99 protein-coding genes, 1 tRNA gene, 3 rRNA genes and 1 riboswitch (2 of these 104 cut by a window edge) are annotated in these 115343 nt (G+C 71.1%); of the genes, 49 read left to right on the top strand and 54 right to left on the bottom strand.

Annotated features, from left to right (window positions below; translation table 11 throughout):
- A protein-coding gene (locus SCAB_RS23820) for a helix-turn-helix domain-containing protein (RefSeq protein ID WP_041669552.1) crosses the window boundary here: on the top strand, positions 1-772 show its 3' portion. It extends 95 nt beyond the left edge of the window; 772 of the gene's 867 nt are visible here — the last part of the coding sequence; the start codon falls outside the window, past its left edge; its stop codon occupies positions 770-772.
- Here the strand turns inward: SCAB_RS23820 and SCAB_RS23815 are convergent.
- Entirely contained in the window at positions 717-1232 is a 516-nt protein-coding gene (locus SCAB_RS23815) for a type III secretion system chaperone family protein (protein WP_013002624.1), read from the bottom strand. The genes SCAB_RS23820 and SCAB_RS23815 overlap by 56 nt on opposite strands.
- Positions 1233-1294: 62 nt before the next feature.
- Positions 1295-2635 (bottom strand): D-inositol-3-phosphate glycosyltransferase, encoded by a 1341-nt coding sequence (mshA, locus tag SCAB_RS23810; RefSeq protein WP_013002623.1) that lies wholly within the window; start codon positions 2633-2635, stop codon positions 1295-1297.
- A gap of 144 nt (positions 2636-2779) precedes the next feature.
- Here mshA and SCAB_RS23805 point away from each other — a divergent pair, with 144 nt between their 5' ends.
- From SCAB_RS23805 to SCAB_RS23795, 3 genes are all read left to right on the top strand, one after another.
- Positions 2780-3577, top strand: a complete 798-nt coding sequence (locus SCAB_RS23805; RefSeq protein WP_013002622.1) for a hypothetical protein — start codon at positions 2780-2782, stop codon at positions 3575-3577.
- A gap of 415 nt (positions 3578-3992) precedes the next feature.
- A complete protein-coding gene (locus tag SCAB_RS23800; protein WP_013002621.1) occupies positions 3993-5108 on the top strand; it encodes a C40 family peptidase in 1116 nt (371 codons plus the stop codon).
- Between the two features lie 463 nt (positions 5109-5571).
- A complete protein-coding gene (locus tag SCAB_RS23795) occupies positions 5572-7002 on the top strand; it encodes a PP2C family protein-serine/threonine phosphatase (RefSeq protein ID WP_037726119.1) in 1431 nt (476 codons plus the stop codon).
- A gap of 12 nt (positions 7003-7014) precedes the next feature.
- Here SCAB_RS23795 and SCAB_RS23790 read toward each other — a convergent pair whose 3' ends face one another.
- The 3 genes from SCAB_RS23790 to SCAB_RS23780 all read right to left on the bottom strand — a co-directional run bounded on the left by SCAB_RS23790 (position 7015) and on the right by SCAB_RS23780 (position 8791).
- Positions 7015-7359, bottom strand: a complete 345-nt coding sequence (locus SCAB_RS23790) for a DUF2516 family protein (protein ID WP_037726297.1) — start codon at positions 7357-7359, stop codon at positions 7015-7017.
- 224 nt (positions 7360-7583) lie between these two features.
- Positions 7584-8195 carry a hypothetical protein gene (locus SCAB_RS23785; RefSeq protein ID WP_013002618.1) on the bottom strand — a complete coding sequence of 204 codons (612 nt, stop codon included), beginning with the start codon at positions 8193-8195 and terminating at the stop codon, positions 7584-7586.
- Positions 8196-8320: 125 nt separating this feature from the next.
- Entirely contained in the window at positions 8321-8791 is a 471-nt protein-coding gene (locus SCAB_RS23780; protein ID WP_013002617.1) for a helix-turn-helix domain-containing protein, read from the bottom strand.
- A 467-nt stretch (positions 8792-9258) separates the two neighbouring features.
- Between SCAB_RS23780 and SCAB_RS23775 the strand changes: the two genes are divergently transcribed.
- The 3 genes from SCAB_RS23775 to SCAB_RS23765 all read left to right on the top strand — a co-directional run bounded on the left by SCAB_RS23775 (position 9259) and on the right by SCAB_RS23765 (position 12231).
- Positions 9259-10140, top strand: coding sequence for a GNAT family N-acetyltransferase (locus SCAB_RS23775; protein WP_013002616.1), 882 nt, complete (start codon positions 9259-9261; stop codon positions 10138-10140).
- 62 nt (positions 10141-10202) lie between these two features.
- Positions 10203-10802, top strand: a complete 600-nt coding sequence (locus tag SCAB_RS23770; protein ID WP_013002615.1) for a DinB family protein — start codon at positions 10203-10205, stop codon at positions 10800-10802.
- Positions 10803-11367: 565 nt separating this feature from the next.
- Positions 11368-12231 carry a nitroreductase/quinone reductase family protein gene (locus SCAB_RS23765; protein WP_013002614.1) on the top strand — a complete coding sequence of 288 codons (864 nt, stop codon included), beginning with the start codon at positions 11368-11370 and terminating at the stop codon, positions 12229-12231.
- Between the two features lie 271 nt (positions 12232-12502).
- Here SCAB_RS23765 and SCAB_RS23760 read toward each other — a convergent pair whose 3' ends face one another.
- From SCAB_RS23760 to SCAB_RS23740, 5 genes are all read right to left on the bottom strand, one after another.
- Entirely contained in the window at positions 12503-14644 is a 2142-nt protein-coding gene (locus SCAB_RS23760; protein WP_041669551.1) for a HelD family protein, read from the bottom strand.
- A gap of 106 nt (positions 14645-14750) precedes the next feature.
- Positions 14751-15374 carry a TetR family transcriptional regulator gene (locus SCAB_RS23755; protein WP_013002612.1) on the bottom strand — a complete coding sequence of 208 codons (624 nt, stop codon included), beginning with the start codon at positions 15372-15374 and terminating at the stop codon, positions 14751-14753.
- 10 nt (positions 15375-15384) lie between these two features.
- Complete coding sequence (locus SCAB_RS23750) at positions 15385-16485, bottom strand: phosphotransferase (RefSeq protein WP_013002611.1); 1101 nt, start codon at positions 16483-16485, stop codon at positions 15385-15387.
- A gap of 225 nt (positions 16486-16710) precedes the next feature.
- Positions 16711-17430: an HAD family hydrolase gene (locus tag SCAB_RS23745; RefSeq protein ID WP_037726125.1), complete on the bottom strand. Its 720-nt coding sequence runs from the start codon at positions 17428-17430 to the stop codon at positions 16711-16713.
- Positions 17431-17456: 26 nt separating this feature from the next.
- On the bottom strand, positions 17457-18317 hold the full coding sequence (locus tag SCAB_RS23740) for a GntR family transcriptional regulator (RefSeq protein WP_041669548.1): 861 nt from the start codon (positions 18315-18317) through the stop codon (positions 17457-17459).
- Between the two features lie 206 nt (positions 18318-18523).
- Here SCAB_RS23740 and SCAB_RS23735 point away from each other — a divergent pair, with 206 nt between their 5' ends.
- Entirely contained in the window at positions 18524-18715 is a 192-nt protein-coding gene (locus tag SCAB_RS23735) for a hypothetical protein (protein WP_037726128.1), read from the top strand.
- Between the two features lie 61 nt (positions 18716-18776).
- Here the strand turns inward: SCAB_RS23735 and SCAB_RS23730 are convergent, their stop codons facing one another.
- From SCAB_RS23730 to SCAB_RS23720, 3 genes are all read right to left on the bottom strand, one after another.
- Complete coding sequence (locus tag SCAB_RS23730; protein ID WP_013002607.1) at positions 18777-19694, bottom strand: winged helix-turn-helix domain-containing protein; 918 nt, start codon at positions 19692-19694, stop codon at positions 18777-18779.
- A gap of 280 nt (positions 19695-19974) precedes the next feature.
- Positions 19975-21264 carry a GNAT family N-acetyltransferase gene (locus SCAB_RS23725; protein ID WP_013002606.1) on the bottom strand — a complete coding sequence of 430 codons (1290 nt, stop codon included), beginning with the start codon at positions 21262-21264 and terminating at the stop codon, positions 19975-19977.
- A 164-nt stretch (positions 21265-21428) separates the two neighbouring features.
- Entirely contained in the window at positions 21429-22064 is a 636-nt protein-coding gene (locus SCAB_RS23720) for an RsiG family protein (protein WP_013002605.1), read from the bottom strand.
- 215 nt (positions 22065-22279) lie between these two features.
- Between SCAB_RS23720 and dtd the strand changes: the two genes are divergently transcribed.
- Entirely contained in the window at positions 22280-22705 is a 426-nt protein-coding gene (gene dtd / locus SCAB_RS23715; protein WP_037726299.1) for a D-aminoacyl-tRNA deacylase, read from the top strand.
- Positions 22706-22729: 24 nt separating this feature from the next.
- Here dtd and ygfZ read toward each other — a convergent pair whose 3' ends face one another.
- From ygfZ to SCAB_RS23700, 3 genes are read right to left on the bottom strand one after another with little or no spacing between them, the layout of a single operon-like run.
- Positions 22730-23695 (bottom strand): CAF17-like 4Fe-4S cluster assembly/insertion protein YgfZ, encoded by a 966-nt coding sequence (gene ygfZ / locus SCAB_RS23710; protein WP_013002603.1) that lies wholly within the window; start codon positions 23693-23695, stop codon positions 22730-22732.
- Between the two features lie 9 nt (positions 23696-23704).
- The gene (locus SCAB_RS23705) at positions 23705-24142 is read right to left on the bottom strand and encodes a Fur family transcriptional regulator (RefSeq protein WP_013002602.1); all 438 of its coding nucleotides are present in this window, start codon (positions 24140-24142) and stop codon (positions 23705-23707) included.
- Between the two features lie 16 nt (positions 24143-24158).
- Positions 24159-24734, bottom strand: coding sequence for an FABP family protein (locus tag SCAB_RS23700; RefSeq protein WP_005476868.1), 576 nt, complete (start codon positions 24732-24734; stop codon positions 24159-24161).
- A gap of 239 nt (positions 24735-24973) precedes the next feature.
- On the opposite strand from SCAB_RS23700, the gene SCAB_RS23690 reads away from it, so the two are divergent.
- On the top strand, positions 24974-25336 hold the full coding sequence (locus SCAB_RS23690; protein ID WP_013002601.1) for a DsrE family protein: 363 nt from the start codon (positions 24974-24976) through the stop codon (positions 25334-25336).
- Between the two features lie 14 nt (positions 25337-25350).
- Here the strand turns inward: SCAB_RS23690 and SCAB_RS23685 are convergent, their stop codons facing one another.
- The 7 genes from SCAB_RS23685 to SCAB_RS23655 all read right to left on the bottom strand — a co-directional run bounded on the left by SCAB_RS23685 (position 25351) and on the right by SCAB_RS23655 (position 30896).
- On the bottom strand, positions 25351-25614 hold the full coding sequence (locus SCAB_RS23685; protein WP_005476872.1) for a DUF3099 domain-containing protein: 264 nt from the start codon (positions 25612-25614) through the stop codon (positions 25351-25353).
- An 89-nt stretch (positions 25615-25703) separates the two neighbouring features.
- Positions 25704-25991: a DUF1416 domain-containing protein gene (locus tag SCAB_RS23680; RefSeq protein ID WP_013002600.1), complete on the bottom strand. Its 288-nt coding sequence runs from the start codon at positions 25989-25991 to the stop codon at positions 25704-25706.
- Between the two features lie 69 nt (positions 25992-26060).
- Entirely contained in the window at positions 26061-26900 is an 840-nt protein-coding gene (locus SCAB_RS23675; RefSeq protein WP_013002599.1) for a sulfurtransferase, read from the bottom strand.
- Between the two features lie 489 nt (positions 26901-27389).
- Entirely contained in the window at positions 27390-28118 is a 729-nt protein-coding gene (locus SCAB_RS23670; RefSeq protein WP_013002598.1) for an LmeA family phospholipid-binding protein, read from the bottom strand.
- 312 nt (positions 28119-28430) lie between these two features.
- Complete coding sequence (locus SCAB_RS23665) at positions 28431-29657, bottom strand: hypothetical protein (protein WP_041669543.1); 1227 nt, start codon at positions 29655-29657, stop codon at positions 28431-28433.
- Between the two features lie 10 nt (positions 29658-29667).
- Positions 29668-29922: a MoaD/ThiS family protein gene (locus tag SCAB_RS23660; protein ID WP_013002596.1), complete on the bottom strand. Its 255-nt coding sequence runs from the start codon at positions 29920-29922 to the stop codon at positions 29668-29670.
- Positions 29923-30026: 104 nt separating this feature from the next.
- A complete protein-coding gene (locus SCAB_RS23655) occupies positions 30027-30896 on the bottom strand; it encodes an alpha/beta hydrolase (protein WP_173402900.1) in 870 nt (289 codons plus the stop codon).
- A gap of 216 nt (positions 30897-31112) precedes the next feature.
- Between SCAB_RS23655 and SCAB_RS23650 the strand changes: the two genes are divergently transcribed.
- From SCAB_RS23650 to SCAB_RS23620, 7 genes are all read left to right on the top strand, one after another.
- On the top strand, positions 31113-31892 hold the full coding sequence (locus SCAB_RS23650; RefSeq protein ID WP_013002593.1) for a response regulator transcription factor: 780 nt from the start codon (positions 31113-31115) through the stop codon (positions 31890-31892).
- A gap of 94 nt (positions 31893-31986) precedes the next feature.
- Positions 31987-33009, top strand: a complete 1023-nt coding sequence (locus SCAB_RS23645) for a LacI family DNA-binding transcriptional regulator (RefSeq protein ID WP_013002592.1) — start codon at positions 31987-31989, stop codon at positions 33007-33009.
- 183 nt (positions 33010-33192) lie between these two features.
- Entirely contained in the window at positions 33193-34338 is a 1146-nt protein-coding gene (locus SCAB_RS23640; RefSeq protein WP_041669541.1) for a S1C family serine protease, read from the top strand.
- A 105-nt stretch (positions 34339-34443) separates the two neighbouring features.
- A complete protein-coding gene (locus SCAB_RS23635; RefSeq protein WP_013002590.1) occupies positions 34444-34629 on the top strand; it encodes a hypothetical protein in 186 nt (61 codons plus the stop codon).
- 135 nt (positions 34630-34764) lie between these two features.
- On the top strand, positions 34765-35499 hold the full coding sequence (locus tag SCAB_RS23630; protein ID WP_013002589.1) for a response regulator transcription factor: 735 nt from the start codon (positions 34765-34767) through the stop codon (positions 35497-35499).
- On the top strand, positions 35496-36956 hold the full coding sequence (locus SCAB_RS23625) for a HAMP domain-containing sensor histidine kinase (RefSeq protein WP_013002588.1): 1461 nt from the start codon (positions 35496-35498) through the stop codon (positions 36954-36956). Before SCAB_RS23630 ends, SCAB_RS23625 begins: the two co-directional genes overlap by 4 nt.
- Before the next feature lie 213 nt (positions 36957-37169).
- A complete protein-coding gene (locus SCAB_RS23620) occupies positions 37170-38030 on the top strand; it encodes a hypothetical protein (protein ID WP_013002587.1) in 861 nt (286 codons plus the stop codon).
- A 104-nt stretch (positions 38031-38134) separates the two neighbouring features.
- Here the strand turns inward: SCAB_RS23620 and SCAB_RS23615 are convergent, their stop codons facing one another.
- Positions 38135-39937: a bifunctional metallophosphatase/5'-nucleotidase gene (locus SCAB_RS23615; protein ID WP_013002586.1), complete on the bottom strand. Its 1803-nt coding sequence runs from the start codon at positions 39935-39937 to the stop codon at positions 38135-38137.
- Between the two features lie 274 nt (positions 39938-40211).
- Here SCAB_RS23615 and mshD point away from each other — a divergent pair, with 274 nt between their 5' ends.
- The 10 genes from mshD to SCAB_RS23565 all read left to right on the top strand — a co-directional run bounded on the left by mshD (position 40212) and on the right by SCAB_RS23565 (position 50198).
- Positions 40212-41138, top strand: coding sequence for a mycothiol synthase (mshD, locus tag SCAB_RS23610; protein WP_013002585.1), 927 nt, complete (start codon positions 40212-40214; stop codon positions 41136-41138).
- Between the two features lie 101 nt (positions 41139-41239).
- Positions 41240-41653, top strand: a complete 414-nt coding sequence (locus SCAB_RS23605) for a GntR family transcriptional regulator (protein WP_013002584.1) — start codon at positions 41240-41242, stop codon at positions 41651-41653.
- A complete protein-coding gene (locus SCAB_RS23600) occupies positions 41650-42546 on the top strand; it encodes an ABC transporter ATP-binding protein (protein ID WP_013002583.1) in 897 nt (298 codons plus the stop codon). Before SCAB_RS23605 ends, SCAB_RS23600 begins: the two co-directional genes overlap by 4 nt.
- Positions 42543-43547 (top strand): ABC transporter, encoded by a 1005-nt coding sequence (locus tag SCAB_RS23595; protein ID WP_013002582.1) that lies wholly within the window; start codon positions 42543-42545, stop codon positions 43545-43547. The genes SCAB_RS23600 and SCAB_RS23595 overlap by 4 nt, the downstream gene beginning before the upstream one ends.
- The gene (locus SCAB_RS23590) at positions 43544-44497 is read left to right on the top strand and encodes a hypothetical protein (protein WP_013002581.1); all 954 of its coding nucleotides are present in this window, start codon (positions 43544-43546) and stop codon (positions 44495-44497) included. The genes SCAB_RS23595 and SCAB_RS23590 overlap by 4 nt, the downstream gene beginning before the upstream one ends.
- 466 nt (positions 44498-44963) lie before the next feature.
- Positions 44964-47198 (top strand): RNA degradosome polyphosphate kinase, encoded by a 2235-nt coding sequence (locus SCAB_RS23585; RefSeq protein ID WP_037726301.1) that lies wholly within the window; start codon positions 44964-44966, stop codon positions 47196-47198.
- Positions 47179-48282: a CHAD domain-containing protein gene (locus SCAB_RS23580; protein WP_013002579.1), complete on the top strand. Its 1104-nt coding sequence runs from the start codon at positions 47179-47181 to the stop codon at positions 48280-48282. The genes SCAB_RS23585 and SCAB_RS23580 overlap by 20 nt, the downstream gene beginning before the upstream one ends.
- A complete protein-coding gene (locus SCAB_RS23575) occupies positions 48279-48701 on the top strand; it encodes an NUDIX hydrolase (RefSeq protein ID WP_013002578.1) in 423 nt (140 codons plus the stop codon). The genes SCAB_RS23580 and SCAB_RS23575 overlap by 4 nt, the downstream gene beginning before the upstream one ends.
- 383 nt (positions 48702-49084) lie before the next feature.
- Positions 49085-49918, top strand: coding sequence for a hypothetical protein (locus SCAB_RS23570; protein ID WP_013002577.1), 834 nt, complete (start codon positions 49085-49087; stop codon positions 49916-49918).
- A 94-nt stretch (positions 49919-50012) separates the two neighbouring features.
- Positions 50013-50198, top strand: a complete 186-nt coding sequence (locus SCAB_RS23565; protein WP_078580171.1) for a hypothetical protein — start codon at positions 50013-50015, stop codon at positions 50196-50198.
- Positions 50199-50312: 114 nt separating this feature from the next.
- On the opposite strand, the gene SCAB_RS23560 is transcribed toward SCAB_RS23565, so the two are convergent.
- Positions 50313-50678 (bottom strand): metal-sensitive transcriptional regulator, encoded by a 366-nt coding sequence (locus SCAB_RS23560; RefSeq protein ID WP_013002575.1) that lies wholly within the window; start codon positions 50676-50678, stop codon positions 50313-50315.
- 188 nt (positions 50679-50866) lie between these two features.
- Between SCAB_RS23560 and SCAB_RS23555 the strand changes: the two genes are divergently transcribed.
- On the top strand, positions 50867-51487 hold the full coding sequence (locus SCAB_RS23555; protein ID WP_013002574.1) for a DUF47 domain-containing protein: 621 nt from the start codon (positions 50867-50869) through the stop codon (positions 51485-51487).
- Between the two features lie 7 nt (positions 51488-51494).
- Positions 51495-52493, top strand: coding sequence for an inorganic phosphate transporter (locus SCAB_RS23550; RefSeq protein ID WP_013002573.1), 999 nt, complete (start codon positions 51495-51497; stop codon positions 52491-52493).
- Positions 52494-52614: 121 nt separating this feature from the next.
- On the opposite strand, the gene pstB is transcribed toward SCAB_RS23550, so the two are convergent.
- The 4 genes from pstB to pstS all read right to left on the bottom strand — a co-directional run bounded on the left by pstB (position 52615) and on the right by pstS (position 56806).
- On the bottom strand, positions 52615-53391 hold the full coding sequence (pstB, locus tag SCAB_RS23545; RefSeq protein ID WP_037726303.1) for a phosphate ABC transporter ATP-binding protein PstB: 777 nt from the start codon (positions 53389-53391) through the stop codon (positions 52615-52617).
- A gap of 88 nt (positions 53392-53479) precedes the next feature.
- Positions 53480-54535 (bottom strand): phosphate ABC transporter permease PstA, encoded by a 1056-nt coding sequence (gene pstA, locus SCAB_RS23540; protein ID WP_013002571.1) that lies wholly within the window; start codon positions 54533-54535, stop codon positions 53480-53482.
- On the bottom strand, positions 54532-55539 hold the full coding sequence (pstC, locus tag SCAB_RS23535) for a phosphate ABC transporter permease subunit PstC (RefSeq protein WP_013002570.1): 1008 nt from the start codon (positions 55537-55539) through the stop codon (positions 54532-54534). Before pstC ends, pstA begins: the two co-directional genes overlap by 4 nt.
- Positions 55540-55675: 136 nt before the next feature.
- Positions 55676-56806, bottom strand: coding sequence for a phosphate ABC transporter substrate-binding protein PstS (pstS, locus tag SCAB_RS23530; protein WP_013002569.1), 1131 nt, complete (start codon positions 56804-56806; stop codon positions 55676-55678).
- Positions 56807-57485: 679 nt separating this feature from the next.
- On the opposite strand from pstS, the gene SCAB_RS23525 reads away from it, so the two are divergent.
- Entirely contained in the window at positions 57486-59042 is a 1557-nt protein-coding gene (locus SCAB_RS23525) for an FAD-binding oxidoreductase (RefSeq protein ID WP_037726140.1), read from the top strand.
- A gap of 208 nt (positions 59043-59250) precedes the next feature.
- On the opposite strand, the gene SCAB_RS23520 is transcribed toward SCAB_RS23525, so the two are convergent.
- Together SCAB_RS23520 and SCAB_RS23515 are read right to left on the bottom strand one after the other, a co-directional pair.
- The gene (locus SCAB_RS23520) at positions 59251-59979 is read right to left on the bottom strand and encodes a phosphatase PAP2 family protein (protein ID WP_013002567.1); all 729 of its coding nucleotides are present in this window, start codon (positions 59977-59979) and stop codon (positions 59251-59253) included.
- A gap of 233 nt (positions 59980-60212) precedes the next feature.
- Entirely contained in the window at positions 60213-61157 is a 945-nt protein-coding gene (locus SCAB_RS23515) for a C40 family peptidase (protein WP_374194946.1), read from the bottom strand.
- Between the two features lie 241 nt (positions 61158-61398).
- Here SCAB_RS23515 and SCAB_RS47975 point away from each other — a divergent pair, with 241 nt between their 5' ends.
- From SCAB_RS47975 to SCAB_RS23480, 7 genes are all read left to right on the top strand, one after another.
- A complete protein-coding gene (locus SCAB_RS47975; RefSeq protein ID WP_049875879.1) occupies positions 61399-66285 on the top strand; it encodes a hypothetical protein in 4887 nt (1628 codons plus the stop codon).
- Positions 66286-66814: 529 nt separating this feature from the next.
- Entirely contained in the window at positions 66815-67123 is a 309-nt protein-coding gene (locus SCAB_RS23505) for a hypothetical protein (RefSeq protein WP_013002563.1), read from the top strand.
- Between the two features lie 205 nt (positions 67124-67328).
- Positions 67329-68189 carry a hypothetical protein gene (locus tag SCAB_RS23500; RefSeq protein WP_013002562.1) on the top strand — a complete coding sequence of 287 codons (861 nt, stop codon included), beginning with the start codon at positions 67329-67331 and terminating at the stop codon, positions 68187-68189.
- Positions 68179-69498: a hypothetical protein gene (locus SCAB_RS23495; protein ID WP_013002561.1), complete on the top strand. Its 1320-nt coding sequence runs from the start codon at positions 68179-68181 to the stop codon at positions 69496-69498. Before SCAB_RS23500 ends, SCAB_RS23495 begins: the two co-directional genes overlap by 11 nt.
- Positions 69495-71054: an SCO6880 family protein gene (locus SCAB_RS23490; protein WP_013002560.1), complete on the top strand. Its 1560-nt coding sequence runs from the start codon at positions 69495-69497 to the stop codon at positions 71052-71054. The genes SCAB_RS23495 and SCAB_RS23490 overlap by 4 nt, the downstream gene beginning before the upstream one ends.
- Positions 71055-71120: 66 nt before the next feature.
- On the top strand, positions 71121-72557 hold the full coding sequence (locus tag SCAB_RS23485; RefSeq protein ID WP_037726147.1) for an ATP-binding protein: 1437 nt from the start codon (positions 71121-71123) through the stop codon (positions 72555-72557).
- Positions 72558-72670: 113 nt separating this feature from the next.
- Positions 72671-74293 (top strand): type IV secretory system conjugative DNA transfer family protein, encoded by a 1623-nt coding sequence (locus tag SCAB_RS23480; RefSeq protein WP_013002558.1) that lies wholly within the window; start codon positions 72671-72673, stop codon positions 74291-74293.
- A gap of 27 nt (positions 74294-74320) precedes the next feature.
- Here the strand turns inward: SCAB_RS23480 and SCAB_RS23475 are convergent, their stop codons facing one another.
- The 6 genes from SCAB_RS23475 to SCAB_RS23450 form a co-directional block, all read right to left on the bottom strand.
- On the bottom strand, positions 74321-74710 hold the full coding sequence (locus tag SCAB_RS23475; RefSeq protein WP_013002557.1) for a cupin domain-containing protein: 390 nt from the start codon (positions 74708-74710) through the stop codon (positions 74321-74323).
- A gap of 36 nt (positions 74711-74746) precedes the next feature.
- Positions 74747-75289, bottom strand: a complete 543-nt coding sequence (locus SCAB_RS23470) for a GNAT family N-acetyltransferase (protein ID WP_013002556.1) — start codon at positions 75287-75289, stop codon at positions 74747-74749.
- A 119-nt stretch (positions 75290-75408) separates the two neighbouring features.
- Positions 75409-75525: ribosomal RNA gene (gene rrf / locus SCAB_RS23465) — 5S ribosomal RNA — on the bottom strand.
- 94 nt (positions 75526-75619) lie between these two features.
- Positions 75620-78740 (bottom strand): 23S ribosomal RNA (locus tag SCAB_RS23460).
- A gap of 309 nt (positions 78741-79049) precedes the next feature.
- Positions 79050-80575 (bottom strand): 16S ribosomal RNA (locus SCAB_RS23455).
- Together the 16S, 23S and 5S rRNA genes form the textbook arrangement of a ribosomal RNA operon.
- A 670-nt stretch (positions 80576-81245) precedes the next feature.
- Positions 81246-81803, bottom strand: a complete 558-nt coding sequence (locus SCAB_RS23450) for a MarR family winged helix-turn-helix transcriptional regulator (protein WP_037725809.1) — start codon at positions 81801-81803, stop codon at positions 81246-81248.
- A 156-nt stretch (positions 81804-81959) separates the two neighbouring features.
- Between SCAB_RS23450 and SCAB_RS23445 the strand changes: the two genes are divergently transcribed.
- Positions 81960-83234 (top strand): MFS transporter, encoded by a 1275-nt coding sequence (locus SCAB_RS23445; RefSeq protein WP_037725811.1) that lies wholly within the window; start codon positions 81960-81962, stop codon positions 83232-83234.
- Between the two features lie 212 nt (positions 83235-83446).
- Here the strand turns inward: SCAB_RS23445 and SCAB_RS23440 are convergent, their stop codons facing one another.
- On the bottom strand, positions 83447-85120 hold the full coding sequence (locus SCAB_RS23440; protein ID WP_013002553.1) for an ATP-binding SpoIIE family protein phosphatase: 1674 nt from the start codon (positions 85118-85120) through the stop codon (positions 83447-83449).
- 224 nt (positions 85121-85344) lie between these two features.
- Positions 85345-86709 (bottom strand): NAD(P)/FAD-dependent oxidoreductase, encoded by a 1365-nt coding sequence (locus SCAB_RS23435; RefSeq protein WP_037725814.1) that lies wholly within the window; start codon positions 86707-86709, stop codon positions 85345-85347.
- 480 nt (positions 86710-87189) lie between these two features.
- Between SCAB_RS23435 and SCAB_RS23430 the strand changes: the two genes are divergently transcribed.
- Entirely contained in the window at positions 87190-87990 is an 801-nt protein-coding gene (locus SCAB_RS23430; protein ID WP_013002551.1) for a TetR/AcrR family transcriptional regulator, read from the top strand.
- A gap of 266 nt (positions 87991-88256) precedes the next feature.
- Positions 88257-90098 (top strand): sigma-70 family RNA polymerase sigma factor, encoded by a 1842-nt coding sequence (locus tag SCAB_RS23425; RefSeq protein WP_013002550.1) that lies wholly within the window; start codon positions 88257-88259, stop codon positions 90096-90098.
- A gap of 72 nt (positions 90099-90170) precedes the next feature.
- On the opposite strand, the gene SCAB_RS23420 is transcribed toward SCAB_RS23425, so the two are convergent.
- Positions 90171-92264, bottom strand: coding sequence for an asparagine synthase-related protein (locus SCAB_RS23420; RefSeq protein ID WP_013002549.1), 2094 nt, complete (start codon positions 92262-92264; stop codon positions 90171-90173).
- 713 nt (positions 92265-92977) lie between these two features.
- Between SCAB_RS23420 and SCAB_RS23415 the strand changes: the two genes are divergently transcribed.
- The 4 genes from SCAB_RS23415 to SCAB_RS23400 all read left to right on the top strand — a co-directional run bounded on the left by SCAB_RS23415 (position 92978) and on the right by SCAB_RS23400 (position 98215).
- Positions 92978-94402, top strand: coding sequence for a hypothetical protein (locus tag SCAB_RS23415; RefSeq protein WP_013002548.1), 1425 nt, complete (start codon positions 92978-92980; stop codon positions 94400-94402).
- 209 nt (positions 94403-94611) lie between these two features.
- The gene (gene lhgO / locus SCAB_RS23410) at positions 94612-95823 is read left to right on the top strand and encodes an L-2-hydroxyglutarate oxidase (RefSeq protein WP_037725818.1); all 1212 of its coding nucleotides are present in this window, start codon (positions 94612-94614) and stop codon (positions 95821-95823) included.
- 65 nt (positions 95824-95888) lie between these two features.
- Positions 95889-96755 (top strand): tRNA (guanosine(46)-N7)-methyltransferase TrmB, encoded by an 867-nt coding sequence (trmB, locus tag SCAB_RS23405; protein WP_013002546.1) that lies wholly within the window; start codon positions 95889-95891, stop codon positions 96753-96755.
- 98 nt (positions 96756-96853) lie between these two features.
- A complete protein-coding gene (locus tag SCAB_RS23400; protein ID WP_013002545.1) occupies positions 96854-98215 on the top strand; it encodes a PrsW family intramembrane metalloprotease in 1362 nt (453 codons plus the stop codon).
- A 23-nt stretch (positions 98216-98238) separates the two neighbouring features.
- Here the strand turns inward: SCAB_RS23400 and SCAB_RS23395 are convergent, their stop codons facing one another.
- The 5 genes from SCAB_RS23395 to SCAB_RS23375 all read right to left on the bottom strand — a co-directional run bounded on the left by SCAB_RS23395 (position 98239) and on the right by SCAB_RS23375 (position 103475).
- Positions 98239-99183 carry an aldo/keto reductase gene (locus SCAB_RS23395; RefSeq protein ID WP_013002544.1) on the bottom strand — a complete coding sequence of 315 codons (945 nt, stop codon included), beginning with the start codon at positions 99181-99183 and terminating at the stop codon, positions 98239-98241.
- A 164-nt stretch (positions 99184-99347) separates the two neighbouring features.
- Entirely contained in the window at positions 99348-100409 is a 1062-nt protein-coding gene (locus SCAB_RS23390) for a M23 family metallopeptidase (protein WP_013002543.1), read from the bottom strand.
- Between the two features lie 10 nt (positions 100410-100419).
- Positions 100420-100581, bottom strand: a riboswitch (cyclic di-AMP (ydaO/yuaA leader).
- A gap of 264 nt (positions 100582-100845) precedes the next feature.
- Entirely contained in the window at positions 100846-101958 is a 1113-nt protein-coding gene (locus tag SCAB_RS23385; protein WP_037725823.1) for a PP2C family protein-serine/threonine phosphatase, read from the bottom strand.
- Positions 101959-102073: 115 nt separating this feature from the next.
- Positions 102074-102724: a GTP cyclohydrolase II gene (locus SCAB_RS23380; RefSeq protein ID WP_013002541.1), complete on the bottom strand. Its 651-nt coding sequence runs from the start codon at positions 102722-102724 to the stop codon at positions 102074-102076.
- Between the two features lie 172 nt (positions 102725-102896).
- Complete coding sequence (locus tag SCAB_RS23375; protein WP_013002540.1) at positions 102897-103475, bottom strand: MarR family winged helix-turn-helix transcriptional regulator; 579 nt, start codon at positions 103473-103475, stop codon at positions 102897-102899.
- A 49-nt stretch (positions 103476-103524) separates the two neighbouring features.
- Here SCAB_RS23375 and SCAB_RS23370 point away from each other — a divergent pair, with 49 nt between their 5' ends.
- Both SCAB_RS23370 and SCAB_RS23365 read left to right on the top strand, forming a co-directional pair.
- Positions 103525-104682: a dihydrofolate reductase family protein gene (locus SCAB_RS23370; protein WP_013002539.1), complete on the top strand. Its 1158-nt coding sequence runs from the start codon at positions 103525-103527 to the stop codon at positions 104680-104682.
- Between the two features lie 111 nt (positions 104683-104793).
- A tRNA-Met gene (locus SCAB_RS23365) sits at positions 104794-104867 on the top strand.
- A gap of 69 nt (positions 104868-104936) precedes the next feature.
- Here SCAB_RS23365 and SCAB_RS23360 read toward each other — a convergent pair.
- From SCAB_RS23360 to SCAB_RS23340, 5 genes are all read right to left on the bottom strand, one after another.
- Positions 104937-105521: a class IV adenylate cyclase gene (locus SCAB_RS23360; RefSeq protein WP_013002538.1), complete on the bottom strand. Its 585-nt coding sequence runs from the start codon at positions 105519-105521 to the stop codon at positions 104937-104939.
- 102 nt (positions 105522-105623) lie between these two features.
- Entirely contained in the window at positions 105624-106829 is a 1206-nt protein-coding gene (locus SCAB_RS23355; RefSeq protein WP_013002537.1) for an FtsX-like permease family protein, read from the bottom strand.
- Complete coding sequence (locus SCAB_RS23350; protein ID WP_013002536.1) at positions 106826-107596, bottom strand: ABC transporter ATP-binding protein; 771 nt, start codon at positions 107594-107596, stop codon at positions 106826-106828. The genes SCAB_RS23355 and SCAB_RS23350 overlap by 4 nt, the downstream gene beginning before the upstream one ends.
- 91 nt (positions 107597-107687) lie before the next feature.
- A complete protein-coding gene (locus SCAB_RS23345) occupies positions 107688-109313 on the bottom strand; it encodes a hypothetical protein (protein ID WP_013002535.1) in 1626 nt (541 codons plus the stop codon).
- A gap of 15 nt (positions 109314-109328) precedes the next feature.
- The gene (locus SCAB_RS23340) at positions 109329-109793 is read right to left on the bottom strand and encodes a hypothetical protein (protein ID WP_013002534.1); all 465 of its coding nucleotides are present in this window, start codon (positions 109791-109793) and stop codon (positions 109329-109331) included.
- A 394-nt stretch (positions 109794-110187) separates the two neighbouring features.
- On the opposite strand from SCAB_RS23340, the gene SCAB_RS23335 reads away from it, so the two are divergent.
- Positions 110188-111555 (top strand): chloride channel protein, encoded by a 1368-nt coding sequence (locus SCAB_RS23335; protein WP_041669533.1) that lies wholly within the window; start codon positions 110188-110190, stop codon positions 111553-111555.
- Positions 111556-111630: 75 nt separating this feature from the next.
- Here SCAB_RS23335 and SCAB_RS23330 read toward each other — a convergent pair whose 3' ends face one another.
- On the bottom strand, positions 111631-111969 hold the full coding sequence (locus SCAB_RS23330; RefSeq protein WP_013002532.1) for a hypothetical protein: 339 nt from the start codon (positions 111967-111969) through the stop codon (positions 111631-111633).
- Positions 111969-112328: a hypothetical protein gene (locus SCAB_RS23325; RefSeq protein WP_041669531.1), complete on the bottom strand. Its 360-nt coding sequence runs from the start codon at positions 112326-112328 to the stop codon at positions 111969-111971. The genes SCAB_RS23330 and SCAB_RS23325 overlap by 1 nt, the downstream gene beginning before the upstream one ends.
- A 184-nt stretch (positions 112329-112512) precedes the next feature.
- Here SCAB_RS23325 and SCAB_RS23320 point away from each other — a divergent pair, with 184 nt between their 5' ends.
- Together SCAB_RS23320 and SCAB_RS23315 are read left to right on the top strand one after the other, a co-directional pair.
- Entirely contained in the window at positions 112513-112770 is a 258-nt protein-coding gene (locus tag SCAB_RS23320) for a GntR family transcriptional regulator (protein WP_013002530.1), read from the top strand.
- A 35-nt stretch (positions 112771-112805) separates the two neighbouring features.
- Positions 112806-113078, top strand: coding sequence for a winged helix-turn-helix domain-containing protein (locus SCAB_RS23315; protein ID WP_046774557.1), 273 nt, complete (start codon positions 112806-112808; stop codon positions 113076-113078).
- A 361-nt stretch (positions 113079-113439) separates the two neighbouring features.
- On the opposite strand, the gene SCAB_RS23310 is transcribed toward SCAB_RS23315, so the two are convergent.
- Entirely contained in the window at positions 113440-114645 is a 1206-nt protein-coding gene (locus tag SCAB_RS23310) for a low temperature requirement protein A (protein WP_158512258.1), read from the bottom strand.
- A 56-nt stretch (positions 114646-114701) separates the two neighbouring features.
- Positions 114702-115343 carry the 3' portion of an FAD-dependent monooxygenase gene (locus tag SCAB_RS23305; RefSeq protein WP_013002527.1) on the bottom strand. It continues 501 nt past the right edge of the window, so 642 of the gene's 1143 nt are visible here — the last part of the coding sequence; the start codon falls outside the window, past its right edge — the gene reads right to left on this strand; the stop codon is at positions 114702-114704.

The following is a 115343-nucleotide window of genomic DNA, read 5'->3' as shown; positions in this document are numbered from 1 at the left end:
GTTCCACGCGCACTACACCGAGTACGCCTACCCGATGCACGTGCACGAAGTCTGGACGCTGCTGATCGTCGACGACGGGGCCGTGCGGTACGAGCTGGACCGGCACGAGCACGGGACGCCGAACGACACCGTCTCGCTGCTGCCGCCGTACGTGCCGCACAACGGGGCGCCCGTGACGGAGCACGGATTCCGCAAGCGGGTGCTGTACCTGGACCTGGACGCGAGCCCGCTGGACGAGAGTCTGATCGGGGCGGCCGTGGACGGTCCCGACCTGCGGGATCCGCACCTGCGACGGCGGGTGGGGCAGTTGCACACGGCGCTCGCGCGGCCGGGGGACGAGCTGGAGGCGGAGAGCCGGCTGGCACTCGTCGGGGAGCGGCTGCGGCGGCATCTTCGCAGGCCACCGGCGCGCTCGGCAGCACGGCCGGACGGCAGCCGCACGGTCGCCCACCGGCTGCGGGAACTCCTCGACGAGCGGATCACCGACGGGGTGACCCTGGCGGAGGCCGCCGGGACGGTGCACGCCCACCCCGCCCATCTCGTACGGGCGTTCGGGGCGGCCTTCGGGATCGCGCCGCACCAGTACCTGATGTCCCGGCGGGTGGAGCGGGCCAGGCGGCTGCTGCTCGACGGGATGCCGCCGGGTGAGGCCGCGGCGGCGGCCGGGTTCTACGACCAGGCCCATCTGACGCGGCAGTTCGGACGGTGGGTGGGTGTCACCCCTGGCCGCTATCGGAGCGGCCGGCCGCCACGTCCCGGGTCAGATGGCTGAACGCGTCCAGGTTGCGGGTCGGTTCGCCCCGGGAGACGCGCCAGGCGTACTCCTTGCGGATCGCCGAGGCGAAACCCAGTTCGAGCAGGGTGTTGAAGGCTCCGTCGGCCGCTTCCAGGACCTGGCCGAGGAGCCCGTCGATGCCGTCGGGGGTGACGGCGGAGAGGGGCAGCCGGGCCGTGACGTAGACGTCGCCGAGCGGGTCGACGGCGTAACTCACGCCGTACAGCTTGAGGTTGCGCTCCAGGAGCCAGCGGTGGACGCCCGCCTCGTTCTCGTCGGGGTGCCGGATCACGAAGGCGTTGAGGGAGAGGGAGTGCCGGCCGACGATCAGGGAGACGGTCGTCGAGAGTTTGCGGGTGCCGGGGAGCTTCACGACGTACGTGCCGGGCGCCGGGCTCTCCCACTCCAGCTCGGCCTCGGTGAGGACCTGCTCGATGATCGACGCTTCGTCAGCCATGGGGCGAGCGTACCCGCCGGTACGAACCGGTCGGCCATGGAGCCACCGCGGGCCCCGGCGGCTCACCCGTAGTGGCCCCGCACCCGGTACCGGCGGTGGTCGTGCATGGCCGCCGTGTAGACCTCCGCGGTGGCGGCGGCCGAGGTGTCCCAGCCGAAGGACTCGGCGTGCGCGGCGGCGGCCGCGCCCATGCGGGCGGGCAGGTCCGGCGTGTCGGCGAAATCGCCGAGCACGCGCGCGTAGGCGGCGGGATCGTGGCCCTGGACCAGGAACCCGGTCCGCCCGTCCCGCACGGCGACCGGGAGTCCGCCGACCGAGGCCGCCAGCACCGGCGTACCGGCCGCCTGTGCCTCGATGGCGACGAGCCCGAAGGACTCGCTGTACGACGGCATGACCAGCACGGACGCCGCCCGGAACCAGTCCGCGAGCTGCTCCTGGCCGACGGGCGGCCGGAACCGTACGACGTCGGCTATGCCGAGCCGCGCGGCCAGCTTCTGCAGCCCCTCCGGCTTGGCGAGGCCGCTGCCGCTCGGCCCGCCGACCACCGGTACGACGATCCTGGACCGCAGCTCGGGACGCTCGTCGAGGAGGACGGCGACGGCGCGGAGCAGCACGTCGGGGGCCTTGAGGGGCTGGATGCGGCCGGCGAAGAGGGGGATCAGGGCGTCCTGGGGCAGGCCGAGACGGGCCCTCGCCGCCGCGCGGCCGTCGGCCGGACGGAAGCGGTCGAGGTTCACGCCCGGGTGGACGACGGCGACCTTGTCCGGGTCGGCCTCGTAGTGGCGTACGAGTTCACCGGCCTCCTCCGCCGTGTTGGCGATGAGACGGTCGGCGGCGCGGACGATCTGGGTCTCGCCGATGACCCGGGCGGCGGGCTCGGGGGTGTCGTCGTCGGCGAGCGCGGCGTTCTTGACCTTGGCCATGGTGTGCATGGCGTGCACCAGGGGGACGCCCCAGCGCTCGGCGGCGAGCCAGCCGACGTGGCCGGAGAGCCAGTAGTGCGAGTGGACGAGGTCGTAGTGGCCGGGCCGGTGACCCGCCCATGCCTGCATCACCCCGTGCGTGAAGGCACACAGCTGGGCCGGGAGCTCCTCCTTCGCCAGCCCTTCGTACGGTCCCGCGTCGACGTGTCGCACGAGGACGCCGGGGGCCAATTCGACCGTCGGGGGCAGGGCCCCGGTCGTGGCCCTGGTGAAGATCTCCACCTCGACGTTCTGGGCGGCCAGCCGCTGCGCCAGCTCCACGATGTAGACGTTCATCCCGCCCGCGTCGCCCGTGCCGGGCTGGTGCAGCGGTGACGTGTGCACCGACAGCATCGCGACCCGGCGGGGCTTCCGGTGCAGCCGAAGCCGCCCGGAGCCGGCCGGGGAGCGCCGTCCGAGCCTGCCGACGTAGTGGCTCACGTGGCGTCCTCCTCGCTCCGGGCATGCCGTTCGGAGGGTGTGGGGCCCTCTGGTCAGGCAGAACGCCGGAGGAGTCCGTTCCATTTCCTCTTTGCGGAATTATTACCGAACCTCGCTCAACCGTTCGAGGAATACGCTCACCGCATGGCACGACCAGTCGGCACCGTCACGCGCGGCACCACCAACCCCAACCGCCTGCGCCGCATGGACCGCTGGATCGCGGCGGCGCACGGCGCCGAACTCCGCCGCGCCGCCACCCCCCTCGCCGTCGACCTCGGCTACGGCGCCTCCCCCTGGACCGCCGTCGAACTCCTCCGCCGGCTGCGCGCGGTGGCACCCAGCACCGAGGTGGTCGGCATCGAGATCGACCCGGCGAGGGTCGCGGCGGCGGGGCCGTACGCGCGCGAGGGCCTGACCTTCCGGCACGGCGGGTTCGAGGTCCCGGTGCCCGGCAGCCCCACCCTCGTCCGGGCGGCGAACGTGCTGCGCCAGTACGACGAGGAGGAGGTCCGGGCCGTCTGGGAGCGCCTGTGCGCCCGTCTCGCACCGGCCACGCACTCCTCCGCCGGGGGCCTGCTCGTCGAAGGCACCTGCGACGAGATCGGCCGTCGGCACGTCTGGGTCGCGCTCGGCCCGGAAGGCCCGCGCACGGTCACCTTCGCCACCCGCCTCGGCTCCCTGGACCGCCCCTCCGACCTCGCCGAACGCCTCCCGAAGGCACTCATCCACCGCAATGTCCCCGGCGAGCCGGTGCACGCCTTCCTCCGCGACTTCGACCGCGCCTGGGCCGCCGCGGCGCCGTACGCCTCGTACGGCGCACGGCAGCGCTGGATCCGCACGGCCCGCGCCCTGAGCACGGACTGGCCGGTCCGGGACGGGGTGGCCCGATGGCGGCAGGGCGAGATCACGGTGGCGTGGGAGGCGCTGGCCCCGAAGTCGTGAGTGCCTGAGCCTTCGGACTGCCGATTACACAGAGCGACATTCTTGTGACTCACGGGAACGATCGCCCGGGGCCGATCGTCACACAGTCGGGAGCAACGATCCCCTCGGCTCATGAGTCACACAGAAGCGACGTGACACACGCAGGGGCGGACGGAAGAGGGGGCGGGGGCAGCAGGGCCGGGGGCGGCAGGGAACACGGGCGGCAGGCGACAGGGGCGGAGGCCGAGGGGTGGGGAACGGCATGACAGCGGCGGGGTGGGCCCGGGGGTGTCGCAAGGCGGAGCCGGGGGCGGGGAGTTCGTCGCCGCTCACCCCTTTTGGATCACGCGAGGCCGTGACACGATCACCGGGCACCGGCACGTTACTGACGGTTAACCAGTTTTCTCTCTTTCTGGCGAGGTTGGGGGCAAGGGGTATGGGAGCCGGCAGGCGGAACCTGACCATGGCGGCCGTGGCCGTGGTCTGCGCGATGACCGTGCTGGCCGCACCGGTCGACGCGTACGCGAGCCAGAAGAGTCCGACCGAGCCGACCCCCACCCCGTCGAGCACCGCGGGCGGTTCCGGTACGCCGCAGACGTACCCGACCCCGGTGACCAACGAGGATCTGGAAGCCGTGCGCGCGAAGCTGGAGGACCTCTACCACGAGGCGGCGGTCGCCACGGACGCGTACAACGCGGCCGAGGAGAAGGCCGACAAGCAGTCCGACGAGCTCGTCGATCTGGCGCACGAGGTCGACCAGGGCCACGCGAGGCTGGACAAGCTGCAGGACCTGATCGGCGCGGCGGCCCGTGCCCAGTACCGCGGCAGCGGCCTTCCGCCCGAGGTGCGGCTGTGGCTCACCGAGAACCCCCAGGACTTCCTGGAGGGCGCGGACCGCCTGCGCCAGGGCCAGCTCGCGACCAAGGGTCTGCTCGCCGAGATGACCCGGACCCAGGAGGACTTGGAGCAGTACTCCAAGGACGCCGCGGCGCGCTGGAAGAAGCTGGAGGCCAACCGCAAGGCCAAGGAGAAGGCCAAGAAGAAGATCAAGAAGCAGATCGCCGCCGCCCAGGAGCTGGAAGGCCAGCTGGAGGACGACGAGCGGGAGCGGCTGGCGCAGTTGGAGGAGGCCGCCGCCGAGCAGTCACAGGCCACCTGGCTGGGCTCCGGCATCCTCGACGAGATCAACGGCAAGGCGTCGCCGCAGGGCAAGCGGGCCGTGAAGTTCGCGACGGACCAGATAGGCAAGTGGTACGAGTGGGGTGCCGAGGGCCCCGACACCTACGACTGTTCCGGCCTCACCAGCCAGGCATGGGCCGCCGCCGGCCTGACCATCCCTCGCACGTCCCAGGAACAGTGGCGTCTCCTCAAGCACATCGACATCAAGGACATGCGTCCCGGCGACCTCATCATCTACAACGCCGACGCCAGCCACGTCGCCCTGTACCTGGGCAACGGCTCGATCGTCCACGCTCCTCGTCCGAACCGGAAGGTGTCGATCGCCGGGGCGGGGACGATGCAGATCCTGGGAGTCGTACGCCCGGACGCGTGAGCGGCCGGCCGTACCCCCGGTCGCGTGGGCGTGTCGCTCGGAGGCGGCGGGCCGGAGCCGAGCGCCGGCCCGCACCGCGGACTCCACCTCACGTGCCCGTCTCGCGCGCCCGCCCCACAGGCCCGCCTCGCGTAACCACCTCACAGGCCCGCCTCGCGTGACCACCTCACAGGCCCGTCTGGTGTGCCCACCTCGCCCGCCCGTCTCGCGTGACCCACCCCACGTGACTCTCACCACCTTGCCCATCCGGCTCAACCTTCGCCGCGTGACATACGTCATCCCAGAAGAAAGCCCTGCCATGTCCAAGTGCGGTACATGATGCGGCATATGACTCCGGCCGTTTGCCGCCCGGCGTCCCGCCGAGCATTCCGTTGCGGCGGCGCCTGGCGCTATGGTCCCCGTCGGTGGGTCGAGGTCCCTCGCCCCACCGTGCCCTCGGGGGGAGGGAAGGAACCGAAACACGATGCCCGTACCCGTACCGCGGCAGAGAGCGATCCCGGCCGTGGAGTGCGGTCAGGCGCACGCCGCGTCCGCGCCCAGCGGACCGTCCGGAGAGGGGGCGGCCTTGAACGCCTCGGCCCTGGCCCCTGCAGACAAGCCGAACACGCCCGGCCCGCACGGCGACCGCGCCACGGGCCCCGCGGGCCTGCCCGGCCCCGCCGCACAGCCCGGCGGCCCCACCAACCTCACGGTCCTGCTCATCGAGGACGACCCGGCGGGTTCCCTCAACGTGCCCGAGCTGCTCGACTCCACGGGCAAGCCGATCCGCGTCCGCACCGCCCGCAACCTCACCGAGGCCCAGCGGCTGCTGACCGACGACGTCAACTGCATCCTGCTGGACCTGGCCCTCCCGGCCCCGCCGCGCCCCCCGGACGCGGACCCCGAGGCGGCCGACCGGCCCGAGGACGAACTCTCCGTCCTCAAACACGTCCTGCAACTGGCCCCCCGCCACGCCGTCCTGGCCCTCACCGACTCCGGCGACACCGAACGCGGCACGGAGGCCGTGCGGGTCGGAGCACAGGACTACCTCTTCCGGGACGAACTGGACGGCCGACTGCTGAGCCGCGCCATCCGCTACGCGGTGGAACGCAAGCGGTCGGACACGGCCGAGCGCCGGCTCACCGAGTCCAAGCTGCGCGCCCAGGAGAACGCCCGCCTGGAGCGCGGCCTGCTGCCGACACCTCTCCTGGAGGGCTCGTCGCTGCGGTTCGCCGCCCGCTACCGGCCGGGCCGTTCCCGCGCCCTGCTCGGCGGCGACTTCTACGACACCGTCCGCACCCCCGACGGCACCGTGCACGTGATGATCGGTGACGTCTGCGGGCACGGCCCGGACGAGGCGGCGCTCGGCGTCGAGCTGCGGATCGCCTGGCGGGCGCTGACGTTCGCGGGGCTGTGCGGCGACGAGCTGCTGTCCACGCTGCAGCGCGTCCTGGAGCACGAACGCGAGAGCGACGAGATCTTCGCGACGCTCTGCACGGTCGACATCGCCCCCGACGGCCGCCGCGCCGGCCTCTGCCTCGCCGGCCACCCGGCCCCGCTGATCGCGCGCCACGGTCGCGGCATCCGCCCCACCCCGCCGGCCGAGTTGCTGCCGTACGACAACGGCGGTCCGGCGCTCGGCCTGCTGCCGAACGCCCGCTGGCCGCGTACGCAGATCGAGCTGGGCGCCGCCTGGAGCCTGATGCTGTACACGGACGGCCTCATCGAGGGCCGGATCGGCCAGGGCAAGGAGCGGCTGGGTCAGGACGGCATGGTCGAGATGGTCCGCCGCCAGCTCGCCGCGGGACTGCGCGGCGAGGATCTGCTGCGCGCGGCGGTGAACGAGGTCCGCGACCTCAACGGCGGCGAACTGACCGACGACGTGGCGGTCCTTCTGCTGGACCGGGAGGTCTGACCTCCCCGGAGGTCAGCGGCCGCCGTTGTACGGGCCGTACGGACCGTCGCTGCTGGAGCCCCGGCTGCCGCCCCGGCCACCGCCGCCGGAGATCTGGCGCACCGCGGGACGGACGTCGACGATGTACACGATGCTGGCGATGAGGCCGATGATCGGCAGGAACGACAGGATCGGGAACAGCAGGCTCACGACGAGCGCGATGCCGAGGATGATCAGCCAGAACACCTTGGTCTGCTTGTCCGTCGCGCGGAACGCGTCCTCCCGCCGGAACGCGGCATCGATCAGCGCGAATGCGGCGAGTGCGATCACAGCGAGCTGCAACAGCCCCATGAACCCCGCGAAGCCGCTCATCAGCATGGTGCCCACCACCGCCCGTTCCGTTCACGCATCCGCATACCGACTGTCTCTCCTACGCGGCCACCGTACCCGTAGAACGGGCCGGCCACCCCAAAGGTGCCCGGCCCGTTCTCCGTACCGCGAAGTACCGCGCGGGTACCTCCGAGATACCGCGCGGGTACCTCTCGCTCTGTCGCCGACCTCTCCGTCGGCTATGTCGCCCACCGGGCGGCGCGCCCTGCCGACTACTTCGCGGGCGGGGTGGTCTTCTTCGCGGCCGGCGCCTTGCGGACCGGAGCGGCCGGCTTCTTCGGGGCGGCCTTCTTCGCGGCGGGAGCGGGGGCGGCCTGGGCCGGAACGGGCTTGGCGGCGGCCGGCTCGTCCTTGACCTCGACCGGCTTGGACTTGGGCTCGACGGCGATCGCCAGCTCCTCGATCTCCTCCGCGGCCTCGCCACGCCAGGTCTTCACGGCCTGCTCACCGTGCTCGGCGACCTTCTCGTACGTCTCCCGGGCCTTCACGGCGTACTCGGCGGCGACGCCGACACCGCGCAGCGCGAGGTCCTGAGCGGACTCGCCGAGCTTCTTCAGGTCGGTGTCGAGGGTGCCGATCAGCTCGGTGACCTTGGTCTGCAGGGTCTCCTGGGTCTCCTTGACCCGCGCGGTCGCCTTCTCCTGGACGGCCTTCGGGTCCGTCTGGCGCACGGCGTCGATCCGGGCCGGCGCCTCGGCGCGCAGCTGCTCCACGATGCCGGGGACCTTCTTCGCCTTCTGCAGGGCGAGGTCGGCGGTGCCGGCGGCGAAGTAGAACGGCGTCGGGTCGGTGACGGCCTTGCGGATGTCGTCGGTGATGGCCATGGTGCTGGTCCTCCGGGTTGCTTGCAGCTGAGGGTGGGTGTGGTTCCGGTCCGCGGACGGTGACTCCGGCGTCGAAGCCGCCGACGTCGTCGGGGTCGTCGACGTCGTCGGGGTCGTCGACGTCGTCAACTCGCCGTCTGCCGTGGACCGGCATCGTCGCCGTCACCGGCCGCGTGCGGGGCACGGCCGGGGGCCGGGGGTGCTTCCGGGTCCGTCTCCGCGCCGGGGCCGAGGTCGATGTCGATCTCGAATCCGTTCTCCTTGCGGAAGGACTCGTAGATCTGGAGCAGCACCTGCTTCTGCCGCTCGTTCAGCGTGGGGTCGGCGAGGATGACGGCGCGCGTCTCCACCTCGTCACGATCCCGCTCGGCGTCGAGGATGCCGGCGCGCACGTACAGCGTCTCGGCGGAGATCCGCAGCGCCTTGGCGACCTGCTGCAGCACCTCCGCGCTCGGCTTGCGCAGCCCGCGCTCGATCTGGCTCAGATACGGATTGGACACCCCGGCGGCATCGGCGAGCTGCCTGAGCGACAGCTGCGCGTTCCGCCGCTGTTCACGCAGGTACTCACCGAGATTGCCGACGTTGAGCGATGCCATGCCTCCACCATGCCCCACCCCCGCTAACTATTGCAAGCACCCGCTTGCAAAAGTGCGCTAGACCACTCGCGAGGGCTCGTGACGGCTCTCGACGGGTGTCGGCCGCCGCTCGCGGCAGGCTTCGTCCAGCCCTGGACGGCAGCGCAGTGACGAGGGGGTACGTAAGGGTGAAGACGCTCTCGGAGATGACCGAACGCGAGTGCTTCGCCCGTGTCGGCCGGCGACCTGGCATGTTCGCCGGGAAGACCTCGGTCCCCATGCTGACCCTGGAGATGACCCACCGCTGGTCACGGCCTCGACGTGGTGCACCTTCACAGAGACCGGACAACGGGTGCCGGGCGCCCCGCGCTCCCATGGGTTTCCGTGGTTCCTGCCGCCCTCGTCGGCTCCCTCGGCCTCCCTCGCCCGCGTCGGCTCCCGTGGCCGGATAGTTCGGGGTGCCCCGGGGGGATGGGGAAGCATGAGGCATGCGTCCGAACGACTGGCACCTCACCGCCGACGTCCATGACTTTCACGCCCGGGCCGGGGACTTCCTGCGGTCGCGGCCCGCTCTGCACACCATGCCGCTGACCGTGACCGAGAAGTACAGAACCGAAGGGGTGGCGCCGCAGGACGGCTCCGCGGGCCCCGTTTTCGGCCGGCTGGAGAGCGCGGGCGAGGTCCGGGCGGCCTTCCTGCAGCGGACCCCGGCCGGTTCCCTGAGCGTCACGTCCCTCACCCACGAGCAGGCCGACGCGCTCGCCGTGCGTCTGGCCGAGCTGAAGCATCCGGTGCCCGGCGTCGTCGGGGACCATGACTCGTCCACCGCGTTCGCCGAGGCGTGGCAGCGGCGGACAGGTGCGCAGCCGGTGCCCGGCATACGGCTCCATCTCTACCGTCTGGGCACGCTCACCCCACCTGAGCCCTTTCCCGAGGGCCGGGGGCGGGCCGTGGGCGAGGAGGACCGGGAGCAGCTCATCCGCTTCTGCCGCGAGTTCTGCGTCGACGTCGGCGAGCAGACCTCCATCGACCTGATCGACGCCGGCTCCTGGGCCGACTCGCGCTTCGCCGACCGGCACTTCACGTTCTGGGAGACCCCGGACGGCACCCCCGTCTCGACGGCGGCCAGGACCTCGGTCGTCGGCGGGATGAGCAGGGTGGATCCCGTCTACACCCCGGCCCGTCTGCGGGGCCGGGGCTACGCGGGCGCCGTCACGGTCGAGGCGAGCCGCGCCGCGCTGGCCGCGGGCGCGAAGGAGGTCGTGCTGTTCACGGACCCCTGCAACCTCACCAGCAACGCCCTCTACCGGCGCCTCGGTTACGTCCGGCTCACCGACTTCACCGTGTACGAGTTCCCCTCCCGGGCATAGGAGACACGCGGCCGGTCGCCGACGGCGGTGGACAGGGGTCCCGCGAGCGGCAGACTTGCCTCATGACCGCCGCCGCGCCGAACGCCAAGGCTGACCTCCACTTCTACCTGCAGTCCGCCCGCGACGCCCTGCTGTGGAAGCTCGACGGGCTGTCGGAGTACGACATCCGACGCCCGCTGACGCCGACCGGCACCAACCTCCTGGGGCTGATCAAGCACACGGCCGGTGTCGAACTGGGCTACCTCGGCGACACCTTCGGGCGCCCCTCGGGCGAACCGTTGCCCTGGCTCGACGGAGACGCCGAGCCCAACGCGGACATGTGGGCCACCGCCGACGAGTCCCGCGCGGACGTCGTGGGGCTCTACCGGCGGGCCTGGGCGCACGCGGACGCGACCCTCGACGCACTGCCGCTGGACACCGTCGGCAGGGTGCCGTGGTGGCCCGACGGCAAGGACGAGGTGACGTTGCACCACGCCGTGGTCCGCGTGATCGCCGACACCCACCGGCACGCCGGCCACGCCGACATCGTCCGTGAACTCATCGACGGAGCCGTCGGGATGAACGAGGGCAACACGAGCATCCCGTCGAGCGATTCGGCAGGGTGGGAGGAGTACCGCGGCCGCCTGGAACACGCGGCCGCGGAAGCCGAGCGAAATGCCTGACCGGCCGGTGAGGCAGGTCATTCCTTTCCCGCACACCACTCCCTCTCCCAGAACCAGCCGCAATTCAGGCTGAATACACATTGCCCGGCCCCCGCCCCTCCCCTTATGGTGGGCACATGACTGCCGGGTCGGCCTTGCGCCGTGAGTGGATCGGTTGCCCGGCCTCCGAATGAGGCCGGGGCGGGCGAGGAGCCCGCCTGCTGAAGTCGCGCGCACCGAACACCGTTCTCCTTCGTACGAGTTCGCCTCGCCTTCGTACGAGTTCGTCGAGTTCCTCAGCGGCACGCCACTGATGCCTGCCCGTCGGCCTGTCTGCCTGCCGTACGCCGAGTTCCTTCGGCGTCGCCCGACATCGCTCGACATTCCTCGGCATTTCCTCGGTGTTCCACGACGTACCCCGGGCGCGCCCATCACGCCCTCGCGCGCGCCGAATCAACCGCACGCACCACGCATTCAACGCCGACACCCATTTCGGTCGGCCATTCGCGGACGCGCGCTGCGGCGATCACCCCTGCCCGAATTCCGTGCCCCTTCCCGTCGCACGGCCATCAACGGAAAGCAGAGAATGCCCAACCCTTTCAACCAGCAGATCATCGACGAGTTCCGCGCCCGCCACGGCGAGGTGGGCGGCCCCTTCGAGGGCGCCCGGCTGATCCTCCTCACCACCACCGGCGCCCGTACCGGCAACCGGCACACCACTCCCCTCGGCTACCTCCCCGACGGCGACGGCACGATCCTGGTCATCGCGTCGGCCGGAGGGTCGCCGAAGCACCCCGACTGGTACCGGAACATCACGGCCGAACCCCGTGTCACCGTGGAGAGCGGGGCGTTCACCTACGAGGCCGAGGCCGTCGTACTGGAGGGCGCGGAGCGGGACCGGGCGTTCGCGCGGGCGGTCGAGGACGAGCCGGGCTGGGCGGAGTACCAGGCGAAGACGGACCGTACGATCCCGGTCGTCGCCCTGCGCGAGGTCCCCGCGTCCGGTCCCCCGCACATCAACGCCGGTTCCATGGGCGAGGCCATCAAGGTCGTCCATGACGCCTTCCGCCGCGAACTCGCGCTGATCAAGAAGGAGTTGACCGCGAGCAACGGCCGGCCCGGCCTCGGTGCGCAGCTGCGCGTCAACTGCCTCACCTTCTGCCAGGGCCTCCACAACCATCACACCGGCGAGGACATCGGGCTCTTCCCCCACCTCTCCGAGCGCCACCCCGAGCTGGTCCCGGCCCTGCCCCGCCTCCACGAGGAACACGAGCGGATCGCCGCGCTCTGCGAGGAACTGCGCCGGGCCGTGACGGCCGAGAACGCCGCCCCCGACGCCGTACTCCGCGAGGTGGAGCGCCTCGTCGCCGAACTCGAAGCCCACCTCACGTACGAGGAGGAGCAGTTGATCCCGGTGCTGGACGCCATGGCGGTACCGACGGCGCCCTGAGCGGCGGAGCAGAGGAGGGGGAGGGGCGCGGCAGCGGGCGCGCGTGCCTTTCCGCACCGCCGGTGAGCGGCGCGCGAGCCCCCTGGGGGGAGGGAGAACGGACTCGCGTCCGCGCCGCTCACCGGCACCGCTCACCGTAGCCACGACGTCGATCACCAAGGTGCCGGTACGGTCATGACTCCGCCGCCTTCCGGTAACACGATCACCGGCCCCCTCCGCCGCCGGCCGACGCCCCCGCCCGCCGTCCGTGCCCCCACCCGGGGGAACCCGCTCACCAGGGCAGCGCCCGCGCGTGCACCACGTCCAGCCGGGACACGGCCCGTGTGAGCACGACGTACAGCCGGTGCAGTCCTCGCCGCTCCGCCGCGACGATCGCGGCCGGCTCGACGACCACGACATGGTCGTACTCCAGCCCCTTCGCCTCCCCGGCCCCCAGCACCGCCACCCGCGTACCGGGTTCACCCGGCCCGCCGACGGTGATCCCGGCCGCGCCCAGCGCCTCCCGCAGCCGTACGACGTCGGGCCCGTCGGCCGCGATGACCCCCAGGGACCCCTCGCGGGCGAGCGCGTCCCGCACGGCGGCGACGGTCTCGGAGACGGTTTCCGGAAGGATTCCGGATACGGCCCCGGCCTCGGCCTCGGTCCCCTCCACTCCCCTGATCCGCAGCTCCCCGTCCCTCCGCAGGGACCGAGCAGCGGGCACCTCGACTCCCAGGCGTCCCAGCAGCCCGTTCGCCAGCCCCACGACGGCCTGCGGCACCCGGAATCCGGTGGTGAGCGGAACGACGTGGGCGTCCGGCTTGCCCAGGTGGGCGAGGAGTCCGGGCCAGTCACGGGCGGCCCACGGGGTCGTCCCCTGGGCCAGGTCGCCGAGGACGGTCACCGAGCCGTAGGCCGCCCGGCGGGCGATCGCACGGCACTCCATCGGGGAGAGGTCCTGGGCCTCGTCGACGACGACGTGGCCGTAGCCCTCCGGGTGGGCGAGCAGGCCCGCGACCTCGTCGAGGAGGACGAGGTCGGCGGCCGACCAGCGGGCCGACCGCCACGTACGCGGTGGCTTCGCCCAGCGCAGGGCCTTCCGCTCCCCCGCGTCGAGAAGCCCCTCCGCCGCGCCGGCCGACGCGTCCGGGTCCCCGAGCAGCCCGGCCACCACCTCCTCCGGCCGCACCTTCGGCCACACGGCGTCGACGTACGCGCCGACCGGCCGCGACCACGAGATCCGGTACACCCAGGCGTTCGGCCGGGGCCCCGCCCGCCGCTCCGCCTGCAGCTGCAGCAGCCGCACGACCCGCGCCCGGACGCGCTCCCGCCCTACGTCGTAGGGCAGGTCCTGCGCCCGTACGTCCGCCACGATCCGCCGCAGCTCGTCCCCGGAGACCCGCCAGCGGTACGAGCCCTCCGCCAGGACCAGGGAGTCGAAGCGATGGCCGTCGCCCGCGACCCTCGCGTACAGGACCCGGCGGAGCATCTCCGCCATCCGGGCGTCGTGCTTCACCACCGCCGTGCGCTCGTCGTCCTCCGCCGTGACCGGGTGCCGGGCGATCTCGTCCGTGACCGTCGACTGCCGTACCCCCGTCTCGCCCAGGGCCGGCAGCACCTCCGCGATGTAGGAGAGGAAGGTGCGGTTGGGGCCGAGGATCAGCAGTCCGCCGCGGCGGATGCGCTGGGGGTACGTGTAGAGGAGGTACGCGGCGCGGTGCAGCCCGACGGCCGTCTTGCCGGTGCCGGGGGCGCCCTGGACGCAGACGGAGGTGCCGAGGTCCGCCCGCACGAGGTCGTCCTGCTCCGGCTGGATGGTGGCGGCGATGTCCCGCATGGGGCCGACGCGGGGCCGATCGATCTCGGCGGCGAGCAGGCTCCCTGGGTGGGCGGCGGCACGGTCGTGTCCGGGGCCGCGACGGTCCAGACGCTCGTCCTCCAGCCCCGTCAGGTCGGCCGAGCCGCCCCGGCTGCCCGGCGCCCAGCCGAAGCGGCGCCGGACGGCGACGCCCCGTGGATCCCGGGAACTCGCCTGGTAGAAGGCTCGCGACACCGGCGCCCGCCAGTCGACGACGAGCGGTGGCACGGCCGGGGCCTCGCTGATCCGCAGGCGTCCGATGTGGTAGCTCTGCCCGGCGTGATCGGCGTCCGTGTGGTCGTCGAAGTCGAGCCGCCCGAAGAACAACGGCCCGTCGGGCAGCTCCCGCATCTCCTTCGCCCGGCTGCGCAGCCGGTACCCGAGCACTTCGGCGTCCGCCCCCGACGCGGAGACGTCCTCCCCGACGACCACCTGCTCCCCCGCGCCGTCGACCATGGCGGCGAGGGCGGCACGGCAGGTGTCGTGGTAGGCGCGCTCGTCGGCGAGCGTGCGCCGGAGTGCGGGGTCGGGTCCGGGGTCGCAAGCGGGTCCGACGGCGGGTTCGAGAGACGTCATTCCACCCAGCGTACCGAAATAACGTAACCGAGTTACATTCTTTACCGAGCCTCACACGGAGCGAGGGCGTCCTGGGGCCACCCGAACTGCCTCCCGAGTGGCCTCCTCAGACCGCCGCGCCGCCGAGCGGAAGCGCCCCCTCCAGCCGTCCGAACACCCGCTCCGCGGCGGCGACGGCGTCGCGTTCGACCTCCTCCAGCGGCTCTCCCCGCTCGACCCGCCGCCGGTTCTCCTCCGCGAGCACCCGCCGTACGGCCACGATCTGCCCGGCGGCGACCCGCGCGTCGAGACCGCCCCCGAGCACCTCGGCGAGCGCGGCCTCGGCCCGCTCCAGATGGCCGTACGCCCGCGCGACCAGCGACGGTGTCCCGTAGAGCAGCCGGTGGAACGCGAGCACCTGCGGATGGTCGTTCAGCCCGGTCACCGGGTCCCGCCGCGCCAGCCCCGCCAGGAAATGCGCCCGCACGGCCCCCACGACCGACTCCCCCTCGGCCCGCCCGGCCACCACCCGCGCCGTCTCGTCCTCGTGATCGGCGATCCGGTGCAGCACGAGGTCCTCCTTGGCCGGGAAGTACCGGAAGAGCGTCGGCTTGGAGATCTCCGCCGCCGCGGCCACCTCGGCCACGGACACGGCGTCGAACCCCTTCTCCAGGAACAGCCGGATCGCGATCCCGGACACCCGCTCGTACATCCGCCGCTTCTTGCGCTCACGCAGGCCGGTCTCACTCATGCGGTCGAGCCTAAGCACCGCCGGCGTCGGACCGCAGCCACCGGGTGAGCGCCGCCTCGATCGCCGACACGCCGGGCACCTCCTCGACACCCAGCGGGTCCGCGCCTCTGCTCAGCACGTCCCAGACCGTCCAGCTCGCACGGCGGAGCAGGGCACGGTGGGCCGTGCGATCGGCAGGGACCGCGACACGGAGCTCCTGCGAGGTGCGGATGACGTCGGTGAACACCGACTGCGCCTTCTTGTAGCCGAGGAGCTTCGGCAGGTCCTCCCGCCAGCCCAGGGAGGTTCCCGACCGGGCCTTCTCCACGAGCGCACACCAGCGTTCCGTCAACCGCAGTTCCTGCTCCGGCGGATAGCGCATCAGGTAGAGATGGGTGGCCAGGTCGTACAGCGGGTCGCCGAACATCGCGAGTTCCCAGTCGATGACCCACAGGCGCCGGTCGCGGTCGACGATGAGGTTCTCCCGGTGGAGATCGGCATGGAGCAGGCAGAAGGGGCGATCACGCAGGCCGGACACGTGCTTTCTGAGCTGCTTGAAGGAGTCGGGGTCCAGGTTCAGGTCCTCGAACAGGCGGCCGTACTCCGGGAGGTTGTCCCGGTAGACCTTGTCCTCGGTGAAGCAGATGAGGCGGTCGAGGAAGCCCGCGCTGTCGCCTTCCCGCGCACGGTCCCGCCGCTCGCACCTCCGCTTCACCAGAAGGGACCGCGGTCTGACGTCGGCAAGTTGCCGGAACAGGGTGAGGATCTGCTCGAACTCCTTGTCGGGGACCGCCGTGCCGGACGGGTGCAGCGCCCCGAGCGTCTCGCCCTCGACGAACCGCTGGAGGACGGTCCCCTCGACCTCGATGAGGTCGGGGATGTTGTCGATGCGACCGTGGAGTTCGGTGAGCAGACGCTCCTCCGAGTCGAAGCAGCGCCGGTCGAACCACAGCAGACTCTCGCGCGGCTCGCGGCACTTCCAGCGTCCGCCTTCACCGACGCGGGCCTCCGGGGGCAGGCGGAAGACATAGGTCTCGTGGTGGTAGCCGCTGAGGGGTCCCTCCACCACACCCGGATCGGCGCTCATCTCACCGGCGCGGCGCCGCCCCGTGGAATCCGATTCAGCTGGCATGGCCCGTTCTCTCGCCGTGGTCGCACCCGTGCGGAAATCCAGAAAGTGGAGGCACGGTACTCCCTTGTGGGCGAGCATCGTGGCAGAAGCGGGGCTTTGGCACGTGGCGGTCCACCGGTTGAACGCACCCGCGCCCGGCCCCGTACCGCCACGCATCGCACGCCTGCCCGAGGTGCCCCACGCACGGGTGGCCGGCCGAGCCCCGGGGCGGGCGGACCTCGTGGTTCAGGTCCGGCCCGGAAGAAGCGTGCGCAGCACGTCCAGCACCGGCTTCAGGGAGTTCACCGTGCGGGACAGGGGGACGCCCGCCTCGCGGAGTGCCTTGAGTTTGCGGTCGTTCTGGGCGTAGCCGAGAAAGGGGACTCCGGCCTCCCGGGCCGCCTCGAAGTCCGTCGGGGCGTCGCCGACCATCAGGGAGCGGGACGGATCGGCGCCCATCGCGTTGAGCGCCTGGCGCAGGATGTGGGGGTGCGGCTTCATCAGGTCGAGGTCGCGCGTGCGGCCGTACATGTAGGGGAAGCACTCGGTGAGGCGACGGGTCTCGATGTAACGGGCCGCCGCGAGCGCCGAGTTGTTGGTCGTGATGGCGAACGTGGCCCGCCGGGACCAGGTCCGGATGAGCGGGTCGGCCCAGCTGGTGGGGAAGGCCTTCGGCGCGGCGGTCAGCTCCTGCTGGGTGAGCCACTGCTCCAGGTCGACGATGAGGTCGCTGCTGGGGTGGCGCCGGCCCAGACCCAGCAGGACGACCTGCGGGTCCGACGTGCCGCGCTCGCGTTCGGTCAGCAGGCCGCCCAGCCCGCGCCGGTCGATCAGCTCCACCAGATCGCGCGCCACCTGGTGCGCGGGATGCCCGGAGAACAGTCGGCAGATCGGTCCGTCCAGGTCCCAGAGCACATGGCGGACGGGAGTGATCAGTTCTCGGAGGGGCTCTGTCTCTGCTGTCACCGGTTCGGTCTGCGTATCAGGAGTCACTAGGAGAGTGTCAGGTCCGTCGTGATGGTTTCCCAGAGGGCGTCGAACCACTGCTGGGACTGTTCGACGAAGGCCGCGTCGCGGGGCCCCGTCTCCTTCTCGAAGGAGAAGAGGAGGGACTGCGTGCCGAAGGCGTCGTACATCTGCAGCGGGCCGTTCTCCATCTGCTCCTCGCGCTGCATGAGCATGTAGTAGGCGATCAGGGCCTCCTGGCCGTTGAGGAGGTACAGCTTCACGGGCGGGGTGAAGGGCAGTGCGCGGAAGGCTACGCGGACGTCGAGCTGGTGGGAGGTGCGCAGGGCCTGGAGGTTGTGGCGCAGTACGCGGATCTGGGCGTTGCGCTGGTCGAGCCAGCGTTTGTGGACCGGGTCCTCGTCGTCGGCGCCCCGCCCCTCCACCGGCACCGGGAAGGCCAGGTTGATCTTCCGGGAGGGCAGGAGGATGCGTACGTCGACGGACTGGGGGCGGATCGTGCCCTCGTGGATGCGGCGGACCGGCTCGCCGAGGGCCAGCATCAGGGTCTCGGCGGTGAGGCAGGCCGCGTCGATCCGGACGTGCGGCGCGGAGAAGGCCGCGGCGAGGCGGGGGCCGAGGCCCACCATCGTCGGCTGCGGTTCGTCCCTCGCGGGGTGCACGGCCTCGGCGACCCGGGGCGGACTCCCCTTGCTCACGTTGCTCAGCAGTCCGTCGTCCTGGAGGGCGCGCAGCGCCTGACGGACGGTGCCGCGCTCCACACCGAACTCCTCCGCCAGTTCGGCCTGGGTGGGCAGGCGCTCGCCGGGCCTGAGTTCGCCGCCGCGGATGCGTTCCCGCAGGGTGTCGGCGATCTCCTGGGACGAGAGCTTTCTGCTGCCGTTCACTGCAACGTTCTCCTGAGTCACGACCAAACGGTACAACTCTCACCCATCTTTGGGGAGTTCACCGCAAGGTGGTTATAAACATTGACCAAATGGGAACCATTTAAACGAAGTTGGCTGCCAACTTGGTCAAGTTGGCAAAGGTCTTGATTCCCACCGGCCCCCGGTCACCGCCGCACGGCACCCAGCCCCTCGGAGGAGGTACCACCATGCCCGCTGCCCTCGCCCTCGCCTCCGCCCTCGTCGTCGTCGCCCTCCAGCGATTCGTCGAGTGGCGCTACGGCACCATGGGAGCCATCGGCCTGCTGTTCCTCACGATCGGGCTGAAGGCGAACAACCACACGTGCAGCTCGATCGGCGCGGTCATCCTCGCCCTGATGTTCGCCGGTCCCGCGATGTGATTCGCCGGTCCCGCGATGTGAGGAGCGAGCCCCTGCCGTCGGGGCACCGGCACCCGGCTCCTCAGGTCGTGAGCAGCAGGTCCGAGCTGATCGTCTCCCACAGCGCGTCGAACCACAGGCCGGACTGTTCGACGAAGGTCGTGTCCCGCGGCGCCGCGGCCGCGCCCCGCTCGAAGGCGAAGAGCGTCGACTGGGTGCCCTCGGCGTCGTACATCTCCAGCTGCTCACTGTCCACTTCGGCCTCCTTCCGCTGGACGGTGTAGTACGCGAACAGCGCCTCGCGGCCGTTGAGCAGGTACAGCTTCACGGGCGGGGTGAAGGGCAGCGCGCGGAAGGAGACGTGGACGTCGATGCGGTGCGTGGACCGCAGGGCCAGCAGATTGTGCTTCAGGACCTGCCCCTGGGCGTTGCGCTGGGCGAGCCAGCGGCGCTGCAGCCGGCCGTCGACCGAGGCGTCGACCGGGGCCGGGAAGGCCAGCGGGATGTCCCGGCTGGGCAGCATCACCCGGACGTCGACCCTGGCCGGATTCAAGCGCCCCGCGTGAATCTCGCGCAACGACTCGCCCACGGCGAGCGTGAGGGACACGGACGTCAGGCACAGGGCGTCGATCCGCACGTGCGGGGCCGCGAACGCCGCCGACACCCGGCGGGTGAGCTCCACCATCGTGGGCCGCGGGGCCGCTTCCGGCCCGCCGGCGGCCGCCGTCCCCGGGCCTGCGGCGACGGTGGCCGGACTGCCCTTGGAAACATTGGTCAGCAGGTGCTCGGACTGCAGGATGCGCAGGGCCTGCCGTACGGCCCCGCGCTCCACGCCGAACTCGTCGGCCAGCTTCGCCTGGGTGGGCATGCGCTGTCCCGGTCGCAGCTCGCCGGACCTGATCCGGCCGCGCAACACGTCGGCCACCTCGTGGTGTGACCTCTGGGGCCGCTGTGACGACTTCCGCCCATCGACGGCCGTGCGTTCCCGCTCCACGAACAAACACTACAACTTCTCGCCATCTTTGTGCAGTTCGTGGGAAGGTGGTTATGAGACGACTCCAAGAGGAGATAAGTAAGGTGGAGTTGGTCGCCAACTTTCACAACATGGTTGAAGCTGATGACTGTTGGTGACACCGAGACCGACCGTTCGCTCTCTCCTCCGGAGGGGAGCCGGGAGCCCGACCGGTCCGCACAGCCACAACTGAATGGATCAGCCACAACTGAATGCGCAGCCACAACCACAACTGAACAGCTACGGATTCCGCACCCATCACGAAAGGTCAGAAGATGTCCGGGCACCATGGGCGCCTGGACGTCCGCAGCAGGGCGTCGGCTACGGAGGCGGCGCCCTTCCGCTGTTCCCGGACCCGGCCGAGCGCGGCGAGCCGTACGGCCGACTCGTCGCCCAGCCACAGCGCCGCCAGGTCCGAGGCGTCCAGCACGAGGTCACCGTCCTCGCGCGAGGGCACGCAACTCGCCCCGTCCGGGCCCGCGTCCAGCCGGTAGCGCCCCTCCGCGAAGCCGCCCGCGTCGGCGATCTCCAGCACCAGCGTCCCGGTCCCGGCGTACGTACGCGCCTCCAGCGCCCGTACGACGTCGAGTATCCGCACCCACAGCCAGTCCGCGTGGGTGGTGACGCTCACCGCGCGCGGGTCGGGGAAGAAGTGCGGCAACAGGTCGTCGGGGGCCCGCCAGCCGGACTTGACCTTGGTGATCCAGTCGATCGAGCAGAGGTAGTGCCACAGGGCGCGCTCGGCGGCCGGGGTGGTCGCGATCAGCCAGTTGACGTCGGCCGTGTTCTGCGGCTGCTTCATCTGCCAGCTGTCGTCCGCCTCGTAGGAGACGAGGCCCTCGACCTCACCGGCGGCCGAGCGGTACACGGCGTAGAACGGATCGGTCCACGAGGAACTGGTCCGCAGATCACCGGTGTTGACGCGCCACCAGCGCTCGTCGCGGCTCACCGCCCCGGGCAGGGCGTGGCGGAGCCGGTCGTGGAGGGCGGGACCGAGCGCGCGGACGGCCGCCCCGTCGACGAGGTCGACCCGGCCGCCGTCCGCCGGGCCCGACCAGCGGGGGTCCAGGCCGGTGCGGGGCACGTCGACGGTGTACTCGGTGGTCCAGGTGGCCGGGCCGAAGCCGTAGCGGCCGTAGATCGGGTACTCGGCGGCGATCAGGGTGGCGACGACATCGCCCCGATCCTTCGCGGCGGCGAGGTCCTGGGCCATCATCCGGGTGAGGAGGCCCCGGCGGCGGTGGGTGGGGCTGACCGTGACGTTCGAGATGGCGTCGGCGGGGACGGTCCGCCCGCCGACGACCGTGAGTTCCTGGGGGAACGAGCGGAAGGTCGCGACCACCTGGGCGGTGTCGGCGGGGGTCAGGGGGGCGTGGACGCGGGCCTCGTCGAACGCGGCGAGGGTGCGGGACGGGTCGATGTGGAACGAGCGGTCCTTGAGCTCCTGCTCGGAGAGGGACTCCGGGGGGCGGAGGAAGCCGGTGTTCAGGGCGTTCAGCCAGGCCGGGATCTCGTCCTCGGTGACGGGGCGTACGGCTGTGTCGGGGGAGGCGCTCATGGGGTCACGCTAGGGGGCGCCCCGCGGTGTGTCGCGGGCTTTTCGCCGGCCCCGCCGGCCCCTGCCCGCCCCTGCCCGCCCCTGCGCAATGCTTGCCCGTCCTCCGCAGGGACCGCGCCCCTGAAAGCAGGGACCGCGCCCCTGCCTTCAGGCACCGGCCCTCCCTACGTCAGCAGGTCGTCCACCTGGGCCTCGCCCTCCCGGTAGCGGCGGGCGATCTCCGCGCTGCAGTCGTCGGCGGTGCGCTGGAGGCGCTGGCGGCGGCCGGAGATCTGTCGCTCGTGGTGCACGAGACGGGCGCGCCCGGCGGTGAGTTCGTCGTCGGTGCGGGCCTGGAGGTCGGAGAGTTCGACCTCGTCGAGCAGCTCGGCGGCGAGCCGGCGGTACTCCTCGCCGTACGGCGTGCCCACGGTGACGTGCCGGGCCGAGGAGCGGTGCCGGGCCGGGGCGTCCGTGAGGATCGCCGAGAGCCGGTCCACGAGCGCCGTGGGTTCGCCGGCGGCCGCGGGGTCCGTCGCGCCGCCCCGGCGGGCCAGCTCGGCGCACAGGATGTCGATCCGGCCCTGGAGCAGCCGCCGCAGATAGCTGAGGTCGGCCTCGTCCCGCTGGGCGTCCCGGCGCAGCGCGCGCAGTTCGGGCAGCCGCAGCCGGGACAGGTCGTGCTCGGCCTGGTCCGGCGGCGGCAGCGGTCCGCTGTCCGTGCGCTGGACCGGTGGCCTGCGGATACCGGGGCCGGGCCCCGGGGTCGTACGGGTAAACGTCGCAGTCCCCGGGGGCTGCCCGGTACTCGATGTGCTCATGCGCCTCAACCGTCCCCTCGACCGGTGTGTGTGAGCATGGTGCCACTCTCGGTGGCCGCTTTGTGACCGAGTCCCCGCGATCCACCCCAGATGGTCGGTATTGGATCAATGAGAAAGACCGGGCAAAGCGCACCTCAAACCCCGGTGATCACAAACCCCCCGTAAGAGGGACCCCTCACACACGGTTGATGGACGTCGGCGGCATGATGGTCGGCATGCGTGCGGTGGTGCAGAGAGTCGACGGGGCGAGTGTCGTCGTCGACGGTGAGACGGTCGGGGAGATCCGGGGCGAGGGGCTGTGCGTCCTGGTCGGGGTGACACACGACGACACCGAGGAGAAGGCGGCGCGGCTGGCCCGCAAACTGTGGTCCCTGCGGATGCTGCGCGACGAGAAGTCGTGCAGCGACGTGGATGCGCCCCTGCTGGTGATCAGCCAGTTCACGCTGTACGGCGACGCGCGCAAGGGGCGCCGGCCCACCTGGAACGCGGCGGCCCCCGGCGACGTCGCCGAGCCGCTGGTGGAGGAGGTCGTCGCGCGGTTGCGGGCCCTGGGGGCGACCGTGGCCACGGGGCGGTTCGGGGCGAGCATGCGGGTCGGGCTGACGAACGACGGCCCGTTCACGGTGCTGCTGGAGATGTAGCGCGCCCGCCCCAACAGCCCTCCCCTACGGCTCGACCACCGTCTCCTGCGCCGCGGCGGTCGTGTCCGCCATCAGCCTCGCGTCCACCGGCACGTTGCGCTTGATCAGTGCCAGGGCCACCGGGCCCAGTTCGTGGTGGCGTACGGACGTCGTGACGAAGCCGAGCTTGCGGCCGTCGGGGCCGTCGTCGGCGAGGCGGAGTTCCGCGCCGCGCGGCGGGAGGTGGACCTCGCTGCCGTCGAGGTGGAGGAAGACCAGACGGCGCGGGGGCTTGCCGAGGTTCTGCACGCGGGCGACGGTCTCCTGACCCCGGTAGCAGCCCTTCTGCAGATGCACCGCCGTACCGATCCAGCCCAGCTCGTGCGGGATCGTGCGGTGGTCGGTCTCGAAACCGAGGCGGGGACGGTGGTGCTCGACCCGCAGCGCCTCGTACGCGAGCAGCCCCACGGCCGGGCCCGCCTTCTCTGCGAACGACTCCAGGTCGGCGCGCGGCAGGAACAGATCACGGCCGTACGGCGTCTCGCGGACGACCGTGCCCGCGGGGATCTGCGTGATCGAGCCGGCCGGGAGGTGGACGACCGCGACGTCGTCCGTGCGGTCGGCCACGTCGACCCGGTAGAAGAACTTCATCGACTCCAGGTACGCGAGCAGCGCCTCCCGGGTGCCGGGCTCGGCATGGGCCCAGACGGTGGTGCCGTCGTCGACCAGGTACAGCGCGTGCTCGATGTGGCCGTTGGCGGAGAGGATCAGCGCCTCGGTGGCCTCGCCGACGGGGAGTTCGCTGACGTGCTGGGTGAGGAGCAGGTGCAGCCAGCTGAGCCGGTCCTCGCCGGACACGGCGATCACGCCGCGGTGGGAGAGGTCGACGAATCCGGTGCCGTCGGCGAGGGTGCGCTGTTCGCGGAACAGGTCGCCGTAGTGCGCGGCGACACCTTCATCCACCCCCTCGGCGGGGACGGCGCCGGGCAGGGACAGCAGAGGGCTCTTCATATGCCTAGCCTACGACTTGGCAGGTGACGCCTTGAGGGTGCAGCTCTCGCAGCGGCCGAAGATCGCGAAGTGCTTCAGGTCGGTGTCGAACCCGAAGGTCTCGCGCAGCTTCGCCGTGAAGTCCTGCGCCACCGACACATCGGCCTCGATGACGTTCTCGCAGTCCCGGCAGACCAGATGGATGTGGTGATGCCGGTCCGCCAGGTGGTACGTCGGCGCCCCGTGCCCCAGATGGGCATGGCTGACCAGCCCCAGCTCCTCCAGCAGCTCCAGGGTCCGGTAGACGGTGGAGATGTTGACCCCCGAGGCCGTCTTCCGCACTTCTACGAGGATGTCGTCGGGGGTCGCGTGCTCCAGGGTGTCCACGGCTTCGAGCACGAGTTGCCGCTGCGGCGTCAGCCGGTAGCCGCGCTGCCTGAGGTCACTCTTCCAGTCGGTGCTCACCACACCTCAGAGTCTAGGACTACTTGAAGAACGCGATGCCGTCGTCCGGCATGTCGTCCGGGAGGGCCTTCGCCCAGCGTTCGACGTCCTCGGGGGTGACGACCTTCTTCAGGTGCGCGGACATGTAGGGGCGCAGCTCCACGTCGGGTGTCGCCTTCTCGCCGACCCACATCAGGTCGCTGTGCACATAGCCGTACAGCCGCTTGCCGCCGCTGTACGGCCCCGAGGCCGCCGTCCGCGCGACCGCGTCGGTGACGACGTCGATCTGCGGCTTCTGCTTGGCCAGCTCGCCGTACCAGACCTCGACGACGCCGTCGTCACGGGTCATCACGATCTCGACCTTGCGGTCGGCGTCGATGCGCCAGAACCCGGACTCGGTCTCCAGCGGACGGACCTTGTTCCCGTCCTTGTCCAGCACCCAGGTGTGGGAGTGGTACTCCAGGAAGTCCCGGCCGTCGTGGGAGAAGGTGACCTCCTGGCCGAAGTTGCACTTCTCCGCACCGGGGAAGTCGTGGACGCCCGCGCCCGCCCAGTCGCCGAGCAGAAAGGCGAGGGGGACGAGGTCCTTGTGCAGGTCGGACGGGATCTCGATCATCGGTTCTTCCTAGGAGTGGGTCAGCGCTGGCCCTGGTACAGCTTCTTCACGGTCAGACCGGCGAAGGCGAGAACGCCGACGGCGACCAGGACCAGCAGGATTTCGAAGAAGAGTTCCACGGGGTGCTCCTCGGATGAGCGGGGGTTCGGTACTGCACAAGGCCGGACCCCAGCTTACGCGGCCGGGGTCCGGGGTTCGCCGCGAGGTGCGGTGATCACGGCGCGGACTACCATGCGGCCATGGCGAAGAAGCTCGTGATCAAGGTGACGGCCGGGGCGGACGCCCCCGAGCGGTGCTCCCAGGCGTTCACGGTGGCCGCCGTGGCCGTGGCCAGCGGGGTGGAGGTGTCCCTGTGGCTGACCGGCGAGTCCGCGTGGTTCGCGCTGCCGGGCCGGGCCGCCGAGTTCGAGCTGCCGCACGCCGCCCCGCTCCCCGATCTGCTCGACTCGGTCCTCGCGGGCGGCAGGCTCACCCTGTGCACCCAGTGCGCCGCCCGCCGCGACATCACCGAGAAGGACGTCATCGAGGGCGTCCGGATCGCGGGGGCGCAGGTGTTCGTGCAGGAGGCGCTGGCGGACGACGCCCGGGCGCTCGTCTACTGAGCGGCGGACCCGGTCTAGGGTCTCGGCCGTCTCCGGCCGTCCAGCTCGTCCCACCACTCGTCGGACTTCGGGTCGCCGGAGGGGTCGTCCCACCAGCGGTCGTCGGGACCGCGCCGGTTGGCGACGACCGCGGCCAGCGGCGGGATGACCATGGCGACCACGCACATGCCGACCGCGACCGGGACCGACCAGAGGCGTACGACGCCCCAGGCCAGGACGAAGAGCGCGAGGCACGTGCCCATCATGGCGAAGTAGGCGTGGCGCCGGCGGGCGTACATGTCTCCAGCGTAGGCCCGCGCACGGCCGAGGGCCGTACCCCCGGTCGGACACCAGGGGTACGGCCCTCGGCCGTTCGGGAACAACCGCCTCAGACGGCGATCGCGACCTCCGCCAGGCCGCCCTGCTCGGCGACGACGGTACGGTCGGCGGTGCCGCCGGGGACGAGCGCGCGGACGGTCCAGGTGCCCTCGGCCGCGTAGAAGCGGAACTGGCCCGTCGCGGAGGTCGGGACCTCCGCCGTGAACTCGCCGGTCGAGTCCAGCAGCCGGACGTAACCGACCACCGGCTCGCCGTCGCGGGTCACCTGGCCCTGGATCGTGGTCTCACCGGGCTTGATCGTCGAGGCGTCCGGGCCGCCGGCCTTCGCTCCACACATGTCTTTCTCCAGATTCAGATAGGGGTCTGACCGGAAGGAAGGCCGGTCGGGTGGGTACGCGGGGGTGTCTTACTTGTTGGCGCCGAGCTCGATCGGGACGCCGACGAGGCTGCCGTACTCGGTCCAGGAGCCGTCGTAGTTCTTGACGTTCTCCACACCGAGCAGCTCGTGCAGGACGAACCAGGTCAGCGCGGAACGCTCACCGATGCGGCAGTAGGCGATGGTGTCCTTCGCCAGGTCCACCTGCTCGTCGGCGTACAGCTCCTTGAGGGCGTCGTCCGACTTGAAGGTGCCGTCGTCGTTGGCGTTCTTCGACCACGGGATGTTGCGGGCGCTGGGTACGTGGCCCGGACGCTGGGACTGCTCCTGCGGCAGGTGGGCCGGGGCGAGCAGCTTGCCGGAGAACTCGTCGGGCGAGCGCACGTCGACCAGGTTCTGCGAGCCGATCGCGGCGACGACGTCGTCACGGAAGGCGCGGATCGCGGTGTTCTGCGGCTTGGCCTTGTACTCGGTGGCGGGGCGTACGGGCACCTCGTCGACCAGCTCGCGGGCGTCCAGCTCCCACTTCTTGCGGCCGCCGTCGAGCAGCTTGACGTTCTCGTGGCCGTACAGCTTGAAGTACCAGTAGGCGTACGAGGCGAACCAGTTGTTGTTGCCGCCGTAGAGGACGACGAGGGTGTCGTTGCCGATGCCCTTCTCCGACAGGAGCTTCTCGAAGCCCTCCTGGTCGACGAAGTCACGGCGGACCGGGTCCTGGAGGTCCTTCGTCCAGTCGATCCGGATGGCGTTCTTGATGTGGTTCTTCTCGTACGCCGTGGTGTCCTCGTCGACCTCGACGACGGCGATGTTCGGGTCGTCGAGGTTGGCCTCGACCCAGTCGGCGTCTACCAGGACGTCGCTGCGGCTCATGCTCTTACTCCTCCGGGGCAGTTACGGCGGGGCGGGTTGCGGGTGTCTCCGGCGGTTCGGCCGGGGCGCGCAGGGATGGGCCCTGGCTCGAACAGGGCAGGCATCGGGGACGCGGCGGCAGGACTCCGCCGCTCGCTCAGAAAGTGCGACAGAGCATGGCGGCGACGCGGCACAGGTCTACTGCCCGCCGCTTCGTGAGATCCGCCTGTCGCTTCATGACTGTCGATCGTAGGGACGGACAGGCGGACGTGTCACCGGTGTGTCGGATAATGAGACGCGATCGTCCGTAATGTGGGACCGGAAGGGCGTACGCGCTGCCGGCGGGGCGATTCCCGAGGGGTGTAGCGATCGTCACAGCTGCCCCGCGGACGTGAACGTCTCGCCACTCGGACAGCGCAGGTCCGTGCGTCGTGCGCCGGTCACCGTCCGTCGTCCGTCGTCCGTCGTCCGTCGTCCGTCGTTCGCCGCCCGCTCGATCCCGCCCCGGTCCTACCCGGCGAGCTTGACGTTCGAACCCCGGACCGTGATGTCCACGCCGTCCGGCGCGGCCTCGACCTTGTCGAGCTTGATGCCGCCGGGGAGGCCGTCGATCTTCTGCTCGAAGTCGGTGATCGAGCGGACCTGGCCCTCGGCGGCCTCGACGACGAGGTTCGGCAGGTTGTCGGCGTGCACCTTCACGGTGTCGCCGTCGACGGTGACCGTGCTGAGCACCGGGTAGGTCGTCGACTTGCCCAGGAAGGTGACCTTGATGTCGACCTTGACCTTGCCCTTGCCGCCGTCGGAGAGGCCGACGACCTGGGCGGTCGCGCCGGGGAGGATCCGGGTGGGCGCGGACTTGGCAGCCTTGAGGAGTTCGTCGTACGTGATGGTCGCGGTGCCGGTGGCGGTGGCGGCGGTGGCGGAGCTGTAGTCGCTGGAGAAGGCGACGCCGTGCATGTTCGCCTTCAGGTCGGCGATGCGGATGCTCTCGTCCGCCTTGCCGGTGGTCGCCTCGTAGTCCTCGATGCCGACCTCTACGTCGTCGAGTTCGCCGCTCGCGACCTGGGTGAGGAACGGAAAACCCTTGATGGAGACGTCGGGGGCGGTCGCGAGGCCCTCGCTGGTCTTCAGCTGCTGGGCCGCCTCGTCCTCGGCGAAGCCGACGGCCACGCGGTCGGCGATCACGAAGAGGCCGCCCAGGATCACGGCGACGATGACAAGTATTCGCAGTGCGCGCATGTCTCGGTGTTCCCCACGTAGTCCACTCGGCGTTCGGCCCGGCGATCAGTCCCGTTGTCCACGACCTGAGTGGCCGTTCTCCGCGAGAGTAATCGTGTGGGTGTGAAGGTGGGGCGGGCCGGGGTGCCTTGTTGATCAGCTGTGACAGGGGCGGCCGGGGTGGGCGTTCCGGGCGGGGCGTTCTGGGCGCCTGGGCGGGTGCGGGTCCGGTGGGGGCTGGTCGCGCAGTTCCCCGCGCCCCTGAAAGCCCGGGCCCAGCCGGACATGAAAGGCCCAGGCCCCGCACCCGGCGAACGTACGACGGCGGAGCCGTCAGGTCAGGGCGCGGCCGAGGAGGTACACCGCCGGTGCCGCGGCCGTCAGCGGCAGGGCCACCCCCGCGGTGAAGTGGACGAAGCGCGAGGGGTAGTCGTACGCCGCGACCCGGTGTCCGATCAGCGCGCAGACGCCCGCCCCGGCGCCGAGCAGAGCCCCGGAGGTGCCGAGGTCGGTCGCGCCGCCGACGGCGATGCCCGCGCCGGTCGCCGCCAGCAGGGCCACGACCACCGACGCCGGCGTGGGCAGCGGCAGGGCGCGGGCCACCACGGCCACCGCCACCGCGACCCCGCCCACCGTGACCGCGTCCGCCTCGGCCGCCAGATGACCGGTCGCGATGATCGACAGCGCCGCCGAGGCCACCGTCGCCATCAGGCCGTACATCCGCTCGTCCGGGTCCGCGTGGCTGCGCAGCCCGAGCACGAGGGCGAGCAGCACCCACACACCGAGCGTCCCGAGGATCGCGGCGGGCGCGTGCTCCCGTCCGGCCGCGAACAGGGCCGCGTCCGCCGCGAGCGCGCCCGCGAACGCCAGCACGATGCCCTGCCGGGCCGGCCACATGCCGTTCAGCCGGAACCAGCCCGCCGCGGTCACGGCCTGGAGGATCACCAGGGGCACGGCGAGGGCGTACTCGCCGATCGCCGCCGCACCGGCCAGCAGCAGGCCCAGCACGGCCGTGATCAGCGCAGGCTGCATCCCGGGCTCGATGATCGGCGACCGTCCCTCGGCCCGCGCCCGCTGGGCGTCGGTGACCCGGGTGTTGCCGGTGAGGGTGGGCGGTCCGTAACCGGGATCGGGCGTCGCGGCGGGGTCCGCCGGGGGCGGCACGGGCGCCTGCGCCGGGGTCGGCTGAGGAGCCTGGGGTGGCTGAGACGCCTGAGGCACCTGCTGCCCGTACGGGTCGTACGAGTTGTACGGGTCGTACGGAGTCGGCTGCCCCTGCTGCCCGTCCTGCCCCGGCTGCTGCCCGTACCGCGCGCTCGGGCCGTCCGGCTGCTGGGGCAGGTACGCCGTCTCCGTCGGATGGCCGGCGGGCGGGGTCTGGGGCTGGATCTGGGTCTCCCAGGTCTGGCCCTCCCACTGCTGGGTGTACTGCTGGGCCTGGGCGGCCCGGCCCTCGTCGTAGCCCTGCCACTCGGGCTGCGCCGCGGCCCCGTACTGCTGCGCCCGCTGGTACTCGTCGTAGCCCTGGTGGCCCTCGTACCCGTACGGCTGGTTGCTCATGATGTGGGGGTCACCCTCCTGCGAACGGCGGAAGCACCTCGACCGTGCCGCCCTCGGCCAGACGTACCGTCTCATGGGCGCGGGTGCCCACCGGGTTGCCGTCGACGAGGAACGAGCATCGCCGCAGGACGCGGACGAGTTCGCCGGGGTGCCGGTCGCGGGCCGCGTTCAGTGCCTCCGCGAGGGTGGCCGCGTCGTAGGGCTCCTCGGCGAGGCCGGCTGCGGACTTGGCCGCGGCCCAGTAGCGGACGGTGCCCTTTGGCATCTGCGTTCCTCTGTATTAGTCGTGACGGGGATCAGGCTACGGGGCGGGCGGCGCGACGGGGAAACCACGGCGGCATCCGTTCACCGCACCCTCCCGGACACGGTTCACCGCACCCTCCCCGCTACCCACTCCCCGACGCGGGCCAGCAGTTCCGCGCTCGCCGCGTTCTCCGCGTGCCCCATCCCCCGCTCCAGCCACAGCTCGCCGTTCTCCCCCGCCGCGGCCGCCAGCATGGCGGGATGGTCGGTCGGGAAGTAGCCGTCGCTGTCGCCGTGGACCACCAGGAGCGGGGTCGGGGCGATGAGGGGGACGGATTCCACCGGGGAGAGGGGGACGGGGTCCCAGTCCCGGTGGTGGATACGGGTGCGGAAGGCACAGCGGCCGAGCAGGCGGCCCTCGGGGCGGGTGATGAGCCAGTGGACCCGGCGCATGGAGGCCGTACCGCGGTAGTACCAGCGGGCGGGGGCGCTGACGGAGACCACCGCGTCGGGGCCGTCCGGCAGGGCCGCGTGGCGCAGGACGACCGAGCCGCCCATGGAGAACCCGACCGTGGCGACGCGCTCGTGCCCGAGGGCGCGGGCCCAGCGGACCGCCGCCGCGAGATCGAGCACCTCACGGTCGCCGACCGTGGAGCGGCCGCCGGACCGTCCGTGACCCCGGAAGGAGAAGGTGACGACGGACCCGTACCGCGTGAGCGCCTGCGCCACCCTCCGAACATGTGGACGATCAACGTGCCCGGTGAAGCCGTGCGCGACGATGAATGCGAGAGGGCCGGAAGATGGAGTTCCGGTGCCCGCCGCACCTTTGTATACAACGGCTTTCGGGTTGTATACGGCCTCGATATTCACCCCGTCGTCAGTGCGTAGAAACCTGCGCAAAGGGGTGCGGGGTGGCGCCGAACTCGTTCGACCGGCCGTCTCAGAGTTCGGAATGTCGGAAGATCGCGTCACATGGCCTGCCGGACCAGCACTCATGTGGGCTATTCTGCTGGACAGAGGACTCGGGCAATGTTGCCCCCGGGTCCTTTTGTGCTTTCGGAAGCGTTGTATACGAGCGGGAAACGCCAGATGACCGCAGGTGTACGGGCCCCGGGATCGCAGAGCAGAACACTGATCGGCGCCGCATTCGAAGATCGCGGTGGCGCACAGTGCCACACACGTCCTCGCAGGGACCGAGGAGGAACCAGACGTATGAGTTCTCTGCTGCTCCTGACCAATGCCCTCCAGCCTTCCACTGAGGTGCTTCCGGCCCTCGGCCTGCTGCTGCACAACGTGCGCGTGGCCCCGGCGGAAGGCCCCGCTCTTGTCGACACCCCCGGTGCGGACGTCATCCTGATCGACGGCCGCCGCGACCTCCCGCAGGTCCGCAGCCTGTGTCAGCTGCTCCGCTCCACGGGCCCCGGCTGCCCCCTCATCCTGGTCGTCACCGAGGGCGGCCTCGCCGCCGTCACCGCCGACTGGGGCATCGACGACGTCCTCCTCGACACCGCCGGCCCCGCCGAGGTGGAGGCCCGGCTGCGGCTCGCCATGGGCAGGCAGCAGATCGTCAACGACGACTCCCCCATGGAGATCCGCAACGGCGACCTCTCGGTGGACGAGGCGACCTACAGCGCCAAGCTCAAGGGCCGCGTCCTCGACCTCACGTTCAAGGAGTTCGAGCTCCTCAAGTACCTCGCCCAGCACCCGGGCCGCGTCTTCACCCGCGCCCAGCTGCTCCAGGAGGTCTGGGGCTACGACTACTTCGGCGGCACCCGGACGGTCGACGTCCACGTACGGCGGCTGCGCGCCAAGCTCGGCCCCGAGCACGAGTCCCTGATCGGGACGGTCCGCAACGTCGGTTATCGATTCGTTACGCCCGAGAAGGCGGAGCGCGCCGGTGACGACGCCAAGAGCAGGGCCGCCTCCTCAAAGGCGGCGGATGCGGACGAGACGGCGCCTCTGGAGGCCGTCGAGGTCGCGGCCGAGGCGTAGGGGCGGTGCCGCCGGGCTCCGTACGCGCCGGTAACCCATCGGTGTGCCGGCGTACGCCCTGCCCAGCGGCGATCCATCCGCGTAGACTCCGCGCGTGGCCAAGGTGACTCGGGATGACGTGGCACGACTGGCGGGTACATCGACCGCCGTCGTGAGCTACGTCATCAACAACGGACCCCGGCCGGTCGCCCCGGCCACGCGCGAGCGTGTCCTCGCCGCGATCAAGGAACTGTCGTACCGGCCCGACCGCGTCGCCCAGGCGATGGCCTCCCGGCGCACGGACCTCATAGGCATGATCGTGCCGGACGCGCGCCAGCCCTTCTTCGGCGAGATGACCCACGCCGTGGAGCAGGCCGCCGCCGAGCGCGGAAAGATGGTGCTCGTCGGCAACACCGACTACGTCGCCGAGCGCGAGGTCCACTATCTGCGGGCGTTCCTCGGGATGCGGGTCTCCGGACTGATCCTCGTCAGCCACGCCCTGAACGACAACGCGGCCGCCGAGATAGAGGCGTGGGACGCGCGGGTCGTGCTGCTGCACGAGCGGCCCGAGGCGATCGACGACGTGGCCGTGGTGACCGACGACATCGGCGGCGCGAAGCTCGCCGTGGATCACCTCCTGTCGCACGGGTACGCGTACGTCGCCTGTCTGGGCGGCATCGCCGAGACCCCGCTCGTCGGCGACCCCGTCTCCGACCACGTCGAGGGCTGGCGGCGCGCCATGGACGAGGCCGGGATCCCCACCGAGGGCCGGCTCTTCCAGGCCCCCTACAACCGGTACGACGCCTACCAGGTGGCGCTCAAGCTGCTGGCCGGGCCGGACCGGCCGCCGGCGATCTTCTGCTCCACCGACGACCAGGCGATCGGTGTGCTGCGGGCCGCGCGCGAGCTGCGCATCGAGGTGCCGAGCGAGCTGGCCGTCGTCGGGTTCGACGACGTCAAGGAGGCGGCGCTGACCGATCCGCCGCTGACGACGATCGCGACGGACCGTACGGGGATGGCACGGGCCGCGGTGGACCTGGTGCTGGACGACGGGATCCGGGTGGCCGGGTCCCGGCGCGAGCGGGTGAAGCTGTTCCCGTCGACGCTGGTGGCCCGGCGGTCCTGCGGCTGCCCGTAGCCCTGCGGGGCGTGGACCCGGCCGACCGCTGAACACCAGGTAGGTCACCGCTCCTCGCACGGTGCTTCCTTGCTTTCCCATGCCTGGCGGGCCCGGCGCCTTTATATGGGGCGAACGAGCTTCTGGTTCGGTTCTCAGGGAGCACTCAGGAACGTCTCATGGTCGGGCGGCAGGCTCTGAGTCATGACCGAGAGCTTCCGCCGCAGCGGCGAGTACGAGAACCCCTACCAGGGTGAGAACCCCTACCAGGGTCAGCAGCAGCACTCCGGGTACGCCCAGGGCGAGACCCAGCAGCAGCCCGCGTACCTCCGGCAGCAGCCCGCCTCCGCCCCGGTGAACCCGGAGTGGCCGCCTCCGCCGGCGTACGAGCCGGCCTCGGCGACGGCGTCGCCGGGAACGGGCGCGTCGCCGGGAACGGGCGCATCGGCGGGGACGGTGACGGCACCCGCGTCGAGAAGGCGGAGCCGGGGTCCGATCGCGCTGGTGGCGGCCGTGGCGTTCGTCGCGGCGGCGATCGGCGGCGGTACGGCCTACGGCATCCAGGAGCTGACCGGCACGAGCAGCGCGACCTCCAGCTCCACCAGCACGAGCGTGGTGCCGACCAGCCAGAAGGGCACCGTCGCCGGCGTCGCCTCGGCGGTCAGCCCGAGCATCGTGGAGATCAACGCCGCCTCGAACGCCGGGGAGTCCACCGGTTCCGGCGTGATCATCACCAGCGACGGCGAGATCGTCACCAACAACCACGTCATCGCCGGCGCCTCGCAGATCAAGGTGTCGACGAGCAACGGCAAGACCTACACCGCCGAGGTCGTGGGCACGGACAGCAAGAAGGACCTCGCCCTCATCAAACTGCGGAACGCCTCCGGGCTGAAGACCGCCACGCTCGGCGACTCCGCCGGCGTCAAGGTCGGCGACCAGGTCGTGGCGATCGGCTCCCCCGAGGGTCTGACCGGCACGGTCACCAGCGGCATCGTCTCCGCCCTCGACCGTGACGTGACGGTCTCGACGGACGAGAGCCAGGGCCAGCAGCAGGGCGGTGGCGGTGGCGGGCAGTGGCCGTTCGAGTTCGGCGGGCAGCAGTTCAACGGCGACACGGGTTCGTCGACGACCACGTACAAGGCCCTCCAGACGGACGCCTCGCTGAACCCCGGCAACTCCGGCGGCGCCCTCATCGACATGAACGGCAACATCATCGGCATCAACTCGGCGATGTACTCCGCCGCGGACGCCTCCTCGTCCAGCGCGGGCAGCGTGGGCCTCGGCTTCGCGATCCCGGTCAACACGGTCAAGGCCGACCTGAGCACGCTGCGCGCGGGCGGCTCGGACTGAGGTCCGGCCCACCCGCTGCCCACCCACCCCATCAGCCCCATCAGCCCCATCAACCTCTCCAGTCCCTCCAGTTCCTCCAGTCCCGCTGAGTCCAGGGAGTTCGACATGATCACGCAGATCTCGCACGACGTGGAGACCGTCGGCGACCCGGCCGGGCTGGGTCTCGCCCTCGCGGTGGCGGCCGAGCTGCACCCGGCGGTGACGAGGGCACCCGAGGTGGCGTCCGCCGTCCCCGCCCCGGCCCGCCGCGCCACGGCCGGCCGGCCCCGCCGCCGCCCGGTCCGCGGCTGATCAACCGCTGATCCGCAGCCGATCCGCACGCGCTACTGCGCGGCCCGGTGACGTGCAAGGCTAGGACGAGACCGTGCGACCAGCCCCTACGGCGCCCCGGCCCCGTACCCACCCCACACGAGGAACGACACCCACATGAGCCCCGCCGAAGGTGCCACCGAACCCCAGCGCATCCTCATCGTCGACGACGAGCCGGCGGTGCGCGACGCGCTCAGGCGCAGCCTCGCCTTCGAGGGCTACGGCACCGAGGTCGCCGTCGACGGGGCGGACGCGCTGGAGAAGGCGACCGCGTACCGGCCGGACCTGGTGATCCTCGACGTCCAGATGCCGCGGATGGACGGGCTGACCGCGGCCCGCCGTATCCGCGGCGCCGGCGACACCACCCCGATCCTGATGCTCACGGCCCGCGACACGGTCGGCGACCGCGTCACCGGTCTCGACGCCGGCGCGGACGACTACCTCGTCAAGCCGTTCGAACTGGACGAACTCTTCGCCCGGGTGCGGGCGTTGCTGCGCCGCAGCACCTACGCGACCGCCCTCGCCGACACCGCCGAGGCGGACGAGGCGCTCAGCTTCGCGGACCTGCGGATGGACCTGGCGACGCGCGAGGTCACGCGGGGGACGCGCCCGGTGGAGCTGACCCGTACGGAGTTCACCCTGCTGGAGATGTTCATGGCGCACCCGCGCCAGGTCCTCACACGGGAGCAGATCCTGAAGGCGGTCTGGGGCTTCGACTTCGAGCCGTCCTCCAACTCCCTCGACGTGTACGTCATGTACCTGCGCCGCAAGACCGAGGCGGGCGGCGAGCCGCGGCTCGTGCACACGGTGCGCGGTGTCGGGTACGTCCTGCGGCAGGGCGGCGCGGAGTGAGAAGGCTCCTGGGCCGCTACCGGTCCCTGCCGATCAGGGCCCGGCTGGCGATGCTGGTCGCGGCGGCGGTGGCCTTCGCGGTGGCGGCGGTGTCGGTGACCTGCTGGTTCATCGTGCAGGGGAAGCTGTACGACCAGCTCAACGACGACCTGAAGAAGTCCATGGGCATGATGCGGAACACGGCCGCGCAGGCGGTCAATTCCTGCACGCAGGTCCCGGCGAAGAACGACGGCCGCCAGGGCCCCCAGAACACCTACTTCCAGGTGGTCCTGGAGAACGGAACTCCCTGTGTTCTGCCCTTCTCCGCAGGCCTGGTCAACGTCAGCGAGGGCGACGAGGAGATCGTCAGCGGCACGGATCGTGATCTCGCCCTCTTCCGCAACGGCACCGACTCGGAAGGCGCCGACGTACGGATCATGACCGAGCCGGTGACCCTCACCGATCGGGCCACCGGGGAGACGTCCCACGCGGCGGTCGTCGTCGCGCTCCCGCTCAAGGGCACCCAGTCCACCCTCAACGACCTCGCCCTCATCCTCCTCCTCGTCTCCGGCATCGGGGTCGTCGGTGCCGGTGCGGCCGGTCTGGCCGTGGCGCGTGCGGGTCTGCGGCCGGTCGACAAGCTCACCGAGGCCGTCGAGCACGTGGCGCGCACCGAGGACCTGAGCATCCGCATTCCCGTGGAGGAGCGGAGCGAGGACGAGGTCGCCCGTCTCTCCCGCTCCTTCAACTCGATGACGAGCGCCCTAGCCAGCTCCCGCGAACTGCAGCAGCAGCTGATCGCCGACGCCGGCCACGAACTCCGTACGCCGCTGACGTCGCTACGCACCAACATCGAACTCCTCACTCGCAGCGAGGAGACGGGCCGCCCCATCCCCGCGGACGACCGCAAGGCCCTGCTCGCCTCGGTGAAGGCCCAGATGACCGAACTGGCCGCGCTGATAGGTGACTTGCAAGAGCTGTCGCGCTCGGAGTCGGGCCAGCAGGGCGGCCGGCACCTCCAGGTGGTCGACTTCCAGGAGACCGTGGAGGCGGCCCTGCGCCGGGCCCGGCTGCGCGGCCCCGAGCTGACGATCACGGCGGACCTCCAGCCCTGGTACGTGCGCTCCGAGCCGTCCGCGCTGGAGCGGGCCATCGTCAACATCCTCGACAACGCGGTGAAGTTCAGCCCCGAGGGCGGCTCGATCGAGGTCTCCCTCGACGGGGGTGTCCTCCGGGTCCGCGACCACGGCCCCGGCATCCCCGCCGACGAACTCCCCCACGTCTTCGACCGCTTCTGGCGCTCCCCCAGCGCGCGGGCCCTGCCGGGCTCGGGGCTGGGCCTGTCCATCGTGGCCCGCACGGTCGAACAGGCGGGCGGCGAGGTGTCCCTGTCCCGGGCGGACGGCGGCGGCACACGGGCGACGGTCCGGCTGCCGGGTGCGACGACTCCGCCACCGGGGGAGCCGGCGGGGGTGTGAGGCCCTCGACGAAGGCGGACCCCCGTCACCGTCGACCCCGTGGATCTTGCGTGACGTGTTCGTGACACATTTCTGAGAAGCGCCGGAGGAGGCTCTGACGCCGCTGTGAGGTCGGTCGTGTTCCCTACCGGGGAGTTCTTCGAGTTCCTCGTTCCCCGGACGACCGAACCGGTGGCTGCCGACGCCGGCGTACATCAGTAGGAGCGCACAACTATGCGAACCGCACTCAAGGTCAGGGCCTCCCTCAAGAAGGGCGCCCTCGTCGCCGCCTCCACCGCGCTGGCCGTGTCCGGCCTCCTCGCCGGCTCCGGCTCCGCGCAGGCGGCCGGCGGGCCCGGCGGCGCCACGAACATCCGGGGCGTGGACCCCGGCAACACCGACTCGATGATCGAGCGGCTCTGTGGCCAGAGGACGAGCCTGACGGGCGTGTACGGGGCCCTCAACGTCCGTACCGGCGAGTTCAAGACGCGGGACGAGTACCTGCGGGACGTCGTCGGCCTGTGGCTGCCGGCCGGCGACTGGGAGACCTTCCGCGGCTGGTGCGGCAACGCGCAGGCGTCGACCTGGTCCACCACGGGCACCGCCGTCCGCACCTCCCCCTGGATCGGCAACCGGGGCTCGAAGGACGACAAGGAGACCTTCGTCAGCAGCTACACCACGAAGACCTTCGCCAAGAAGAGCGTCGGCGCGCAGCTCAGCTTCTCCGTCGCCAAGAGCATCTTCTCCGCGGAGGCCGGCGGCAGCTTCTCGTACGAGTGGGGCTGGGAGAAGTCCTCCACCCGTGAGCGCCGCAGCGAGAAGACGATCCCGCCGTGCACGCAGATCGCCGTCACGTGGACGCCGTTCCAGCGTGTGGTCCGGGTGAACCCGATCTTCTACGTCGAGGACTACTCCTGGAACAAGGGCAACGGCGAGAAGACCGTCCACACCTGGCGCAACCGCTCCTACCGCACGATCTACTCGTACGGCTACTTCATCGACGGCACCTCCGACAAGCTCCTGCCCAACGGCGAGCCCGACGGCCGCGAGGACAAGTGGGAGCAGAAGCTGGACCCGAAGACCTGCGCCAAGTGAGGCTCCCGCCCGCCCGTACGCCGCGTCGGTGACGAAAAAGGTTCCCCGCACCCCCCAGGAGGGGAGCGGGGAACCTTTTCGTGAGCGGCCCGTGGGGCGGGTGGCTAGTTGATGATCGTGATCCGGTTGGCGGCCGGGGGCGCGATCGGGCTGCTCGCCGAGGAGTTGGCCAGCAGGTACTGCTCCAGCGCGCTGAGGTCGTCCGCGCCGACCAGGTCGTTCGTGCCCTGGCCCAGCGTCGGGTAGCCGTCGCCGCCGCCCGCGAGGAAGCTGTTGGTGGCGACACGGTAGGTGGCGTTCGGGTCGATGGCGGCACCGTTGAGCTTGATGGTGCCGACGACGACGCGGTCGGCGCCGGTCTTCGTGAGGTCGAGCGTGTACGTCAGACCGGACGACGGCAGCAGCACCTTCGGCGCGGCGGTGTTCGAACCGCTGACCTGCTCCTTGAGGACCTGGATGATCTGGGAGCCCTTGAAGTCCTGCAGGTTGACCGTGTTGGAGAACGGCTGGACGGTGAAGCCCTCGGCGTAGGTGACCACGCCGTCGCCCTCGGTGCCCTTGGCCGCGTAGGTGAGCGGCGCGCGCACACCGCCGGGGTTCATCAGCGCGAGGTCGACCTCGGGGTCCAGGGTCTTGCCGTACCAGTACTGCGCGTCGGCGATGAGGTCACCCATCGGGGTCTCCGTGCCGACGTTGGGCACGTCGGCGGAGATGTAGCCGATGGTGCGGTTGCCGATGGGGGCGGCGAGGGTGTTCCACCTGCTGATGAGGGCCGTCATGTCGGCGGCCTTCGGCACGGTCCGGGTGACCACGTGGTTCGCGGACTTCACGGCCGTACGGGCGATGTCGCCGGTCACACGGTCGTACGTCAGCGTCGTGTCGGTGTAGAGGCGGCCGAAGGACGCGGCCGAGGTGACCATGCGCGGCTTGCCCGCCGGGTCGTTGATCGTGCAGGCGTACGCGGCGTGCGTGTGGCCCGTGACCAGGGCGTCGACCTTCGGCGTGATGTTCTTGGCGATGTCGACGATCGGACCCGAGATGCCGTCACCGGCGCCGGGCGAGTCGCAGTCGTAGTTGTACGACTGGGAGGCGGGCAGGCCGCCCTCGTGGATCAGCGCGACGACCGACTTGACGCCCTGGCTCTCCAGCTCCTTGGCGTACTTGTTGATCGTCTCGACCTCGTCCTTGAACTTGAGGCCCTTGACGCCCTCGGCGGAGACGACGCCCGGGGTGTCCTCCAGGGTCACACCGATGAAGCCGATCTTGACGCCGTTCTTCTTCCACACCCAGTAGGGCTTCAGGAGCGGCTTGCCGGTCTTCTCCTCGATGACGTTCGCCGCGAGGTACGGGAAGTCGGCGCCCTTGAACTTCTTGCCGTCGACGTAGCAGCCGTCGACCTTGTGGCAGCCGCCCTTCTGCAGGCGGCGCAGCTCCTTGGCGCCCTCGTCGAACTCGTGGTTGCCGACGCTCGTCACGTCGAGGTCGAGCCCGTTCAGCGCCTCGATGGTGGGCTCGTCGTGGAACAGGCCCGAGATCAGCGGGGAGGCACCGACCATGTCGCCCGCGGCGGCCGTGATCGAGAACTTGCTGTTGGCCTTGCGGGCGTCCCGCAGGTGCGTGGCCAGGTACTCGACACCACCGGCGTTGATCGTCGTGGTCGTGCCGTCCTCGTGCAGCTCGGTCACCCGGCCCGAGGAACCGGCCGGCGGCTCCAGGTTGCCGTGCAGGTCGTTGAACGACAGCAGCTGCACGTCCTGGTAGCGCGGCTTGTTCTTGCCGGGCTTGTGCGACGGCGCCTCACCGGCGCTCGCCGGCATCGCGGCGGCCAGCGCCCCGACGGTCGCCAGGCCGGCCGCGGCGGCGAGGATCCGGTTGCGGCGGCGCCGCGCTTGGGGTGTGGCTGACATGTGCCCCCCTGGATTCGTGAGAAGTAAGGAAAACGTGAGAACAGGCCCCGTCGGCCCGAAGCGTAGGGTCAACGCGCGTAGCGCGACAGGGGGTTCATGGTTACGACCTGGTTGCCATCAAGGAGGACTGGTGACGAAAGAGGACGAACGGCGCGCCCCGAAGGGGCGCGGGGAACTGCGCGACCAGCCAGATTCAAGCCGCACCCGCAAAGACCACGGAACCGGCCGGGCTCATAGGCGCGCCCCCACCGCACCCCCGGTTAATCTCGAACCCATGACCAGCGACGACACGGCCCAGCCCAGCGGAGCGCGCCGCATCGAGACCCGCCCGGACCTGACCGCCGCCCAGAAGGACGCCGTACTCGCGCTGCTGGACGAGGCCGCCCAGGTGGACGGCCAGCAGGCGGTCTCCGAGCAGGGCCGCCTCCAGCTCCGCGGCGGCCCCCGGGAAGGCGTACGCCACCTCCTCCTCAGCGTCGGCGAGGATCTGGTCGGTTACGCCCAGCTGGAGGACAACGACCCCGTCGAGGCGCCCGCCGCCGAACTGGTCGTCCACCCCTCCCACCGGGGTCACGGCCACGGCCGGGCCCTCGGCTCCGCCCTGCTGGCCGAGTCGGGCAAGCGCCTGCGCGTCTGGGCGCACGGCGGCCACTCCGCCGCCCGCCATCTCGCCCAGGTCCTCGGCCTGACCCTCTTCCGCGAACTGCGCCAGATGCGCCGCTCCCTGACCGACTTCGACCCCGCCGAGCCCGTCCTGCCCGAGGGAGTCACCGTCCGCGCCTTCGTCCCCGGCGAGGACGACGCGGCCTGGCTCGCCGCCAACGCGGAGGCGTTCGCCCACCACCCCGAACAGGGCTCCCTGACCCAGCGCGACCTCGACGACCGCAAGGGCGAACCCTGGTTCGACCCCGCGGGGTTCTTCCTGGCCTTCCGGGGAGAGGAACTGGTCGGCTTCCACTGGACGAAGGCGCACGCCGCGGAACAGCTCGGCGAGGTCTACGTCGTCGGCGTGCGCCCCGGCGCGCAGGGCGGCGGCCTCGGCAAGGCCCTCACCACGATCGGCCTGCGCCACCTCGCCGCCCAGGGCCTGCCCACCGCGATGCTCTACGTGGACGCCGACAACAAGGCGGCGGTGACCGTGTACGAGCGACTGGGCTTCGTGACGTACGAGACGGATCTGATGTACCGCAGCGAAACCTGACGTACCCGGAGTTTTCCCCAGGCAGGGGGCGGTGTGGTTGACACCGCCCCCTCTCTTGCACCACCCTTTCACTACTCAATTAGTGAAAGGGTGGTTGTCGAGTGGTCGAGTACCGCATCGACCGGCGCAGCGGTGTCGCCACCTACGTCCAGATCGTCCAGCAGACCAAACAGGCCCTGCGGCTCGGCCTGTTGGAGCCCGGCGACAAGCTCCCCACGGCCCGCGAGGTCGTGGAAGCCACCGCGATCAACCCGAACACGGTGCTGAAGGCCTACCGCGAGCTGGAGCGCGAAGGGCTGGTCGAGGCCCGCCGCGGCCTCGGCACGTTTGTCCGGAAGTCGCTGGGCGCCACGCCCGTCGACTCCCCGCTGCGGGCCGAGCTGGACGCCTGGGCGGTACGGGCCCGGGAGACCGGGCTCGAACGGGACGACGTGGCGGCACTCTTCACGTCCGTACTGGACGAGCAGTTCAGCAGGGATCGGCGAGACCAGAGGGATCAGGGGGACGAGGCATGACGGGGACCGCGATGGAAGCGGCCGCGCTCGGCAAGAAGTTCGGGTGGCGACAGGGGGGCTGGGCACTGCGCGACTGCACGCTGCGGCTGCCCAGAGGACGGGTGTGCGCGGTCGTCGGACCGAACGGCGCGGGCAAGTCGACACTCCTGGCCCACGCGGCCGGGCTGCTCGGCCCCACCGAGGGCACCATCGGCGTACTGGGCACGACCCCGGCCGCGGCCCGCGAGCGCATCGGGTACGTGGCCCAGCACAAACCCCTGTACCCGCAGCTCACCGTCGCCGAGACCCTGCGGCTGGGCCACGAGCTGAACCCCGGGCGCTGGGACGCGGCCGTCGCCGGGCGGGTGGTGGACGAGGGCGGGCTGGACCGGGCCGCCAAGGTCCGCTCCCTCTCCGGCGGCCAGCGCACCCGGGTCGCGCTCGCCCTCGTGCTCGGCAAACGACCCGAACTGCTGCTCCTGGACGAGCCGATGGCCGACCTCGACCCGCTCGCCCGGCACCAGCTGATGGGCACCCTGCTCGCGGAAGCCGCCGAGCACGGCACCACGGTTGTCATGTCCTCGCACGTGGTGGCCGAACTGGAGGGTTCCTGCGACCACTTGTTCCTGCTGGGCGCCGGACGCGTCCGCCTCGCGGGCCCGCTGGACGACATCCTCGCCGCGCACACCCTGGTCACCGGCCCCGCCGGCGACCTCACCCCGCACACGGTCGTCGAGTCCCGCACGACGGGACGTCAGCTCACCGCGCTCATCCGCCCCCAGGGCCCCGTCGGCCCCGGCTGGCAGACCGCCGAGCCGACCCTGGAGGAGCTGGTCCTCGCCCACCTGAGGGCACCTCAGGCGCCGGCCCTCACGCTCGACGAGAGTGCCGGGCCCCAGGAGGCGGCCGTATGAGCACCACGACCACCGAGACCGCCGGAACCGCCCGCGCGCAGCGGCCGGCCCCGCCCCCTGCCATGTCCCCCACCCGCGGCCTGATCCGGGCCACGCTCCGCGTGCACCAGTCGGCGCTGTGGTTCTGGGGACTGCTGGTCGTCCTCATCGGCGGCGGGCTGCTGTGGGCCGCGGGACCCGGCGTCGACGCGGCCCTGGCCGAGCAGGTGAGGAACGGCTGTACGCCGGCCGACTACTGCGGCGATCAGGGCGCCGCCTACAACAAGTACGGCCTGATGGCCGGCCTCGGCCGCACCGTCCTCACCGTCGTCCCTGTCCTGATCGGCGCCTGGGCGGGCGGCGCCCTGATCGGCCGCGAACTGGAGACCGGCACGGCCCGGCTGTCCTGGACCCAGTCCGTCACGCCGGCCCGCTGGCTCGCCGCCAAGCTGGCGGTCCCGGCCGCCGTGATCGTCTCGGGGACGGTCCTGCTGACCCTGCTGAACCGCCTGGTGTGGTGGCGGGAGGAGCGGCTCCGCCAGTTGTCGGGGACGCGCGACTGGTGGGAGTCCTCCACCTTCATCGGCCACGGCACCCTCGCCACCGCGTACGCCCTGCTGGGACTGGCGGTCGGGGTTGTCGCGGGCCTGCTGGTCCGCCGCTCGCTTCCCGCGCTCGGCGTCGGCGTGGTGGGCACGACCGTCCTCACGGGCGTCATCCAGGCCAACCGCCACCTGCTGTGGCCGGCCGCGAGCCACGTATCCCAGTCCCCGGAGGGGGACTGGACGGGCGAGCTGGTCGACCGCGGCTTCATCACCCGGTCCGGCGAGCGCGTCTCGGAGCTGAAATGCGAGGGCGGGGCCTGCGACCGGGACGGCGTCGCCTTCTACGCCGACTACCACCCCTCCTCCCACTTCTGGCCCCTCCAGCTCGTCGAGACGGGCATCGCCCTCGCCGTCACCGCCCTGCTGGTCTGGGCCGCCTTCCGCCTGCTGCGCCGCCACACCGGAGACGTCATATGAGTACCGGAACCGTCACCGCGCGCGGCGGCATGGCCTGGACCGTGGGACGCGTGCACCGCCCCGCGCTGCTGGTGTGGGCCACATATGTGCTGGCCATGGCGGGATGGATGCTCTGGCTGCGGTTCGTCGCCCTGGACGACGTCCGGCGGGAGAGCGCCATGTGCGCGAGGCACGGCGGGTGCGTCGACATCGAGTCGGCGATGTCGTACAGCACGAGCATCAGCACGATCGGCACGCTCGTCTCGTACCTCTGCTTCGGCGTGGCCGCCTGGGCCGGGGCCTCTCTGACCGGCATCGAGCTGGAGCGGGGCACGGCCCAGCTGGCCTGGACCCAGTCCGTCACCCCGGTCCGCTGGCTCACCGTCAAGCTCGCGGTGCCCGCCGTCGCGCTGACCGCCGGTACCACGGTCCTGGTGCTGCTCTACCGCTGGACCTGGCCCTCGAACCGGGACCTGCGCGGTGACGAGTGGTACTACACCGACCCCTTCGTCAACCGAGGCCCGGCCCTCCTGGCGTACGCCCTGTGCGCACTGGCCGTCGGCGCCCTGGCCGGCCTCGCCCTCAGACGTGCGCTGCCCGCCCTCACCGTGGCCCTCGGCTTCATGGTCGCGTTCCGCACATGGTTCGACGCGCGGTACGACGAGCTGTGGCCGTCCACGACACTCACCGGCACCACCGCCAGTCGGCTGCCGATGACGGCGGACCAGCTGGAGCTGGGCTCGATCACCGCCTCCGGTGCCCGCGTCGAAGACCTCACCTGCTTCGACGCCGACGCCGACATCGACTACACCCGGTGCATGAGCGGGAAGGGCTTCACCGATCTGTACGCCGAGGTGCACCCGGCGTCCCACTTCTGGCCCCTGCACCTCGTGGCCACCGGCATCGTCCTCGCCGTCGCCGTCCTCGCCACCGCCGCCGCCTTCTGGGTGCTGCGCCGCCGCGCACGCTGACGGCCCGGCCCATCGACCCGGCACGCCCCTCCTACGGGGGGAGGGGCGTGCCGACGGCGTACAGAAGGTGAACGGCGTGCGACGGCGGAACAGCGTGCGCCGGGGCCCGGCGCAGGTCCGCGCGGAACCGGCGGGCCTCCCCGCGCTATCCCGCACGTAAGGTCTCCGTAACCGGCGATTAAGACGGCCTTGCGACGCTTCGGCAATGAACCCCGTCGTGCCCGAGCCCTCGCCTCCCCCACGCAACGGCCCAAGCAACGGGAAGAGCGCGGGGAACGGCCCCCGTGCGACCGTGCCCACAGCCCCGGACCACGCCGCCGGTGTCGTCGGCGTGGTCGACGTCGTCGCCCGTATCGACGCCGACATCGCCGAGAACGACGCCGCGAACGCCCTCGCGCCCGTCGCCGCACTCCCACCGGCCCTGTCCGACGCGCCTGTGATGCTCGCGGCGCGGAAGAATGGTGCCATGAGCCAGTCCCATGCCCAGGCAGACCAGGTCCAGCACGCACAGCCGACCGTCGGCTCCATAACGGGCCACCGCCCGCACACGGTGTCGGCCGCGGTCTCCGACCTGGAACCCGACATCGACGCCGACCTCGACGGATACGAGGAGGAGGACCACGGCGGCGAGAGGCTGCCGCAGGGCCGCTTCCTCGACCGGGAACGCAGCTGGCTCGCCTTCAACGAACGCGTCCTGGAACTGGCCGAGGACCCGAACACCCCCCTCCTGGAACGGGCGAACTTCCTGGCGATCTTCGCCAGCAACCTCGACGAGTTCTTCATGGTCCGCGTGGCCGGCCTGAAGCGCCGCATCGCCACCGGCGTCGCCACCAAGTCCGCCTCCGGCCTGCAGCCCCGCGAGGTGCTGGAGATGATCTGGGCCCGCTCCCGTGAGCTGATGGCCCGGCACGCCGCCTGCTTCCACGAGGACGTCGCCCCGGCACTGGCCGAGGAGGGCGTGCACCTGGTCCGCTGGAGCGAGCTGGCCGAGAAGGAGCAGGCCCGCCTCTTCACCCTCTTCCGCCACCAGATCTTCCCGGTCCTGACGCCGCTGGCCGTCGACCCGGCGCACCCCTTCCCGTACATCTCGGGTCTCTCCCTGAACCTGGCCGTACGCGTGCAGAACCCGGTCACCGGCACCTCGCACTTCGCCCGGGTCAAGGTCCCGCCGCTGCTGTCCCGCTTCCTGGAGGCCTCCCCGGGCCGGTTCGTCCCGCTGGAGGACGTGATCGGCGCCCATCTGGAGGAGCTGTTCCCGGGCATGGAGGTGCTGGAGCACCACGCCTTCCGGGTCACCCGCAACGAGGACCTGGAGGTCGAGGAGGACGACGCCGAGAACCTGCTCCAGGCCCTGGAGAAGGAACTGATGCGGCGCCGCTTCGGGCCGCCGGTGCGTCTGGAGGTCGAGGAGAACATCAACCAGGAGGTCCTGGACCTGCTGGTGCGCGAGCTGAAGATCAAGGAGTCCGAGGTCTACCCGCTGACCGGGCCCCTGGACCTCACCGGCCTCTTCCGCATCGCCTCCCTGGACCGGCCCGAGCTGAAGTACCGCAAGTTCGTCGCCGGCGTCCACCGCGACCTGGCCGAGGTCGAGTCGGCGTCCGCGCCGGACATCTTCGCCGCCCTGCGCAACCGGGACGTGCTGCTGCACCACCCCTACGACTCGTTCTCGACGTCGGTGCAGGCGTTCCTGGAGCAGGCCGCCGAGGACCCGGACGTCCTCGCGATCAAGCAGACCCTGTACCGGACGTCCGGCGACTCCCCCATAGTCAACGCGCTCATCGACGCCGCCGAGGCCGGCAAGCAGGTCCTCGTCCTGGTCGAGATCAAGGCGCGCTTCGACGAACACGCCAACATCAAGTGGGCCCGCAAGCTGGAGGAGGCCGGCTGCCACGTCGTCTACGGCCTGGTCGGTCTGAAGACCCACTGCAAGCTGTCCCTGGTGGTCCGTCAGGAGGGCGACACCCTCCGCCGCTACAGCCACGTCGGCACGGGCAACTACCACCCGAAGACGGCACGCCTCTACGAGGACCTCGGCGTGCTCACCTCGGACCCGCAGGTCGGCGCGGACCTCTCCGACCTGTTCAACCGGCTCTCCGGCTACTCCCGCCGCGAGACCTACCGCCGTCTGCTCGTCGCGCCCAAGTCCCTGCGCGACGGCCTGATCGCCCGCGTCAACAAGGAGGTCCAGCACCACCGTGCCGGACGTCCCGCACACGTCCGTATCAAGGTCAACTCGATCGTGGACGAGGCCCTCATCGACGCCCTCTACCGGGCCTCGCAGGCGGGTGTGCCGGTCGACGTGTGGGTGCGCGGCATATGCGCCATCCGGCCCGGCGTCCCGGGCCTGTCGGAGAACGTCCGGGTGCGCTCCGTCCTCGGCCGCTTCCTCGAACACTCCCGGATCTTCATCTTCGGCAACGGCGGCGAGCCCGAGGTGTGGTTCGGCAGCGCCGACATGATGCACCGCAACCTCGACCGCCGGATCGAGGCCCTGATCCGGATCACCGACCCGGCCCACCGGGCGGCCCTCAACCGCCTGCTGGAGACCGGCATGTCCGACCTGACCTCCTCCTGGCACCTCGGCCCCGACGGCGAGTGGACCCGGCACTCGTACGACACGGACGGCCAGCCCCTGCGCAACGTCCAGGAGATGCTCATTGACGCCCGGAGGCGCCGGCGTGGCACAGCAACACCTTGACCCCACGAACTCCACGGTCGTGCCCGCGGACGCCGTCGCCGGCTATCTGCGGGCCCGGGCCACGGAGTTCCTCCGCGCGCTGCGCACCCACCGGGAGACCGGTGGGGGCGCGGCCGCGGGAGCCGAGGAGTCCGCCGACGCGGCGCTCGCCCTGCGCCGCTCGGCCCGCCGCATCAGCGGCACCCTGCACACCTTCCGCCCGCTCCTGGACACGGACTGGTCGGAGTCGCTCCGCCCCGAACTGGCCTGGCTGGCCGGCACGCTGGGACGCGAGCACGCCTACGCGGCCCGCCTGGACCGCCTGGTGAGCGCCCTCAACCGCCTCTCGGGAGCGGCCCCGTTCCCGGCCCAGCAGGCGGTGCCGGCCCGCACCGCCACCACCGTCGCCGCGGGCGGCCGCACCGCAGCCCGTCCCGCCGCCTCCGCCGTCGGCAGCCGCCCCCCGGCCGCCCCGGACCGCGGCACCCTGACCGTCGGCGCGGCGAAGGCCGGCGCCCTGCTGGACCGCCAGCTCACCCTCGCCCGCACCCGGGCCCACTCCGCCGCCCTCCAGGCCCTCGGCTCCAGCCGCTTCCACGCCGTCGCCGACAACGTCGCCGTGCTCGCCAGCGAGGTCCCGCTCACCCCCGCCGCCCCGACCGCGGACCTGCGCCCCCTGGCCGCCGCCGCCCACGACCGCCTGTGCGACGCGGTCACCGGCCTGCCCCTGCACACCGCCGGCCACCCGTACAACGCCGAGGCCCTCATCCACGGCCTCTCCGCGGACACCGCGCCCCACCCGCAGGACGCCCCCTGGCACCAGGTACGGCTCCTGCTCCGCCTCCACCGCTACGCCCTGGAGGTCCTGTATCCCGAGGCGGTTCCCGTCGACGTACGCCTCCTCGCGGCCGGCGAGGCCCTCAACCGGCACCGCGACGCCTCCGAGGCGGGCTCGGCCGCGGCCGCGGCCGCCCGCACCCCCCGGATCGCCCCGGCCACGGCCTACGCCCTCGGCGTCCTGCACGCCGACCAGCGTCACGAGGTCGAGGCCGCCCGGTTCGCGTTCCAGCAGTCCTGGAAGAAGAAAGCGGTGAGCACGTCGTGACCGAGCACAGCGACACCGTCATCCAGGCGGCCGGCTGCGTCCTGTGGCGCCGCTCGCCGGAGGCCGGGGACCTGCGGATCTGCCTGGTCCACCGGCCCAAGTACGACGACTGGTCGCATCCCAAGGGAAAGCTGAAGCGCGACGAGGACGCCCTCACCGGCGCCCTGCGCGAGGTCGAGGAGGAGACCGGCCACCGCTGCGCGCCCGGCCCCCGGCTGCCCACCGCCCACTACCTCGTCAACGGCCGGGCCAAGCAGGTGAGTTACTGGGCGGCCGAGGCGACCGGCGGCCACTTCACCCCCAATGACGAGGTGGACCGGATCCTCTGGCTGGCCCCGGACGCCGCCCGCTCCCGCCTCACCCAGCCCCGCGACCGCGAACTGGTCGACGAGTTCCTGACGGCCCTGCGCCACGCCTGACGGCCCTGCGTCCCGCCCGGCGCCACGTCCACCCGGCCCGGCGCTCACACCCCGCCCGTGTGCCCCTCGGCGTCCGTCCGGGCCAGGCTCCTGGCCCGCCGGGCGGGCCCGCGCCAGCCGCAGCTGCATCTCGCCACACAGAACCGGCCCTGCTCGACGGTGGTCGTCCGATGCTGTTGCGGGAGTACCGGCTCGCCTTGATGCGCCACACCGACAACGTTACCCAGGGCGGGCGGCCACGATCCCTTCCGCTCCCGCCCGCTCCCGCCGACGGGCGCCCCCGCACCCCGGCCCGCGCGCTCCCGCGTGACGACCTCCCCGGCCTGTCGTTATCCGAGCGAGCGGAAGACCCGGTTCGGACCCGGCCAGGGGGTTGGCTAGCGATGGTGACGCGGCGGCACAGCAGAACGGGCGCGGCACTCGTCGCGGCGGGACTCCTCGTCGGCGCGACCGGCGTGACCGGCTGCCACACCGGCGGCCCCGAGGACGACCCCCTCCCCACCGACCCGGTGGACCTGCTGCACCGCGCCGCCCCGGCCCTCGTCCGCGCGGGCAGCTCCAAGGCCCGCACCGAGATGGAGATGGCCACCGGCGGCACCCGGGTCACCATCCAGGGCGAGGGCGTCTACGACTACGGCCGACGGCTCGGCCGGCTGAAGGTGCTGCTCCCGCACGACCCCGCCGGCCGCAGCGAGCACCGCCCGATCACCGAACTCCTCGCCCCCGGCGCCCTGTTCATGAAGAACCGGGGCGCGGGCGTGCCCGCCGACAAATGGGTCCGCGTCGACACGGGCACCCTCTCCGACGGCAATCTGGTCACCGGCGGCGCCACCGACCCGTTCGCCGCGGCCGAGGTGCTGCGCGGGACGCGGACGGCGCGGCTCGTCGGCGAGATCGAGGTGAACGGCACCCGGGTCCGGCACTACCGCGGCACCGCCGATCTGACCGCCGCCTCCCGCGCGGCCTCCGAGGGCAACCGGGCGGCCCTGCGGGCCGCCGCCCGGGGCTTCGCCACCGCCCGGGTGCCCTTCGACGCCTATCTCGACGACGAGGGCCGCGTCCGCAAGGTCCGCCACCGGTTCAGCTTCGTCAACGGCGGCAGGCAGGGCACGATCGCCGTCGCCTCGACGACCCTGCTGTACGACTTCGGCGTTCCCGTCACCGTCCGGCTGCCGCGGAACGAGGACATCTACGCCGGGAAGATCGCCGAGGAGTAGCGGAGAGTACGGGGCCGGAAATGGTCCGTTGGTGCCATGCGCGGGCCGTGGCCCGCTGCCTACCCTAGGGGTCGGTGGCGGCAGAGAAGAGGTGATGCGCGTGGCTCCGGCAGGCGGTACGGCGGTTCAGGACCACGTGGCCCTCGCCGAGATCGAACTCTGCGGCGACCTCATCATCGCGGCCTCGACCACCGACGGCGACCGCCTCAGCCCCGACCGCATCGACGAGGTCCTGCGCGTCCGGGAAGAGCGCGGCCACGAGGACGGGCCGCCCCGGTAGCGGGCGGCCGCACGCGACGGCATCACCCGGCGGGACACCGCCACCCCGCCCCGACGAACGCTCCCGTGGCCGAAAAGCGACCCCGGGTGACGCCTCTCCCGGCTCCCCCGGCACTCAGGTCCGCAGCAGCCGGCCGATCGCCTTCGTGGCCTCCTCGACCTTCGCGTCGATCTCGGCGCCGCCCTTGAGGGCCGCGTCGGCGACGCAGTGCCGCAGGTGCTCCTCCAGGAGCTGCAGCGCGAAGGACTGCAGGGCCTTGGTGGAGGCGGAGACCTGGGTCAGTATGTCGATGCAGTAGACGTCCTCGTCGACCATCCGCTGGAGCCCACGAATCTGTCCCTCGATGCGCCGCAGACGCTTCAGGTGTTCCGCCTTCTGATGGTGGTACCCGTGGATTCCACGGTCGTGGTCGGTCACGACACCCTGCTCCACACCGTCTACGGCCGAGGGCGCCCCCGCGCCGGCCCCTGTGGTCGTCATCGCAGCCTCCAGACATATACCCCTACCGGGTATATGGTAGCGAACTTTGGCGGGTATACGCCCTGCGGGCAGCCCCCGTGCCGACCGATCTGCCTGATGGGCGACACTGGTGGACGGCCCATTAGCCGTGGCCGGATGATGCACCTAGCATCAGCCTGACCGAAACCCATGCATACCGAGGACCCCACGTGCGCTTTCGTCTGACCCCCAGGGAGACGAGCTTCTACGACATGTTCGCCGCATCCGCGGACAACATCGTCACGGGCTCGAAGCTCCTCATGGAACTGCTCGGGGCGGACACCGCCGGCCGGGCCGAGATCGCAGAGCGTATGCGGGCCGCCGAACACGCCGGTGACGACGCCACACACGCGATCTTCCACCAGCTGAACTCCTCGTTCATCACGCCGTTCGACCGCGAGGACATCTACAACCTCGCGTCCTCCCTCGACGACATCATGGACTTCATGGAGGAGGCCGTCGACCTGGTCGTCCTCTACAACGTCGAGGACCTGCCCAAGGGCGTGGAGCAGCAGATCGAGGTGCTGGCGCGGGCCGCCGAGCTGACCGCGGAGGCGATGCCGAACCTGCGGACCATGGCCAACCTCACGGAGTACTGGATCGAGGTCAACCGCCTGGAGAACCAGGCCGACCAGATCCACCGCAAGCTGCTGGCCATGCTCTTCAACGGCAAGTACGAAGCCATCGAGGTGCTGAAACTCAAGCAGATCGTGGACGTGCTGGAGGAGGCGGCGGACGCGTTCGAGCACGTGGCGAACACGGTGGAGACCATCGCCGTCAAGGAGTCCTGAACCCTTCATGGACACCCTTGCTCTGGTCGTGACCATCGGGGTCGCGCTCTTCTTCACGTACACCAACGGCTTCCACGACTCCGCGAACGCGATCGCGACCTCGGTGTCGACCCGCGCGCTGACGCCCCGCGCGGCCCTCGCCATGGCCGCGGTGATGAACCTCGTCGGCGCGTTCCTCGGCAGCGGGGTCGCCAAGACGGTCAGCGAGGGCCTGATCTCCACGCCCGAGGGCTCCAAGGGGATGGGCATCCTCTTCGCGGCCCTGGTCGGCGCGATCACCTGGAACCTCGTCACCTGGTACTTCGGCCTGCCCTCGTCCTCCTCGCACGCCCTGTTCGGCGGCATGGTGGGCGCGGCACTCGCGGGCGGTACGACCGTCTACTGGTCCGGCGTCCTCGAAAAGGTCGTCATCCCGATGTTCATCTCACCGGTGGTCGGCCTGGTCGCCGGCTATCTGGTGATGGCGGCGATCATGTGGATCTTCCGCCGCGCCAACCCGCACAAGGCCAAGCGCGGCTTCCGGATCGCGCAGACCGTGTCGGCGGCCGGCATGGCCCTCGGCCACGGTCTGCAGGACGCCCAGAAGACGATGGGCATCGTCGTGATGGCACTGGTCATCGCGGACGTCGAGGACTACGGCGATCCCATCCCGGTCTGGGTGAAGATCGTCTGCGCGGTCATGCTCTCCCTCGGCACGTACGCGGGCGGCTGGCGCATCATGCGCACCCTGGGCCGCAAGATCATCGAGCTCGACCCGCCGCAGGGCTTCGCCGCCGAGACCACCGGCGCGTCGATCATGTTCGTCACGGCCTTCATCTTCAAGGCCCCCATCTCCACCACCCACATCATCACCTCGGCGATCATGGGTGTGGGCGCCACCAAGCGCATCAACGCCGTCCGCTGGGGCGTGGCCAAGAACATCATCCTCGGCTGGTTCATCACGATGCCGGCCGCGGCGCTGGTCGCCGCCGCGAGCTTCTGGATCGTGAACCTGGCGGTCCTGTAGGGCAGCACGCCCCCGAGAACGGCGCAGGGCCCGCCCCCGGTCTTCCCGGGGGCGGGCCCTTCACCTACCTCGCGGCGGCACCGCCATGCAGCACCGCGAGGGGTCCTTCGCGGGCGGCGGCCTAGCCGAAGCGCCCGGAGATGTAGTCCTCCGTGGCCTGCACGGACGGGTTGGAGAAGATCCGCTCCGTGTCGTCTATCTCGATCAGCTTGCCGGGCTGCCCGACCGCCGCGAGGTTGAAGAACGCCGTACGGTCGGAGACACGCGCCGCCTGCTGCATGTTGTGCGTCACGATGACGATCGTGAAGCGTTCCTTCAGCTCGCCGATGAGGTCCTCGATGGCGAGCGTCGAGATCGGGTCGAGCGCGGAGCACGGCTCGTCCATGAGCAGCACCTTCGGCTCGACCGCGATCGCGCGGGCGATGCACAGCCGCTGCTGCTGGCCGCCGGAGAGGCCGGAGCCCGGCTTGTTCAGCCGGTCCTTGACCTCGTTCCAGAGGTTCGCGCCCTTGAGGGACTTCTCGACGATCTCGTCCAGCTCGGACTTCTTCTTGCCGCCGACCAGCTTCAGGCCCGCCGCCACGTTGTCGTAGATCGACATCGTGGGGAACGGGTTCGGACGCTGGAAGACCATGCCGACCTCACGCCGCACGGAGACCGGGTCGACCCCGGCGCCGTACAGGTTCTCGTCGTCGAGCATGACCTTGCCCTCGACCCGGCCGCCCGGCGTGACCTCGTGCATCCGGTTCAGGGTGCGCAGGAACGTGGACTTGCCGCAGCCGGAGGGGCCGATGAAGGCCGTCACCGTGCGGGGCTCGATGGCCATCGAGATGTCCTCGATGGCGCGGAACGAGCTGTAGTAGGCGTTGAGGCCGCTGACGTCGATTCGCTTGGCCATGGAGATCACTGCTTCTTTCGCGGGGGAACTGGTCGCTGTGTGGCCGCGTCAGCGACCGGCCGCGCGGCACGGCCGCGCGTTGTCCTCGTCATCGTGGGGCCTTCCAGCGGGCGATGCCGCGGGCCGCCAGGTTCAGGATCATGATGAAGGCGATCAGCGTCAGCGACGCCGCCCAGGCACGGTCGTACGCCGCTCCGGAGCCGCCGCTCTGCTGGAACTGCAGATAGATGTACATCGGCAGCGACGCCTGCGGGTCGGTGAAGGGGTTCGCGTTGATGTAGTTCGAACCCCACACCAGCAGCAGGACCGGAGCGGTCTCACCGGCGATACGGGCGACCGCGAGCATCACACCTGTCGTGATACCACCGATGGCGGTCGGCAGCACGATTTTGAGGATGGTGCGCCACTTCGGCACGCCCAGTGCCAGCGACGCCTCGCGCAGCTCGTTCGGGACGAGCTTCAGCATCTCCTCGGTGGAGCGGACCACGACCGGCAGCATCAGGATGGTCAGCGCCATCGCGCCGGCGAAGCCGGAGGGGCCCATGCCGAGGATCAGGATCCAGGTGCTGAGGATGAACAGACCGGCGACGATCGACGGGATGCCCGTCATGACGTCGACGAAGAAGGTGACGGCCTTGGCGAGCCGGCCCCGGCCGTACTCGACCAGGTAGATCGCGGTCAGCACGCCGATCGGCACCGAGATGACGGCGGCGATGCCCACCTGCTCCAGGGTGCCGAGGATGGCGTGGTAGATACCGCCGCCGGGCTCCGTGGTGGCGACCACACCCATCGAGTGGGTGAGGAAGTAGACGTCGAGGACCTTCACACCGCGGCTGATGGTCTCCCAGATGAGGGAGACCAGCGGGATCACCGCGAGCAGGAAGGCGACCCAGACGAGGCTGGTCGCGACCCGGTCCTTGGCCTGCCGCTTGCCCTCGACGCGCGCGGCGATGCCGTACGAGCCGAGGACGAAGAGGATGCCCGCGATCAGGGCCCACTGGATGGAGCTTTCGAGGCCGGCCAGCGCGCTGATGGCGAGGCCCAGGGTGACGGAGCCCGCGGCGACCGCCCAGGCGAACCACTTGGGCAGCGACGCGGCCCGCAGCGTGCTCGGGCCCTTCGGGGTGAGAGTGGCGTTGCTCATGCGTTGGCCCCCGAGAACTCCTTGCGGCGGGCGATGATCAGCCGGGCCGCGCCGTTGACCAGCAGGGTGATGACGAACAGGACCAGACCGGAGGCGATCAGGGCGTCCCGGCCCATCTCGGTGGCCTCGCTGAACTTGCTGGCGATGTTCTGGGCGAAGGTGCCGCCGCCCGGGTCGAGCAGGCTGAGGTTGATCTCGAAGCTGGACGACAGGACCATCGCCACGGCCATGGTCTCGCCGAGCGCGCGGCCGAGGCCGAGCATCGAGGCGGAGATGACGCCGGAGCGGCCGAAGGGCAGCACCGCCATGCGGATGACCTCCCAGCGGGTGGCACCGAGGGCCAGCGCGGCCTCCTCGTGCATCCGCGGGACCTGGCGGAAGACCTCACGGCTCACGTTGGTGATGATCGGCAGGATCATGATCGCGAGCAGGATGCCGACGGTCAGCATCGAACGGGGGGCGCCGCCCTGCCATTCGAGGATGCCGGTCCAGCCGAGGTAGTCGTTCAGCCAGCCGTAGAGCCCGTCGAGCTGCGGGACGAGGACCAGGATGCCCCACAGGCCGTACACGATGGACGGCACGGCGGCGAGCAGGTCGATCACGTACGCGATCGGGCCGCCCAGCCTGCGCGGGGCGTAGTGCGTGATGAAGAGGGCGATGCCGACCGCGACCGGGACCGCGATGGCCATCGCGATGACCGACGAGACCACGGTGCCGAACGCCAGCACCGCGATGCCGAAGACCGGCGGGACCGCGGTGGGGTTCCACTCGAAGGTCGTGAAGAAGTTGGCCTCGTCCTTGCTGATCGCGAGCGCGGCCCGGTAGCTGAGGAACACGGCGATGGCCGCCATGAGCACCAGCAGGAAGACGCCGGACCCGCGGGACAGGCCGAGGAAGACCCGGTCACCGAGGCGGGTGACGCCACGCTCGGCGCGCTGCGGCTCGGCGGACGCGGAAGTCGGTGGGGTGGGGGGAGCGGGAGTGTCTTTGGTCGATATGTCCATCAGGTTCTCCGGTCTGCGGAGCCGGCGCGCTACGGGCGGCGGCTCGGGGCGGAGCCGCCCGCGCTGGCGGAGGACTCCTGGCGGCGGTGCACCGGACGGTGCGGTCCGGTCCCGTCGGGACCGGACCGCACTCGGGTCAGCTCAGTTCCGAGATGGTCGAACGGACCTTGGTGATGATCTCCTCGGGCATCGGGGCGTACCCGGCCTCGGAGAGCAGCGCCTGGCCGTCCTCGGACGCGACGTAGGTGAGGAAGGACTTCGTGGCGGTCAGGGTGTCCGCCTTGTTGCCCTTGTCGCAGACGATCTCGTACGTGACGAGGGTGATCGGGTAGGCGCCCTCGGCGGTCGGCGTGTAGTTCAGCTTCAGCGCGAGGTCCTTGCCGGTGCCCACGACCTGGGCCTCGGAGATGGCCTTCGTGGCGTTCTCCACGGTCGCCTTCACCGGGGTGGCGGCGCCGGTCTTGACGTCGACCGTGCTGATGCCGTCCTTGGCGTAGGAGAGCTCCATGTAGGAGATCGCGCCCTTGGTCTCCTTCACGCCCTGCGCGACGCCGGAGGAGCCCTGCGCGGACTGGCCGCCCTTGGCCTGCCAGGCCTTGCCGCCCTCGTACTTCCAGTTGTCGGGGGCCGCGGCGATCAGGTACTTGGTGAAGTTGTCCGTGGTGCCGGACTCGTCCGAGCGGTGGAAGGCCTGGATCTTGAGGTCGGGCAGCTCGGCGTCGGGGTTCAGCGCCTTGATGGCCTTGTCGTTCCAGTTGGTGATCTTGCTGTCGAAGATCAGGGCGAGGGTCTTGGCGTCCAGGATCAGGTTGTCGACACCCGGGACGTTGTAACCGACGGCGATCGGACCGCCGACCATCGGCAGGTCGATGCCCTGACCGCCCTTGCAGACCTCCTTGGAGGCCGTGACCTCTTCGGGCTTCAGCGCCGAGTCGGAGCCCGCGAAGGCGATCTGGCCCTGGGTGAACGCGGTGATGCCCGCGCCCGAGCCGCTGCCCTTGTAGTTGATCACGACGTCCTTGCAGGTGCTCTGGTACTGCTTCACCCAGGCGTCGATGGCGTTCTTCTGCGCGGAGGAGCCGTCGGCCAGCAGCTGGCCCTTGGCGTCGCCGCAGTCGATCTTGCCCGCGGCCGCCGGGGTGTCACCGCTACCGCTCGCGCCGCCACTGGTGTCGTCGGACCCGCATGCCGAGAGGGTCAGGACGCCGGTGAGGGCGACAGCACCGAGAGAAAGGGCGCGCAGCCGGTTCTTGCGCTGAAGCTTCACTTTCGGGAGTTCCTTCCAGGAGCCGCCGTCCACATGGCGGCGTGCGAAGTCGTCGTATCAGCCTCGGGGCCTGCCCGGTCGGTGCCGTCAGTCCCTCGAACTGCTGTCGTCACGGGGTGCACGGCCTGGTTTCGGCCCGCATCCCGCACCGGGTAAGGCCGAAATTAGGCAGATCAGGTGAAGCCGCCGATGGACGGAAGTGAACGGCGAGTGAACCCCTGCCGAAAGTGCGGTGAGGTCACGGAACGCTCACGGGAAGAGCACGCGAGGATCCCGATCCCGCGGCCCCGGCCCGCGCACCCCACAGAACCCAGGCGTTCCACACGGCCTCACCACTCCCCGACTCTGTGACTCTCCGAACGCATTCAACTACAGAGAGAAGCCATCCCCCATCCGGGGCCGCCCTACGCCCACTCGCGGCCCCCGGCCCGGTCACGGTCCCGACGCGCGACGGCCCGAAAGCCGCGGGAGACCCTCACGGAGCCCTCACACCGATGCTCCGGGACCCCGGCGGAACCCGCCGGGGACGGCGGCCGCAGAATCGTGGTCCGAAGGGCCACGGCCCGCGAGGACCGGAAAAGGCAGGGAGACACGGGAGACAGGGTGGATTCCGGGAACCCCGTCACCACCCACCCCGTCTCGTTCCACGACCCACCAAGCGGCGCACCGGGAGACGCACATGGAACGACGCATGTTCATAGGCGGCGGCGCGGCCGCGCTCACCACGCTGACGGCCTCCGCCTGCACCGGCACGGACCCCGCCCCCGGCCGCGCCACGGACACCTCCCTGCGCACGACCACCACCACCGGCACGGGCATCGTCTCCAGGACCTCCGCCGCCGACTGGTCCGCCCTCGCCCGCGACCTCGACGGCCCCCTCTACCGCCCCGGCGACAAGGCATGGTCCACGGCCCGGCAGCTCTACAACACCCGCTTCGACACCCTGAAGCCCACCGCCGTCGCCTACGTCGCCCACGCCGACGACATCCGTACGACCCTCGCCTACGCCCGGGCCCACGACATCAAGGTGTCGATACGCAACGGAGGCCACTCCTACGCGGGCTGGTCCTCCGGCAACGGACGCCTCGTCGTCGACGTCTCCAAGCTGAACAAGGTCCGCGCCTCCGGGGGCGAGGCCGTGGTGGGCGCAGGCTCCAAGCTGATCGACGTCTACCGCGCCCTGGCCGCGAAGGGGGTGACCATCCCCGCCGGCTCCTGCCCGACGGTCGGCGTCTCCGGCCTGACCCTCGGCGGCGGCCACGGCGTGACCTCCCGCGCCTACGGCCTGACCTGCGACAGCCTCACCCAGGCCACGCTGATCACGGCCGACGGCAAGCAGCTGACCGCGAACGCCACCACCAACAAGGACCTCTTCTGGGCCCTGCGCGGCGCGGGCAACGGCAACTTCGGCGTGGTCACCGAGCTCCGCTTCAAGACCCACCCCGCCCCCCAGGGCGTCACCGCGTACCTCACCTGGCCCTGGTCCAAGGCCGCCGCCGTGGTGCGGGCCTGGCAGGAGTGGGGCCCGACGCAGCCCGACGAGATCTGGTCCTCCTGCCACCTGGAGAACGGAGGCAGCCCGTCCGTCGCGGTCGCCGCCTTCTCCCTCGGCACCTACGGCGACCTGGAGAACGCCCTCGACCGGCTGGCCGACCGCGTCGGCACCCCGGCCCGCAGCGTCTCCCTGAGGCGCCGCTCGTACGAGGACGCCATGGAGGGGTACGCGGGCTGCGGCTCCTTCTCGGCCGACGCCAAGTGCCACCTGCCCGGCTCCACCCCCGGCCGCTCCCCGCAGGGCGCGCTGGGCCGCGAGACGTACGCGGCACGCTCGGACTTCTTCGACCGCTCGATCTCCTCGGCGGGCGTCCAGACCCTGCTGACCCAGATCACCGGCGTGAAGGGCGGAGCCGGCAGCATCGCCCTGACCGCGCTGGGCGGCCAGGTCAACCGCGTCTCGCCCACGGCCACGGCCTTCGTCCACCGCCGCTCCCGGATGCTGGCCCAGTACCTCGCCTCCTGGAAGTCCGGCACCTCCGGCGCGACGGCCCAGTCCTGGCTCGACAAGGCCCACAAGTCCATGGCCCGCCACGCCTCCGGCGCCGCGTACCAGAACTACACGGACCCCACCCTCACGGACTGGAAGAAGGCGTACTACGGGGACGCGGTCCCCCGGCTGACCACCCTGAAGAAGAAGTACGACCCGAACCGCTTCTTCACCTTCCCGCAGGCCCTGTAGGGCCCGGGAGGGTCCCGTCAGGGGCGCGGGGAACTGCGCGAGAAGCCCCCACCGGGCCGCACCCGCCGAACAAGCGCCCCCCGAGCGGTTGGAGCGCTCAGGGGGGTCGAAGGGGCGTCAGCCCCTTGGGGATGGGACGGGTAGGGGCGGCGGGGGCGAAGAACATCCCGGGCGCACCCGAGCCACACACGGAACCCGCACGCCGCCCTCAGGCAGCCAGGTCCCGCTCCTCCGCATCCGCGGAAGCCCCACCCACCCGGGCCCCGGGAATCACCGCACGCCGCCCGTCCCGCCCCCGGGCCCGCACGATCCATCCCACCCGGGGCGACCGCTCCACGGCCTTCATCAACGGCGTGAGCAGAGCCATCGCGAGCGGCGAGAGCAGCAGCACGACCGCGGTCCCCAGCGCGAACCCGCCGATCACGTCGGTCGGGTAGTGCACGCCCATGTACACGCGGATGAACCCGCCCAGCAGACCGATCACCAGCCCGACCATGCCGAACTTCCGGTTGGCGACGAACAGCCCCACCGCCATCGCCATGATCAGCGTCGCGTGATCGCTCACGAAGGAGTAGTCGGTCTTGCCGGAGACCAGCACCTCCAGCCCCTCGTGGTCGAGGAAGGGCCGGGGCCGCTCCACGAACCCGCGTATCGGCACGTTCACCAGCACGGCGACCCCGGCGGCGAGCGGCGCCCACATCAACGCGGCCACGGACGCGGCGGCATCCTCCCCGCCCCGCTTCCGCACACCCCACCAGCACCACAGGATCAGCAGCACCATCGCGAAGAGCAGCCCGTACTCGCCGACGAACTCCATCACCCGGTCGAGCCAGGTCGGCGCGTCCTTGGCGAGGCCGTTGATCTCGTAGAGCAGCTCGACGTCGGGATTCGATCCGGATTCAGCGGCAATTGCGGCATGCGCGGCGAGTCCAGCCATCGTGCTGCGGCCCTTTCGTCATCGTTCTCGCGACCGCACCCTTACGTGCGCCGCGCTCTGCCACCCCCGTGGTACGTAGTGCTTCCGCATGAGCGTCAACGGGCTACGTCAATCAGGAACGCACACTCCCCTTCAATGCGTTCCACCCTCCACCGAATGATCACGCAGACGTTATCGAAGAGAGACACGTCTCTGCAGCTCAGGGCAGGGGTTCACAGACAATTACGGCTCTGTCAGACCGTTGTGGGCAATGCTTTCGCGCCATCTTCGGTAACCCGGGTGGCACCGAAGTAGTCGGGGGTGTCAATCGGGTCGAAACGGATGACGGCTCCCGTGCGCGGAGCGTCGATCATATATCCGCCCCCGACATAGATACCGACATGCCGAATGGCGCGGGAGTTGGTGAGGTCGTCGGAGAAGAACACCAGATCCCCGGGCAGCAGCTCGTCCCTCGACGGATGCGGCCCTGCGTTGTACTGATCGTTCGCGACCCGCGGCAGCGTGATCCCCACGGTCTCGTACGCCGCCTGCGTCAGCCCCGAGCAGTCGAAGCGTCCGCCCTGCTCAGCGGTACCGGTGCCACCCCACAGATACGGCGTCCCCAGCTTCTTCTGCGCGTACGCGATGGCCCCGGCCGCCTGCTCGCTGGGATCGACCCGGGTCGTGGGCGCGGCGAAACTCTCCGACAGCGTGGTGATCGTCTTGACGTAGTTCTGCGTCTCCTTGTACGGCGGGACGCCCCCGTACTTGATGACGGCGTACGCCCCCGCGTTGTAGGAAGCGAGCATGTTCGCCGTCGGATCACCGGGCACGTCCTTCACGTACTTCGCGAGGGAGCAGTCGTACGAGGCGGCCGACGGAATCGCGTCATTCGGGTCCCAGACGTCACGATCCCCGTCCCCGTCCCCGTCGACCCCGTGCGCGGCCCAGGTCCCCGGGATGAACTGAGCGATCCCCTGCGCGGCGGCGGGGCTCTGCGCCTTCGGGTTGAACCCGCTCTCCTGGTACAGCTGTGCGGCCAGCAACGCCGGATTGATGGCGTCGCACAGATTGCCCCACTTCTGCACGAGGGTCTGGTAAGCGGCGGGCACGGCCCCCTTGGCCAGCGAGACGGACTTCCCGCCGATGCCGCCCGCGAGGTTCCCGGCGACCATGTAGACGCCCACGACCAGCAGCATCACGAAGCTGAGGCCGACGCTGCAGGCAGCGATCGCCACGATCCATGCCTTACGCACCGTCAACCGCCCCTCACCGCGCGCCAGTCCGCCGTCAGCAAGTGTAGAGGCGGCCACCCGCCGAGGGAATGATCACCAACGTCGTCACGGCGCAGACGACGGCGCAGGAGACGTGGAGGACCACAGGCGGCCGGCGCTCGGGCCGGCCGACGGCGGTGTCGGTCGGGCGTGCCACGATCTCGCCATGAAGGTCCACGTTTCGCTCCCTGCGCAACCGCACACCTCGACGGTGTACGTCGACTGGGTCAGAGCGCACGACCCCGCCGGCGAGCCCGTGGCACTCGACGCGCTGGCGGCGGTGCGGGCGCGGATCCCGGTGGCGTACGAGAAGCCGGGCCGTTTCCTGACCGGCATGGAGCAGTGGGCCAGGCGGCTGCCTCCGGCGCATCTGCCGTGGTTCTGGGACATGGTGGGCCATCGGCTGACCGGCTGGAGCGCCCGGTACGCGGGCAAGGCGTTCGCGCTGGCGCGCACGGCGGAGCGCGAGCACGGGCTGCCGGTGGACGAGGAGTGGTACCGGGCGAACGTCCTGCTCCTCGCCGGGTTCGGTGCCCTGCCGGTCACGGAGTTGACCGGCCATCAGCGGCGGCTGGCCGCGGTGCTCGGCGCGGACGAGGCGCACGCGGAGTACACACGGGTGCTCACGGCGTGGGCGGCGTCGCCGGGCGAGCTGCCGGCGACGCTGGCCGGGCGGGTCCGGGCGTCCGCGAAGGCGGCGGGGCTCGGCAGGGACGAGGACGCGCGGGTCCTCGCCGCGGTGGTCGGCGCGGCGAGGGAGAAGGCCGTACCGGACGCGCTGCTGGACGCGCTCGCCGTCCTGCTGGCGGAGTTCCCGCAGGACGACGAGGTGTACGCCGCGCTGGTGGACGTCTTCCCGGACTCGCGCGGCGACGCGGCGTCCTGGCTGCGGGTGCTGCTGCGCTCGGGCGCGGCACGGGCCGTGGTGGCCGGGCGGGTGACGCCGGAGGGCGGGGTCGCCGGCTGGCTGGGGCGGTACGCGCGGATGTACAAGCACGCGCGGGTGGCGGGCGGCGGTGTGACGTCACAGCAGGCGCCACCCGAACTGTTCGAACTGGTGGCCCTGTTCGCGCCCCGGCTCCGCGCGGCGGGGACGCCCGTCAGGCTGCACGAGGACCGCTACGGGCATCCGGAGCTGGACGCCGACCTGCTGGACGCCTGTCTCGCGGAGGGCACAGCGGTCGAGGACCCGGGTGACGCGATCCGGCTGCACTTCTGGGGCGGCCGGTCGCGGAGCGACCTGTCCGCCCTCGCGGCCGACCCGGTGTTCGGGCCCCGGCTGGAGGGCACGGTCCACGCCGGGCTGCGCGGCGGCGGCACGGCCATCACCCGCCTGCCGGAGAACGCGGCCATCGCGGCCGAGGTGCGCACCAGGATCGAGAAGCTGATCGACGAGCTGCGGCACGGCGGCATCGCGGCGGCCGACGAGGCGGTGGACGAACTGACCGGCCTCCTCGACCGCCCGACGGCCACCGCCCTGGACGGCGTCGAGGAGGCCCTGGCCACCCTGGACCTGACCGGTCCCCTGTCCCGCGCGCTGACCGCGGGCCTGCCGGAGGAACTGGGCTGGCCGGCCCTGGAGAAGGCCCTGACCGAACTCGCCGCCGACCCGACGGCCGACGAGGCCGGGTCCGCTGCCGGGTCCGGCGGAGTCGGGAGCACCGGGACGAACGGGGACGGGGCCGCCGACCGGAACGGCTTCGCCGGGAAAACCGTCCGCAACGGCCACGGCGAGGCCGCCGACCGGAACGGACGGGCGGAGGAGGCCGGCCGGAACCGCCGGACCGACCACCTCGTCCGGGGTGTGACCGCCACCTGGCCCGTGCTGACCGTCTACGGCGACGACCGGGCCGTGGCCGTGGACCACACGGGCCGGCGCGGCGCATGCGCCTTCACCCTCCCCGAGGGCACGACGAGCCACAGCGTGCACTACGCGGGCGGCCGCTTCCTGGTGAGCTGGACGGCCGAGAAGCGGGCCGGCTTCGGCAGTCACGCCTGCTGGGCCGACCGGCCCGAGGAGGTGTTCGAACCGGAGCAGCGCCTCGGGCTGCGCCCGTACGCCGGGCTCATCGACGGCGGCTTCGGCTTCCAGTTCGCCAGCCCCGACGGCGGCCGGCACGACGGCGACCGCGTGCTCCGGCCGGGCGACCGGTCCGGCATCGGCAGCCGTGAACTGCAGATGAGCGACGGCGAGCGGGTCTGGAGCGCCGACGTCTTCCGCGGCGACTGGCAGCGCGTCGACCCGTCGACGGGCGCCCGCACCGGCGACCCCGAGCTGCCCGGCTTCCACCGCGAGGTGGAAGTACCGCCCGGCCGGGCGGTGTTCGCGGACGCGCTCACCCTGGCCGCCCTGCCCGAGGACGCACCGCCGTCCCCGCTGGGCCAGGACGGACGCCTGACCGGCTGCCACGTCCAGTACCGCACGCCGTACGCGGGCCCCTCCCCGACCGACTTCCTGCTGCGGACCGTCGACGGCCGCGAGGGACGGTTCGTCAGCACCCGCCCCGGACTGCACCCCTGGGGCATCCTCCGGGCGCCCGGAGGCGGCGAGGACGCCGTCCTGGTCGAACCGCGGCACGTGCGCGTGCACGCCACCGCCGACGGCTCCCTGCTCTGGGAGTCCCACGGCTTCCCCGCCACCGAACGCCACCGGGGCCGCACCCCCTCACCCCACAGCGTCGGCCCCCTGCCCCCGCCCGCGTACTGGCACTTCCTCACCCCGCGCGACGACGCCTCCTCCAAGGCGCTCCGCGCGGTGCGCGACACCGACGCCCGCGCCCTGCTCGGCGCGGCGACCCTCGGGACACCGGGTGCGCCCACCGGCGCGGCCGAGGGAACCGGGGCCGCGGAGGCGGCCGTACGCGCCGTCCTGGGCCGGCTCCTGCCCGAGGTGACCGAACCGAGGATCGTGGACGGCGTGGTGCGGGTGACGCTGCTCGCCGCCGATGCGCTCCGGCGGCGCGCGACACTGTCCCGGCGCGTGCGCATCATGCGGTCGGGGCCGGTGGTGACCCTGCCGGCCGAGATCCCGGACACCGCCCTGTCCCCGGCCCTCCACGGCCTCCTCCCCGAACTCCGCGCCCACGACGCCCCGGTGCCCGGCCTCCGGCCCGCGACACTCACCTCGATCGCGGCGGACGGCCGGTATCTGCGGGGCGAGATCGACGACGAGACACGACGGCTGGCCCTGCCGGCCGAGCCACTGGACTGGCCCGCTCTGCTCGGCCGCATCGACGCGGTGGCCTGGCGTACCGCGGTGGAGACCACCTCCGCCGAGGAACGGACCTCCCTGGCCGCGCTGTTGCGCACCTGGAGCGGCCAGCCGTTCGCCGAACGGGGAGGCAGCTGGCGCACCGGCCGCGCACCGCTGCCGGCGCTCTCCGCGTCCCGCTCCGCCGGGGACCCGATCACCTCGGCCGGCGAACGCGGCGGCACCGCCCGCTTCGTCCAGCGGGCGGCGGCCCCGGCTCCGTCACCCGGCCCCGCCGACCCCGTGGCCTCCTCCCCCGCCGAGGGGGGCGACGGCCACGCCACGGTGACCGTCGAGCGGGACGACACCGCCCGGCTGTCCGAGCTGCTGGACCTGGTGGAGCGACGGGGCCCGCTGCCCCTGCCCGCGCGGGCCGTCGAGGTCTTCTCCCGGCGCACGGGGGCACGCGGCCCGATCGCCCTCCTGGTCCTGGCCGGTCTGCCCCGGCGCAAGGGGTCCGACGACGACACGAAGCTGCTGCGCTCGAAGCCGTACGGCGCCAACAGGCAGGTCATCGAGGAGTACCGCGCCCTGTGGCACCGCCTCGGCCCGGCCGGCCGCCGCGCGGTCCTCGCCGCGGGTGTACCGGACACCCCGGCCGACCTGTGGGAGGACGGCGGCACGGTCGCGGCCGCGGAGCGCATGGCCGAGGCGTGGACCGCCCTGCTCGGCGCCACCCCGTACGTCGACGACGCCCTGGCCGACGCCGTGGAAACGGACCTGGGCCTCCCCGCCACCTGGGCGCACAGCCTCACCACCGGGCAGGTGCCCGCCGACCGGACCGCCTTCGGCGCACCGGGATTCGTCCTGGCCGGCAGTACCGGCGGCGGCCTCCAGCTGCACCGGGCGGAACCCGACGGCACGGCGGGCGCCCGCGTGGGCGGCTACGCGCTGCCGGACCGGGAACTCCTGGCCGTCGTGGCCTGGGCCCTCACCGAGCGCCCGGTCGGCGACCCCTCGGCGGGGCCCGCGGTCCGGCTGTTCGGCAGACTGCGGGCCCTGCTGGACACCCCCGGCACCCTCGTCCACCTGGGCCGCCACCCGTCGCTCGCCGCGACCGCGCCCGGCACCCCCGGCTTCGCGCCCCACACCGGCCCGGTACTGCCCTGCCCCCAGCCCCTGAGGGCGAACGCCACCGCACCGACCGCCGTGTACGACGACGGCCTCCTCGTGGTCTCCGCCCCCCACGGCGACGTCTTCCTGCACACCTCCGCCCTCGCCGGTCCGGCCGCCACGGCAGCGCTGGAGCGGACGGAGCGCCTGTGCGGCGACCTGGCCCTGTCCCGCCTCCTGGGCGAGGTCCACGCGCTCCAGGAGCTGCGCACGGGCGGGCTCGCCCGGATGACCGAGCGCGTCTCCACGACCCCGGTACCCCCGGGCGGCTACGAGCTGAACCCGGCCCTGAGCGTCCCGGGCCTGGTCACCGAGGCCGCGGGCACCCTGGGCGTCGGCCCCGAGGCCGCGACGCTGTACCTCCAGCTCCTGACCCTGGCCCGCCCCACCGACCAGAACATCCGCCGCTGGAACGACTGGACTCCCGCCCGCCACCGGGCCGCGGAGACGGAACTGCTGACCACGGGCGCGGTGGAACGGGCCAAGCGCCCCCGAGCTGGGCGCACCCTGTTCGTACCGGGCCCCTGGACCGACCTCAAGTCCCCCCACCTCCCCCTGGAAACCGCCAAACTGCCCCACCACAGAGCCGAAGCCCTAACCCCGACCGACCTCCGCGGCCCGTTCCCCCGCCTCCTGTGCCCGGTGCCCCCGCACGAACTGTTCACGAGGACGTGGACGACGGCACGGTGACCGGCTTCTCGTCGTCCTCCCGCCGCCGGGACAACGCCGCACACCCGCAGCGGTGTTGACATCGGCCCCGCCGGATCATCCGACCCCCACACACGACCCTTACGTCCACATCAGGCACACTCGGACTCCGGAGAACACCGGAGCGACCGCACACTCCCGACACCCCGTCAGAAGCGGGGCCGGGCAAGCACTCAGACGGCACGAAAGAGGAATAACGACGGAACCACACCACAGGTTCCGTTTCCTCCTCGTTGCCCGGCGTGACCTGCCGTGATACACAGAGTGACGATACGACCCTTCGTTTACCGTTCCGCGCCCCCCGTTAGGGGCCAGCACGGGCCGGCGGCAAGGGATCCGTACGAAAACCGCCAATCAATGACGCCAAGTCGACATACCTCGGCGTGATTGTCGGCGAGAATGGGCTCGACCTCTGCGCACCCGCGTGGAGGCGTGCGGAGCGGACGCCCCGGCGGACGCGCCGCACAGCCATCGAAGACAACAGAACGACCCACTAGGGGCGGTGACTTACATGTTCGTTGCGGCCGACAAGGGCGACATCACCACCATCATCGGCGGAATCGCCCCGGACTGGGGGCCTTTCGGCAGCCTGGGCAACGAGGCACGCGTGATGATCGAGGTCGTGATGGCGGTCGCCATCCTCCTGTGCCTCGGCATCGCGATCTGGGGCGCGGCCAAACAGCGCATCGGCGCGACCGCCCTGCGCGACACCTTCAGCGCCGAACAGGGCAAGGGCCTCATCATCGCCGGCCTCACCGGCGTCTTCATCATCGGCTCCCTGGGCACGCTCTTCACCATCGTGTACGGCATGGCCGTGTAGCGCGGCGGCCCGCCCACGTCCCGGCCGGGCCGCCGCCTCCGCCCGGTTCCCCCCTCCCACCCCACCCGTCCGTCGTGCCCACCGGCTGAGGTTGCGTTTCCCTGATGTCGAGTCTCCACACCGCGCCCGCGCGGGAACCAGCGCGGCTACCGTCGTACTGCTACGCCTTTCGGTACGACGTCGAAGTTGAAGGGGCGACTGCGGCATGAGTCTCGGCGACGAGCAGGGGTACGGCGACTCCTCACGCTCCGGTGACGACGCGTACGGGGGATACGCCGGCACCGGCCAGACCCGAACCCGCCTCCCCGAAGGCGGCGGCGCCCCCTACGGCGGCGCCCCCCGCCGCCCCCGCTCCTCCTCCAGAAGCCTCGTCACCGTCGTCGGCGTCGTCGTCCTCCTCATCGCCGCGATCGCCTTCGCGAACCGGGGCGGCGACGGCGACACCACGGACGGCGCCGACGGAGACCCGACGAAAACGGCCCCGACGGCGGCTTCGGGGGAACGACCGGTCACCACCAAAACCGGCGGCATCCCTTCCGGCTTCGCCCACGATCAGCAGGGCGCCGAATCGGCGGCCGCCAACTACTCCGTGGTGCTGGTCTCGGCCGACATCCTGAAGCCGTCCCGGCGAAGCGCGATCGTGCGGCAGGTCTTCGTGGCCGAGAAGGTCGACGATCTGGAGTCCAGCCTCAACAAGGCCTACGACGGGAACTTCCTGGCAGATGTCGGCCTGGACGAGAACGGCAACGCCCCGTCCGGCAGCACCTACGTCTCACGGACCATGCCGGTCGGCACCAAGGCCACGAGCTACTCGAACAGCACCGCGACCATTGAGGTGTGGTGCACCGGAGTCTTCGGCATGGCCTCGGAAGACACCACCAGCCCGGTGACCAGCGACTGGTTCACCATGACCCTGAAGCTTCGCTGGGCCGACTCCGACTGGAAGGTCGAGAGTTTCGCGCAGAAGGACGGCCCGGCGCCGGTCAACGGTGACAACAAGGTCTCGACGGCTGACGAAATCTCAAAGGCCGTCGAGGAGTACGGAGGGTTCAGTTATGCCCGGTAGGTCACACCACGTACTCAAGTCCGCCGCAGTTCTCACTGCCGTACAGACTGCGGTCGTTCTGCTGGCCACTCGCGCGGCCGCCGCGCCCACACCCTCGCCGTCTCCCTCGGCCTCGGACGACCGCTGCGACCTCATCGTCGGCCCCGCCAAGGACTACTGCGAACGCGGAGCCGGCGACAGAGGCAACACCCGCACCCTCCCCAACGACGTAGCCACCACCCTCGACCCCCTCTCCTCCCTGGCCCAAGGCTGCGCAGACGCCGCCTCCTGGACCATCGACAAACTCTCCTCCGCGGTCAACGACACCGCGAACGTCGACTTCACGAACCCCAAGTTCCTGCAGCAGTACGCCGTCGTGTTCGCGGCGTCGACGATCCTCACCCTCGTCCTGTGGCTGCTCGCGGTCGCGAAGCGGGCCGTGCGGGGCGTCCCGCTCACCACGGCCCTCTCGGAAGCCGTCGGCTTCCTCTGGCTGACCGTCCTCGCCTCCGCCTTCACCCCCCTGATCCTCTACACCGTCGTCTCGGCGACCGACGGCGTCACCGACGTCCTCGCCAAGGCCACCGGCGACCAGACGGACACCTTCTTCGGCACCTTCTCCGGCGCCCTGAAGAAGGGCGAGGACATCGGCGGCGGCCCGATCATGCTGATCGTCGTCTCCCTCGTCTCCATCCTCGCCGCCGGCGTCCTCTGGCTGGAGCTGGTCATCCGCGCCGCCCTGCTGTACGTCGGCGCACTCCTCGGCACGGTCGTCTACGCCGGCCTGGTCGACAAGAACCTGTGGGGCCACGTCCGCCGCTGGGCGGGCATCATGATCGCGGTCATCCTCATCAAACCCGTGATCGTGATCGTCCTGGGCCTCGCGGGAGCACTCTCCGCGGACGACGGCCCCAACGCCTTCTCCGCCGTCGTCTCCGGCCTCGCCATCATCCTCCTCGCCATCTTCGCCTCGGCGATGATCTACCGCTTCGTCCCCGGCTTCGGCGACGAGATCGCCGGCTCCCGCAACAACCGCATCATGCGCGGCGCCGAAGGCAAGGCCGCCGCCGTCATCAGCTCCCCGGCCAGCCTCGTCGCCCAGGGCATCAAGACCCACAGCTCCCGGGCCGACAACAACGGCGGCGGGAACACCACCCCCCGCCAGGCCAACCCCGCATCCGGCGGCGTGGCCGCCCACAGCTCGCGCCCCGCGAACGGAGGCGGCGGAACTGTCCCCTCCGCCGCACCCCCGCCCCGCACGAGCCCGGTCAACACCCCCCACGCCGGCAACACCCGCAACAGCAACCGCACGGGAGGTGAAGGGCGTTGACGACCGAGTCCCACCATCTGTCCCATCCGGTCACGCCCCGCCGTACATATCTGATCGGCCGCGCCCGGCCGAACGCGATCATCGGCCGGAACCGCGAGTCCGGCGAGATCGCGCTCATCATCGTGGGCGCGTTCCTCGGCATGATGTGCGGCCTCCTCGTCCCCGTTCTCGTCCCCCGCATCGCCCTGCTCACCGGGTTCCCGATGCTCGCGCTCGCCGCGGTCTACGTGCCGTACAAGCGCCGGACGTTCTACAAGTGGTTCGAGATCAACCGCAGTTACAAGCGCAGCCTGCGCCGCGGCACCACGTACCGCTCCGCCAACATGGAGGCCGGCACCCGCCTCGACGGCCGTGAGGTCGAGGTGGGCCCCCCGCCGGGCATCGGCCGCATCACCTGGCTGGCCGCGCCCTTCGGCCCCGACGAGATCGCCGTCCTCCTGCACGCCGACCGCCGGACCGTCACCGCCGCCATCGAGATCGAGGGCCCCGGCGTGGGCCTGCGCGACTCCGAGGACCAGGAAGCCCTCGTCGACCGCTTCGGCACCCTCCTCAAGCACGTGGCCAACGGCGACGGCTTCGTCACCCGCCTGCAGATGCTCGCGCGCACCCTCCCCGCCGACCCCGACGCCCACGCCAAGGACGTCGCGCAGCGCGGCGACGACCGTGCCCCGGGCTGGCTGCAGCAGTCGTACGACCAGCTCCAGTCCATGGTCTCCACCAGCAGCGAGCAGCACCGCGCGTACCTCGTCGCCTGCATGCACTACTCCCGCGAACTCGCCGCCGAGGGCCACGCCATGGCCCGCGCCGCCCGCCCCAAGGGCCGCAAGCTCGACAAGGACGCCGGTCTCGCCGTCGTCATGGCCCGCGAACTGACCGACATCTGCTCGCGCCTCCAGGAGGCCGACATCCGCGTACGGCAGCCGCTCGGCCAGGGCCGCCTCGCCTCCCTCATCCACTCCATGTACGACCCGGACCACCCCATCGACCACATCCAGGCCATGACCAAGCGCAACGCCTGGCCGGCCGAACTCGACGCGATGGAACCGGACTACCTCCAGGCCAAGACCCGCGAGTCGTCCACCCGCGCCCCCTGGTGCCACGCCACGGCCTGGGTCAAGGAGTGGCCGATGACCCCGGTCGGCGTCAACTTCCTGGCGCCCCTGCTGGTCCACACCCCGGACGTCATCCGCACGGTCGCCGTCACCATGGACCTCGAACCCACCGAGGTCGCCATCGAACGCATGCTCACGGAGAAGACGAACGACGAGGCGGAGGCGTCCCGCGCCGCCAAGATGAACCGCACCGTCGACCCCCGTGACGTGGCCTCCCACTCCCGCCTCGACCAGCGCGGCGAGGACCTCGCCAGCGGCGCGGCCGGCGTCAACCTCGTCGGCTGGATCACCGTCTCCTCCCGCTCCCCGGAGGCCCTGGCACGCGACAAGCGCACGATAAGGGCCTCGGCCGGCAAGTCGTACCTCAAGCTGGAGTGGTGCGACCGCGAACACCACCGGGCCTTCGTCAACACGCTCCCGTTCGCCACCGGAATCCGAAGGTAGGGCTGCCGCGATGCGGGATCACCCGAGGACCCCTGGAGCCCCACCGCACTTGGAGGTGAAGCACTGATGCGGGACCCGATGTCCGCCCTCACGGACGCCTTCACGTCCTTCCTCTTCGGCAAGGTCGAGACGACCCGCCTGCCCGTGCGCACCTCCACGGGCCAGGCCCAGGCCGTGTACCTCCCGACCGCCGCCCCCGGCCTCGGCGACTCCGGCGTGATCATCGGCCGCGAGGTCTACTCGGGGAAGGGCTACATCTACGACCCCTTCCAGCTCTACGGCCAGCAGCTCCCCGCCCCGCACTGGCTCGTCCTCGGCGAGTCCGGCAACGGCAAGTCGGCCCTGGAGAAGACGTACGTCCTGCGGCAGCTGCGGTTTCGCGACCGCCAGGTCGTCGTCCTCGACGCCCAGGGCGAGGACGGCGTCGGCGAATGGAACCTCATCGCGCAGGAGCTGGGGATAACCCCCATCCGCCTGGACCCGACGGCCGCCCTCGACATGGGCATCCGCCTCAACCCCCTCGACCCCTCGATCACCACGACGGGCCAGCTCGCGCTGCTCCGCACGATCATCGAGGTCGCGATGGGCCACGGCCTGGACGAACGCTCCGGCTTCGCCCTGAAGGTCGCGCACGCCTACGTCAACGAGACCATCGTCGAACGCCAGCCGGTCCTCACCGACATCGTCGAGCAGCTCCGCCACCCCGAGCCGGAGTCCGCCGAGGCGATGAACGTCGCCATAGACGACGTACGGGCCTGGGGACTGGACGTGGCGCTGGTCCTGGACCGCCTCGTCGACGGTGACCTGCGCGGCATGTTCGACGGCCCCACCACCGTGGGCATCGATCTCGACGCGCCCCTGATCGTCTTCGACCTGTCCCACATCGACCGCAACTCCATCGCCATGCCCATCCTGATGGCGATCGTCGGCGTGTGGCTGGAGCACACCTGGATCCGCCCCGACCGGAAGAAGCGCATCTTCCTGGTCGAGGAGGCCTGGCACATCATCAACAGCCCGTTCGTGGCCCAGCTCTTCCAGCGCCTGCTGAAGTTCGGCCGACGCCTCGGCCTGTCCTTCGTCGCGGTCGTCCACCACCTGTCGGACGTCGTCGACGGAGCGGCGGCCAAGGAGGCGTCCGCCATCCTCAAGATGGCCTCGACACGGACGATCTACGCCCAGAAGGCGGACGAGGCCAGAGCCACGGGCCGCGTCCTGGGCCTGCCCCGCTGGGCGGTGGAGATCATCCCCACCCTGACCCCCGGTATCGCCGTCTGGGACGTCAACGGCAACGTCCAGGTGGTCAAGCACCTGATCACCGAGACCGAACGTCCCCTCGTCTTCACCGACCGCGCGATGACCGAGTCCTCCGCCGACCATCTGGCGAACGAGGACGACGCCCTGCGCGCCGCCGAGCTGGAGGCGGAGGAAAGGGCGGCCGCGTTCGTCGAACACCGGCTGAGCGAGATCGACGGCTACGGCTCCTCCGAGTCGACGGTGGCCTGACCGGGACCACGGGTACGAACAGGGCGGTACGCGGGCCGGTACGGACATGCCGGTACGAGCGGAAACGGACAGGGCGGGCCAGGACAGGGTGACAGCGTGAACGGCGGCATGCGATGAGACCGGACGAGCGGCATCCCCGGCAGGGCGGGGGCGGCATCCCCGACGGGCTGCTGATCGCCCTCCTCGGCTTCCTGGTGGGCCTGACCGTCCTGATCTGGTCGGCCACCGGCCTGGCCGGCGTCTTCGCCCACGGTGCCTGGCCCGACGCCGTCACCTTCGGCCGCACCCCCCTCGCCGTACGCAACCTGGTCTCCGCCCCCCAGGACCTCGCCGCCGCCTGGCCGGACACCCCCGCCGACCAGCTCTCCGGCTACGGCCTCTTCTGGGGCCTCGTGATCAGCCAGCTCATGATCCTCCTCGTCCTGACCGTCTTCACCATGGGCACCCTGGCCCGCTGGAAGGCCGTACGGGCCCGGGAGAACGCCGCCCGGAGCCACCCACCGGCAGCCACGACGACAGCACCGCCCACCGCGTCCCCCGCCCACACCGAGCCCGCCACCGTGGAGAGCATCCCCCGCACCACCCCGGCGTCCGGCACCCAAGGGGCGTCGGCAGCCCCCCTCCCCCCACGCAGCGGCGGGCTCGCCCCGCCCGCGGGATTCCCCGCCACCCTCGCTCCACCGCTCCCCGAGCCACGGCACGGCACCCCCTCGACACCGCCCGCCCCACCGGCGGAGGCCGACGCACCGGCCGACCCGCACCCAGGCGGACCGGCCCGCCCGATCCCCTCGGTCCCTTTGATCCCCTCGGTTCCCCCGGTCGTCCTGGGACCCGCCGAGTCCCGCCGCCCCCTTGCCGTCCAGGCCGTACGGGAGGCCGAGGGCCCCGCCCTGGTGGTCACCTCCGACCCCACGGTCTGGTCGGAAACGAAGGACGCCCGCGCGAAGCTCGGCCCGGTCCTCCTCTACGACCCCGCGCACCGCTGCGACACCCCGGCCCGCCTGCACTGGTCCCCGGTCACCGGCTGCGAGGACAAGCCGACAGCGGTGGCCAGGGCAACCGCCCTGCTGGCCGCCATCCGCCCCAGCGCCAAGATCGACCAGGCCATGGCGGACACCGCCGAAACCCTCCTGCGCAGCTACCTCCACGCCGCCGCCATAAACAACCGCACGATTCGCCATCTGCACCGCTGGGCCCAGGGCGGCAACGTCCAGGAAGCGGTCCGGACCCTGCGCACGAACCCCAAGGCGGCCCCCGGCGCGGCGGGCGAACTGGAGTCGGCCCTCACCTCGCACCCCGAACGCCGCGACATCGCGCAGCAGTTGACGGCGCGGGCCCTCTCGGCCCTCTCCACGGTCAACATCAGGGAATCCTGCACCCCGAACCGCGCCGACTCCCTCGCCCTGGATTCCTTCGTACGCGAGGGGGGAACGCTCTATGTGGTCGGCGACCCCATCGAGGACCCCAAGGCGAACCCCTCCGCCATGCCCCTGCTGACGGCCCTCGCCTCAAGCGTGGTCGAGCGCGGCCGGCGCATGGCCGAACGGTCATCCTCCGGCCGCCTCGACCCACCACTCACGCTGGTCCTGGACGACGTGGCAGCCGTGGCCCCCCTCCCCCAGCTCCCCGCGCTCCTGACCGGGGGCGCCGGCCAGGGCCTCCCCACCCTGGCCCTCCTCCGCTCCCGCGAACAGGCCAGATCCCGCTGGCCGCACCAGGAACTCCCGCTGCCGTAGCGGCCGTGCACAGTCCCGGGGGACCGGTCACTCCGCCGACGGCTGCTCCTCCTCGGAGGGTACCGCGTACCCGGCGACGGACGGCCACCGCACGGTCAGCACCACCGACTCCTCCTCCGCGACCCAGGAGTGGTCCACCCCGCGCCCCCAGACGACGTAGTCGCCCTGGCGCTCCAGCACGACGCTACGGCCGGGGAAGTCGACCCGGAACCGACCGCTGATCAGGACCTGGAGGGCGGTACGTTCCTCACCCCGGACCCACTGCGCACGCGTGTCGCCCCGCGGATGGATCCCCCACTTGATCTCCACGGCCTCACTTCTCCGCGGATCCCCCTCCGCCTTGAAGTACCCGAGCAACCACCCGCGGTCCAGCGCCGCGTCCTTGCCCGCGTTGCCCACATACACGCTGTCGTCCATGCCGCCGAACGCTAACACCAGCCCGGCCCGGTCCCTCTACGCGGCCGTCAGCACGTACTCCAGCTCAAGCTCCAGCCCGGTATCCCCCTCGACCGTCACCCCACTGTCCACGAACCCGTTCCGTCGGTAGAACGCCGCTGCCCGCCCGTTCCCCGAGTGAACGAACAGCCGCACCCGGTCCACGCCGACGCCCCGGGCCCACTCCAGCGCGGCCGCGAACAGCTGCTCGCCCACGCCCCTGCCCCGGTACCCGTCCCGCAGGAACACGCCCACCAGATGCGTCTGGCGCCGCTCGACAGTCCCGCCGAAGAAGTCCCGCGTGCCGGCCTCTTCCACGAGCACGGTCACGGTCCCGACCCACCGGCCGTCCTCGCCCTCCGCCACGAACTGCTGACGCTCACGGGCCCCCTCCGCAGCGCCTTCGGTCCGCTCCTTCCAATAGGAGTCCGGCCTCGCCGAGGCGACCTCGTACGTCTCCAGGAACGCGAGATGCGCCACGGGATCCTGCAACGCCGCCAGACGCAGCTCTCGAACGTCCTGCCACTCATCACCCCGCACAGCCCTCACCAGCAGATTCATGCCGGCCACGGTAGTACCGGGGTGCCGCCGGGTTCATCTGGTTTCCGGACCGGAAAACACAGATGGACCGGAAACGCAGAAAGGCCCACACCATAAGGTGTGGGCCTTTCCCAATATTTGTTCGGCGGCGTCCTACTCTCCCACAGGGTCCCCCCTGCAGTACCATCGGCGCTGTAAGGCTTAGCTTCCGGGTTCGGAATGTAACCGGGCGTTTCCCTCACGCTATGACCACCGAAACACTATGAAACACTCAACCGCACCATCCCCCGTGACCAAACGGGAATGGGGTTGTTCGTGGTTTCAGAACCAACACAGTGGACGCGAGCAACTGAGGACAAGCCCTCGGCCTATTAGTACCAGTCAACTCCACCCATTACTGGGCTTCCATATCTGGCCTATCAACCCAGTCGTCTACTGGGAGCCTTACCCCATCAAGTGGGTGGGAATACTCATCTCGAAGCAGGCTTCCCGCTTAGATGCTTTCAGCGGTTATCCCTCCCGAACGTAGCCAACCAGCCATGCCCTTGGCAGAACAACTGGCACACCAGAGGTTCGTCCGTCCCGGTCCTCTCGTACTAGGGACAGCCCTTCTCAATATTCCTGCGCGCGCAGCGGATAGGGACCGAACTGTCTCACGACGTTCTAAACCCAGCTCGCGTACCGCTTTAATGGGCGAACAGCCCAACCCTTGGGACCGACTCCAGCCCCAGGATGCGACGAGCCGACATCGAGGTGCCAAACCATCCCGTCGATATGGACTCTTGGGGAAGATCAGCCTGTTATCCCCGGGGTACCTTTTATCCGTTGAGCGACGGCGCTTCCACAAGCCACCGCCGGATCACTAGTCCCGACTTTCGTCCCTGCTCGACCCGTCGGTCTCACAGTCAAGCTCCCTTGTGCACTTACACTCACCACCTGATTGCCAACCAGGCTGAGGGAACCTTTGGGCGCCTCCGTTACCCTTTGGGAGGCAACCGCCCCAGTTAAACTACCCATCAGACACTGTCCCTGATCCGGATCACGGACCCAGGTTAGACATCCAGCACGACCAGACTGGTATTTCAACGACGACTCCACCCGAACTGGCGTCCGAGCTTCACAGTCTCCCAGCTATCCTACACAAGCCGAACCGAACACCAATATCAAACTGTAGTAAAGGTCCCGGGGTCTTTCCGTCCTGCTGCGCGAAACGAGCATCTTTACTCGTAGTGCAATTTCACCGGGCCTATGGTTGAGACAGTCGAGAAGTCGTTACGCCATTCGTGCAGGTCGGAACTTACCCGACAAGGAATTTCGCTACCTTAGGATGGTTATAGTTACCACCGCCGTTTACTGGCGCTTAAGTTCTCAGCTTCGCCACCCCGAAGAGTGACTAACCGGTCCCCTTAACGTTCCAGCACCGGGCAGGCGTCAGTCCGTATACATCGCCTTACGGCTTCGCACGGACCTGTGTTTTTAGTAAACAGTCGCTTCTCGCTGGTCTCTGCGGCCACCCCCAGCTCAAGCAGCAAGTGCTATCACCGGTGATGGCCCCCCTTCTCCCGAAGTTACGGGGGCATTTTGCCGAGTTCCTTAACCATAGTTCACCCGAACGCCTCGGTATTCTCTACCTGACCACCTGAGTCGGTTTAGGGTACGGGCCGCCATGAAACTCGCTAGAGGCTTTTCTCGACAGCATAGGATCATCCACTTCACCACAATCGGCTCGGCATCAGGTCTCAGCCTTGTGTGATCCGGATTTACCTAGATCACGGCCTACACCCTTACCCCGGGACAACCACCGCCCGGGATGGACTACCTTCCTGCGTCACCCCATCACTCACCTACTGCAAGTCTGGTTCGTCGGCTCCACCACTCCCCTTTGCCCGAAGGCTCCGGGACGGCTTCACGGACTTAGCATCGCCTGGTTCGATGTTTGACGCTTCACAGCGGGTACCGGAATATCAACCGGTTATCCATCGACTACGCCTGTCGGCCTCGCCTTAGGTCCCGACTTACCCTGGGCAGATCAGCTTGACCCAGGAACCCTTGGTCAATCGGCGCAAACGTTTCTCACGTTTGTATCGCTACTCATGCCTGCATTCTCACTCGTGAACCGTCCACCACTGCCTTCCGGCGCGGCTTCACCCGGCACACGACGCTCCCCTACCCATCCCAGCAGGCGTTGGCCCTATACGCTGGAATGACACGACTTCGGCGGTACGCTTGAGCCCCGCTACATTGTCGGCGCGGAATCACTAGACCAGTGAGCTATTACGCACTCTTTCAAGGGTGGCTGCTTCTAAGCCAACCTCCTGGTTGTCTCTGCGACTCCACATCCTTTCCCACTTAGCGTACGCTTAGGGGCCTTAGTCGATGCTCTGGGCTGTTTCCCTCTCGACCATGGAGCTTATCCCCCACAGTCTCACTGCCGCGCTCTCACTTACCGGCATTCGGAGTTTGGCTAAGGTCAGTAACCCGGTAGGGCCCATCGCCTATCCAGTGCTCTACCTCCGGCAAGAAACACACGACGCTGCACCTAAATGCATTTCGGGGAGAACCAGCTATCACGGAGTTTGATTGGCCTTTCACCCCTAACCACAGGTCATCCCCCAGGTTTTCAACCCTGGTGGGTTCGGTCCTCCACGAAGTCTTACCTCCGCTTCAACCTGCCCATGGCTAGATCACTCCGCTTCGGGTCTTGAGCGTGCTACTGAAACGCCCTGTTCGGACTCGCTTTCGCTACGGCTACCCCACCCGGGTTAACCTCGCAACACACCGCAAACTCGCAGGCTCATTCTTCAAAAGGCACGCAGTCACGAGGCAAGCACAAGTGCTTGCCCGACGCTCCCACGGCTTGTAGGCACACGGTTTCAGGTACTATTTCACTCCGCTCCCGCGGTACTTTTCACCATTCCCTCACGGTACTATCCGCTATCGGTCACCAGGGAATATTTAGGCTTAGCGGGTGGTCCCGCCAGATTCACACGGGATTTCTCGGGCCCCGTGCTACTTGGGTGTCTCTCAAACGAGCCGCTGATGTTTCAGCTACGGGGGTCTTACCCTCTACGCCGGACCTTTCGCATGTCCTTCGCCTACATCAACGGTTTCTGACTCGTCTCACAGCCGGCAGACTGTGAAAGAGAGATCCCACAACCCCGTATACGCAACCCCTGCCGGGTCTCACACGCATACGGTTTGGCCTCATCCGGTTTCGCTCGCCACTACTCCCGGAATCACGGTTGTTTTCTCTTCCTGCGGGTACTGAGATGTTTCACTTCCCCGCGTTCCCTCCACTTGCCCTATGTGTTCAGGCAAGGGTGACAGCCCATGACGACTGCCGGGTTTCCCCATTCGGAAACCCCCGGATCAAAGCCTGGTTGACGACTCCCCGGGGACTATCGTGGCCTCCCACGTCCTTCATCGGTTCCTGGTGCCAAGGCATCCACCGTGCGCCCTTAAAAACTTGGCCACAGATGCTCGCGTCCACTGTGCAGTTCTCAAACAACGACCAACCACCCGTCACAACCCGCTTCACGCGAATTTTTACCGGGGTCGGCACTGAAGGCAGCCGTACGGCCATACCCTCAGACACCCAACAGCGTGCCCGACCGGTCTCTCGTCCGGAGATCATGCTTTCCACACCCACAAGGGGTAGTACTCACAGCCTCCGGCCCGACGAACCGGCCGAATAATCAACGTTCCACCCATGAGCAACCACCGTCGAACATTCGCCGACGTTGTGGCCCTGGCTGCCTTGCGGCAGCTAGATGCTCCTTAGAAAGGAGGTGATCCAGCCGCACCTTCCGGTACGGCTACCTTGTTACGACTTCGTCCCAATCGCCAGTCCCACCTTCGACAGCTCCCTCCCTTACGGGTTGGGCCACCGGCTTCGGGTGTTACCGACTTTCGTGACGTGACGGGCGGTGTGTACAAGGCCCGGGAACGTATTCACCGCAGCAATGCTGATCTGCGATTACTAGCAACTCCGACTTCATGGGGTCGAGTTGCAGACCCCAATCCGAACTGAGACAGGCTTTTTGAGATTCGCTCCGCCTCACGGCTTCGCAGCTCATTGTACCTGCCATTGTAGCACGTGTGCAGCCCAAGACATAAGGGGCATGATGACTTGACGTCGTCCCCACCTTCCTCCGAGTTGACCCCGGCAGTCTCCTGTGAGTCCCCATCACCCCGAAGGGCATGCTGGCAACACAGAACAAGGGTTGCGCTCGTTGCGGGACTTAACCCAACATCTCACGACACGAGCTGACGACAGCCATGCACCACCTGTACACCGACCACAAGGGGGCGACCATCTCTGGCCGTTTCCGGTGTATGTCAAGCCTTGGTAAGGTTCTTCGCGTTGCGTCGAATTAAGCCACATGCTCCGCTGCTTGTGCGGGCCCCCGTCAATTCCTTTGAGTTTTAGCCTTGCGGCCGTACTCCCCAGGCGGGGAACTTAATGCGTTAGCTGCGGCACCGACGACGTGGAATGTCGCCAACACCTAGTTCCCACCGTTTACGGCGTGGACTACCAGGGTATCTAATCCTGTTCGCTCCCCACGCTTTCGCTCCTCAGCGTCAGTAATGGCCCAGAGATCCGCCTTCGCCACCGGTGTTCCTCCTGATATCTGCGCATTTCACCGCTACACCAGGAATTCCGATCTCCCCTACCACACTCTAGTCTGCCCGTATCGAATGCAGACCCGGGGTTAAGCCCCGGGCTTTCACATCCGACGCGACAGACCGCCTACGAGCTCTTTACGCCCAATAATTCCGGACAACGCTCGCGCCCTACGTATTACCGCGGCTGCTGGCACGTAGTTAGCCGGCGCTTCTTCTGCAGGTACCGTCACTTTCGCTTCTTCCCTGCTGAAAGAGGTTTACAACCCGAAGGCCGTCATCCCTCACGCGGCGTCGCTGCATCAGGCTTTCGCCCATTGTGCAATATTCCCCACTGCTGCCTCCCGTAGGAGTCTGGGCCGTGTCTCAGTCCCAGTGTGGCCGGTCGCCCTCTCAGGCCGGCTACCCGTCGTCGCCTTGGTGAGCCGTTACCTCACCAACAAGCTGATAGGCCGCGGGCTCATCCTTCACCGCCGGAGCTTTCCACACTCATCGGATGCCCGAGAGTGTCGTATCCGGTATTAGACCCCGTTTCCAGGGCTTGTCCCAGAGTGAAGGGCAGATTGCCCACGTGTTACTCACCCGTTCGCCACTAATCCCCACCGAAGTGGTTCATCGTTCGACTTGCATGTGTTAAGCACGCCGCCAGCGTTCGTCCTGAGCCAGGATCAAACTCTCCGTGAATGTTTACCCGTAATCGGGTCGACACCACGAGAGCGGAACCACCGGAGGAATAGTCCGATGGTTCACAGCGTCCTCGCTGTGTTTTACTTCAAAGGAACCTCGTCCCAGCAGATGCTGGAGACGGGGTATCAACATATCTGGCGTTGATTTTTGGCACGCTGTTGAGTTCTCAAGGAACGGACGCTTCCTTTGTACTCACCCTCTCGGGCTTTCCTCCGGGCTTTTCCCTTCGGTCTTGCTGTCTTGCGTTTCCGACTCTATCAGACCGTTTCCGGTTCCGATTTCCTCGGCGCTTTCCAGGTTTCCGCTTTCGCGTTTCCCTTTCCGGCGAGTCCGACTCTACCAGATCCTTTCGGGCCTGATTCCCAGTCAGCGGGGTTTGTCTTCGCGGCTGTTGGGCCGTTCCGACGTTCCAAACCTTAGCGGATCTGCTCGGCAGTTCCCAATCGGGGCTGTCGAACCCAAATCGAATTGCATTCGGGCGCGCCGAATTCATCCCGACTGGGAGTCGCACTGGTTGGTTTGTGTGCCGCTCGAGGCGGCGGAGGTGCTGTCGCAGAACCGTTAAGGCTCCGTGGCAACCCGAAGAACTTTACGGATCGCGGGGTGGACTGTCAAGCCTCCCCCGGGTGACCGGCGACCAAACCTCGGGCCCTCTCGACCGTACCGCTCAGTCGAGGTCGGTGAGACGGCCGCCGGCGTCCGGCTGGGCGTGCTCGACGCGGCGGAGGAGCCGGGTCAGGACCTCGCCCAGCACGGTCCGCTCCACGGGCGAGAGGTCCTGGAGCAGATCCTCCTCGAAGACCGAGGCGAGGCGCATGACCTCCAGCCACTTCTCGCGGCCCTCGGAGGTGAGCTCGACGATGACGCGCACCCGGTTGCTCTCGTCGCGCTCCCGGGTCACCAGGCCCTCGGCGACCATGCGGTCGATGCGGTGGGTCATGGCGGCCGGAGTGAGGCCGAGCCGCTTGGCCAGCTCGCTCGGGCCCATCCGGTACGGGGCGCCGGAGAGGACGAGGGCCTTGAGGACCTCCCAGTCGGCGTTGCTGATGTCGAGCGCGGCGGTCTGGCGGCCGTAGGCGACGTTCATACGGCGGTTGAGGCGGGACAGCGCCGACACGATCTTCTCGACCTGGGGGTCGAGGCCCTGGAACTCGCGCTGGTAGGCGGCGATCTGCTCTTCGAGCGTCGGCTCGGCGCTGCCGGAGGTGTCGGGGGTGTCGCCCATGGGCGAAGTATGGCACGGCGCTGCTTGGCGTCGAAGTCCTTCGAAGTGTACTGTTTAGCTTCTAAGTTTTAGCTTCGAAGTCTTCAGTGCTCACCATTGAGCCGAGGGCTTCCCTTACCTAGGCAGGTGAACGTGACCAGGGGGACGGGCGCAGCGATGCGCCGGATTCACGTGGGCAACGCGCTCGGCGCGTTCGGACTCGGCTTCACCGTCCCGTATCTGTACGTCTATGTGGCGCAGGTGCGGGATCTCGGTGCGACGACGGCGGGGCTGGTGCTGGCGGTCTTCGCCGTGGCAGCACTGGTGGTGCTGCCCTTCGCGGGGCGGGCCATAGTCCGGCGCGGCCCGCTTCCCGTGCTGCTCACCGCCCTGGTCACCGCTGCAGCCGGTTCGCTCAGCCTGGGGCTGGCCTCCAGTGCGACGACCGTGCTGTTGTCCGCGGCGGCCCTCGGGGCCGGACAGGCCGTGACACAGCCCGCGCTCGCGACGTTGATCGTCGACTTCTCGCACGCGGAGAACCGGTCCCGGGCCTTCGCCACGCAGTTCTTCCTGCAGAACCTGGGACTCGGGGTCGGCGGGCTGATAGGCGGGCATCTGGTCGATGCCACGCGCGCGGGGTCGTTCGTCCTGCTGTTCTCCATACAGGCGGCGATGTTCCTGCTGCTCGTGGGCGTGATGGCGACCGTACGAGTGCCTCGCGCCGCCGAGAGCCCGGGAGTGCCCGTCACCGGGGCGGCGGCCAGGGGGAGCTGGAAGCAGCTGCTCGGCAACCGGGCCATGGTGCAGCTGTGCGTACTGGGCTTCGTGCTGTTCTTCGCCTGCTACGGGCAGTTCGAGTCGGGTCTGAGTGCGTACGGGGTCGAGGCCGCCGGGATATCGACGTCCGCCCTCGGCACGGCGCTCGCCGCCAACACCGCGGTGATCGTGATCGCGCAGTTCGCCGTGCTGCGGTTCGTGGAGCGGCGTCGGCGGTCCCGGGTGATCGCCGCCGTGGGGCTGATCTGGGCCGTCGCGTGGGGTGTGGCCGGGTTCGCCGGGCTGGGGCAGACCAGCGAGACGATGGCGACCGCCGCGTTCGTGTCGACCTACGCGCTGTTCGGTCTGGGCGAGTCCATGTTGTCGCCGACCGTCGCGCCGCTGGTGGCCGATCTGGCGCCGACGGGGATGGCGGGGCAGTACAACTCCGCGTTCGCGCTGGTGAAGCAGCTCGCGTTGGCCGTCGGGCCGGCGGTGGGCGGGCCCATGGGTGCCTCGCTGCACGCGCCGTACGTCGTGACGTTCCTGCTGTTCTCGTTGGGGATCACGGTGTTGGCGCTGCGGTTGGGGCAGCGGCTCAGTGCGGTGCAGGATCAGCCGGGGCTCGGGGCAAGTCGGGTGGTGGCCCGGGGCGCGGCGACGTCGGCGCCCCAGCCGGGGGTTGTATCGGCGTAGGGGTCTCGCCCCCGCCGCCCCTACCCGTCCCTCCCCCACTCTCGGCTTCGCTCGAGCGGGAGGTGCCCCCACGCGGGGCTGCGCCCCTTCGGCCCCCAGACGTCCGCCCGGTGGGGGCTGATCGCGCAGTTCCCCGCGCCCCTGAAAAGCAGGGGCTGCGCGACCAGCCCCACCCAGCCGCACCCGACCACGCACCCCTCCCCGACCGCCTCCTACGTCGTGCGGCCGGGGAGGGCGAACTCGCACCAGACCGCCTTGCCGCCGCCCGGCGTCCGGCGGCTGCCCCAGTCGGAGGCGATCGTGCCGATGATGGCGAGGCCGCGGCCGGACTCGTCCGCGGGGTCTGCTCTGCGGCGGCGGGGCAGGTGGTCGTCGCCGTCGGTGACCTCGACGATCAGACGGCGGTCGGTGCGGCGCAGCCGCAGTCGCATGGGCGGGGTGCCGTGCTGGAGGGAGTTGGCGACGAGTTCGCTGGCGGCCAGGACGCCCAGGTCGTGGAGTTCCGGCGGGAAGCGCCAGCTGGTCAGGACGCCGGAGGCGAAGGCGCGGGCGCGGGGGGCCGCTTCCACACCGCCGAGGAGTTCCAGGGCGGCGTTGCGGAAGAGCTCGCCGTCGGGGCCGACGCGGGCGGGGTGCTGGAGGACGAGGACAGCCACGTCGTCGTCGTGGTCGGCGGTGACGCCGGTCGCGCGGACGAGGCGGTCGCAGACGACCTGCGGAGTGCCCGTGGCGCCGGACAGGGCGCGTTCCAGGGCGGCGATCCCCTCGTCCAGGTCCTCGTTGCGGCGCTCCACGAGCCCGTCGGTGTAGAAGACGGCCGTGGAGCCGGGGCCGAGGGGGATGGAACCGGAGGTGTGGGTCCAGCCGCCGGTGCCGAGCGGGGGACCGGTCGGTTCGTCGGCGCGCAGGACCGTGCCGCTCTCGTCGCGGACGAGGATGGGCAGGTGGCCCGCCGAGGCGTAGACCAGGCGGCCCTCGTTGGGGTCGTGGACGGCGTAGGCGCAGGTGGCGATCTGGTTGGGGTCGATCTCGGTCGCGAGGCCGTCCAGCAGCTGGAGCACCTCGTGCGGGGGCAGGTCGAGGCGGGCGTAGGCGCGGACGGCCGTGCGCAGCTGGCCCATGACGGCGGCGGCGCGCACCCCGCGGCCCATGACGTCGCCGATGACGAGGGCCGTGCGGCCGCCGCCGAGGGTGATGACGTCGTACCAGTCGCCGCCGACGGCGGTCTCGGTGCCGCCCGGGTGGTAGACGGCGGCGATGCGCAGGTCGTCGGGTTCTTCCAGCTCCTGGGGGAGGAGGGAGCGTTGGAGGGTGACGGCGGTCTCGCGCTGGCGGCGTTCGCTCGCGCGGAGGCGTTCGGCGGCCTCGGCGTGGTCGGTGACGTCGGCGGCGAAGATCAGGACGCCGCCGTCGCTCCGGCCGGCTCCGCCGGGGACGGCGACCGGGGTGCAGGTGATCGTGTAGCTGCGGCCGCCGGCGGCCTTGCGGGACTTGACGGTGCGTGGCTTGGAGCTGCGCAGGACCTGGTCCAGGAGCGGGAGGAGGCCGAGGTCGTCCAGCTCCGGCAGGGCCTCGCGGGCCGGTTCGCCGAGCGGGCGGGCGCCGAAGGCGGCGGCGTAGGCGTCGTTGACGTAGGCCGTGCGGTGGTCGGAGCCGTGGACGAGGGCGACGAGGGCCGGGATGCGGTCGAGGATCTCGCGGGTGGGGAGGTCGTCGACGGCGGGTACGGCGGGGGTGCCGTCCGGGGGGTCGTCGGTCTGCCGTTCGGCGCGGGCGGCGGGTACGGATCCGTCCCCCCGCCGGTCCGGGGTGACCGTGTGTTCGGTCCGCGCTGCGGCGCGGCGCTGCGTACCGGGGAGCCGGGCGCTCCAGCGCGTGAAGTTCACCGAATCCTTGCCTCGTGCCTCGTGGTGTCGTCTGTGGCCGGCTCCGGATCCGGCCGTGGCCCGGGGTTGTCGTCCCGGGTGCGGCGGTGGGGGACGCCTGGTCGTGGGTACGTGTGGGCGAGGGGTGACCCCGCCCGGGAAATGGATCACGTCGCGGACCAGTCTGGCCGACCGGACCGACATCCGTCAGACGTCGGCCCGGGCGGTGGAGTTCCTGGATCGGGTCAGGACGACCCCTTCGGGTCCTCCGGGGGCTTTCCACCGGCCGCGAGTTCGAACTCCGCACGGGGATGTTCGAGTGAGCCGAGCGAGACGATCTCTCGTTTGAAGAGGCCGGAGAGGGTCCATTCGGCGAGGACGCGGGCCTTGCGGTTGAAGGTCGGCACCCGGCTCAGGTGGTACACGCGGTGCATGAACCAGGCGGGGTAGCCCTTGAGCTTCCGGCCGTAGACGTGGGCGACGCCCTTGTGCAGGCCCAGGGAGGCGACCGAGCCGACATACTTGTGCGCGTACTTCTCCAGGGGCTGTCCGCGCAGTGAGCGGGCGATGTTGTCGCCGAGGGCGCGGGCCTGGCGTACGGCGTGCTGGGCGTTGGGGGCGGTCTCCTTGCCGGGTTCGGCGGTGACGTCGGGGACGGCGGCCGCGTCGCCCGCTGCCCAGGCGTGCGCGACGCCCTCCACGGTCAGCTCGGCGGTGCACTTCAGCCGGCCGCGCTCGTTCAGCGGGAGGTCGGTGGCGGCGAGGACCGGGTGCGGCTTCACGCCGGCCGTCCAGACGACCGTACGGGTCGGGAAGCGGGCGCCGTCGCTGAGGACGGCGACCCGGTCGGCGCACGATTCCAGGCGGGTGTGCAGGCGTACGTCGATGTTGCGGCGGCGCAGTTCGGTGACCGTGTAGCGGCCCATCTCCTCGCCGACCTCCGGGAGGATGCGGTCGGAGGCCTCCACGAGGATCCACTTCATGTCCTCGGGCTTCACGTTGTGGTAGTACCGCGCGGTGTAGCGGGCCATGTCCTCCAGCTCGCCGAGCGCCTCCACGCCGGCGTAGCCGCCGCCCACGAAGACGAAGGTCAGGGCGGCGTCGCGGATCGCGGGGTCGCGGGTGGAGGAGGCGATGTCCATCTGTTCGATGACGTGGTTGCGCAGGCCGATGGCCTCTTCGACGGTCTTGAAGCCGATGGCGTAGTCCGCGAGCCCGGGGATGGGCAGGGTGCGTGAGACGGAGCCGGGGGCGAGGACGAGTTCGTCGTACGTCAGCTGCTCGGCCTCCGTGCCCTCCTCCTCGGTGGCGAGGGTGTCGAGGGTCGCGATGCGTTTGGCGTGGTTGATCGCGGTGGCCTCGCCGATCACGACCTTGCAGTGGTTCAGGACGCGGCGCAGCGGCACGACGACGTGGCGGGGCGAGATGGAGCCCGCCGCCGCCTCCGGAAGGAAGGGTTGATACGTCATATAGGGGTCGGGGGACACGACGACGATCTCGACGTCGCCCCGTCCGAGTTCCGGTTTCAGCTGTCGCTGCAAGCGCAGCGCTGTGTACAGCCCGACGTATCCGCCGCCGACGATGAGAATGCGCATCGGTTCCTTCACCATCCCATGACGCACCTTGCTCGCTGGTTTGTCCACAGGCCCGGCAATTTGTGTGACCGGTCTCCACAATCGTGCGGAGATGGCCGATTCACCGGCGTGTGGAGCAGGTGCGCAGGTCAGACGGTGTGAGTCGGCTGACGGGAGGGGGCGCAAAACGGACGTAAACCGCCCGTACTCCGACCGGGGGGCGCTCCGTGCGGAACGTGCCCCTTCTGAATTGACTCCCTCTCAACTATGTTCGTGTGTCGACGGGGTGTAGGGGGATGCGTTCAAGAGGTTCGGTCGAGTCCGGGGTCGAGGTCGTGGATCCAGGGTTCGGGTCCGTTTTCCGAGGGGTCCGCGACGGGCGGTCCGGCTCGGGGACCGGGTTGCCGGCGAAGGAAGTCGGCGACCACCGACGACCTTGGACGCTCGTTCCGCCGCTCCGGCTTCCGATGACGGGGAGAGTCTCCGGGGGGAGACGTCATTACCGGGGGAACACGTATGCATATTCAGGAGTCCCATTGGTCGTCCGCGTCCACCATCGCACCCGGTGGTGCGATGGGCTCGGCGGGCGGCAACGGACGCGGTGAGGGAGTGCGGTCCGCTCCGCTCCGCGTGGATGCACAGCGCAACCTCGAGCACGTGCTGCGCGCGGCGCGCGAGGTGTTCGGTGAGCTGGGGTACGGCGCGCCGATGGAGGACGTGGCCCGCCGTGCGCGGGTCGGTGTCGGCACGGTGTACCGGCGCTTCCCGAGCAAGGACGTCCTGGTCCGCCGGATAGCCGAGGAGGAGACGTCTCGGCTCACCGAACAGGCCAGGGTGGCGCTAGGCCAGGAGGAGGACCCGTGGCAGGCGCTGTCGCGGTTCCTGCGGACCTCCGTGGCCTCGGGTGCCGGGCGGCTGCTGCCGCCGCAGGTGCTGCGGGTCGGCGTCGCCGAGGACGGGTCCGAGGACATCGGCGCGATCGTCCCGGACGAGGCGCGGGTGCCGCAGCAGCGGGTCCAGCCGTCGGCCGAGCTCCGGCTGGTCCCGTCCGAGTCCGGCCCCGGTTCGGCCGTGGGCACCGCCGGTTCCGGTGGTCCCGTGGACGACGCCGGTGCTTCGGCACTGCTCGAGGTCGTGGGGCAGTTGGTGGAGCGGGCCCGGGGCGCGGGTGAGCTGCGCGAGGACGTGACCGTGGCGGACGTACTGCTGGTGATCGCCACGGGAGCGCCGGCGTTGCCGGACGCGGCACAGCAGGCCGCCGCGTCCGCTCGGCTGCTCGACATTCTGCTGGAGGGGTTGCGGTCCCGGCCTTCGTGACCGCGATCGGGTGACGTTCCGCCCCGGGGGCGGCACGGGGTGGTGTCCTCACCCCGCGCCGCCCTCGCCTGTTTCGCGGTCCTCTGCCCGTTCTCCCGCGCGTCCTCCGGGACGCGTGTTACTCGTACGGGTGAATCATCGCTCTGAGGTATGGGAAGCCCCCTCGGACGAGTGGTATGCCCGTAGTACCGGGGCTGAACAAAAGCCAATATGGCACTCTGCCCTGGTGTTGGGGACTGGGTCGGCCGGCGGCGGGGGCTTCCGCGATGGGTGTTGACGGGCGGGACGCGCCGGAGACGGCGGCGGCCGGAGCCGGGGCGGAGCCCCAGGTGCCCGAGCAGGGCGGGCGCGGGCTTCCGGCGCCGTGGGACCGCTTCGACTCCGGGGTGCTGCCCCCGCGGGCGCCCTCCGACGCCGACCTGATCGAGGGGATGCGGTCGGGGGACGACTCGGCGTACGAGGAGCTGTACCGGCGGCACGCGGAGGCCGTACGCCGGTACGCGCGCACGTGCTGCCGGGACGCCCACACCGCCGACGACCTGACGGCCGAGGTCTTCGCCCGCATGCTGCAGGCGGTCCGGGGCGGCGCCGGGCCGGAGCACGCCGTACGGGCCTATCTGCTGACCTCCGTGCGGCGGGTCGCCGCGACGTGGACGAGCTCCGCCCGGCGGGAGCAGCTGGTCGACGACTTCGCGGTGTTCGCGGCCCATGCCTCGCGCGGCGCCCGGGTGTCGGACACGGACACGCTCGACCTCGGCGCGGACGTGCGGGCGATGCACGAGGCCGAGCAGTCGATGGCGATGCGGGCGTTCCGCTCGCTTCCGGAGCGCTGGCAGGCCGTGCTGTGGCACACCGAGGTCGAGGACGAGTCGCCGAGCGAGGTCGCCACCCTCTTCGGGCTCGACGCCAACGGGACCCGGGTCCTGGCCAGCCGGGCACGGGAGGGACTCAAGCAGGCGTATCTGCAGGCCCATGTCAGCGCCACCCTCGCCGGCGACCCCGGGGAGTGCGGGCGCTACGCCGACCGGCTCGGCGCCTACGCCCGCGGCGGCCTGCGGACGCGGGCCGAGCGGGGGCTGCGCGCGCATCTGGAGGAGTGCGCGGCGTGCCGGCTGGCCGCCGGGCAGATCAAGGAGGTCGCGAGCGGCATCCCGGCGGTCGTCCCCGTGGCCGTCATCGGCTGGTTCGGCGCGGCCGGGTACGCGAAGGTGGCCGCGCTCGTCGCCGGGGGTGCCGGGGCCGGGGCCGTCGGAGCGGCGGCCGCGGCGGGCAAAGGTGCCGGCGGGGCCGCCGCGGAGGGACTCGGCGGACCCGCGAAGGCCGGGATCGCGGTGAGTGTGGCCGGGATGGTCGCCGCGGCTGTGGCGCTCGCGCTGACCGGCGACGACGTGCGGCCGCCCGAGGAGCCGTCGGACAGGCCGTCCGCCTCGCGGCCCGCCGTGGCCGCGCCACGGCCGGATCCGTCGACGCCCCGGGACACGCCCGCGCGGGGCGCCCCCGCCCGGGTGGTGCCGATGTCCCGGCCGTCACCGGCGCCGAAGCCGACGCCCGCGCCGTCGCGGTCCAGGACCCCGGCACCGGCCGTGAAGCCGACGCCGTCACCCACACCGGCCCCGCCCTCGGCCCCCGCTCCGAAGCCGTCGCCCACACCGACCGCGACCCCGCCCGCTCCCCCGGCCGTCTACCGGTGGAACGAACTGCGGTACGGCGTCCTCGGCGACGGCACCGCACCCGAGATGCGGCTCGCGGAGAGCAGCTGGGTCTGGCAGCGGTACGGGATGTCGATCGCCGGCAAGCGCTACGGCAACGGGGTGACCGTGCACGGCCGCTCCTCCGTGACCATCGACCTCAACCGCCGGTGCGACACGTACGACGCGCTGGTCGGCGTCGACGACCTGGCCCACGGCCTCGGCGAGGTCCGCTTCTCCGTCTACGGCGACGGGGTCCGGCTGTGGAGGTCCGGTCCGGTACGGGGCGGGGAACCGGCGGTACCGGTACGGGTGGGGCTCGGCGGGCGGGAGACGGTACGCCTGGTCGTGGAGCCGCACAGCCCCTACGACCTGCCGGTGCCGGCGGACTGGGCGGACTCGCGGTTCAGCTGCGGCTGAGCGGCCAAGCCGGCCGCCGACGGGCCCGCGTCGCGGCGGGTCGGACGTGGACCGGGCCCGCGTCGCGGCGGGTCAGACCTGGCGGGCCGTCGCTCCCGTGCCCAGGGCGCCTCTCTGGGGCGTGATGCCCGCGGGTACGGCGCGCTGTCTGGCGGGGGTGCCCGTCCAGCAGGTGCCGCGGCGGGCGAGGAGGCGGCGCAGCCAGAGTTCGAGGGCGACCAGGTCGGCGAGGCCGTCGAGCGGCAGGGGTTCGCCCTCGGCGGCGGCGCGGAGGGCCTTGCGCACGACCCTGGCCTCGACGATGCCCGCCTGCGCGAGCAGGGGCGTGTCGAAGAGGGTGATCAGGGTGTCGGCGGCCACGCGGAGGCCGGTGCGGGCGGCGGCCTGCGAGGTGGCGTGGGAGGGGGCGCCCCAGCCGGGCGGGAGGTCGCTGACGCCGGCGCCCTCCAGGACCGTACGGAGGATCGCGGCACGGGCGCCCGGCTGGACGCGGAGGGCCTCGGGGAGGGCGCGGCAGGCGCGGACGACCTGGTTGTCGAGGAAGGGGGTGTGCAGGCGCTGGGAGCGGATCTCCACCGCCTGTTCCAGGACCCGGAGGTCCGCCGCGTGCCGGGCCAGGGCCGCGCGGGCGCGGAAGTCGCCGGGGCGCTGGCCGGGGCCGACGGAGGAGCGGCCGGTCGTCGCACCCAGGCGAATCGATACTTCTGCCAGGGCCTCGCCGGTGAGCCAGCGGGCCGCCGGCCCCGGTCTCGCCCAGGTGAGGGCGGCCAGGGAGGCGCCCACCGCGCCGCCGGGCTCCTCGAAGCGGCGCTGCATCAGGCGGTCGGCGAGGACCTCGACGCCGGAGCGGTACGGGGTGCGGGCCAGCTTCCGCGCCGCGCCGTACACGCGTGCGGGGACCATCACCGAGCCGTCGGCCATGGCGAGGGCCGCGACCGGCCGGACCAGGTGGCGGCGCTTGCGGTCCATCAGCAGGTCGGCGAGGCGGGCGGGGTGGGCGTCCAGGACCTGGCGGGCGCCGTAGCCGGTGAAGTGGTCCGCGCTGCCGGAGGCGAGGCGGGCGCGGTGGCGGGCGGCCGTCACCAGCGAGGGGCCGGGCTCGTCGGTGAGGGGGACGTCGAGGTCGGCGTACGGGAGCACCTCCTCGCCGCCGGTCACGACCACGTGGTGGAGGCGGGGGTTGGCGGCGAGGGTGCCCGCGCGTTCGCGTTCGGTCTCGCGGCCGGAGGTGACCAGGTCGTTGAAGGTGACGGCGAGGAGGCGTTCGCCGGCGCCCGTGCCGTGGCCGAGGACCGTGCCGGGGGCGCCCGGCAGGCCGGCGGCGAGCAGGGCGAGCGTGCCGGAGGCGGGGCCGCCGGAGACGTCGGCGCCGATGCCGGGGACGGGCATGCCGCGGGCGGCGCGGCGCTCGGCGGGGCCCATGCCGGGCACCGGGCCGGGGTCGACGTCGGGCACGTGCCGGGGGGCGGAGAGACGGACCCGCACGGATTCCACGAGGGCGTCGCGGACCGCGTCCACGGCGCTGTCCGGGTCGGCGGAGGGCGCGGCGACGGCGAGGGAGGCGACCGGCTCGTAGCCGGCGACCTCACGCGCCCCGGCGCGCAGGATCAGTGCGTGCCCCGGAGGAATGCGGCGCACGCCGTCGTACGGAGTGGAGTCCTGGAGGGCGTCCGGCACGTCGGGGGCGGCCAGCAGGGCCGCCAGGTGCCCGAAGTCGAGGTTGGCCTCGACGAGGTCGGCGAGGGGCAGGGCGGCCGTCGCGTACGCCGTACCGCCCGCCCAGGGGGTGTGGAAGACCGGGCGGGCACCCGCGAGGTCGCCGCAGACGGTCACCCGGCGGCCGACCTGGACGACGGCGGTGTAGCTGCCGGGCCAGGCGGTGAGGTGGCGCAGGGCGCCGCCCCGGGCCGCGAACAGGCCCACGCGCAGCTGCTCGTCGGTGGCGCCGCAGATGCCGAGCACGGCGATCCTGGTCTGGACGTCGGCGCTCACGACCCGCACCTCGTCGGGCCGCCAGTCGCCGACGGCCCACAGCGGGTCGGGGTCGCCCCACAGGAGGTGGGAACCGACCGGGTGCACGCTCTCGCCGTCGGGTCCGGTCGCGCCGGCGGAACCGAAGGCGGGCGCGCCAGCGGCGGTACTGCTCCATCCCACCAACCACCGCATCGACGCCTCCACAGGCTGTGGACAACCGGTGCACCGTACGAACGGTCCCCATGCTGCCACGAAGGAGGCTTGCCGGAGGCGTGTGGTCCGGCTTGCGCACCGCCGAGTGCGCCCCCGGGGAGCCCTGAACGCTCCCCCGTCGTCCCCTCAAGTCGGCCTGGACGAGCGGTGGTCCACCTCCATGGACCCCGGCTCTGCGACGCGAATGCGCCCCCGGTACGCTCCCCCAAAACACCTAACGCGCCCTCAACAGACGTGGTCGGAGCGGTATTCACGCTCGACGACCACCGTCGATTTTCGGCCAAATCGTCCTCGAAGGGCGAAGTAGGCACGCCCTCCGTAATGCCCCCGATGACGACACAGCGTCAACGCACAGTCCGGGAGGCGGAGTTCGCCCCCCGGACCGGTCCGCCGCCCGCGGGGATGTAGGCGGCGGTGTCCCCCAGCCCACTGGATCCAGTACAGCGGGCCGACCCACGCACCACCATGGAAGCGCTCCCCCGGTGGCCGGAGTAGAGCGCACGGACAGGCGCACGGCCACACATCGGGAGCACATCACCACCCTCCGTGCTGCGCCCGCACTTTCGTACGGACCACAATCCCGCCAACCGGATTTACGCCCCTTAACGCTTGGGATGCGGCGAACTACGCTGGGTTTACGAATGCCGCGTGCCTATGCCGCCGCGGCAGCCGTCTGTTCGAGGGGTGGCGCAATGTCCAGGGAGCAACGCGGGCCGAACGAAAAGCTCGGCGCCGTTCTCGCCCTCGCGGGAATCAGCAACGCAGGACTCGCGCGTCGCGTCAACGACCTTGGCGCCCAACGCGGGCTGACACTTCGCTACGACAAGACCTCGGTGGCGCGGTGGGTCTCCAAGGGCATGGTCCCCCAGGGTGCCGCGCCGCATCTCATCGCGGCCGCGATCGGGCAGAAGCTCGGCCGTCCGGTGCCGCTGCACGAGATCGGCCTGGCGGACGCGGACCCCGCCCCCGAGGTGGGCCTCGCCTTCCCCCGTGACGTCGGACAGGCGGTGCGCGCGGCGACGGAGCTGTACCGCCTCGACCTCGCCGGCCGCCGCGCGGGCACCGGCGGCATCTGGCAGTCCCTCGCCGGATCGTTCGCGGTGAGCGCGTACGCCACACCCGCATCGCGCTGGCTGATAACCCCGGCCGACAGTTCGGTGGCGCGCGAGGCGGGCTCCGCGGAGGGCTCCGGGTCGCCGCTGAAGGTCGGCCACAGCGACGTGCAGAAACTGCGCGAGGCCGCCGAGGACGCCAGGCGCTGGGACTCCAAGTACGGGGGCGGCGACTGGCGTTCGTCCATGGTGCCCGAGTGCCTGCGGGTCGAGGCCGCGCCGCTGCTGCTCGGCTCGTACTCCGACGAGGTGGGCCGCGCGCTGTTCGGAGCGTCCGCGGAACTCACCCGCCTCGCAGGCTGGATGGCCTTTGACACGGGTCAGCAGGAGGCGGCGCAGCGGTACTACATCCAGGCCCTGCGGCTCGCGCGGGCCGCGGCCGACGTACCGCTCGGCGGATACGTGCTGGCGACGATGTCCCTGCAGGCCACCTACCGCGGCTTCGGCGACGAGGGAGTCGACCTCGCGCAGGCCGCGCTCGAACGCAACCGGGGCCTGGCCACCGCGCGCACGATGAGCTTCTTCCGGCTGGTCGAGGCGAGGGCCCACGCGCGCGCGGGCGACGCGGTGGCCGCCGGGGCGGCCCTCAAGGCCGCCGAGGGCTGGCTGGAGCGGGCCCGCGACGGCGACAACGACCCGAGCTGGCTCGGCTTCTACGGCTACGACCGGTTCGCCGCGGACGCGGCCGAGTGCTACCGGGACCTCAAGGCGCCGCGTCAGGTGCGCCGGTTCACGGAGCAGGCGCTGTCGCGGCCGACGGAGGAGTTCGTACGCTCGCACGGGCTGCGGCTGGTGGTGTCGGCGGTCGCCGAGCTGGAGTCCGGCAACCTCGACGCGGCGTGCGAGCAGGGCGTGCGGGCGGTGGAGGTCGCGGGGCGCATCTCCTCGGCGCGCACGACCGAGTATGTGAAGGATCTTCTGCATCGGCTGGAGCCGTACGGGGACGAGCCGCGGGTCATTGAGTTGCGGGAGAGGGCGCGGCCTCTGTTGATGACGCCGGCGTAGGTTCGGGGCGCGTTCTCGTCTGCCGGATGCGGGTTTCTTCGGCGGGCGCGGGTGCGTGGGGGTCTCTCGCGCAGTTCCCCGCGCCCCTGAAGGGGCGCGGCCCCGGGCGACCGGCATCGGAGAACGTGACCAGTGCCATGTGGGCGGCTTCCGGGTTTGAGGGCATTGTCAGTGGTGCAGTGCACTATCGGAGTCGGGAGGTGGGGCGCGTGGGGAGGCAGGGCGCATACGACTGCGATGTGCTCGTGGTCGGCGGCGGGATCGTCGGGCTGTCGACGGCGTATGCGATCACGCGGGCCGCGCCGGGCACGCGCGTCACCGTGCTGGAGAAGGAACCGGGCCCGGCCCGGCACCAGACCGGGCGGAACAGCGGCGTCATCCACAGCGGGATCTACTACCGGCCGGACTCGCTGAAGGCGCGGTACGCCGTCCGGGGCGCGGCCGAGATGGTCAAGTTCTGCGCCGAGTACGGCATCGACCACGCCGTCACCGGGAAGCTGATCGTGGCCACCGAGAAGTCGGAGCTGCCCCGGCTGCACGCCCTGGTCCAGCGCGGCCGGGAGAACGGGATCCCGGTGCGGGAGCTGGGCGCCGCCCAGATCGCCGAGTACGAGCCGGAGGTGCGCGGGCTCGCGGCCATACACGTCGGCACCACCGGGATCTGCGACTACGTCGGGGTCGCCCGGCAGTTCGCGCGGGCGTCCGGCGCCGAGATCCGCTACGGCGCCGAGGTCGAGCGGATCGACCGGCGGGCCTCGCTGGGGGTCGCCGTCCGGATCCGGGGCGGCGGCGTGGTCCGCGGCCGGGTGCTGGTGAACTGCGCCGGGCTGCACTGCGACGAGGTGGCCCGGATGACCGGGGACGACCCCGGGATGCGGATCGTGCCGTTCCGGGGGGAGTACTTCGAGCTGGCGCGGCCCGAGCTGGTCCGTGGACTGGTGTACCCGGTACCCGATCCGGCGTTCCCGTTCCTCGGGGTGCATCTGACCCGCGGGATCGACGGCGGCGTCCACGTCGGCCCCAACGCGGTGCCGGCGCTGGCCCGCGAGGGGTACGCCTGGGGAACCGTACGGATGCGTGAGCTGGGGGCGACGCTGGCGTGGCCCGGGTCCTGGCGGATAGCCCGGCGGCACTGGCGGTACGGGGCGGGGGAGCTGCGCCGGTCGGTGTCGAAGAAGGCGTTCACGGCGGCCGTGCGGCGGTTGCTGCCGGCGGTCTCCGAGGGGGACCTCGTGCCCACGGCCGCGGGCGTACGGGCCCAGGCCGTGCTCCGGGACGGGACGCTGGTGGACGACTTCATGATCCGGGAGGGAGCGCGCGCGGTGCATGTGCTGAACGCGCCCTCCCCCGCGGCGACCGCGTCCCTGCCGATCGGGCGGGAGGTCGGCAGGAGGGCCCTGGCCGCGCTGGCCGAGGCGTGACGGGGTCCCTGGCGGCGCCGGCCGAGGCGTGACGGGGCGCGCGGGAGTCGTAAAATCGGTGCACTGTGTCTGACTCCGCCGATGCCCCCGAGCCCCGCACCTCCGGTGCCTCCCTTCGGCACACCCGGGTCAAGGGTGAGCCGCGCTTCCCCGACGGGCCCAAGCCGGACCCCGCCGGGTCGCACTTCGAGCGGCGGATCAGGAGTTTCCAGCCACGGCGGAGCCGGGTGACCGCCGGGCAGGCGGAAGCCCTGCAGCGGCTGTGGCCCAAGTGGGGGCTCGACATCGACGGACGGCCGCTGGACCTCGTCGGACTCTTCGGCGACGAGAAGCCGGTCGTGATGGAGATCGGGTTCGGGATGGGCGAGGCGACCGCGGAGATGGCCGCCGCCGATCCGGACACCAACCTGCTCGCCGTGGACGTACACACCCCGGGCCAGGGGAACCTGCTGAACCTCGCGGACCAGTACGGCCTCACGAACGTCCGGGTCGCGAACGGCGACGCGATCATCCTCCTGCGGGAGATGCTCCCGCCCGCCTCGCTGCACGGGCTCCGGGTGTACTTCCCCGACCCCTGGCCGAAGAAGCGGCACCACAAGCGGCGGCTGATCCAGCCGGAGTTCCTCACGCTCGTCGCGTCACGGCTCGCGCCGGGGGCGGTCGTGCACTGTGCGACGGACTGGGAGCCGTACGCCGAGCAGATGCTGGAGGTGCTGACCGAGCACCCCGACTTCGAGAACACCCGGGCCGACGGCGGTTTCGCGCCACGTCCGGACTTCCGGCCGCTGACCCGTTTCGAGGGGCAGGGCCTGGACAAGGGCCATGTGGTGAACGATCTGCTCTTCCGTCGCGTACAGCAGCGTGAACAGCAGCAGGAGCGACAGCGGACGCGGCAGTCCGACCAACCCGAACATCCCCCCACAGGCGTCTGAAGGCCGTCGTTCGGACGGAACCCGGTGGCGGGCGCGGTCCGGCGGGCCGCCCCCGTGCGCCGTCGCGGGCGGGCCCCTCCCTCGTTAGGGTCAATGCAATGGCCACCAGTCCTCCCTACCCGACGCATCCCCGCGGCTCGGCCGACGGGTACGCGTTCAGGCCCACGCGCTGGTGGCAGCGGAAGAGCGTCAGATACGGCGCGCTGACCGCGCTGCTCGCCGTCTCCGGTCTCGTCATCCTCGCGCTCGTCCGCGAACAGACCGGCACCGAAGGGTTCCTCGTCGGACTGGGACTGGCCCTGCTGCCCCTGCCACTGCTCATGTCCGCCTTCCGGTGGCTGGACCGGGTGGAGCCGGGGCCCTGGCGGAACCTGGTCTTCGCGTTCGCCTGGGGGGCCTGTGCGGCGGCGCTGATAGCCATCGTGGCCAACAGCTTCGCGACGCGCTGGATAGCGACGGCCACGGCCGATCCCTCGCACGCCGACACCCTCGGCGCCACGGTCATAGCGCCCGTGGTCGAGGAGACCGCCAAGGCCGCGGCCGTCCTGCTCGTCTTCCTGTTCAGGCGACGCGACTTCACCTCGCTCGTGGACGGGGTGGTGATCGCGGGGTTCACCGCGACCGGCTTCGCGTTCACCGAGAACATCCTCTATCTGGGCACCGCCTTCGGAACGGACCAGCTCAGCGGGGGGACCGGGCTGGCGTCGGTCACCGCGGCCACCTTCTTCGTGCGGGTGATCATGTCGCCGTTCGCGCATCCGCTGTTCACCGTGCTGACGGGGATCGGCTTCGGGGTGGCGGCGGTCTCCGCGGACTGGCAGCGGGGGCGACGCGTCCTCGTGCCGCTGAGCGGGCTGCTGCTCGCCATGGCGATGCACTCGGTGTGGAACGGCTCGGCGACCTTCGGGGAGTACGGGTTCTTCGCGGTGTACGCGGGGTTCATGGTGCCGGCGTTCGGACTGCTGACGTGGTGGGCGATCTGGGCCCGGCAGCGGGAGCTGCGGGCCGTGCGGGAGGCGCTGCCGGCGTACGCGGCCGCGGGCTGGCTGACCCCGCCCGAGCCGTATGTGCTGGGCTCGATGCGGGCCAGGCGGGTGGCGCGGGAGTACGCGGCCCATCACTTCGGGAAGGCCGGGGCGCGGTCGGTCGCGGAGTACGAGACGTACGCGACGCGGCTGGCGTTCCTCCGGCACCGGGGCCTGCGGGGGCGCGCCGGGAGCGACTTCGCGCTGCGCGAGCGGGAGCTGCTGTTCGAGCTGTGGCGACGGCGGGAGGTGGCCCGCCCGGCGATGGCGTACGCCGGACGGGACGCCGAGCCCAGGTACGGCTACGGCTACGGCTACGGCTACGAGTACGGGGCGTACGCCGGATACGGGGGACACGGCGGGTACGGGCCCCATCCCCAGCCGGTGGCCTACGGGGTGGCCGCGTACCCCGGGTACAACCCGTACCGGTCCTAGGCCCGCCGCCGGGGCCGTGTGGGCTACGCCGAGGCGTCGGTCAGGCGCCGCAGCTCCTCGGGGGTGAGGGTGAGGTCGGCGACGGCCAGCAGGTCGGGGAGCTGGTCCAGGTTGCGCGCGGAGGCGATCGGCGCCGCGACCGTCGGCCGGGCCGCGAGCCAGGCGAGGGCGACGGTGGCGTGGGCGGCTCCACGGGCTTCGGCGATCTCGTCGAGGGCCGCGAGGACCCGGGTGCCGGCCGGGGTCGCGAGATAGGCGCCGGCGCCGGCCGCCCGGGGGCTGTCGACCGTCGTACCGGGGCGGTACTTCCCCGTCAGGAAGCCCTTGGCGAGGGCGAAGTACGGGACGGCGGAGAGGCCGGCGTCGGCGGCGACGGTCTGCAGCGGGCCCTCGTAGGTGTCCCGGGAGACCAGGTTGTAGTGCGGCTGGACGGCCACGTAGCGGGCCAGGCCCTCGGCGTCCGAGAAGTCCAGGGACGCCTTCAGGCGCTCGGGGGTGATGTTGGACGCGGCGATCGCCCGCACCTTGCCGGCCTTCACCAGGTCGTCGAGGGCGGTGACGATCTCCTCCACGGGCACCTCGGGCTTGTCGAAGTGCGTGTAGTAGAGGTCGATGTGGTCCGTGCCGAGGCGGGCGAGGGAGGCGTCGGCCGCGGCCTTGATGTTGGCCGCCGTCAGGCCCCGGTACTCGGGGTGCTGGCTCACCTTGGTCGCGATGACCACGTCGTCCCGGTTTCCCCGGGACCTGACCCACCTGCCGATGATGCCCTCGGACTCACCGCCCGTGTGGCCCTCCACCCACTCCGAGTAGGAGTCGGCGGTGTCGACGAAGTTGCCCCCGGCGGCCGCGTAGGCGTCGAGGACGGCGAAGGACTGTGCCTCGTCGGCCGTCCACCCGAAGACGTTGCCGCCGAGGGAGAGGGGGAAGACCTCGATGTCGGACGTGCCCAGCTTGCGAAGAGAAGTCATGTCATCCCTCAACCAGCCCGGCGGACGCCCGCATTCCGCCCTGGCGTGAACGCCGCGTGAAGCCGTGGGAGCGAGGCGTCCGAGCGTAGGCCGGTCCCGAGGACGACGAACGCCGCGCGGTCCTCACGGACCCACGCGGCGTCGTCGTTCGTCGTCCGACCGCTCTACGGGGTCACGCCCTTGCTGCGCAGCCACGCCGCCGGGTCGATGCCGCTGGCCGAGCCGCCGGGGTGGACCTCCATGTGGAGGTGGGCGCCGGTCACGTTGCCGGTGGCGCCCACGCGGCCGATGACGTCGCCGGTGGCGACCTTCTGGCCGACGCTGACGCCGATGGAGGACTGGTGGGCGAACCAGATCTCGGTGCCGTCATCGAGGGTGAGGACGGTCTTGTAGCCGTAGGAGCCCTCGTAGCCGGCCTGGGTGATCGTGCCGCTGCCGACGGCCTTGATCAGGGTGCCGGTCGGGGCGGCGAAGTCGAGGCCGGTGTGGTAGCCGGAGGACCAGTAGGGGCCGGCCTGGCCGAAGGTGGAGGTGAGGGTGTACGAGGAGGTGGGCAGCGTGAACTGCGTGGCGAGGGAGGCCAGACGCTCGGCCTCCTTCTTCGCCGCGGCCTCCTCCGCCGCCTTCTTCTTGGCGGCGGCCTCCTTGGCCTCTGCTTCCTTCTTCTCCTTGGCGGCCAGCTCGGCGGCCTTGTCCGCGGCGGCGGTCTGGGCGGCCTCGGCGGCGGCCTTGTCGAAGGCGTCCTGCTGGGACTCGGCCTGGGCGATGATGCGGGCGCGCAGGGCCTCACCGGCGTCCGCGGTGCCCTGCTGGGCCTCGGCGGGGGTCAGGCCGGCGCTGCTGAGCGGCGTCCTGGACGCCTCGGGCTCCGGCTCCTCCGCCTCGTCCTCGAAGACCGAGCCGACGTTCGGCATGTCGGGCATCGAGATGGACACCGGGGCCTTGCCGGACTGCGCGCTGGCCATGCCGGCGCCGCTGACGGCGGCTATGACACCGACGCCGAGAACGGTGGAGCTGCGGCCGAGACCGCCACGGGCGAGTACACCGGTCTTCTTGGCGACACGGTGCCGGCCGCGAGCGGGGCGCAGGGTGTCCTCGCTGGGATTCCACTCCTGCCAGGGGCCCTCGTCGTCGCTGTTGTAGCTGCCGTAGCCGAACGTCCGGCTCTCGCCTTCTCGTTGGCTCGGCACGAACGGGGCTTCGGTCGCGGACCGGTTCGACGCCACGTGGGCGCGCTCCTTCCTTCCTCCTCGCCTACCGGGTTAGCTGACGGGTTCGGAGCAGGAAGGTCTCCTACGCGCGTAAACCGGTCGTGCGGACTGCCACGACGGTTTCCGTGCGATTCACCCCAGGGTGGTGGTTCCCCGGTTCCCTTGCGGGATTCGGCGCGTGAGCACGGAGCCGTCTCTTGTGACGGCTGGGACGACCGCGCTGCGTTATCGAACGTTAATAGACGTGAGTACTCCATTCCAAGCTGTTCTGAATGATCGTTCCAGCCCCCCTGCTGGACTTTACGGGTCATGAGGGGTTTAAAACGGGCGAGTTGACTTGCCTCAGGAGTAACAAAAGTTCTGACGGGACATCAGCACGTCTACGGAGGACGGTCGAACAGCCACACTGGGTGATATAGAGGCGGTCACCGGCCTTCGCACCCGCCCCCGGTCACGGCCGGCGGACCGCCAGCAGGGCCATGTCGTCCGTCGTGCTGTCCCCCGTGTGCCGGCGCACCTCGTCCGCCAGGGTCGTCACCAGGGCGCGCGGGGCGGAGAAGACCCGACCGGACAGGCGTTCGATCGGATCGTAGAAGACACCGCACGCGTCCCGCGCCTCCGACAGACCGTCCGTGTGGAACAGGAGCGTGGCCCCCCGCGGAAACCCGGCCTCCTCCGCGCGGTCGGGCCAGGCGCCCAGGTCCTCCATGCCCAGCGGGAGGGCCGGACGCGGCGCGTCCAGGGAGCACAGGGTGCCGTCGGCGAGCAGCAGGAGGGGGGAAGGATGGCCCCGGTTGACGATCCGGGCGCGCCCGGCCCCGTGCGGGAACTCCGCCAGCACGGCCGTCACGAACCCCTCGTACTCCACCGCCGCGTCCCGCAGCGCGGCCTCCCGCCTGGTCGCCTCCCGGGCCAGCGCCCGCTCCAGCCGCTGGGCGACCGCCTCCAGCGTCGACTCCTGCTCGGCCGCCTCCCGGAACGCGCCGATCAGCACCGCCACCGCCGACACCGCGCCGAGCCCCTTGCCGCGCACGTCGCCCACGATCAGCCGTACGCCGTGGGGCGAGTCCTGCACCGCGTACAGATCGCCCCCGATCGACGCCCCCGCCTGCGCGGCCTCGTACCGCGCGGCGATCTCCAGCCCGCCGATCCGTTCCTGCGGCACCGGCAGGACCGCCCGCTGTGCCGCCTCGGCGATCTCCCGGGCGGTGGCGAGCCGGGCGTCGCTGCGGCGGACGAGACGGTTGATCAGTACGGCCAGCACGGCGACGGTGATCACCGTGGCGATCTCGGTGATCGCGTCCACCTGCCCCGTGTCGCCGTAGTAGCCGCGCACGGCGCTGACCCCGGAGATCGAGACGATCCCGGTGATCACCGTGCCGTGCAGCGAGAAGAGCGGGGCCGCCACCAGGGGCGCGGCGGTGAAGAAGGGGACGGCCGTGAACTCACGCGGGGTGAAGTGGTCGTAGAAGAGTCCGACGGTGATCAGCAGGGCCGGGACGGCGCGCGTGAGCGTACGGAGGAACGAGAACCGCCGCCCGACCGGCTCCCTCACACTCGCCATCCGTTCTCCGTGCCCACGGAAACAGGGTTTCCGTGGGCGGGGCGCGGGGCCAGCCGGCGGGGCCGAGTGGGCTAGGGCCGCGCCGGGCGGCAGGGCAAAGGAACCGGCGCCGGGGTCAGCCCGCCGTCACTCCTGCCAGTCCCGTCAGCTCCGGCAGGGGGAGCGTGTGCTGGGTCTGGAGGACCTTCGCGCGCAGGTAGCGGACGTTGTGGGCGGTGGTGAAGACACCGGTGGGGACGCGGTGGCGGACGCCCACGCCGAGGTCGCGGAGCTGCCGCGCCTTGTCGGGGTTGTTCGAGAGCAGGTCCAGCTCGTCGATGCCGAGGGCACCCAGCATCTGGGCCGCCGCCGTGTAGTCGCGGGCGTCCTCGGGCAGACCGAGGGCCGCGTTGGCCTCGTAGGTGTCGAGCCCCTGGTCCTGGAGGGCGTACGCGTCGAGCTTGTTGTAGAGGCCGATGCCCCGGCCCTCCTGGCGGAGGTAGAGGAGGACGCCACCGCGTTCGGCGATCCGCTCCACCGCCTCGCGCAGCTGGGGACCGCAGTCGCAGCGGGCGGAGCCGAAGACGTCGCCGGTCAGGCACTCGGAGTGCAGCCGGACCAGGGGGTCCGTGCCGGGGGCGGGGTCGCCGAGGACGATCGCCAGGTGCTCCTGGCCGTCGACGAGGCCGTGGAAGGTGACCAGTTCGGCGTCGACGGCGTAGCCGTCCTGGAAACGCAGCGGCACCCGGACGCGGGCACGCGGGGTGGCAGCGGGAATGTCGGGCATGCGGGTTCTCCGGTCCTGGTACGGGGTGTCGTTGTGCTTCAGTTTTGAAGCACAACGCTCGGAGTGACTCTAACCCCTGCTTCAAATTTCAAGCAACCGATTTGGGGATACGTCACATTCCCGTCATGCGCGGGGCCGTGTGACGGCGCCGCGCGTCCGGGCCGCGCGTCCGTCAGGCGCGGTCCCGCTCGTCCGACCCGCCCGACCCGCCCGACCCGCCCTGCTGGCCCTGCTGGCTCGACGGGCATGCGCGGCGGCGCCACGGGAGGTCGTCCGAGCCGGGGGCCGCGAGGGGGCTGCCACCCTGGATCGCCGCCGCGATGGCCCCGCAGATCTCCTCGAACTGGCTGATCTGCTCGGGGGCGAGATGGTCGAAGACGGCCCTGCGTACCGTCTCGACATGCCCCGGCGCCGTGCGCTCCAGCAGGGTCATGCCCTCGTCGGTGAGCACGGCCACGCTGCCGCGCTTGTCCCACTGACAGTCCTCTCGCCGCACCAGGCCGTCCTTCTCCAGCCTGGTCACGACATACGTCAGCCGGCTGCGCGTGATCTTCAGACGCTCGGCGAGTTCGGTCATCCGCATGCGGCGCTCCGGCGCCTCGGAGAGGGCGGCCAGCATGGAGTAGTAGAGGTGCGGCAGCCCGGCCTCCTGCTGGAGCTGGCGGTCGAGCGCGTCCTCCAGAAGGGAACTCGCGGCCACGTAGGCGCGCCAGGCACGCTGTTCGTCGGGGGTGAGCCAGCGGGTCGTCATACGTACAGTGTAGGTATTGTTTAAAACTTGAACCAAGGGAGCTCGTCCCATGCCCCAGCCCTACGTCCTGTTGTCCGCCGCCGTCTCCCTGGACGGCTTCCTGGACGACACCGGACCCGAGCGGCTGCTGCTGTCGAGCCCGGCCGACTTCGACCGGGTCGACGAGGTGCGCGCCTCCGTCGACGCCATCCTGATCGGCGCCGGCACCCTGCGCACCGACAACCCCCGGCTGCTGGTCAACTCCCCCGAGCGGCGCGCGGCCCGTGTCGCCGCCGGGCTGCCCGAGTACCCGCTGAAGGTCACGGTCAGCGCGTCCGGCGATCTCGACCCGGCGGCACGGTTCTGGCACACCGGCGGCGAGAAGGCCGTGTACACGACGGACAAGGGCGCCGACCGGCTGCACGGGCTGGGCCTGCCGACGGGACCGGACGGCGTGACCGTGGTCTCCGTAGGCCCCGAGCTGGCGTGGACGGCCGTCCTGGACCACCTCGCGGACGTGTGCGGCGTGCGGCGGCTCATGGTGGAGGGCGGCGGCCTCGTGCACACCCAGCTGCTCCGGCAGGACCTGGCGGACGAGATCCAGCTGGCCGTGGCACCGGTGTTCGTGGGCGAGGCGGACGCGCCGCGGCTCTTCGGGACGGGGGCGTACCCCGGGGGGCCGAGGAGCCGGCTCCGCCTGCTGGAGACCCGGCCGGTCGGCGACATCGTCCTCATCCGCTACGCCCCCAGCGTCCCCGGCACCGGACGGGACGTCTCCCCCGCCGACCGCCACTGGCTCGACCTGGCCTGCGAACTGGCCGCCGCGTGCCCTCCCTCGCGGACCGCGTTCAGCGTGGGGGCCGTGGTGGTCGCCGAGGACGGTACGGAACTGGCCCGGGGACACTCCCGCGAGGGCGGCGACCCCGTGGTCCACGCCGAGGAGGCCGCCCTCGCCAAGATCGACCCCGCCGACCCCCGCCTGGCCTCCGCCACGGTCTACAGCAGCCTGGAACCGTGCGCCCGCCGCGCCTCCCGCCCCGCGCCCTGTGCCCGGCTCGTCCTCGACGCGGGCATCCGCCGGGTCGTCACGGCCTGGCGGGAGCCGGACACGTTCGTCGAGGACGCGGCGGCCGGGAACGCGGTGCTGGCGGCGGAGGGGGCCGTGGTCGTGCTGATCGGGGACTTCGAGGAGCGGGCGCAGGCGCCCAACCGCCATCTGACCGGCTGAGCCCGGCCGCCGAATCCCCCACCCCTCGGCACCTTCTCCGCCGTCGCCCTCCCGCCCTTGATCAATGCGTGTGCGTGCGGTCCCGCGGATGGCGTACACTGGTTTCAACGACGCGGGGTGGAGCAGCTCGGTAGCTCGCTGGGCTCATAACCCAGAGGTCGCAGGTTCAAATCCTGTCCCCGCTACTGAAGGCCTGGGGCCGGAATCCGATCAAGGATTCCGGCCCCAGGTGTTTGTTCGTGTACGACATGCACTCACCCGCCCCTCCGGGGCTGACCACCGCGGACCGCCGCCACCGCAGCGGTGTACGACTCCCGGGTGAGATCCCCCGGGGCGATGCCCAGGTCGCGGAGCACCGCGCGGATGCCGTCGAGGGCCCCGGCGACCTCGTCCTCCTCCCGCACCAGGCTCTCGACCTCCAGGAACGTGCCGTCCAGCTCGGGGACCCGTACCAGGGTGGCGAGCATTCGCCGGCCGTACGCCTCGAAGGAGTGGCTGCGGCAGTGCTTCTCGAACACGATCGCCGGCACGTAGCCGAGGCGTCGCAGAATGGCGTGCGCGACCTGCGCGTCCTCGACCCGCGTCCCGTACTCGGGTTTCGAACCGGACTCCTCGTCCACGGCCGCCGCCTTGAAGGTGAGCAGGGCCCGCCGCTCCCCCGTCCCGTGGTCGGCCGTGCACCGCAGCCGCAGCTCCTCGTCCCGGCCGCGCAGACTGCCGTCCGGCAGGTCGTCATACGTGTCCCGGTACGTCTCGGCCCTGCCCTCACCCCACACCCCGAGCACCCGCGCGACCACCTCCGGCGCACGGACCCGGGCCTTCAACTCCGCCTCGATCACGAGCCACTCCTCTCGTCGCCGACCGCACTCCCCCTCGGCCCCCGCCGGGCCACTGTCCCCCGCCGACCGTCCGCCGAGGAAGGAGGAGCGGGTGTCCGCTCCTCAGCCGTGGGCCCGTGCCGTGAGGTAGGGGTCACGGCGCAGGACGTCACGGCTGCCGAGGAGGGTGCCGGTGGCCAGGCCCACGGCGGGCAGCAGCAGCGCGGCGGCGGCCCAGGCCGGCCCCGGCAGGGCGTCCGTGCGGGAGATGGGCAGCCCGAGGAGATCGCTGAGCGGACCGGCCAGCGCCACGGACACGCCCGCACCCACGAGGACGCCCACGACGCCGGCCGCCCCGCCCGAGAGGACGGCCTCACCGAGCAGGATCCTGCGGAGCTCCGAGCGCCCCGACCCGAGAATCCGCAGAACGGCGAACTGCCCGAGCCGGGCCCGCGTACTGTCCGCCGCGCGTACCGACCCGAGCCCGACGGCGCCGATCGCCAGCACCAGCACCCCCGCCCGCATCGCGAGGTCCGCCACCCCGAACAGACCGGGCAGGTCACGCACACGATCGGACACGGGCGACGCCGAGAACCCGTCCGCCTGGAGCGACTTGGTCACGGCGGCCACCTGCCTCTGGTGCCCGACCCGTACGACGGCGGACTGCGCACCCTCGTGCGCGCGGAAGGTGTGCGGGGTCTGTCCGGCGCGCGCCGCGGCCAGCAGCGCGGCCGTGTCCTCCGCGAGGTAGGCGACATCGGGGCCGTCGGCCTGCCAGGCGGGGTCATAAAGGGTGGTGACCCGCAGTCTGATGACCTGGGTGGTGCCGGACGCCGCACCCGTCGCCCGGGTGTATCCGAAGGCGACGGTACGGCCGAGGAGCGGAGCGAAGTCGGTCCCCTGCGCGGAGACCGGCAGAGCGATCTCGTCCCGCGCGAGCCCACCGGAGCCCGCCGGGTTCCGCCCCTTCACCACGGGCAGGTCGTCCCCCGGCGTCAGGGTGTGACCGGCCAGGTCGTACGTCCCTTCCTCCGCGGCGTACAGCACGGACGGGTAGTCGGCGACGACCTGCCGTACGCCCGGCACGGACGCGGCGTCCCGCAGGGCCGAGGTGGTGAGCGGCCGGACCGAGGTGTCGCCCTCGAACGAGGACAGCTCGATCTGGGTGAGCCCGCCCGAGCCGAGCACGTCCCGCTCGACGGCCTCGGCGGCACCGGCGGCCACCCCCGCGGACGTGGTCAGCAGCGCGGCCAGAACGGTGAGCGTCGGCAGTGCCCTGCGCAGCGAACGAGCGTCACGCGTCCAGGTGTACAGACTCCAGCGGCTCATCCGAGGCTCCCCTCCCGGGCGTCCCGCAGGCCGGCGGCCGGCTCTCGGGCTTCCTGCCTGCCGACGGCCGGCTCCCGGTCGTCCGACGAGTCGGCGGCCGACAGAACCCCTCCGTCGAGCACGTGCCGCCGGTCGCAGCTCGCGGCGACCGCCGGGTCGTGCGTGACGAGCAGGACGGCCGCACCCCGCTCCGCACACGAACGCAGCGCTGTCATCACCGAGTTCGCGGTCCGGGGGTCGAGGCCCGAGGTCGGCTCGTCGGCCAGGACGAGCACCGGCCGTTTCACGGCGGCTCGCGCGACGGCGATGCGCTGCCGCTGCCCGCCGGAGAGTTCGGTGACCCGGGCGTCGGCCAGTTCCGCCATGCCCAGATCGCCGAGGAGCGCCCGGGCCTCCGTACGATGCCGGGCGAGCCGGGGGCCGAAGGCGGCGGCCACGTTCTCCCAGGCGTTCAGGAACGGCAGCAGCCCCAGATCCTGCAGGACGATGCCGATCGACCGGCGCCGCAGCAGATCCCGTCCGGCCGTGGACAGGGATCCGGTGTCCGTGCCGGTGATGTGCAGCGAGCCCGCGGCCGGAGAGAGGATCAGCCCGAGGAGGGCGAGCAGTGTGCTCTTGCCCGAACCGGACGGGCCCTCGACGGCTGCCATGGTGCCCGCGTCGAGCGTGAGATCCGCACGGGTCAGACCTCCGCCGGACGCGTAGCCGAAGGCCAGGCCCTCGGCCACCACGGCGGGCGGGGCGGTGGGTGGGGCGGCTGTGTTCATGGGGCGGTGTCCTTCCGGGGTGGGAAGACGGACGGGGCCGGACGGGCGCGCGGCCGGGCGAGCGCGTCCTGTCGGCCCGCCGTCGGACAGGTCACGCGAGGAGGTAGTACGCCGCTCTGGTGGCGTCCGCCGAAGCCGCGTCGCCCGGCGAGGCGGCGTACAGGTCGGGGAACGCGGAGTCGCTGTAGCGCCGGAGAAGCCGGGGCAGGTCGTCCCAGAGACTCTGCGGAATGCTCTGGTCTGATGCGAGGGCTGCCTGCACCGCGTCCGAGGCGGTCATCAGGTCCCCCGCACGCAGCGCTCTTCGGGCCTGCTCCGCGAGATCGGTGCCCTCGGCGAGCCGTGCCGCCTGGGCCGTGCATCCGGCGTCCGCGAGCACGACCACGACGCGCAGCGAACGAGCGGGCAGTCCCCCGCCGCGCCCGCCGTCCGGCGCCCCCACGGCCGTACGCCCGCAGCCCAGTCCGAACTCCGCGCGTGCCGCCATGACGCCGTACCAGCGGAGCTCGTTGTCCCGCGTCAGACGCCTCGGCACCGTCAGCCGAGCCGCCTCCACCGCTCCCCTGGCGGCCTGTGGTCCACAGGTCAGGGCCAGCCGGTGGCATGTCATGGCGAGCAGCAGCCGATCGGACGGTTCGAGGCCGGCGTCCGCGCCCATCCGTGTCAGTCGCCGCGTCAGCCAGTACGGTGTGTGCTCCTGCTGAGCGCCGGCCGTCAAGGCCCGCGCGGCGTCGTAGGTGGCGGTCAGCGTGCCCAGTTGGGCCGGCGTCTTCGTGACGAGCCCGTCGGCCCGGACGTGCCCCACGGGCTCGGGCAGCGCGCCGGCGCCGGGGCCCGCCTCGGCGCCGTCGGTCATCAGGGCACGCCGGACCAGCCACCGGGTCTGTGTGTCGGAGTCCGACAGCACCGGCACCAGGCAGTCGTACGTCCGCCGGGTCAGCCGGTCCCGCAACAGGGTCAGGGCGGCCCGCTGGATGGGGTCGAGGGCGGCGCACCCCGCGGCCAGCCGGGCGTCGGCCCCGCGCACCGCACGTGTCGCTCGGGCCCGTACGCCGACGGCGCGCAGGGCCTCCGTGGCGTAGAGCACCGGTACGGCCTGCTCGGCACGGGCGGTGTCCGCCGCGAGGGTCTCCAGCCCGGCCCGGGGCACCTTGTCGTCCCGCCCCAGGCAGGTCAGCGTCTGCAGAAAGGCGGCTCTGGTGGCGAGCGAAGTGAGGGCGTCGTCCCCGGTGTCCGGCGCGGTCAGGTACCCGAGCGCCTCGCGGCCGGCCCGGTCCAGGAGGCCGGCCCGCTCCAGTACGGCGGTCGCCTCGCGGCTCTCGTCCGCTCCCCTCCCTCCGAGGGCGAGGCACACGTAGTGAGCCCGCCATGCCGGGGTGTCCAGGACGTCGGCACGGGCGAGTTCGGCGAGCCGGGCGGGCCGGACCTCGGGCACACCCCCGCCTCGGCCCGTACCGCCACTGCCCCGGGGCCCCTCGGCGAGGGCCGCCTCCAGGCGCCCGTACGCGGTCGGGTACAGCGCGGGATCGCGCCCGACGTCCACGCGGGTGGCGCGTACGAGATCGTTCGCTCCGCGCAGGGCGTCCAGTTGGGTGGCCAGGTCGGCGCCGGGTGGCGCGGGCCGTTCCACCGGCCCGCCGCCGAACACCGCGGCGCCGAGCGCTGCCGTGGCGGCCACCACACTCACCGACAGGAGCGCCCGGCGACGACGGTCCACGTGCTCCCTCACCGCTCAGTCGTTGGCACAGGCAGAAGCGAACGCCTTGACGCCGGACTTGAAGGCGCCGCCGTCGGAACAGGTGGTGATGCTCGTGTTGAGCGAGCCTCCCGGGTCGGCGATCCCGCTGATGTCGGCGATCCAGGTGTTCTGGTTGGTCCAGCTGACCTGCCGGGTGTTCTCGCTCACCGGCGTACCGCTCGGGCTCAGCGCGAGGGTCGCCTGCCAGCCGTTGGCCTTCACCGTCGCCGTGTTGCTGATCCTGCTGACCGGGTACCTCGCCCCGCCCCTCGTGGTCTTCGTCGACGTCTTGAAGGAGCACTTGTCGGCGTAGGCGTTGCACTGCCACGCGCTGACCTCGACCCTCGCGCCCGTCCCGGGCAAGGGCGTCGACCCGGCGTCCGAGATGGCCGCCGTCGGCACTGCGGACCCCGTCACCAGCATCCCGACGAGCCCCGACGTCAGCAGGATCCTCTTCATCCGCCCTCCCCGCGTTCATGGCACGCACATGCAGACATGTCGCCCCAACCAGGCCACGAACTGTATATGTTGCGCAAATACTGAAGAGTGACCGAAAAGCGACGCATGTATGCGTCCGCCATCTTGGCTCACCCTCGGAACAAACCAGAAGAAACCATCCAGCGCCGGGCACCCCGGTCACAGTCGTCCGCGGACCGAAGGACGAGTGACCGGTTTCAGCCATCCGCCAGTCGGGATTGTTCACACCTGAGCGTGACGGCGGCCGTCCGGTGCAAGCGCCCCGTCCCTCTCCTCCGTCACACGCACAGCCCCGGCCGGCGAGCCGCCCCCTGCCCGGCGTGTCAGGCTCGGGAGCGCGCGGAACGACGTCTGCACCCGCGAGGAGGCTGTGCGCATGCCGGTCGGTACGGACGCGTCCGGGGGCTCCCCGTCTCCGGACCCGAGGACGCTTCTGCGGAGCCGCGCCTACCTCGTGCTCCTGTTGACGGCCGCGCTGATCGGCGTACCGGTGTCCGCGGCGGCCTTCGGGTTCCTCGCGTTGGTCGGGGAGGTCCAGCCGCTGATCTACTCGGATCTGCCCAAGTCCCTGGGTCTCGGCGGAACTCCGTCCTGGTGGCCGCTGCCGCTGCTCGCCGTCGGGGGGATGCTGGTGGGTCTGACGGTCCGATACCTGCCGGGGCACGGCGGTCATGAACCGAGCGCCGGGTTCCAGCCCGGCGGTGTGCCCGCGCCCGTCGAGCTCCCCGGTATCTTCCTCGCCGCCTTGGCGACGCTCTGCTTCGCCGCCGTCCTCGGCCCCGAGGCACCCCTCCTGGCACTCGGCAGCGGGCTCGCCGCCGGTGCCGTGCGGCTGGTCAGACGTGATCCGCCGGAGCAGATGAGCGCGGTGCTGGGCGCGACGGGAAGTTTCGCGGCCGTCAGCTCCCTGCTGGGATCGCCTCTGCTGGGGGCGTTTCTGCTGATGGAGGCGTCGGGGCTGGGCGGGGTGATGATGACGACGGTGCTGGTACCCGGGCTGCTGGCCTCGGGCATCGGTGCGCTCGTCTTCGTCGGGCTCGGCTCCTGGACCGGGCTGGGCACGTACTCCCTGGTCCTGCGCGACGTACCCGAGGCCGTGCGCCCGACGGCGGCGGAGTTCGGCTGGGCCCTGCTCATCGGGCTGTCGGCCGCGCTGGTGGCCGCGGGCATCCGATGGCTCGCCGTCCGGCTCAGGACGCACGTCGAACGGCGCCGAGTGACGGCCACGGTCGTCATCGGCCTCGTCGTGGCGGGACTGGCGATCGGCTACGCGGAGGCCACGGACAAACCGGCGACGGACGTGCTCTATTCGGGACAGACGGCGCTGGACCCCTTCCTCACGCACAGTGCCACGTACTCCGTGGGCGCGCTGGCGCTGCTGGTGCTGTGCAAGGGCCTCGCCTACTGCGTGTCGCTCAGCGCCTTCCGGGGAGGCCCGATCTTCCCCGCGATGTTCGTGGGAGCCGCGGGCGGCATCCTCTGCTCCCACCTCCCGGGGCTGAGCCTGGTCGCGGGGTTCGCGATGGGTATCGGCGCGATGAGCGCCGCGATGCTGCGCCTCCCCCTGGTCTCCGTCCTGCTGGCCACGCTGCTGATCGGGCTCGAGGGGGTCACCGTCATGCCGCTGGTGATCGTCGCGGTCGTCGTCTCGTACGTGGCTACGGCGAGGTGGACGCCGGAGCCCGGATCGGCGGCGGGGCATCGGCAAAAGCCGGGGCCGGGGTCGGGGCGACCGCAGGTGTGAGTGGTTCGCCGCCGACGCTTTGCCTCCCCTCCGGCCGGCGGATACCGCGCCGACCGGACGGGAGGCGAACTGCGCCTACATCCCGCGTCCGCTCTCTTCGGTCGCTTCGGTCCCTTCGCCGTCGTCGGTGGCGTCGGTCTCCGGCACCGGCAGGCGCGAGCCTCTGGACTCGGCGACGCGCAAGGCATCCGCCAGGCACTCGGCGAGACGGATTCCCGCGTAGCGGACCTCGGTGTACGGCGAGGCCGGGTCCTCCAGCACCACGCGGGCGAGGTCGAGTACGTCAGTGCCGGTGGCGAGTTGGGTGGCCTCCAGTTCGTCGGCGAGGCGGGAGAGGTGGCCGCCGTGACGGTCGGTCACCAGATAGCAGGGCTTGCCGTCGGGCGACGGCCAGGGCAGCAGCCGGAGTTCCATCAGGCGGCCGCCTTCCGCGGGCCGACCAGGTGCTGATCGAGGTCGACCCCGAAGTCGGCGGCCAGGACGAGCGCGAGGCGGCGGTACTGCCGGAGGGCGTCCTCTTCGTCATGCGCGACGAGGTAGGGGCGGACCAGGGCGGAGGCGGAGCCGTCGATCGGGGCGTGCAGGCCGTAGGGGGAACGGTGGCGGGGAAGCCCGGAGGACACGGGGGCGGGAGCGGCGGTGTGGGGGTCCTGCCGTACGGCGGTGATGTGCAGGCATAGGTAGGGACGGTGACGGGTCAGTCGCCGTTTGCCGGTACCTGGGGCGAACAGGAGGCGCAGCCATTGGAGGGCGCGGGGGATAAGGTCGGTCATGTCGACGCTCCTTGGGTAAGCGTTGGCCATGCCCCGGGAGGTCTAGCCACCTCGCCGGGGTCTGCTGATTTCGACCATACCGGCAACTGCGTCCCCCTGCACCCCTCTACTTCTTTCCGCACCCCGCTGCGGCAGGACGCGTTCCACTCCTGCGGTACGCGGGAGGCTGCGGCACTGTGGAGGGATGACCGAGCTTCCGCGCTACGAGTACGTGAAACTCGCCGATGCCATCGCGGCGGACATCGCGTCCGGCAAGTTGCCGCAAGGGGCCGCGCTGCCGGGCGAGCGCGCGATGACCGATCTGTATCGCGTCAGCATCGGCACCGTGCGTCGGGCAGTCGTCGAGCTCCGGAAACGAGGACTCGTCGCCACCTTGCCCGCGAAGGGGACCTACGTCATCGCGATGCCGGAGGACGAGTCGGGCCGTGGCACGACTCGGTAGGAAGAGTCCTGGTTCCTGGCGACTAACGTGCCGTCATGGCTGAAGACCAGGAGTGGCGCCCCGATCCCGCGTCCCGGATCTACGTGTACGTGCAGATCGCCGAGCACATCGCCGACCAGATTCGCGCCGGAAGTCTGCCGGTAGGTGCGCGTCTGGCCTCGGAGCCCGATCTCGCCGCCCACTACGGCGTCGGTATCAACACCCTCCGGCGTGCGATCCGGGAGCTGCGGGAGCGAGGTGTCGCCGACACGGTGCCCGCGAAGGGGACGTATGTCATCGCGATGCCCGAGTCCTCCACGGGCGGGTGACCGGCCCTCAAACACCGCGGCGCCCGACCCGGCCGAAGCCGAATCGAGCGCCGCGCAGCAGGTCGGAGGGGATATCCCCCGCCCGCGAACCGTAGGCCCTGTGGGACTCGAACCCACAACCAATGGATTAAAAGTCCTGGCCAAAGCTTGCTGGGTCGTTCCGGACGCTGACTCGGTGTCCGGAATGACCTGGTCAGGACAGGTTCGCTATAGGGGACGGTCCACCCCGGGACAGCTCCTGCCACACCGTCCGCTCACGCATCGCTCACGCAGAGGGGGCTGATGACCAGTACGTTCGCGCCTTCTGACGCTGTTTCGCTTTCCGAGCAGTCTCGCCCGATCGGAGGAGGTTGAGCGGGCTTCAGCGCCGTAGGCGGCGGCGCAGTTCCGCGTACCACCAGGTCTCCGCGGCAGCCACCGCCGCCAGGACGGTGACCGCGCCGGCAAGAGCCGCGACCGGCGGTAGTACGGCCGCCGCAGGACTCCACCCGAGCAGCAGGAACAGGCCGCCCAGTCGGAACCGACTCCACTGGCGCAGCACGGTCCAGCCGAACAGGAGCAGCCCGGCCAGATACGTGGCGGCTCCGCCGCACAGAACCCAGGCGTAGAAGCTGCCCAGCGCTTCGCCGCCGCCCGCATGAGCCATGACCCCCTCGACGCCGAAGGCCGTCAGCACGATGCCGGCCATGATCGGGAAGTGGGCGTAACCGTAGGCGTCGACCGCAAGCCTGACCCGGTCACGTCCCTGCGTCCTGCTCAGCTGGTGCTCTCCCACCAGCGTGGCCACGTCGAAGTACAGCCACCACAGGCCCAGGGCGACGGCGACGCCCAGGACCGCCGCGGCCAGCAGCGGTGTGGAGATCGGGCGGTCGACAGCTCCCGCGCCCATGGCGAGGAGCGACTCCCCGATGGCGATGATCATGAACAGTTCGTGCCGTTCGGCGAAGTAGGAGGCGCTGCGGATGCGCCAGTTGCCCCGGCAGGAGGTGGCGTACACGCCACCCCAGTCCGTGGCGATCGCGGCCGCGAAGAGCGCCGTCTGCCACCGGCCTCCGATCACCGCACCGACGATCAGGAGGCAGGAGCCGCCCAGTACGGCGGGCCAGGAGACCGTGATCTGCCGCAACAGCCCGTGGTCACCGCGCGCGAGCACGCCGTAGAGGACGAGGTGCACACAGCGGACGAAGAGGTACGCGCAGGCCAGGACCACAGGCCCGTTGAGGCCGCCCGGCGCGTCGTGCCACGCCTCCGGGACGGTGAGGGCCACGACGAACACCCCGGCCATCGCCAGCGTCATGCCCGCGCGTACGACACCCGGATCGGCCTGGGCCTGGTTGCCGAGCCAGGCGTAGGCGGACCAGGAGATCCAGACCAGGGCCAGCAGGAGCACTCCGCGCAGGACACCGCTGCCACTGTGTTCGTGCGCCATGTAGGCGGTGACCTGGGTGAGGGTGAACACGTACACCAGATCGAAGAAGAGTTCGAAGGTGGTCACCCGGCTGCCCGCGAGTACGGCGTGAGCCGTGCCCGGTGGTCCGCCTTCCTGCCCGCTTTCGCTCTTGTCCACCACAGACCGCACTTTCTCCGGATCACGGCCGCCTCGCATCTCGGCGCGGCGGTGGCTCAGGCGGCCACGCCTGCGAAGGAGCGGCTGAATTGCTGGCCCGACTGGACCATGCTCCGCACGCTGCCGAGCCGCTCGTCCTCGTATCCGCGCAGAGCTTGCGGCATGGCCGGTCCGCGTACGCCGGCGGCGACGGCTGCGGCGACGGCCTCGGCGTCGTGGAGCGAGGCGCTGAAGCCCGAGCCCGTCATCGGGGTGGGTACGTGGGCGGCGTCTCCGACAAGGGCGAGGCGGCCGTTGACGAGCTGGTCGGGGACGTACTCGGCGATCGGGGTGCCGATGACGGCACGCCGCTCGATGCAGTCGAGGACGGCCTCGCGCCAGGGCGACGGCCACAGGTCCTCGGCCCTGTCGGCGAGCTCGCGGAAGGTCGTCTCCGGTATGTCGGCCGAAGTGAGCGACCGGCGTACGACGTTGCCGACGACAGCACCCGTTTCGCGCAACAGATCGTTGCGGCTCGCGTCGTACCAGGCCCAGCCCACCTGGCGGGAGCCCGGGGCGACGGAACCGTCGGGGCCGGGCAGCGGGTAGCCGAGGAGGTAGTCCTCTCCACCGGTGAGGATGTCGACGTCCCGCGGCAGGCGGCGCGAGGTCATGAGCGCGGACTCGCCGGTCAGACCGAGCCAGATCAGGTAGCCGGC

The organism is Streptomyces scabiei 87.22, assembly GCF_000091305.1.
GTDB classification, from domain to species: domain Bacteria; phylum Actinomycetota; class Actinomycetes; order Streptomycetales; family Streptomycetaceae; genus Streptomyces; species Streptomyces scabiei.
The sequence above is the reverse complement of the archived record's forward strand: the minus strand, read 5'-3'. Positions and strand labels throughout refer to the sequence as shown.

Excerpts from the sequence above, each read along its gene's own strand:
- pstC (WP_013002570.1), bottom strand. The coding sequence starts at position 55,539 with ATGGACATATCGACCAAAGACACTCCCGCTCCCCCCACCCCACCGACT.
- SCAB_RS23375 (WP_013002540.1), bottom strand. The coding sequence starts at position 103,475 with ATGACGACCCGCTGGCTCACCCCCGACGAACAGCGTGCCTGGCGCGCC.
- SCAB_RS23495 (WP_013002561.1), top strand. The coding sequence starts at position 68,179 with ATGCCCGGTAGGTCACACCACGTACTCAAGTCCGCCGCAGTTCTCACT.
- SCAB_RS23445 (WP_037725811.1), top strand. The coding sequence starts at position 81,960 with ATGCGCCGGATTCACGTGGGCAACGCGCTCGGCGCGTTCGGACTCGGC.
- SCAB_RS23420 (WP_013002549.1), bottom strand. The coding sequence starts at position 92,264 with ATGCGGTGGTTGGTGGGATGGAGCAGTACCGCCGCTGGCGCGCCCGCC.
- SCAB_RS23385 (WP_037725823.1), bottom strand. The coding sequence starts at position 101,958 with ATGGCGAGTGTGAGGGAGCCGGTCGGGCGGCGGTTCTCGTTCCTCCGT.
- SCAB_RS23800 (WP_013002621.1), top strand. The coding sequence starts at position 3,993 with ATGGGAGCCGGCAGGCGGAACCTGACCATGGCGGCCGTGGCCGTGGTC.
- SCAB_RS23725 (WP_013002606.1), bottom strand. The coding sequence starts at position 21,264 with ATGAGCGCCTCCCCCGACACAGCCGTACGCCCCGTCACCGAGGACGAG.
- SCAB_RS23780 (WP_013002617.1), bottom strand. The coding sequence starts at position 8,791 with ATGGCATCGCTCAACGTCGGCAATCTCGGTGAGTACCTGCGTGAACAG.
- SCAB_RS23480 (WP_013002558.1), top strand. The coding sequence starts at position 72,671 with ATGAGACCGGACGAGCGGCATCCCCGGCAGGGCGGGGGCGGCATCCCC.
- SCAB_RS23670 (WP_013002598.1), bottom strand. The coding sequence starts at position 28,118 with ATGCGCGCACTGCGAATACTTGTCATCGTCGCCGTGATCCTGGGCGGC.
- SCAB_RS23325 (WP_041669531.1), bottom strand. The coding sequence starts at position 112,328 with ATGACCGACCTTATCCCCCGCGCCCTCCAATGGCTGCGCCTCCTGTTC.
- SCAB_RS23680 (WP_013002600.1), bottom strand. The coding sequence starts at position 25,991 with ATGTGTGGAGCGAAGGCCGGCGGCCCGGACGCCTCGACGATCAAGCCC.
- SCAB_RS23815 (WP_013002624.1), bottom strand. The coding sequence starts at position 1,232 with ATGGCTGACGAAGCGTCGATCATCGAGCAGGTCCTCACCGAGGCCGAG.
- SCAB_RS23450 (WP_037725809.1), bottom strand. The coding sequence starts at position 81,803 with ATGGGCGACACCCCCGACACCTCCGGCAGCGCCGAGCCGACGCTCGAA.
- SCAB_RS23735 (WP_037726128.1), top strand. The coding sequence starts at position 18,524 with ATGCCCGCTGCCCTCGCCCTCGCCTCCGCCCTCGTCGTCGTCGCCCTC.
- SCAB_RS23515 (WP_374194946.1), bottom strand. The coding sequence starts at position 61,157 with ATGCTGCTGGTCGTGGGCGTCTACATGGTCGCCGGGAACCTCGCGGGC.
- SCAB_RS23700 (WP_005476868.1), bottom strand. The coding sequence starts at position 24,734 with ATGATCGAGATCCCGTCCGACCTGCACAAGGACCTCGTCCCCCTCGCC.
- ygfZ (WP_013002603.1), bottom strand. The coding sequence starts at position 23,695 with ATGAAGAGCCCTCTGCTGTCCCTGCCCGGCGCCGTCCCCGCCGAGGGG.
- SCAB_RS23335 (WP_041669533.1), top strand. The coding sequence starts at position 110,188 with ATGCCGGTCGGTACGGACGCGTCCGGGGGCTCCCCGTCTCCGGACCCG.
- pstB (WP_037726303.1), bottom strand. The coding sequence starts at position 53,391 with ATGGCCAAGCGAATCGACGTCAGCGGCCTCAACGCCTACTACAGCTCG.
- SCAB_RS23370 (WP_013002539.1), top strand. The coding sequence starts at position 103,525 with ATGCCCCAGCCCTACGTCCTGTTGTCCGCCGCCGTCTCCCTGGACGGC.
- SCAB_RS23560 (WP_013002575.1), bottom strand. The coding sequence starts at position 50,678 with ATGACGACCACAGGGGCCGGCGCGGGGGCGCCCTCGGCCGTAGACGGT.
- SCAB_RS23500 (WP_013002562.1), top strand. The coding sequence starts at position 67,329 with ATGAGTCTCGGCGACGAGCAGGGGTACGGCGACTCCTCACGCTCCGGT.
- SCAB_RS23755 (WP_013002612.1), bottom strand. The coding sequence starts at position 15,374 with ATGAGTGAGACCGGCCTGCGTGAGCGCAAGAAGCGGCGGATGTACGAG.
- SCAB_RS23585 (WP_037726301.1), top strand. The coding sequence starts at position 44,964 with ATGAGCCAGTCCCATGCCCAGGCAGACCAGGTCCAGCACGCACAGCCG.
- SCAB_RS23785 (WP_013002618.1), bottom strand. The coding sequence starts at position 8,195 with ATGGCCATCACCGACGACATCCGCAAGGCCGTCACCGACCCGACGCCG.
- SCAB_RS23430 (WP_013002551.1), top strand. The coding sequence starts at position 87,190 with ATGCATATTCAGGAGTCCCATTGGTCGTCCGCGTCCACCATCGCACCC.
- SCAB_RS23660 (WP_013002596.1), bottom strand. The coding sequence starts at position 29,922 with ATGCCAAAGGGCACCGTCCGCTACTGGGCCGCGGCCAAGTCCGCAGCC.
- SCAB_RS23550 (WP_013002573.1), top strand. The coding sequence starts at position 51,495 with ATGGACACCCTTGCTCTGGTCGTGACCATCGGGGTCGCGCTCTTCTTC.
- SCAB_RS23640 (WP_041669541.1), top strand. The coding sequence starts at position 33,193 with ATGACCGAGAGCTTCCGCCGCAGCGGCGAGTACGAGAACCCCTACCAG.
- SCAB_RS23415 (WP_013002548.1), top strand. The coding sequence starts at position 92,978 with ATGTCCAGGGAGCAACGCGGGCCGAACGAAAAGCTCGGCGCCGTTCTC.
- SCAB_RS23425 (WP_013002550.1), top strand. The coding sequence starts at position 88,257 with ATGGGTGTTGACGGGCGGGACGCGCCGGAGACGGCGGCGGCCGGAGCC.
- SCAB_RS23520 (WP_013002567.1), bottom strand. The coding sequence starts at position 59,979 with ATGGCTGGACTCGCCGCGCATGCCGCAATTGCCGCTGAATCCGGATCG.
- SCAB_RS23770 (WP_013002615.1), top strand. The coding sequence starts at position 10,203 with ATGACCGCCGCCGCGCCGAACGCCAAGGCTGACCTCCACTTCTACCTG.
- SCAB_RS23505 (WP_013002563.1), top strand. The coding sequence starts at position 66,815 with ATGTTCGTTGCGGCCGACAAGGGCGACATCACCACCATCATCGGCGGA.
- SCAB_RS23690 (WP_013002601.1), top strand. The coding sequence starts at position 24,974 with ATGGCGAAGAAGCTCGTGATCAAGGTGACGGCCGGGGCGGACGCCCCC.
- SCAB_RS23485 (WP_037726147.1), top strand. The coding sequence starts at position 71,121 with ATGCGGGACCCGATGTCCGCCCTCACGGACGCCTTCACGTCCTTCCTC.
- pstA (WP_013002571.1), bottom strand. The coding sequence starts at position 54,535 with ATGAGCAACGCCACTCTCACCCCGAAGGGCCCGAGCACGCTGCGGGCC.
- SCAB_RS23620 (WP_013002587.1), top strand. The coding sequence starts at position 37,170 with ATGCGAACCGCACTCAAGGTCAGGGCCTCCCTCAAGAAGGGCGCCCTC.
- SCAB_RS23760 (WP_041669551.1), bottom strand. The coding sequence starts at position 14,644 with ATGACGTCTCTCGAACCCGCCGTCGGACCCGCTTGCGACCCCGGACCC.
- SCAB_RS23720 (WP_013002605.1), bottom strand. The coding sequence starts at position 22,064 with ATGAGCACATCGAGTACCGGGCAGCCCCCGGGGACTGCGACGTTTACC.
- mshD (WP_013002585.1), top strand. The coding sequence starts at position 40,212 with ATGACCAGCGACGACACGGCCCAGCCCAGCGGAGCGCGCCGCATCGAG.
- SCAB_RS23805 (WP_013002622.1), top strand. The coding sequence starts at position 2,780 with ATGGCACGACCAGTCGGCACCGTCACGCGCGGCACCACCAACCCCAAC.
- SCAB_RS23565 (WP_078580171.1), top strand. The coding sequence starts at position 50,013 with ATGCGCGTGGCTCCGGCAGGCGGTACGGCGGTTCAGGACCACGTGGCC.
- SCAB_RS23685 (WP_005476872.1), bottom strand. The coding sequence starts at position 25,614 with ATGTACGCCCGCCGGCGCCACGCCTACTTCGCCATGATGGGCACGTGC.
- SCAB_RS23330 (WP_013002532.1), bottom strand. The coding sequence starts at position 111,969 with ATGGAACTCCGGCTGCTGCCCTGGCCGTCGCCCGACGGCAAGCCCTGC.
- SCAB_RS23350 (WP_013002536.1), bottom strand. The coding sequence starts at position 107,596 with ATGAACACAGCCGCCCCACCCACCGCCCCGCCCGCCGTGGTGGCCGAG.
- dtd (WP_037726299.1), top strand. The coding sequence starts at position 22,280 with ATGCGTGCGGTGGTGCAGAGAGTCGACGGGGCGAGTGTCGTCGTCGAC.
- SCAB_RS23570 (WP_013002577.1), top strand. The coding sequence starts at position 49,085 with ATGGTGACGCGGCGGCACAGCAGAACGGGCGCGGCACTCGTCGCGGCG.
- SCAB_RS23665 (WP_041669543.1), bottom strand. The coding sequence starts at position 29,657 with ATGAGCAACCAGCCGTACGGGTACGAGGGCCACCAGGGCTACGACGAG.
- SCAB_RS23470 (WP_013002556.1), bottom strand. The coding sequence starts at position 75,289 with ATGAATCTGCTGGTGAGGGCTGTGCGGGGTGATGAGTGGCAGGACGTT.
- SCAB_RS23675 (WP_013002599.1), bottom strand. The coding sequence starts at position 26,900 with ATGAGCCGCAGCGACGTCCTGGTAGACGCCGACTGGGTCGAGGCCAAC.
- SCAB_RS23630 (WP_013002589.1), top strand. The coding sequence starts at position 34,765 with ATGAGCCCCGCCGAAGGTGCCACCGAACCCCAGCGCATCCTCATCGTC.
- SCAB_RS23595 (WP_013002582.1), top strand. The coding sequence starts at position 42,543 with ATGAGCACCACGACCACCGAGACCGCCGGAACCGCCCGCGCGCAGCGG.
- SCAB_RS23790 (WP_037726297.1), bottom strand. The coding sequence starts at position 7,359 with ATGCTGATGAGCGGCTTCGCGGGGTTCATGGGGCTGTTGCAGCTCGCT.
- SCAB_RS23655 (WP_173402900.1), bottom strand. The coding sequence starts at position 30,896 with ATGAGTGCTGGTCCGGCAGGCCATGTGACGCGATCTTCCGACATTCCG.
- SCAB_RS23355 (WP_013002537.1), bottom strand. The coding sequence starts at position 106,829 with ATGAGCCGCTGGAGTCTGTACACCTGGACGCGTGACGCTCGTTCGCTG.
- SCAB_RS23320 (WP_013002530.1), top strand. The coding sequence starts at position 112,513 with ATGACCGAGCTTCCGCGCTACGAGTACGTGAAACTCGCCGATGCCATC.
- SCAB_RS23340 (WP_013002534.1), bottom strand. The coding sequence starts at position 109,793 with ATGAAGAGGATCCTGCTGACGTCGGGGCTCGTCGGGATGCTGGTGACG.
- SCAB_RS23600 (WP_013002583.1), top strand. The coding sequence starts at position 41,650 with ATGACGGGGACCGCGATGGAAGCGGCCGCGCTCGGCAAGAAGTTCGGG.
- SCAB_RS23635 (WP_013002590.1), top strand. The coding sequence starts at position 34,444 with ATGATCACGCAGATCTCGCACGACGTGGAGACCGTCGGCGACCCGGCC.
- SCAB_RS23795 (WP_037726119.1), top strand. The coding sequence starts at position 5,572 with ATGCCCGTACCCGTACCGCGGCAGAGAGCGATCCCGGCCGTGGAGTGC.
- SCAB_RS23435 (WP_037725814.1), bottom strand. The coding sequence starts at position 86,709 with ATGGTGAAGGAACCGATGCGCATTCTCATCGTCGGCGGCGGATACGTC.
- SCAB_RS23590 (WP_013002581.1), top strand. The coding sequence starts at position 43,544 with ATGAGTACCGGAACCGTCACCGCGCGCGGCGGCATGGCCTGGACCGTG.
- SCAB_RS23395 (WP_013002544.1), bottom strand. The coding sequence starts at position 99,183 with ATGACTTCTCTTCGCAAGCTGGGCACGTCCGACATCGAGGTCTTCCCC.
- SCAB_RS23750 (WP_013002611.1), bottom strand. The coding sequence starts at position 16,485 with ATGCCAGCTGAATCGGATTCCACGGGGCGGCGCCGCGCCGGTGAGATG.
- SCAB_RS23615 (WP_013002586.1), bottom strand. The coding sequence starts at position 39,937 with ATGTCAGCCACACCCCAAGCGCGGCGCCGCCGCAACCGGATCCTCGCC.
- SCAB_RS23765 (WP_013002614.1), top strand. The coding sequence starts at position 11,368 with ATGCCCAACCCTTTCAACCAGCAGATCATCGACGAGTTCCGCGCCCGC.
- SCAB_RS23380 (WP_013002541.1), bottom strand. The coding sequence starts at position 102,724 with ATGCCCGACATTCCCGCTGCCACCCCGCGTGCCCGCGTCCGGGTGCCG.
- SCAB_RS23525 (WP_037726140.1), top strand. The coding sequence starts at position 57,486 with ATGGAACGACGCATGTTCATAGGCGGCGGCGCGGCCGCGCTCACCACG.
- SCAB_RS23315 (WP_046774557.1), top strand. The coding sequence starts at position 112,806 with ATGGCTGAAGACCAGGAGTGGCGCCCCGATCCCGCGTCCCGGATCTAC.
- SCAB_RS47975 (WP_049875879.1), top strand. The coding sequence starts at position 61,399 with ATGAAGGTCCACGTTTCGCTCCCTGCGCAACCGCACACCTCGACGGTG.
- SCAB_RS23475 (WP_013002557.1), bottom strand. The coding sequence starts at position 74,710 with ATGGACGACAGCGTGTATGTGGGCAACGCGGGCAAGGACGCGGCGCTG.
- SCAB_RS23400 (WP_013002545.1), top strand. The coding sequence starts at position 96,854 with ATGGCCACCAGTCCTCCCTACCCGACGCATCCCCGCGGCTCGGCCGAC.
- SCAB_RS23650 (WP_013002593.1), top strand. The coding sequence starts at position 31,113 with ATGAGTTCTCTGCTGCTCCTGACCAATGCCCTCCAGCCTTCCACTGAG.
- SCAB_RS23775 (WP_013002616.1), top strand. The coding sequence starts at position 9,259 with ATGCGTCCGAACGACTGGCACCTCACCGCCGACGTCCATGACTTTCAC.